Consider the following 115,343-nt stretch of genomic DNA (forward strand, 5'->3'; position numbering starts at 1 on the left):
CACCGCCGACGAAGCGGCCGGGGCGATCATCCGCGGCGTGACCCGCCAACTGGGCAACGAGATCGACGAATTCGTCACCGAGGCGCTGCGCAACAACCTGCTGGGCTTGCCGCTGGACTTGCCGGCGCTGAACCTGGCCCGTGGCCGTGACACCGGCATCCCCAGCCTCAACCAGGCGCGCCGCGAGTTCTACCATTCCACCGGCGACAGCCAGCTCAAGCCTTACATCAGCTGGGTCGACTTCGCCGAGCACCTCAAGCACCCGGCCTCGCTGGTCAACTTCATCGCCGCCTACGGCAGCCACAGCAGCATTACCTCGGCGACCACCCTGGAAGACAAACGCGCCGCCGCCCTGGCGCTGGTGTTCGGCGGCAGTGGTGCACCGGGCGACCGCCTGGACTTCCTCAACGGCACCGGGGCCTGGGCCAACGTCACCCTGGCCGGCAAGGACGGCGTGATGAACAGCGCCGACGACGTCAGTGGCGTGACCATCACCGGCGTCGACAGCATCGACTTCTGGGTCGGTGGCCTGGCCGAGCAGAAAATGCCCTTCGGCGGCATGCTCGGCTCAAGCTTCAACTTCGTCTTCGAAACCCAGCTCGAAGCGCTGCAGAACGGCGACCGCTTCTATTACCTGTCGCGCACCGCGGGCCTGAACTTCGGCACTGAGCTGGAGAACAACTCGTTCGCCAAGCTGATCATGCTCAACACCGATGTCACCCACCTGTCCAACACGGTGTTCCTCACCCCGACCTTCACCCTGGAGGTCAACCAGGCCAACCAGTACACCGGCCTTGGCGCAGACGGCCGTGCCGACCCCACCGGCGGGCTGATGATCAACGGCGTCGAGATCGTGCCGCTGGTGATCCGCGACAACCCCGACACCGTGGGCGGCGACAGCAACTTCCTGCACTACACCGGTGAGGACCATGTGGTGCTCGGCGGCACCGCGGGCGACGACATCATCATTTCCGGCGAAGGCGACGACACCCTGTATGGCGACGGCGGCAACGACCGCCTTGAGGGCGGTGCCGGCAACGATGCGGTGCTGGGTGGCGCGGGCGACGACATCATCACCGACTCGTTCGGCGACAACCGCCTGGAAGGCAACGCCGGCAACGACGTGATCATTGCCGGCAGCATGCTGGCCGCCGGCAACCTGATCCTCGGCGGCGACGGCCAGGACTTCATCGTCACCACCGAAGACATCACCACCACCTTCGGCGGCCAGGGCGACGACTTCATCCTCGGCGCCAAGACCAACCTGCCGCCCACCGGCAACGAAGGCGACGACTGGATCGAGAAGGGCACCCAGGACGGCGCGCCGGGCGACAACTTCGCGCCCCTGCTCACCGATGATGTGGTTGGCAACGACATCTTCGTCGGCGGTGGCGGCTTCGATGAAATGATCGGCGAGGGCGGCGACGACATCTTTGTCGGCAGCGATGCCCAGGACAAGATGGACGGCATGTCCGGTTTCGACTGGATCACCTACAAGAACGACCAGGTGGGCGTCACCGCCGACCTGAGCCTGGCCGCGCTGGCCCAGCCCCATGGCAACGCGCCGAACCAGAACGCCGGGGTGTTCAACCCGGTCGGCGCCTCGCCGGCCTCGATCCTCGACCGCTTCGCCGAAGTGGAGGGGTTGTCCGGTTCGAAGTTCGCCGACGTGCTCAAGGGCGATGACGTGGATGCGGTGACCATCCTCAACCACGGCGGCGCCACCGGCGGTGCATTGACCAACGTCCAGCTGATCCGTGGGCTGCAGCAGTTCCTGGCCGATGCCGGGCTGCCGACCACCGGGTTTGCCACCGGCAACATCATCCTTGGCGGTAACGGCAGTGACCTGATCGAAGGCCGTGGCGGCGATGACCTGATCGACGGCGACAAGTGGATCAACGTGCGCATCGCGGTGTATGCCCCGGGCGACGTCAACCACACCGGCCCCGAGATCGCCAGCTTCGACAGCATGGTCGACATGATCCCGTTCATGCTCGACCGCACCTACAACCCCGGCCAGCTCAAGGCGGTGCGTGAGATCCTGCCCGGCACCTCCAGCGGTGGCGCGGCCTTCGACACGGCGATCTTCTCCGGGCTGCAGAGCGAGTACCAGGTCACCCAGAACGACCGTGGCACCGCCGACACGGCGGATGACGTATGGACCGTGGCCGACAGCGTGGCCGGCCGCGACGGCACCGACACCCTGCTGCACATCGAGCGCCTGCAGTTCGCCGACGGCCAGCGCGTGCTGGTGCCGGGGGCGAATGCGCAACCGACCGGCAGCCCGACCATCACCGACGGCAACGGTGGCGCGATCACCGTGGGCGACACTCTCACCGTGAGCGTGGCCGGGGTGCGCGATGCCAACAACATCGGCGCCGGCAACCCGCTGGGTACCTTGGCCAACAGCTCGGTCTCGTACTACTGGCAGTTCGAGGCCGACCCGGGCAGTGGCGTGTTCCAGGACATCATCCTGCTGCCGGCCGGCGACCTGGCATTCCAGAGCGCCGACGGCACGGCGTTCAAGGTCTCGCCGGACCTTGCCGGGCTGTCGCTGCGGGTCAAGGCGATCTACCAGGATGGCCACGGCACCACCGAAATCCTGTTCTCCCAGCCCACCACAGTGGTAGAGCCCGGCGCGCCGGTCGTGCCCACGCCGTCAACCCCGGTGGTGGATGCCGCCGACGGCGGCGCCGGCCTGCACATGGTGCGCTCGGACCTCAACTTCATCCTCGCGCAGATCAAGATCGCCGAGGCCGACGCGGCCGGGCAGGACATCCTCTCGCTGATCCCCAACATCCGCGCGCCACTGGGCCTGCGTGCGGTCGATGGCTCGAACAACAACCTGATGAACCTCAACGGCATCAACCACACCGAATACGGTGCCGCCGACAACGTGTTCCCACGCCTGAGCGACCCCGTGTTCAATGCGGCCGAAGGCGCCCCGGCCGGCTTCTTTGGCCCAGGCTCGCCGGCCAGCCCGGCGACCTCGTACCAGCAGACCAGCGGCAACGTATTCGACTCGCAGCCGCGCACCATCAGCAACCTGATCGTCGACCAGACCTCGAACAACCCGGCCGCCTACGCCACCGCCTATGACCCCGGTGCCAACGGCCACCTCGACTTTGGCGCGCCGGGCAGTGACGACGTGCTCAAGGATGGCGTGCGCATCGTCGCCAGCCCCGGCCTGGATGGCCAGTTCGGCACCAATGACGACCACGACGTGTATCTGTTCGAGAACACCGCGCCGGATGCCGGCCTGTCCGCGCCGTTCAACGCCTGGATGACCTTCTTCGGGCAGTTCTTCGACCACGGCCTCGACCTGGTGACCAAGGGCGGTTCGGGCACCATCTTCATCCCGCTGCAGGCGGACGACCCGCTGTACGTGCCGGGCGGGCATTCCAACTTCATGGTGCTGACCCGCGCTACCAACCTGCCTGGCGCCGACGGCGTGCTGGGCACCGCCGACGATATCCACGAGCACACCAACACCACCACGCCGTTCGTTGACCAGAACCAGACCTACAGCTCGCACCCGTCGCACCAGGTGTTCCTGCGCGGCTACCAGCTGACCGACGATGGCCCGATCGCCACCGGCCGCTTGATCACCAACCGTGACCTGGGTGCCGACGGCAAGTACGGCACCGGCGACGACAGCGAGATTGGCGGCATGGCCACCTGGAAAGTGGTCAAGGCCCAGGCCAACGATGTGCTGGGCATCCACCTCACCGACGCCGACGTGGACAACGTGCCGCTGCTGGCCACCGATGCCTACGGCAATTTCATCAAAGGGCCCAACGGCTACCCGATGGTGGTGATGAAGGGGAGTGACGGCCTGGGCGGCACCGCCGACGACGTGCTGGTCGAAGGCAACCCGCTGGCGCCGATCGACCTGAGCAATGCCGTGCGCACCGGCCATCAGTTCCTTGCCGACATCGCCCACAACGCCGTGCCGGTGTTCAGCGGCGGCGTGCTGGCGCCGGATGCCGGCGATGCGATTGGCAACGCCGTGCCGTTCAACCCGCAGACCGGTGCCAACACCGCCTACGACAACGAACTGCTCGACGCCCACTACATCGCCGGTGACGGCCGGGTCAACGAGAACATCGGCCTGACCGCCGTGCATGCGATCTTCCACGCCGAGCACAACCGGCTGGTGGCGCAGACCAAGGACACCGTGCTCGATGCCCACGATGTGGCCTTCCTCAACGAGTGGCTGCTCGACCCGGTGGCGGCGTTGCCTGCCACCCAGGCCGAGGTCGACGCGCTGGTATGGAACGGCGAGCGGCTGTTCCAGGCCGCCAAGTTCGGCACCGAGATGCAGTACCAGCACCTGGTGTTCGAGGAGTTCGCCCGCACCATCCAGCCGCGGGTCGACCTGTTCTTCGCCCCGACCCAGGTGTATGACGTCGACCTCGATGCCTCGATCGTCGCCGAGTTCGCGCACACCGTGTACCGCTTCGGCCACTCGATGCTGACCGAAACGGTCGACCGCTTCGACGTCGACTTCAAGGTGATCGGCGACCCGGCCAGCGCCAACCCCGACCAGCAGATGGGCCTGATCGCGGCGTTCCTCAACCCGCTGGCCTATGCCGCCAGTGGCGTGACACCCGAAGAGGCGACCAGTGCCATCGTGCGCGGGGTGACCCGCCAGGCGGGCAACGAGATCGACGAGTTCGTCACCGAGGCGCTGCGCAACAACCTGCTGGGCCTGCCGCTGGACCTGCCGGCGATCAACATCGCCCGGGGCCGCGATGTCGGCATCCCGTCGCTCAACGCCCTGCGCCGCGACATCTATGGCCAGACCGGTGACACTCAGCTCAAGCCGTACACCAGCTGGGTCGACCTGGTGCAGCACCTCAAGCACCCGGAATCGCTGATCAACTTCATCGCCGCCTACGGCACCCACGCCAGCATCACCGCAGCCACCACCCTCGAGGGCAAGCGTGACGCCGCCATGGCCCTGGTGTTCGGTGGCAGTGGTGCGCCCAGCGACCGCCTGGACTTCCTCAACGGCAGCGGTGACTGGGCCAACGTGACCAAGGCCGGCAAGGATGGCGTGCTGGGCACCGCCGACGACCTCAAGGGGGTGACCATCACCGGGGTGGATGCCATCGACCTGTGGATCGGCGGCCTGGCCGAAGCGAAGACGCCGTTCGGCGGCATGCTCGGCAGCACCTTCAACTTCGTGTTCGAGAACCAGCTGGAGAAACTGCAGGACGGTGACCGCTTCTATTACCTGGAGCGCACCGCCGGCCTGTCGATGAACGCCGAGCTGGAAAGCAACTCGTTCGCCAAGCTGATCATGGCCAACACCTCGGCTACTCACCTGCCGGGCCTGGTGTTCTCCGACCCTGGTTTCTACCTGGAAGTGGACCGCTCCAAGCAGTACAACGACGGCCTGGGCAACGCCGACCCGCTGGACGATAACGGCCATCAGGTGGTGTTCCGCGACAACCCGCTGACCGCCGGCCCCGACGGCAACTACATCCGCTACACCGGTGACGAGCACATCGTGCTCGGCGGCACCAACGGCGATGACATCCTCATCGCCAGCGAGGGCGACGACACGGTGTGGGGCGATGCCGGCAACGACCGGATCGACGGTGGCGACGGCAACGACCAGCTGCGCGGTGGTGCCGGCGACGACATCATCAGCGACACCGGCGGCGACGATAACATCCAGGGCGGCGACGGCAACGATGTGCTGCACGGCGGCAACGGCATCAACCTGATCATCGGCGGCTTCGGCAACGACTTCATCGTCACCGGCGAAGATGCCAGCGAAGCCATCGGCGGCCAGGGCAACGACTTTATCCTGGGCAGCAAGGCCAACGAGCAGGACATGGGCAACGAAGGCGACGACTGGATCGAGAAGGGCACCTCGGACGGTGCGCCCGGCGACAACTTCGACCCGCTCGGCAACGACCCGATCATCGGCAACGACGTGTTCATCGGCGGCAACGAGAACGACAAGTTCAACGGTGAAGGCGGCGACGACATCATGGTCGGCAGCCTCGGCTTCGGCGACCGCTACATCGGCGGCTCAGGCTATGACTGGGCGACCTTCAAGGACCTGGCCCAGGGCGTCTCCATCGACTACAGCGACCGCTTCTTCGATGTGCCGCTGGTGCCAGGCTCGGGCGCTTCGGCGCTGGTGCGCTTCGACATCATGGAAGGCCTGTCGGGCTCGGCCCATGGCGACTTCCTGCGCGGCGACAACGAGGATGCCACCTCGCTGCCCACCGCCGGGGCCACCGGCAGCGTGCTGACCAACATCGGCCTGATCAACGGCCTGGTCGACCTGCTGGCGGCCGGCGCGACCTTCTATGATGGCGGCAACATCATCCTGGGCGGCAGCGGCAGCGACCTGATCGAGGGTCGCGGCGGCGACGACATCCTCGACGGTGACAAGTGGCTGAACGTACGCATCAGCGTGCGCGCCAACCACGACGGAACCGGCCCGGAAATCGCCACCTTCGACAGCATGGAGCCGATGGTGCCGCTGATGCTCAACGGCACCTACAACCCCGGGCAGCTGGTGATCGTGCGGGAGATCCTCAGTGGCGACAACAGCTACGACACCGCGGTGTTCAGCGGCATCGCCACCGACTACCGCATCAGCATCGAGGGCGACACGGTCATCGTCACCGATACCGTGGTGGGCCGTGACGGCGTGGACCGCCTGACCGGCATCGAACGCCTGCAGTTTGCCGACAGCGCCCAGGCCTCGGGTGTGGGGACCGCCGTCAACAATGGCCCTGCGGGCCACCTGGCGATCCTCGATGACGCCAGCGGCGCGCGGGCCGATGCGCCGGTGGCCGGCCAGTTGCTGCGGGTGAGCAACCGTGGCGTGCACGACGCCGACAACGTCGGCGCAGGCAACGCCAGCGGCGCGGTGACTGGGCCGGTGGCCTACTACTGGCAGGTCGAGACCATCCCCGGCACCGGTGTCTATGAAGACATCACCTTTGTCGCCGCCGGCGAAGTGTCGCGGGCGACCGGCAGCACCTACCGGGTGGCGGACGATGTGGCGGGGCTGAACATCCGCGTGCGGGCGGTGTACCAGGACGCCAAGGGCACGCTGGAAATCGTCGACTCCTCGGCCAACAGCGCCCCCAGCGCAGGGCCGACCGTGACCGGGCTGGCGGCGCAGAATCAGGTGCTCACCGCGAACCTTGCGGCCATCGTCGACGCCGATGGCCTGAGCAACCCGCAGTTCAGCGTGCAGTGGCAGTCGAACGTGGGCGTGGGCTGGGTGAACGTCGCCGGCGCCACCGGCACCAGCTTCACCCTTGGCCAGGCCCAGGTCGGCCAGCAGATACGCGTGCTGGTGCATTACGTGGATGACTTCGGCGTGGCCGAGGTGGCGACCTCCGACCCGACGCTGCCGGTGCTCAACGTCAACGACGCGCCAACCGGCGCGGTGCTGATCAGCGACACCACGCCGGACCAGGGCCAGACCCTGACCGCGCTGACCGGCAGCATCGCCGACCTCGACGGCCTGGGCGCCTTCAGCTTCCAGTGGCAGCAGGGGCTGGGCGGCAACTTCAACGACATCGCCGGCGCCACGACGGCCAGCTTCACTCCGGGCCTGGCCCAGGGCAATCAGCAACTGCGGGTGATCGTGCGCTACACCGACGGCTTCGGCAAACAGGAGGTGGTGACCTCGGCGGCCACGGCGGCGGTGGCGGTGATACCGGGTATCGTGCTGCAAGGCACCAACGCGGCCAACACCCTCAACGGCACGGTGGGCAACGATGTGCTGCTGGGCCTGGGCGGCAACGACACGCTCAATGGCCTGGCCGGGTTCGACCAGTTGTTCGGCGGTGTCGGCAACGACACCCTCAACGGCGGCGACGGTGACGACGTGCTCAATGGCGAGGACGGCAACGATGTCCTCAACGGCGGGCTGGGCGCCGACACCATGAACGGCGGTGCCGGCAACGACACCTTCGTGGTCGACAACCTCGGCGACAGCGTCACCGAAGCGGCCGGCGGCGGTGTCGACCTGGTGCAGACCAGCCTGGCCAGCTACCTGTTGGGCAACGAGATCGAGAACCTGACCTACACCGGCAGCGCCAACTTCACCGGTACCGGTAACGCGCTGGCCAACACCATCACCGGCGGCAGCGGCAACGACACGCTCAATGGCGGTGCGGGTGATGACCGGCTGGTGGGCGGCGCCGGCAACGATACCTACGTGATCGATGCCGGCAACGATGTGGTGGTCGAGGCCGCCGGCGGTGGTATCGATACCGTGCGCACCTCGCTGGCCAGCTACGCGCTGACCGCCAACGTCGAGAACCTGACCTACACCGGCGTGGGCAACTTCATAGGCTTGGGCAACGACCTCGCCAACGTCATCAGCGGCGGTGCCGGCAACGACACCCTCACTGGTGCCGGTGGCGACGATACCCTCAACGGCAACGCCGGCAACGACACGCTCAATGGCGACGCCGGCAACGACCAGCTGTTCGGCGGCCTCGGCAACGACACCCTCAACGGCGGTGGCAACAATGACACCCTCGATGGCGGTGCCGGCGACGATGCGCTAAACGGCGGCAATGGCGATGACACCTTGCTGGGTGGGGTGGGCAACGACAACCTCGATGGCGGCGTGGGTGTCGACCGGCTGGAGGGCGGTGACGGCAACGACACCGTGCTCGGTGGTGGCGGTAACGACACCTTGCTGGGCGGGGCCGGCGATGACTTCATCGATGGCGGCGCGGGCAACGACACGGTCACCGGCGGGGCCGGCAACGACTCGCTGGTGGCGCTCGACGGCAACGATGTCTTCGTGTTCGCCGCAGGCTTCGGCACCGACCAGGTGTTCGGCTTCGATGCCGCCCCGGCAGGCGGCCAGGACCGGCTGGACATCTCGGCGATGAACATCACGGCGGCGACCTTTGCCGCCAACGTGACCATCGCCGATGTGGGGGCCGATACCCTGGTCAGCTTCGCCGGTGCCACCGACACCATCCGCCTGGTGGGGGTAGGGGATGCGACCAGTGTGACGGCGGCGGACTTCCTGCTGACGTGAGAAGGCGCGGGAGAACAGGGATGTACTCCTGAACGACTTGGGCTGCTGCGCAGCCCATCGCCGGCAAGCCGGCTCCCACAGGTACAGCGCATGTCTTGAGATCGGCGCTTGTGGGAGCCGGCTTGCCGGCGATGGGCCGCACGGCGGCCCTACTGCAGGTTGTGGTATCAGGCAAACGCCCCTTCGATGAACGCCTCCAACGCCTGCGCCTCGATGATCTCGATGGAAAAATGCCCAAAGCGCTTGGGCAACCAGATGATCCGCGCCCCGGCCGGCGATTGCAGGTCACTGCGTGCCAGCGGCTGGCCGTTTTCGTTCTCTGGCTGTACGCCGTTGGCCAGCAACTGGTCGTAGGCCACTTCGATGTCCGGCGTCGAGTAGCAATGGCGGTAGATCATGCCTTCGCCGTGCTCGTCCAGCAGCACCTTGAGGTTGCCCGCCAGCGGTTGCACCAGCATGAACCGCTCCTGGCCCATGCGGGCGATGGCGTAGCGCACGTGCAGGCCGCCGCGTTCCCACACCTGGGTGGTGGAAATCTCGGCGCCGAGGATTTGCTGATAGTAGGCGCAGGCTGGTTCGAGCTGGTTGACCAGTACATCCACGTGGCTGAACGTGAGTTGCATCGTGACACTCCCCTGGCTGAGGGGGTGGAGCATAACCCAGCCTATGGATTCAATGGCGGACCAGGTACGCGCCCAATGGCACCCGGCCTTTGAGTTTCTTGCATTTCACCGGTGCGGGTTGATGGCCTGGCGGGCGGTCGGGGAACCAGATGCGGCATTTGCCGGGTGGTGGGCGCATACCTCGCGGTATCTCGTTTGGCTCGCTACCCAGAGTGGCAACAGGCTGCTGCGGTGGAGTGGATGGCCTCGCGGCGATGGCGTCTTGTACGGGAACCGTAACCGCCCTGGTTGGCACAACGCCTGTGCGCTGGGCGGTCTGTGCCGCTGCGATCAATTGCAGGTTGCGGTTGCGCAACGCCTGGTTGGCGCCTACCCGCAGGTTGGAGCGGGCCGCCAGGGTTTCGGCCTGCTGGAACTGGCCCTGTTGAAGGCGCAATACACCCAGGTAGTGCAGGGTAGCGGGATTGTTCGGCTGGATATGCAGGGCACGCTCCAGGGTTGCTGCCGCCTGGTCGGGATGACCATCGGCATACTGCTGTGAGGCGGTTTCGATCAGCTGGGTAGAGGCGTTGTTGCTTCTGGCGGTGGCTGAGCGGTCGCTGGCCAGGGTGTAGGGCGATGTTGTTGCACTGAGCAATAGCAGCAAGGTCGACAGCGTGCGGGGGCTTGGCATCAGGGATGGTCTAAACAAGGGGCAGGCTGCCGGTTGGGGTAGGGACTGGGCAGGCAGACTGGGCTGTCTGACCGGTTGGATACAGAGACCTTATCGACAGTGCGGGAAGGATGAAGTTCGGGCTTGCAAGGGTCGTTCAGGTGGGTTTGCGATTGGCTGCTTTCGACTGTGAATGGCCGATAGCACAGGCTTAATCGAGTGCATTGTTCCTGTGAGCCAATCTGCGTCTTTCGGTCCGAAATGAGTTAGGGTGCTTGAGTCAGCAGGCTTAAACGCCACCCATTAGGACGTGGATCAAATAAATGTCAGTAGACCCTTTCCGTATACCTACAGACGCCGATATCGCAGAAGCTGAACGCGTACTCAAGTTTCGCTTTCCAGATCAATATGTCCGCTTCTTGACGGAAGGTAGTAACGTCGAAAATGCCGTGCTGGATGCAGCGTTGATAGTGAGAGGCTGTAGCTACTTGGATATATTCGAAATCTCAGCGTTTGCTTGGGACCACGCAGGTGTACCACGTGATTGGCTACCTTTCATTGAAGACAATGGTGACTACTTTCTAATTTCAGAATCTGGCGCTGTTCGATACTGGTCGCATAACGGAAGCACAGATGAGCATTGGCCTTCATTCTCTGCATGGTTTCAACAAGTCTGCATAGAATGCCGGTAGCAATGAAATTTCACTGTGTCTTGTTTTTACCCTTTGCTGTCCTGGGCGAAAGGCAGCTTTGGGTCGAAGGCAGTCCGTGACGAGTGTCTACCTCCGACCCGTAGCTGACAGTCATGCCAGAGGTGATCTCTGTGGGAGCGGGTTTATCGAGGCGTCGAACCGCCGCGAACACGGGCGAAGCCTGTGCCACCCTCCGCGTCGCCTGCTTCGCGGGTAAACCCGCTCCCACAAGGTTCGCGCCAGCCTCGAAAAATGAGCATGAGCAGCACCATCGCAATGGCAGCTTTGGGTCGAATGCAGCCATTCACGACCGGCAGCCAACGACCCAAAGCTGCCGGTGAGCCCAACAGTAGTTTTCGTGGGCGCGGGCTTGCCCCGCGAACACGGGCGTAGCCCCTGCCAGGCTGCTCCTTTTCATGGGCCGGCCTCTTCGCGGGGCAAGCCCGCTCCCACAGAATCACTGCCAGCTTCACCCTCACCCTCACCCTCAGCCGTGCAGCAGCCCAGAGCAGGGCTTAGTCCCCCATCACTTCACCCAGCGCCTGCTCAAGAGTGCTGACCGTGCGCTCGATATTATTCAGTTTTTCGAGCCCGAACAGGCCGATACGGAAGGTCTGGAAGTCGGCCGGTTCGTCACATTGCAACGGCACGCCGGCAGCTATCTGCAGGCCGTGCGCAGCAAACTTCTTACCGCTCTTGATATCGGCATCATCGGTGTAGCTCACCACCACACCCGGGGCCTGAAACCCGGCCGCAGCCACGCTTTTGATGCCTTTGCCGGTCAACATGGCACGTACCCGATCGCCCAGTGCCCACTGTTCGTCGCGGAGCTTGTCGAAACCGCTGGCTTGCATCTCGTTCATCACCTCGTTGAATCGCGCCAGCGCATCGCTGGGCATGGTCGCATGGTAGGCATGCCCGCCCTGTTCGTAGGCCTGCATGATCTGCAGCCACTTTTTCAGGTCGCAGGCAAAGCTGCTGCTTTGCGTGTGCTCGATGCGCTCGAGGGCCAAAGCACTGAGCATCACCAGGGCGCAGCACGGGGAGGCGCTCCAGCCTTTCTGCGGTGCGCTGATCAGCAGGTCGACGGCGCACTTGTGCATATCGACCCAAAGCGTGCCTGAGGCGATGCAGTCCAGCACGAACAGGCCGCCCACCGCATGCACGGCGTCGCCGACGGCCCGCAGATAATCGTCGGGCAGGATGATCCCGGATGAGGTTTCAACGTGGGGGGCAAAGACAATCTGCGGCTTGTGCGTCTCGATGGCCGCCAGCACTTCGTCCAGCGGTGGGGGCGCGTAGGCAGCCTGGCGGCCCGTGTCGACCGGCCGGGCTTTGAGCACCGTGGTGGCCGCCGGGATGTTGCCCATTTCAAGGATCTGGCTCCAGCGATAACTGAACCAGCCGTTGCGGATCACCAGGCATTGCTGGCCGGTGGCGAACTGCCGCGCTACCGATTCCATGCCGAAGGTACCGCTGCCCGGCACTATCGCAACAGCCTGGGCGTTATAGACCTGCTTCAGGGTCTTGGAGATGTTCCTCATCACCCCTTGAAACGTCTGCGACATGTGATTGAGCGAGCGGTCGGTGTAGACCACCGAGTACTCGACCAGCCCCTGAGGATCAACACTGGGATAAAGCTTCGACATGCGGTGACTCCTTTACCAGAGATGTCATTGGTATGGACCCGGTACCAAGCCCTGGCAAATGACAAGATTGATTAGTGCTGGACGTTCAAGTTAGCAGTCTGGCAGCTCAGATTCCTGTGGGGGCGCGAATCACCAGGCTGTCTTTCTTGTAGCCAGGTGATTGTTCCAGAAAAGCCGTGATCAGCGACGCAACTTGCTGCTGAATAGCATCCCGCGCACGGCCGTTCTCGCCATCCCGGCAAATGACGCCATCCCCCGGTACTTCTGCCTCGAGCACTGACTGCGCGCCTGGTTTGCAGATCGACATGAAGGTGAAATGGCTGGCGTCGCTGATCTCGACGTAACGACTGGACGCCGCAGGCAGGCGTTTGGCCAGGTTGGCCGACTCCAGTTCAGCGGGAAGTTCACGCGACGGTACGCCCGCTGCGATCACCAGGGCGGGTATCGGCAGGGCGGCCAGGCTTTTATCGGTCAGCCCCCGGGAGAGGCCCAGGTCCAGAGTGACCACGGCCGTGACGCGTTGGTCGCGCCAATCGGCGCCCAACGCAGCCTTGGACTCTGTGGAGCCTGCAGGTTTCATCTTTGCGTAAACGGTGCAACTGGCTAACTCAGGATGGGTGTTGCAGTCCTGTTCGAAGCGCTCTGGGTCGAAGCGCGCCCCGGCGATCTCCAGGGCGGTCCAGCCGCCGAGCGAGTGGCCCACGGCTGCAATTCGGCCATCGGCGACCGCACCGAATTTTTCAGGTTGAGCGACGACCGCATCGATGGCCCGACCCAGATCAAGAGGGCGCTGCCATAACTGCGCCGCTGCCTGCGGGCTGCGGTCATGGGTCGTGCTGCCAGGGTGATTGACTGCGGCGACGATATAGCCTTTGCGAGCCAGGGCACTGGCCAGCCAGACCTGATTGCGCCAGTTGCCCTGGTAGCCATGGGACAACACCACCAACGGATGTTTACCGGCAGCAGGCGGCGCGTCAGGCATGGCAGACGCACCGACAAACACCGGATTGTCGCCGATCAGTTGCGTGGCGGTGGTCGCTGTGCTTGGGTACCAGACAACCATCTCCAGTGGGCGGGCATTGTGCGGATCCGCCAGCGTGGACGATCTCCAGCCGACGGAATGCTCGTCGGCCAATGCACTGGTCGTCAGCCAAGCCAACAACAATGCGCTGATAGCTGCTTTCAATGTCTTCTCTTCCTTGATTGGACGTGTGCGTGGCACTTGGGCCTGGTGTCGGGCGCTTTCACCTTCCATGGGCACCCAGGATGGGCATTAAAGCCCAGAGCCCTCTCATCGATCTAGGGTCTGTGTGAAAAGTCTTGAGACGAAGGTCAGGCAAGGCGAAAACAGCCGAGGAAGCGGAGTTTACGGGTTGTAAATGAGCATTCCGAGGCTGTTTTCAACGCAGCATCACCGAGTATCAAGGCTTTTCACACAGAGCCTAGGGTGCAGTGACTGTTTCTGCGAGTACTTCGTTCAACAAGCCTGGAATCCAGCTGACGTCCCGGCACGTTTGAAGACTCAGACGGTGTGCGGTATTCCCGGCACTGTAAAGGTGCACCGCATTATTGGTTTCAATGGCGGAGGTGTCGAAGCGGCCTTTATCGTCGATCACCGTCCATGCGCCGCTTTTCTCGAAGATCAACCGAGCCACGGGCGCAGCTTGCCCGATTTTCCAGATATTCACTGCGCCTGAACTGGAAAGCCCGGCGAACAAGTTATCGTTGAGCGCTGTGATGGTTCCGACTGCGCCGTCCGCCTTGTAATCGATGTGGGCGTGGGCTGGCAAAGCCACTTTTGCGGCGTGAGGTGTTGGTAGTGACGTCACGTGCACCGTCGCGCCATCGGCATAAATGAGCGACTGCCCATCGGCGGAAAAGGCGAAGCCATCGCCCAGTGCTCTTTCACGTGTGATTGTTTTTACCAACCTGTTTTTACGCCAGTCCCAGACTTCAATGTTCGGGTCGCGGGTGAAGGCGATCCATGGATGAGTCGGGGAAAATTCAATCATGGTCGTGACGTCGGGAATGACTGTCTTGAAGGTGCTTTTTCCGGTGCGGGCATCGAAAACCTGCAAATCAGGTGGCTGGAATCGAGCAATGGATTGTTGATCTGCGCTGATTGCCATGGCTGAAACAGCGCCGCGCAATGACAGCGTCTTCTTGGCGGCACCTGTGAAATCCACTTCGTAGAGCGTGGTGTTGGTGGAAAGCAGAACGCTGTTCAGTTCGGACGCGGTTGCATTTTCCCCGATAGTGTCGGACCACGCCTCCACGGCCGTTTTGATTCGCTCAAGGTCCTCTTCTGTGACAGACGCCATCAGCAATCCTGAGCTTTCGCCCAAGGTCGCGACTGACAAGCCTTTGCTGTTCGCGGGTAGACGCACTGGTTCATCCGTGCCGTTTTGGTTTCCGAAAGACCAGTTCCCGTCAGACCGTTCGTAAATACGCAGGGTGGTATCGGGTGCCATCCACGCCGCATGGGTCGCAACTACGTCGACGGGCTTGCTGAACGGGGTGATCTTGCGTTCTTTGATGCTGAGTGAGTAATCGAATTTCTGGCCACTCAGGAAGAGCCGGCCCGGTGGCTGGGGAACAAGCGAAGGAATCTGCAGGCGGCCCTGGACGCGCTGTGCAACGGCGCCGTCTTTACTCACCGAGGCGATCTCGAGTCCCTCATTTCCCGGCATCCGCAGCAGGCGAGGGCTACCATCTTCTCCAAGGGCAAGGATTTCTTTCGATAGTGTTTCATTGATGACTTTGCCGGCCTGAACATCAACGACAAACGAATGCAACTCACCCAATTGCGAAATGACGAGGAATCGCCCCTGCTCACTGAGCGTGAAGCGTGGGAATGCAAAGGGGGCAAGTTTTACGCGATGGGTTTCTTCACCGCTGCGTGCATTGACGATGTGAAGATAGCCCGCTTCATCCATCCATGCGCCGACACTGCCTGACCGGTCCAGTATCACGGAATCCTGCGGCGTGACACTCAATTCGGTGCGCCACAACACAGCATTGTCTTGTGCGCTCACCATGAGCAGGGCGTAGTTCGTGGTGGTTACTTCATTACCGCTCAGTACGTCCTCCACGCCTGGGGGCTGCTCTGCAATCATGGTTTTTGTGAGGACCAACGCCTGGTTGTGCAGTGTGGCCGAGGCTATCAGTGTTGTCCCGGACAGGGTTTCAAACTTACCGGAGGGTTCCAGATTTTTCGAAAACCATTCTATCGTTCCGCGCGGCACGGCAAACTGGGTCAGCGCGGCGCCGCCATTGACGGGGCAGTCGAAGCCCAGTATCGGAGAGAGCCCGGCTGCGCCAGGTTTGGTCACGACTTCGCCCGTGTCCGGATTGAGCAGCCGCAGTGTGCCTGAGTCGCTGCCCGCCACCAGAAGCCGGCTCTTATCGATGAAACACAATTGCTGCAGGCGCTCCTGCGGGAACGACCAGCGCCGAACAGCGTCACCTGTGGCCAGGTCTCTCACAGTAATATCCATGACCGCGCCATAACCGTCGTCAGCGTCGGTGGCCAGCAGGGTGCTGTCTGTTGAAATGGCAAGGTGCCCGCCCAAGGTGCCGGGCTCTTCTACCAGCAACGGGTTTTTGCATGCTGAATCTTGTGCAGAAACGTCGAGCGAGAGGCATGCGCCACAGGCGATAAATAAAGCGATGTGTAGCAATGGCCGGCGGCGGGGACACTGGGGGGGGAGCCAAAAGTCTTTCCACCACGCAAGCCTGATATTCATGACCCTCTCCAACCCTGTTGCTCGTTTCAGCGTGGCGTTGCGATCTGCGCTCAAGTGCTCGACGCAGTAAGGTCAAGGACTGAATGTGTTCCTTGTCGGGAGGTCAGTGCAGAGCGCTACCAACTTAAGAGGTTAGGTGAGCGGGTCACAGGGTCAACTGATTCAATTGAAATAACACGGCTTGAATCGAGTGCGTTCAGGTGAGCCGAGAGTAGCCCCGTACAGACGACCAGACGAGGCTACGTGTCTGTTGGTATTGGTACGGTCAGCCGGGCTGGGCCGCCAGGCTGTTGCTGACATTACGCCCCAGCACCAGCACCGTGACGAGTCCGCAGCCCACCAGCGCCGTGGCCAGGCTCAACAGCACCGAGCTGCCCAACTGGTCGACGATCCGCCCGCCAAAGAACGAGCCCAGCGCGATGATCACCTGGAACATGGCGACGAACAGCGGCATGCCGCGTTCGACATCCTTGGGCGCCACCACGAACATCCAGATGCTGGCGCAGGCCGGGAAAGCGCCGAAGGCGAAGCCCCAGAGCGCGATCAGCATTGCCGCGCCGGTCATGCCGGTGGCGAAGTAGGGGAACAGCGCGGTGCTGATGGCGATCATCAGTGCCACCAGCATCAGCGTATGGCGCACGCTGCGGTTGGCGGCGAAGCCGGCGAACAGGTTGCCCAGCACTCCGGCCACGCCATAGAGCAGCAGCAACGAGCCAATGGTCGGCCCATCGAAGCCGGCACTCTGTTTGAAGAACGGCGCGACATAGGTGTACGCGGCAAAGTGCGCCAGGCCAATCAGCAGTACCGCGATCAAGCCCACCCGTGCCTGTGGGTTGATGAACAGGGCCGGCAGGTCGCTGATGCGGATGGCCCGGTCCGGGTTGAGCCGCGGCAGCAGGAAGACCTGCGCCAGCAGCACCGGCACGCCCACCAGCGCGGTGGCCAGGAAGGTCATGCGCCAGCCCATCAGGCCGCTCAGCCAGGTACCGACGGGCACGCCCAGCACGGTGGCCAGGGTCACACCGACCATGATGATCGAGGTGGCCTGGGCCACGCCCACGCCCTTGGGCGCAAGGCGGCCGCTGAGGGCAATGGCGGTGGCCCAGAAGCCACCGATGCTGATGCCCAGCAGCACACGGCCGAACAGCAGCAGGCTGAAGTCGCTGGCGTAGGCCACGACGGCGTTGGCGATGATCATGACCAGGGTCAGGCCGATCAGCAGGTAGCGGCGGTCCAGGGCGCCGATGCCCACCGACAGCAAGGGGGCGGCGAGGGCGGCCATGATCCCCGGCAGGGTCACCATCAATCCGGCCTGGCCGGCGCTGATGCCGAGGTCGCTGGCGACATCGTTGAGTACGCCCACCGGGAGAAACTCGCTGGTCACCAGGGCGAAGGCGCCCACGGCGACCGAGAGAATCGCCAGCCACTGCTGGCTGACGCTCTGTTGATCATGTTCGGGAAGGCCCTGAGGGGCCTGGCTGGCGCTTGGCATGGTGTTGGGTTCCAAGAGGGAAGGTCGCCTGAAGGCAGGCGCGGGAAGCGGGGAGGCAATTGGGAGGCGATTATAAGAGTCGGTTTCGGCAAGCCGACAGGCGGGGCCTTCGATAGTAATCATCAGTGCAATCGATAAGACACGCCGGGACGCCGTACGCGACCGGGCAATGAGTTGCTATGCTGCCGGCCTCATCGGCAACGACAAGGACGTTTGGAGATGACCGCAACCCTGCGTCAGGCTTCGCCTGGTGATATCGAGCTGCTGTTCGATATCCGCACCAGCGTGAAACAGAATCACCTCTCCCGTGAACAACTGCATGCCATGGGCATCACGGCGGCCACACTCGCTGACGCCATCGGCAGTGGCCCCTGCGCCTGGGTTGCCGAATGGTGCCGGGAGCCTGCCGGATTTGCCATGGTCGATCACGATGAAGGGGAGGTGTTCGCCCTGTTCGTGCGCCCCCAGCACGAAGGCAAGGGCTTGGGGCGCTTGCTGTTGCAGCGGGCGGAACAAGCGCTGTTCCAGCGCCACGAGCGGATCCACCTGACTACCGACGGCAATGAAGTCATTCGGGCGAATGGCTTCTACCGGCGATTGGGGTGGACCTGCGTCGAGGCGGTCGATGACCGGGATGTGCGCTATGAGAAGCGTCGCGTGGAGGGCGGGGTGGGAATGGAGATTCGCCTGACGACGACGCAGGATTGGCAGCGCTTGAAGCAGGTGCGGCTTGCCGCGCTTCTGGATAGCCCAACAGCCTTTGGCGTGAGTTACCAGACTGTCGCCCGCTACAGCGATGAACAGTGGCAGCAACGTGCCTCATCGACGGGCACGGCGTTCTGGTTGGCCGTCCTTGGCGAGGCGCCGCTGGGGATGGTCGGGGCTGCGGTCAGTGACGCCGGGCGCTTCAACCTGATTGGCATGTGGATCGAGCCTACGGCACGGGGCAGTGGCGCTGCGGCCCGCCTGGTCGAGGCGGTCAAGGCCCGTGCCCTGGAACGTGGTCATGACCGTGTCTTTCTCGATGTCGCGCCGGAGAATGCCCGGGCGGTGGGGTTCTATTTGAGGCAGGGCTTTGTCTTCCTCGACGAATGGGAAGCGCTGGAGAGTCATCCGCAGATCAAGGTGCAGACAATGGTCTGGATTGCCGGGTGATGATGCAGGGCTCTGCCTCGGTGAGCGCAAAGCTCGACTTGGTCATACGGCGTACTGCGCGACCCCATGGCCGAACGACCAGTTCTCCTTGCGCACCTCGACCAGGTTGATGAACACATCCTCCATGCGCACCCCCGCCTGCTGGTTGAGCCCTTCGGCAATGGCCAGGTACAGCGCCTGCTTCTGCTCGACGGTGCGGCCTTCACTGAGGGTGATTTGGATGAACACCTGGCAGTCCGAGCGCTGGATGCCCAGGTATTGCGGGTCGTTCACCAGGCGGTCATGGTCATGCTCGGTCAGGACCTGGAAATTATCGTGGTCGGGGACGTTGATGGTGCGCTTCATGCTGGCATAAACGACCTCGCCGATTTTGCGCACATGGTTGCGGTCGGGGTGCCTTTTGATATCGATACGGACCAGAGGCATGGTGGGCTCCTTGCGAAGGATCATGGAAGAGCGAGGGCCGCCAGCGCGAGAGAGGGCGGCGCAAGGGCCCTCAGTCGGTGGGATAAATGTTCCAGGAAACGCTGTATTCAAGGGGGGCGGTAGCGGTCTTGTCTTTTTTCCTCGAACTGAGCGACAAGCTCGCTTCGCTGTAACCGGTCAGGTTTTCGAACGTCAAGCGGCGCTTGGGAGGATCGGGTTTTTCATCCGAGGTGATCTTGACGCCCTTGGCGTCACACAGCTTTTTAAAATCACCAGCAGTGGCCTCGTACACCTTGATCGCTTCTTGAAGGCTGTCGCCCGAGTAGAGCGTGACAGCCGCGAATGGGTTGGTTGCCTGCTGGTACAGGGTTACATCCGCAGCCCCGGGGACGGCGATCGTCGAATGGAACACGTTGTCGTTGAACCCTGGGTTTACAGGGGCCGCCGCGATGTCAGCGAAGTTTTTCTTCGCGGCCATACCGATTCGCACCAATGCCGAAGCCATCTGTTCAGGTGCACTCGAACCAAGGTTGTTCCAATTGTTATTGCAGTTTGGCATGGCTACTTTAGTGCCAAGGTAGCTGGCGGATACCAGTGCATTCTTGTCGAAAGGAATCTCCCAGGAAAAGCCTGAACGCTGGTTCGGGTCGTAGGAGGCGAACGTATAGGTCCCTGAAAGGACGCCTTTCGAACGGGGTGGAATCTCAACCGAACTGTAAGCGGCATCCGATATGACGTAGTCCTCATAACGATCGTCTGCACCTTTGGGGTAGCTGCCGGAGAGCACAATCAAGTTGATGGCCACGGTGTACGGTGCGGTATTGGTAATGGTGTAGTTGTACTTCTTGTGGATGCGAAAGTTCTCATCGGTTTCTATGGTGTCATCGCTCACGTCCATCCTGGTGTTCATCGCGATTGCGTTGACCGCCGTTTGTGTCGTACGGGTGATCGCGTTGCAAAGTGTCATACTCCAGGCCCGTTCATCGCTGATATCGTTCGGGCCCAGCAGTTTCAGCACGGCGGCCCGTGCCTGTTCGGCGCGTTCGCCCTGTTGATCGGAGGCGGTAATCCAGGTGTGCATGGCACGTATCAGGCCGAACTGCACGGCCAGTGCTCGCTCGCGCTTGTCGAGGTGCCCGGACAAGGTCTTCGAGGCAACATCCTGCTGTTCGGCATGGGCGCCAAGCTGCTTGAACAGACGCGCCGTCGCCAGTAGCTCTTTCCCACCCGCGCCCGTCTTGTCAGACAGCGAGACCCCCATGATCTGGGTTTCAAGCGTCGCCGTGGCCGACAGCATATCTGCCTGGCATTCAAAGGCCTTGCGGGACGGGTCGGCAGGGGAAACGTCGGGGATGTCGTGGCTTTGCGCAACATGAACCAGTTCGTGGAGCATCACGAAGCGCAGTGCGGACTGGACCTGGTTCTCTGGCAGGTCGCGGGTGAAGTGTGCAAGGAAGTCCTTGCCGACCAGGATGTTGCCATCGACCCCCGTGGCTATCTGGTTGCCCTCGACCTTTTGCAGTGACGTCGCCGGGATGTGCCAGCGCTGCTCGGCCAGCTGTTTCATTTCGTCGAACACAGCGTCGATGGGCTCGCTGCGCGCGCTAGTCGATACAGCCAGTGCGCAGAGCAGGCAAATGCACTGGACGAGCGCGAATGGTCTTTCAAGGCGCATGGCTCAACCTCTCCCCAGGGCGTGTTGGCGCGGCCAGGCCATAGGCAATGGAGATGACGGCGCAGGCCAGGGCGCACCAAATGACCAGGAATATGACGACCAGCGAAGCAAAGCGGGCGATCAGCGCAGTGGGGGCGTACATGCGCTCGGTGACCCCGGCATAATCGGCCAGCAGCTCGGAGCATGTGGGTGTCTGCGACGCGTCGAATGTCGCCAGGTAGCTCAACAAGTCTGCTGTCGGTGACAGGCCGATCACCAGGCGTACTTCCTGGGTGTATTGGCAGGTCCAAAGCGAGCGCAGGATCATGAACGAGAAGAAGGCCAGCAGGAACAGCCCGCCACTGACAAGGGCCAGGCGAGTCCAGAACGGCCTGGCTTTGCGCTCGCTCGCCCGGTAGGCGAACAGGGTGATGAACCCGGTGATCAGGGCGACCAATACATTGGCGCAGGCCAGCACCGTGCTGTCGAGGTCGGAGACGGATGAGAGCTTGATGGCGAAGCTGAAGTTCGCGCAGAAGGTAACGGCAATCCAGGTTGATACGGCCAGAATCGGCTTCCACAGCGCTTTTACATCCGGCGGCGAGGGGTCAGAAGTTCGAGACATCTATTCTCACCTCCTCGGTGGGTTTGGACGACAGACCGATCAGGAGGTCTCGGCTAAGCAGGAGTGTTTTCCCCTTGTACAGTTGCAGCCGATAGCGCCCGGGCGGCATGGGTAGGGTCGCCTGGTTGGTTTCCGAGGCAAAAGGGAAGCGCGCATGGCTTTTCTGCGTGGCGTCGCGAAAGGGGTTGCAGGTCACTGTGTAACCCGGCTCATCTTTGTCGCCGCGAATGGTGACGACGCTGACCGTTACCAGCATCGGCCTGTCGAAGGGGGAGAAGCCGGAGGTGCTGAACAGGAACTGGCGTTTCAGCTCGGCGTCCTGTCGGACCGCGCTCATGACTTCAATGGCGTCTTTGCGGTCGTGGGCACCAAGCGCACGGGAAAGCTGCTCTCGATAGGCCTCTATCGATGCATTGAACGCTGTGGGAAGGGGGGCCTCACGGCCATTGAACTCTTTGACGATCGCGTCAAAGGCGCTTGAGGTCTTGTCGATTTCGGCCTGAAGCGCGTCGTTGTCCGCGCTGTTCTGGTCTGACAATTGAGCCAGCAACGGATAGAGCGAAGCGAACGCTTCTGTGCCGAAACTGGAAGCGTGGCCAATAGGGATGCAGAGAAATGCATAGAGCACTGCCATGGCAAACGAACGGGCTATGCCGCTTCGTGTTGGTGTGTGTCCTGTAGGCACTTTTACTCCTCCACTGGTCAGGGAGCAGTCATGCGTCTTCTCAGCGTAGGCGAGCCGGTCTTGCCGTCAACTGGTGCCCGGGGGCTCCCCGCTGTACGCAACAGGCTGTCGGCCTGGGCCAGGGCAGGTGGCAGGCCGGCGCTTCTGGCGTATCATCCGCGCCCGCAACCGGAGCAGCCCATGGCCAAAGACATCGACAACCCCTGCGTCTCGCTGTGCCAGCTCAACAGCGAGCTGTGCGTAAGCTGTGGCCGCACCCGCGAAGAAATCCGCAAATGGCGCGGCATGAAGCGCCCGGAGAAGATGGCGACGGTGCAGCGCGCCGCCACCCGGATGAAGGCCATCGTCAAGAAAAACGCTAAACGCCAGGCAAACGAATAGCGCCGCGTTCAGAAGCTTTCCAGGCCCGCCTCGATGCCGGCCTGCTGCGCCAGTTCGATCATGCTGTCGACCTGGTCGGCCGCGACGATGCAGCCCACGTACTCGTCGCCGCCGGTGTCCAGTTGCAGGAAGCGTTTGCCCTGGCCGGCCAGCCAATGGTCAAAGCCGCTTAGTACCTGGGCCATGGTCTGAGTGCCGTTGTGTTCATAGACATAGTCCTCGGTGATACCGCTGGCCTTGACCAGGTGAGGGGCCAAGTACTCGAAACTGTCGAAACCGTTCCAGTCCACGGCCAGCAGCGCCCGCTGTTCAAGCGGCAAGGCCTTGTCCGGGGCCAGCAAGGCCAAGCTCAGCGCGCTGGCCGGCTCCTCGCCCTGGCCGTAGATGCGCAGCACCCGCCTGACCAGCCGGGCGCGATCCTGCTCGGGCAGGTGCGCCAGCAGGGCTTGGGTGAAGGCCTTGAGGCCTGGGCGGTAGGGGTGCAGCTCGCGCATGATCGCCGCGTCGCTGAGCGTCGGCTCATCCGGTGGCGGCTGGGTGAAACGGCCGCCGAACAAACGGTCGAAAAGTCCCATTCTGTGTCCTGTGCGCTCCATTGACGGGCTAAGCAGAGCATAGCCACTACCATGCACCAAGGCCGGCGCCGGTACTTTCACAGGAATAATTGGCCCGAAACAAACTGTGGGAGCGGGGAACCGCCGCTCCCACATTTGTTTCGGGCCAGTTATGCCTGGGCCATCACCGCTGTCCGCCTTGTTGGCATGGCATGAAGTCGCGGTCATCTCTCAATCAGTCGACAGCGGGTTCCCGGCCAGTGCCTGGTTGACCGCCAGCCAGCCATTGACCGCCGCTTCCCCGGCCTCGGCAAACACCCGCTCCAGCAGCTTCACCTGCTCACGGCGCAGGGCCTGCTCCAGGCGCGCGCCTTCTTCGGTCAGTTGCAGCAGGCGCATGCGCTTGTCGGCCTCGGACGGCAGGCTGTCCACCAAGCGCATCTCCATCAGCTGGCGCAGCGGCATGTTCAACGCCTGCTTGCTCACCCCGAGCACGGCCAGCAGTTCCTTGACGCTCAGGTTCGGGTAACGGGCGATGAAAAACACGATCCGCTGGTGCACCCGGCCCAGGCCCCGGCGTTCGAGCATTTCGTCAGCCTTGGCGGTGAACGCCTGGTAGCCGAAGAAGAACGCCTCCATGGCTTGTTGCTGTGAAGTTGGGTTCTTAAGGTCAATCATGTTGACTTATCCGTGAAGGTCGTCGTAGTTTCGGTCAAGCAGTTTGACTTATTTCCTCCACGCCCCGCTACCGGTGATCCCATGGCCTTTTCTGAACGTGTCACGCGCTTAAAGAGTTCCCTGATCCGTGAAATCCTAGCCGCGGCCCAGCGCCCGGAGGTGATGTCGTTCGCCGGCGGCCTGCCGGCCGAGGCCATGTTGCCCAAGGTGGTGTGGGATGAAATGCCGGTCGCCATGGGCCAGTACGGCATGAGCGAGGGCGAGCCGGCCCTGCGCGAGGCCTTGGCGGCCGAGGCGCGGGCGTTGGGTATCGATTGCCAGGCCAGCCAGGTGCTGGTGGTCAGCGGCTCGCAGCAGGCGCTGGACCTGGCGGCCAAGCTGTACCTGGACAAGGGCACCGAAGTGCTGCTGGAAGCCCCGACCTACCTGGCCGCGCTGCAGATCTTCCAGCTGTTCGGCGCCGATTGCCTGGCCGTGCCGATGCAAGCCGACGGGCCGGACCTGGCCGCCTTGCGCCAGCGTCTGCAACAGCATCGCCCGGCGTTCATCTACCTGATCCCGACTTTCCAGAACCCGTCCGGCCTGCGCTACAGCGAGGCCAAGCGCGACGCCGTGGCAGCATTGCTGGACGAGTTCGGCGTCACCTTGATCGAAGACGAGCCTTACCGCGAACTGAGTTTCGACGGTGGCAGCGCCTCACCCATCGTCAGCCGCCTGCGCAAGGCCAGCTGGATCTACACCGGCACCGTGTCGAAAACCCTGCTGCCGGGGTTGCGGGTCGGCTACTTGATTGCCAGCCCTGATCTGTTCCCGTACCTGCTACGGCTCAAACAGGCCGCCGACCTGCACACCAACCGTGTCGGCCAGTGGCAGGTGCTGCAGTGGTTGGGCAGCGAGCAGCATCGGCAGCACCTGGGGACCCTGCGTGACTACTACCGCGAGCGCCGCGATGCGTTCCAGGCCGCGCTGCAAACGCACTTTGCCGACCTTGCCGACTGGCAGCAGCCCGAGGGCGGGCTGTTCTTCTGGCTGACCCTCAAGCAGCCGCTGGATACCCGCACCTTGCTGGCGGCTGCATTGGCGGTGGATGTGGCGTTCATGCCGGGCGAGCCGTTCTTCCCAGAGCCGGACCAGCATCATGGGCATTTGCGGCTGAACTTCAGCCATGTGGCGCCGGGGCAGTTGGAGGAAGGGTTGCGACGCCTGGCGCAGGTGGTGCGCGAGGGGCGGCGGGCGAGGGCGGCTTGAATCTTCGCTGACGCTAATGGTCTCGTGGGAGCGGGCTTGCCCCGCGATAGAGTGTTGCACTTGCCATCAGGCATTTCTCGACCATCCTTCTTCCTGGCGCCTCCCACGCTGCCCAAGGAGATTCACGGATGTTCAAGCATCGCTTCGTCCCCGCCATGCTGCTGGGCGCATTGGCCCTGGCCCTCACGGCGTGCAGCAGCATCGACGCCCGCACCACCGAATACGTCGGTGCGCCGCACCCGGCGCCAACCCTGCCGGGCAACGTGGAGATCCTGCGCAGCGAGCCGACCCGGCCCCATGTGCGCTTGGGCGAGATCGTGGTCGATGCCGGTACCGATGGGGCGGCTTCGGTCAGCGAAATTGAGCAGAAGTTGCGCAGCGAGGCTGCAAGCATTGGTGGCGATGCCGTTGTGGTGGTGTATGACCGCATCCAGCCGGTAGCGGCTTATGTCAGCGGGCCGTTGTGGGACCGCGATATTCGCTCCATCGAGGGGCGCAAGTTGAAGGGCATCGTCATTCGCTATAACCGCTGAATCGGGAGCGCGGACCATGCGCAGGCTGTGGCGAAAGTACCTCGAACTGCTTGAGGCCGACCTGAGCACCAAGGTCTTCGACAACTTCAAGAACTTGCTGGTGTGCGCGCTGCTGTTTGCGGCGGGGACCGAGGCTATTCATGGCAATCAGCAGGTTTTGCTCGGGCTGTGGGTTTCCAGCTTTACCGGGTGGGGGTTGATCCTGGTGTCGGCGTTGTTGTTGCTGCTCAATGTCAGCGATACCTTGCATCGGTTGGCCAAATTGCCTTATCACACGGTGTTGCAGGTGATCTTGTGCGTGCTTTATCTGGTGCTGGCTTCGCGAGTGGTTGAGATTGTGTGGAGTTTTCGGGCGGAGTAAGTCTTGAGTCTGGCGCAGCGTCATCAGCGCGCACCTCTGAATCGAGGTGAACCAACAAGGCGGACCAGGTAATGGCACAGGAAAGACTGGCCCGAAACAAACTGTGGGAGCGGGTTTACCCGCGAAGCGCCGCGCGGGCGGCGCTCGATCTCATAGGCGCTGCAAAAACACCGGCAGGCACCTTGTGGCCCTCACCCAATATTCCGACATGCACTTGGTAGCCATAACCGAGTCCTCATTAATCAGGCCCAGTGCTGTGATGTCCGGTCGCCCGCCGTGGGATCGCATGTGGGCCACCATGTGCAAGCCGAAAGATCTGCAGCGTTCTCAAGATCGAGCGCCGCCCGCGCGGCGCTTCGCGGGTAAACCCGCTCCCACAGTTTGTTTCGGGCCAGTCTTTCCTGTGCCATTACCTGGTCCGCCTTGTTGGTACGACGCGGAATCGCGGTGCGCGCTGACGGCCCCATGTCCTACATGAATGAATCGGATTTTCCCTCTTCTGCGTAGGTCCTTTCCGAAGCATGCTTCCAAGGCTTTTGCGCCATCGAACTGAGGTCTAGTCTCGCCCAGCCGCTGCAAATTCAGCGGCCGGGTCTGCAAGCCCGTGCGGGACAACTAGATCAGCAACACCATCAGTCTTCGGCTTCTGGCACCTGACTGTGCTTTATGGTGGCTGCGTGCGGGTGACCTTCGGGTCAGCCGGGCTTTCTCTAGTTGCCCCGGTCTTGCAGGCCCGTACGTAGCCGCCCCCCCTCCACCTGCAAGTGTTCGGTGGCGGTCCGATAAGCACAACTAGAGACTGTTGTCATGCTCAAAATCGTCCCCGACCCACCCCATTCCCCCGATATCCCCCAATACCTCGAAGACACCCTGGTCGAAGCCATGGAGCACGCCCTGTGCGGCCTGGCCGTGGCCCATCAATCCCTCACCTACCTGCCCCGATCACCGGCCACCATCATGCTGATGACCGTGATGCACGAACTCGAAGCCCTGCGCACCCTGATGGATTGCGCGCTGGCCCAGTTGCAGCGCAGGGCACAGCCCAGCGAGCACAGCTTGCACTGAGCGCCTGCACTCAACCCCCAATGGAGGCATTCACATGAAAAACGACTTACCCGAAGGCATCGGCAAACTCGGCTACACCGTCGGTTCGGCCACTTGCATCGCGGGCGTGGGCGAGGGCAAGCGGCTGTTTCGCGTAGAGCCCGGCAACTGCGCCGACCACGCCCTGGAGCAAGCCAGCGAACTGCTGGACAGCGCCCGCCGGGCGTCATTCATCGGCGTGATGGACAACGACCCGGTGCTGGTCTGGGCCGGGTATTTTCTCGGCGACCTGGCCAAGGCCCTGATGGATGACGCACACATGGGCATGCGCAAAGCCCCATGAGCGGACGGCCGGGGGGCCCGTTACCGGTCGCCCGGCGGCATGCCAAGACATTCGCTGCCGAATCCCGGATAATACCCGCCATTTTCCGCCCCGCTTCCTGGTACCCCCTCGCATGGAAATCAAGGTCAATTTTCTCGACAACCTCCGTCTCGAAGCCAAGTTCGACGACTTCACGGTGATCGCCGACCAGCCGATCCGCTACAAAGGCGATGGCTCGGCCCCGGGGCCGTTCGACTATTTCCTGGCGTCCTCGGCGCTGTGCGCGGCGTACTTCGTCAAGCTGTACTGCCAGACCCGCGACATCCCCACCGAGAACATCCGCCTGTCGCAGAACAACATCGTCGACCCGGAGAACCGCTACAACCAGATCTTCAAGATCCAGGTCGAGCTGCCCGAAGACATCAGCGACAAGGACCGCCAGGGCATCCTGCGCTCCATCGACCGCTGCACCGTGAAGAAAGTGGTGCAGACCGGCCCCGAGTTCATCATCGAACAGGTCGACAACCTCGACGCCGACGCCCAGGCGCTGCTGATGCCGGTGTCGGACAGCACCACCTACATCCCCGGCAAGGACCTGCCGCTGGAGCAGACCATCGCCAACATGTCGGCGATCCTCGCCAACCTGGGGATGAAGATCGAGATCGCTTCGTGGCGCAACATCGTGCCTAACGTGTGGTCGCTGCACGTGCGCGACGCGCAGTCGCCGATGTGCTTCACCAACGGCAAGGGCGCCACCAAGGAAGCCGCGCTGGCTTCGGCGCTGGGCGAGTTCATCGAGCGCCTGAACTGCAACTTCTTCTACAACGACCAGTTCTGGGGCGAGGACATCGCCAACGCGCCGTTCGTGCACTACCCCAACGAGCAGTGGTTCAAGCCCGGGCCCAAGGACGCGCTGCCAGAAGAAATCCTCGACCAGCACTGCCTGGCGATCTTCAACCCCGACGGCGAGCTGCGCGGCTCGCACCTGTACGACACCAACTCGGGCAACAAGGAACGCGGCATCTGCTCGCTGCCGTTCGTGCGACAGTCCGACGCTGAGACGGTGTATTTCCCGTCCAACCTGATCGAGAACCTGTACCTGAGCAACGGCATGAGCGCCGGCAACACCCTGGCCGAAGCCCAGGTGCAGTGCCTGTCGGAGATCTTCGAGCGGGCGGTCAAGCGCGAGATCCTCGAAGACGAGCTGTGCCTGCCGGACGTGCCGCAGGAGGTGCTGGCCAAGTACCCGGGTATCGTCGCCGGTATCCAGGGGCTGGAAGAGCAGGGCTTCCCGGTGCTGGTCAAGGACGCCTCGCTGGGCGGTGAATTCCCGGTGATGTGCGTGACCCTGATGAACCCGCGCACCGGCGGCGTGTTCGCCTCGTTCGGCGCCCACCCAAGCTTCGAAGTGGCGCTGGAGCGCAGCCTCACCGAACTGCTGCAGGGCCGCAGCTTCGAAGGCCTTAACGACCTGCCGCAGCCGACCTTCGACAGCCTGGCAGTGACCGAGCCGAACAACTTCGTCGAGCACTTCATCGACTCCAGTGGCGTGGTGTCGTGGCGCTTCTTCGGCGCCAAGCCCGACTACGAATTCGTCGAGTGGGACTTCAGCGGCCATGGCGAGGACTCCAACGTACAAGAGTCCGACACCTTGTTCGGCATCCTCCAGGACATGGGCAAGGAAGTGTACATGGCCGTCTACGACAACCTCGGCGCCACCGCCTGCCGCATTCTGGTGCCCGGCTACTCGGAGATCTACCCGGTCGAGGACCTGATCTGGGACAACACCAACCGCGCGCTGGGTTTCCGCGCCGACATCCTCAACCTGCACAGCCTCGACAACCGCTCGCTGAAGCTGCTGCTCAAGCGCCTGGACAATGCCGAGGTGGATGACTACACCACCATCACCACGCTGATCGGCGTGGAGTTCGACGACAACACGGTGTGGGGCCAGCTGACCATCCTCGAGCTGAAGCTGCTGATCCAGCTGGCGGTGCAGCGCTTCGAAGAGGCCAAGGAACTGGTGGAAATGTTCCTGCAGTTCAACGACAACACCGTTGAGCGCGGGCTGTTCTACCAGGCGCTGAACGTGGTGCTGGAGGTGGTGCTGGACGACGAGTTGCAGATGGAAGATTACGAGCACAACTTGCGTCGCATGTTCGGCAACGAGCGCATGGACGCGGTGCTGGGCTCGGTGGATGGCAGCGTGCGTTTCCACGGCCTGACCCCGACCAGCATGAAGCTCGAAGGCCTGGACCGCCACCTGCGCCTGGTGGAGAGCTACAAGAAGCTGCATGCGGCGCGGGCGAAGGCGGCTGGGTTGCAGGGCTGATCAGCGAAAGCTGGCGCGATCGCCGGGTTTGGTCTTAGCTGTCCCGGGGCCGGCGGTTCATGCGCCGGCATCCCGAAGGACAGACCAGGACCAAGGAGGTCATGTTGAAAGGCAAATTGCTGGCGGCATTGCTGCTGCTGTGGATGTGCTCGATGACGGCGTACGCCGATTGCGCGGTGCTGGGGCCGCAACCGGACCCTTGCGCGGGGCCTGTGCTCGGCCCCACCGAGTGCGTCTGCCCCTGAGGCAAACAAGGAATGTTCGAAAAAGACCAGGAGGTCGAAAATGAAGAAGGTGCTGTTGGCTGTGCTGTTTTCCCTGGGCTTCTCGCTGACCGCCCAGGCCTCGTGCCCGGTGTTCGGGCCGGGTAAGGATCCGTGTGCAGGGCCGGTATTCGGGCCATCTACCTGCCAATGCCCGTGAGTTTTGCATTGTAGGAATGGGGCTGCTTCGCAGCCCTTTTCTGTTGCTTGAGGTCACCTGATGAGCGCGCAATTAAAGCGCCACCTCTATGTAGCCTTCTCCCGAGCGGATGGTCCAATAATCTGCTTCTAGAACAGGCCGAAGCAACGCCCCCACCGACAGTGCCGCATCGGTATTCCCTAAATTTTTATAAACTTCACGATAGCCTTTCCTGGTCGGTCCCTCCATGCATCTCGTCCTTCATGGAACTATCTTGAACTCCCATGAACCCCCACCATGCCCCTGCTATTCAGTCTTGGCAAAATTTTGGATCAGTCAACGCTTCGTGAGGTATAAGCCCAAATGTGGAAAAAGAACATTGCCGCAGTAAGGAAAACCACAAACCAAAAACCGAAATCAGTTATAGAGTTATAGGGGGGTCGGATAAGTCCCTCTCCGCTCATCATTTCAATATAAACTCCACCCATAAAGCCATTGAACAATATCGAGCCTGAAAATTGCAAAAATCTATCCAGGTTTTTGAAAGCAAATCTATTAAGCAGCAAGCTGATTGCGATATCGCATATCGCATATCGCATATCGCATATCGCATATCGCATATCGCAAAAAGCCCCAGAAGCAGCAACTTCATTCTTTGTACTCATTCACCCATTGCTTAATGGTCATGCCAGATGTGGAAAGCTCGATTCCAAGCCCTCCCTTACCTAGCTGTCTTATTTTTCGCTCTTTGTCAGCATCCATATATCGATATGGCCGCCATGCATCTCGCCTTGGAACCTTTCGCCACAACGCCCGCCCCGACAGGAAAAGATCCGCCGTGTAGTAAGCGAGATTGCCATCCCGCTCGCTATATCCCAGGCTCTTGGCCGCATCCTGATAGAACTCCCTCTCAGGCCCGACCACTCCTTGTAGAGAAAGGAGCGCAGCCTACGAAAACACTCAGGGCGTGTATGCCGGACGCTTCTGAATTATTCGGCCTTCGCGGAACGCTCTGTTTATTGAGCCTGATTGCTACGGGTGATTGGCCATGGCCGAACAAGCCTCGGGCGAGTACGAGACCATCTACGGCAAAGGGGAGCGCCATCACAGTTGCGAAATGGCTGCAGAGCAGCCCCTGTATTCTTGCTTCGACCACAAATCCGGGGGCCGCTGCGTGACCCTTTCGCGGCACAAGGCTGCTCCTACAGGGGGTGTGTCATCTGGCCAAGGGCTATGTCGCTCCCCATCACCTCGCTCGTCGGATTCATGCAAGTACGCGTCTAAATATTGATGTGGCTGCCAGGCATCTTGTCTTTTAACCTTTCGTCTCAGAGCCTGCGTCCATGGGTCAGCGCAAACGAGTGGCCCATATATGGAACAGAATCATCGCCAGGCAAACACCTTGCAGCACCATCAGTTCACGTAAAAAATCATCCCCATATTCAATTTCAACGTAAATGTCAGAGCTGCTATTTATTACGATCAAATATAATCCGCCCGCAACTGAAGCGAACATGTAGCTAGCTAATTGCCAGGCTCCTCCACTTTCCACTAGAAATACCGAGTGCCGCAGCCACAGAGTGAGAAAAATATCCAGCAGTACGATTGAGAAAAATTGCAGAAATGTCACTCTTTTGTCTCTTTATAGAATTCGTGTGCCGTGTTCGCATTGACCACTGATTCGGTAGTGAGCGCTCCCTTGCCCATTTGCCGAACGGCCATCTCCTTGTCGATGCGATGGTATTTGAACAGCTTCCAACCACCCGGTTTGACCACAGGACGTGCTAGGCCACCCATTGACAGCAAGAAGTCGCTGCCCAGATATGCCAGGTTTCCCTCGCGCTTGGTATATCCCATTTTCTCTGCCGCCCCCTGATATACCTTCCTTACAGGTCCTTGCACATCACCATTACCTTCATAGAGACCTCTTGCGTTTTCATAGAGGTTGTTACCACCGTGTGCAATCAAAGGGGCTCCCACAAGTGCACACAGTAAACCCATCGATCCATAACAAATGCTGGCGCCAGTGATAACCTGCCCGGCGCCACCAATGACGCTCAGCGACTGGGACAGGATTCGTGCGGATTGTGACTTCAGGCTGTTCTTCTCGGCACGTAGCGTCTCTAGGCCATCCTGTGGACTGATCTTCCGCTCGTAAACATCATTCACTACCCGCCGCGCGTAATAAGCCAACTCCCGATTGAACTGCATTCGCAACCGCCGATCGCTCAGGTGTTTAGCACTAATCCCACAGCCATAGCTGATCAACCGAGACGCCGCCGCATTCACCTCCCAACACGCCTCATCCAGCCGCTCGCCATATTCTTCGTCACGCTGGCTCATAGCTGCTCACCCCAGCTGGCGTACCCGGTGGTACCGGCGGCGTGGTGAATCCAGCTGATGGTCCGATAGCTGATCAGCAGCCGCTCCTCGGCGTCCTGGTCGGTCAAGAGCACCGCATGGGGCACATCCATTTCCTGGCTGACGATCACCGCACCCTCCAGCCTCACGGAGAAGTACTTCTCCCGATGGCCTGCCGGATGAATGCGGTACAGCTGGATATCGCAGTCGAGCACTTCCCGGCTGTCCACGGCCTGGGCCAGCAAGGGCGTGGACTTGTCGATGAGCTTGGTGACCTCAACGGGGTGGTGGATGCCGCGCTGGGTGTTGTCCGGGTTGGAAATGCCGTGGCTGAACGACATCACCGTGATCTCGTCCTGGTGCGCGACCTGGCACCTGTTGCCGATGGACGCCTGGGTATTGCAGCCTGACGAAATCAAACCTTGCCGCTTGCCGGTGATGCTCATGTATCCGTTGAAAGCCATGGCTGCACTCCTTGTAGAGAAAGGATCGCAGCCTACGAAAACACTCAGGGCGTGTATGCCGGGCGCGTCTGAATTATCCGGCCTTCGCAGAACGCTTTGTTTATCGGGCCTGGGTGCTAGGGGTGATTGGCCGTGGCCGAACAAGCCTCAGCAATCTTGCGCCAGCCACAAATCCTGGGGCCGCTGCGCGCCCCTATCGCGACACAAGGCCGCTCCTACCAGGGGGGGCGTTTATCTGGCCAAGGGCTATGTCGCTCCCCGCCACCGCGTACGTCGCATTCAGACAAGCACGCGTCTTTGCCAATCTGCTCCCGCCACTGGCAAAACCGAATATTTGATCCATCGGTCAACCCTGCGCCACGGGCTGGCAGTGGCCAACCGCCGTCGCCCGGCGGGCATGAACGCCCTGCAGGTGTCGTTCTGGCAGAACCTGGTGGTGGCGATCGTCGTGGCGCCGCTTGCCTTCAGCCACCTGGCCACCAGCAGCCTGAGCGCCTCGGACTGGATCAACCTGGCGCTGCTGGGGGTGTTCTGCACCGGGCTTTCGCAGTTCCTGTTCGTCAAGAGCCTGGACGGGCTCCAGGCGCGCACGGCGGGCATGATCATCGCCCTGGAGCCGGTGTACGCCATTGCCTGCGCCTGGTGGCTGTTCGGCGAACAGCCGTCGCTGCGCATGGCGGCGGGCGCGGCGCTGATCGTGCTGGCCACGGTATTCTGCGCCTGGCGCAAGGCACCGAGCCACTGAGCCGGCAACACCCTCTACCTGCCCGGGCGCGCATGGTTTATGGTGCCAGGCTGCAATCTGGAGGGTAACGACATGGACATCGACAAACTGCACGGCCGCCTGGAGTTCCTGCGCCAGGCGGAGCAGCTCAAAAGCGTGCTCAGAAGCGCGCACACTTCGTCCGGGCGGGCCGAGAGCACCGCCGAGCACACCTGGCGCCTGTGCCTGATGGCCATTACCTTCGCCGACGAACTGGCCGGCCTGGACCTGCTCAAGGTGCTCAGGATGTGTGTCATCCATGACCTGGGCGAAGCCATCCATGGTGATGTCCCGGCCATCAGCAAGCATGCGTTCCCCGACAAGAGCGAGCAGGAACGCACCGACCTGAAGACGCTGCTGTCCAGCCTGGACGCGCCGCTGCAGGCCGAGCTGCTGGCGCTGTGGGAAGACTACGAAGCCGCGGCCTCGCCGGAAGCCCAGGCGGTGAAGGCGCTGGACAAACTCGAAACCCTGCTGCAGCACAACCAGGGCCGCAACCCGCCGGATTTCGACTACGCCTTCAACCTGAGCTACGGCAAGCACTACACAGCGGCCACCCCGCTGTTCGCGGCGCTGCGCCAGCTGATCGACGCCGACACCCGCAGCAACCTGCACTCGAACCTCAACATTCGTGACGAGCAGCCCGGCGATATCGACGCCATCAGCCGGCTGACCGAGGCGGCCTTCGCCAACGCCGAACATAGCAGCCACACCGAGCAGTTCATCGTCACGGCGCTACGCAAGGCCGGGCAGCTCACGGTGTCGCTGGTTGCCGAGGAGGGTGGGGCGCTGGTCGGCCATGTCGCCATTTCCCCGGTGACGATTACATCCGGCGCCAACGGTTGGTTCGGCCTGGGGCCGATTTCCGTGGCGCCGTCGCGCCAGGGCCAGGGCATTGGCACGGCGTTGATGCAGGCCGCGTTGGCCGAGCTGCGGCGCCAGGGTGGTCAGGGCTGTGTGGTGCTGGGTGATCCGGCCTACTACGGGCGTTTCGGCTTCAAGGCCGAGCCGGCGCTGGTGCTGCCGGGTGTGCCGGCGGAGTACTTCCAGGCCCTCACCCTGGCCGGGCCGATACCCAGCGGCCAGGTGAGCTATCACCCGGCGTTCGAAGCACAGGCCTGAGCGCGCCCGCGCAGGGTGGCACGGGCTTCGCCCGTGTTCGCGGGGCAAGCCCGCTCCCACAGGGATCGCGCTAGCTTTAGCAGTTGAGTAAGACAGTTGCTCCTACAAAGAACATGCAATGCCTACGAGCGATCAGCCGCTTCCCATGGCCGTTTGCTGCAACCACTCGATCAGCACCTGCAACCGCCGTGGCATCGGCTCGTGGGGCGGGTGCACCAGGTAATAGCCGCAGCGGTCCGCCGCGACGAAGTCGCCAAACGGCAATATCAGCTCGCCGTTGGCGATACGTGCCTTGACCAACTGTTCACGGCCAATGGCGATGCCGGCATGGTTCACCGCAGCCAGGCTGCACAGGTCGGAGCGGTCGAAGGTGAGGAAGCGCGCCGGCAGCGGTACATCCAGCGCCATGCGCTGCAACCACGCGCGCCATTCGGCATCGTGCGCCGCGTTGTCCCAGGCCGCGACATCGTGCAGCAAGGTACAGCCGCCCAACCCCTGGATGCCGCCCTGCAGCCCATGGCGCCGGGCGTATTCGGGCGAGCACACCGGCGCGATCCGCTCCGCCATCAGCGGCGTGCTGACCAACCCCGGGTAATGCCCGTCCGAATAGCACAGCGCCAGGTCGACCTTGCGGGTGCGGTAGTCGATGCTCTCGTTGCCGACGCGGATGTCCAGCTGGATATCCGGGTACTGCATCGTGAACTCGGCCAGCCGCGGCACCAGCCAGCACTGCGCCACCGAGGGCCGCACATACAAGGTCAGTTGCCCTGCCACCTGGCCATGGGCACGCTCGCGTACGGCTTCAGACAGCGCATCCATGGTGCGCTGCATGATCTGGAACACGCGCTCGCCGTCCTCGGTAAGCGTGACCCTGCGCGGCAAACGGTGGAACAGCTTGAGCGCCAGCTGCTGCTCCAGCCGGCCGATCCGATGGCTCACCGCGCTGGCGGTCAGGCACAGCTCGTCGGCCGCCCGGGCAAAACTCAGGTGCCGGGCCGCAACCAGAAAGGTGTGCAGGTTGGCCAGGTGCGCGCCATTGAGTTTCGGCGCGAGCAGGTGGGCGGGGGCGGGCATGGGCGCTCCTGTTCAGCTTCGCGCTTTGGCGAGGTAAGCGGCATATTCGTCGGCAGGCACCATGCTGCCGCCGGTGCCCCATACCAGGTGCGTGGCCCTGGCCATGCGCGCAGGCGTCAAGCCGTTGCGCTGCAGGTAATCCGCCGCGCCCAGCACCTGCAGCAGGCCCGGCACGCCGGCCAGCGCCGAGGGTTCCAGGCGCGCCTGCTCAAGGTCGTGGGCCAGGGCCAGCAGGCGATACAGTTCTTCATCGGTGACGGTGAAGTAGCCATCGATCAGCCGCTGCATGGCCTTGCCGACGAACCCGGAAGGCCGGCCCACCGCCAGGCCATCGGCGGCGGTGAGGTTGTCGATGCCGAAGTCCTGCACGCTGACCGCGTCGTGCAGCCCGGTGTACACCCCCAGCAGCATGCACGGCGAATGGGTCGGTTCGGCGAACAGGCAATGCACATGGTCACCGAATACCAGCTTCAAGCCGAACGCCACGCCGCCAGGCCCGCCGCCCACGCCGCAGGGCAGGTAGACGAACAGCGGGTGTTCGGCATCCACGCAGATTTGCGCTTGTGCGAACTGCCTGGCCAGGCGCTCGGCGGCCACGGCGTAGCCAAGGAACAGGTGCGGCGAGTTCTCGTCGTCGACGAAGTAGCAGGCCGGGTCAGCTTCGGCTTGTTGGCGCCCTTGCTCCACCGCCACGCTGTAGTCCGAGGCGTATTCGATCACCGTCACGCCATGGCTGCGCAGCTTGTCCTTCTTCCACTGACGGGCATCGGCCGACATATGCACGGTCGCCTGGAAGCCCAGCCGGGCGCTCATGATGCCGATGGACAGGCCCAGGTTGCCGGTGGAGCCGACGGCCACCTTGTACTGCCCGAAGAACGCCCGCGCCTGGTCACTGGCCAGCGCCCGGTAGTCGCTGTCCAGGGTGATCAGCCCGGCAGCCAGCGCCAGGTCCTCGGCATGCTTGAGCACTTCGTGGATACCGCCGCGAGCCTTGATCGAGCCGGAGATCGGCAGCTCGCTGTCGGCCTTGAGCCACAATGCGCCGCTGGGCGGCAGGCCGGCCTCCTGCTGCAGGGCGCGCTGCAGGTTGGGCAGCGGCCGGATCGGCGACTCGATGATGCCGCCGCTGGCCGCCGTGTCCGGGAACACCGTGGCCAGGTAGGGCGCGAAGCGCGCGAGCCGGGCGCTGGCGGCGGCAACGTCGGCGGCGTCCAGGCCGACATCGTGCAGCGCCTGGGCGGCCGGGGCGATGCCGGGGTTGAACCAGCGGGTCGGCTGCAAGGCCACCAGTTCGCGGATCAGGGGGTGGCTCTGGCACCAGGCTTCAAGCGTTTTTCCGAGAATCATGAGTAGTTCCTGGGTTGTTCCGTGCGAGGTGTCGTTGTTTTCGCGCATTAGAGCGTAGCGCCACGGGGCCGGACAAACGATCGATCGTCAGGCCATGCATGACCGGGTGTCATGTGTCGCGGTGGTCAAGCCAGTGCCTTGCGCAACGGCACTTCACGCAGCAGCCAGCTCAGCGCGAACGCCAGGCAGGTGATCAGGCAGGCCACGAGGAACACCCCATGCATCGCCCCGGAGAAGGCGACGAGGTAGGCCTGTTGCAGGGGCGCGGCCAGGGCATGCACCTGCTCGGGTGACAGGCTGGTCGGCGCCGGGGTGTCGGCCGGGAACGCCTGTGCCAGGCGTTCGAGCAGCGCATGGGAGAACAGCGCGCCGAACACTGACACGCCGATGGCGCCGCCGATCGAGCGGAACAGCGTCGCCCCCGAGGTGGCCACGCCCATATGGCGCGGCTCGACGCTGTTCTGCACGGCCAGCACCAGCACTTGCATGACCATCCCCAGGCCCGCGCCGAGCAAGCCCATGTACAGGTTCATCACCGCCATCGGCGTGTGCTCGTCGAGCCGGCTGAGCAAGGCCAGGGCAATCGCCTGCAGCAAGGTGCCGAGGATCGGGAACATCCGGTAGCGCCCCCAGCGGCTGATCAGCCGCCCGGTGATGGCCGACACCACCAGCAGTCCGCCCATCAGCGGCAGCATCTGCAGCCCGGCACTGGTCGGCGTCGCGTTTTTCACCACCTGCAGGTACAGCGGCAGGAAGGTCACCGAGCCGAACAGCGACATGCCGACGATGAAGCCGATCAGCCCGGCCAGGGCGAAGGTGCGGTGACGGAACAGGTGCAGTGGCATGATCGGCTCGGCGGCACGGCGCTGTTCATGGATGAAGCCCACCAGGCCGATCAGCGCGAACAGCGCCAGGCACAGGATGTCGAGGGAGCCCCACGCCAGCAGGTTGCCGCCAAGGCTGGTGATCAGCACCACGCAGGCCAGGGTCAAGGTGAGGAAGCACGCGCCAAGGTAGTCGATCACATGCTTCACCCGCGCCGCGTGCGGGCGGAACACGCTGCCGATCACCAGCAGCGCCAGCAGGCCCAGGGGCAGGTTGATGTAGAAGATCCAGCGCCACGACAGCTGCTCGACCAGAAAGCCGCCGATCAGCGGCCCGACCACCGTGGCCAGGCCGAACACGCCACCGAACAGGCCCTGGTAGCGACCGCGCTCGGCGGGTGGGATCACATCGCCGATGGCGGCCATCGCCACTACCATCAGCCCGCCACCGCCCAACCCTTGCAAGGCGCGCAGCAGCACCAGCTCGGTCATGTTCTGGGCCACGCCGCACAGTGCCGAGCCCGCCAGAAACAGCACGATGGCCACCTGCAACACGCGCTTGCGGCCATACAGGTCGCCGAACTTGCCGTACAGCGGCACCACCACGGTGGAGGCCAGCAGGTAGGCGGTGACCACCCAGGACAACCAGCGCAGCCCGCCCAGTTCGCTGACGATGGTGGGCAGGGCGGTGGAGACGATGGTCTGGTCCAGTGCGGCGAGGAACATCACCAGCAGCAGGGCGCCGAGCAGCAAGGGAATCGGCGGGTGAGCATCGTGTTCGAGGGCAGTGGACGGGGTTGTCATGGGTTGGCCTGGGCGAGGGGAGAGTGGCATGGGCAAGGGGTCAGCGACCTTGGCCGGCGTCGCGCAGGCCGGCTAGGGCGAAGCGGTACAGCTGCTCGCAGACTTCGGCGGCGGGCATGCCGAGGATTTCCTGCACGGCCCCGGAGCCGCCACGCGGACCGATCAGCAGCATCGCCCAGGGGGCGGTGACGCAGAGGATGCAGCGGGTCAGGGCTGGGTCGTCGAGGGCGAGGCCGCTGATCTCGCTGAACAGCCCCTTGAGCAGCATGAGCTTTTGCGGCGCCGTGCCCTGCAAGGCCTGGCCATGGCTGCTGGGGGTGAGCAGTTCGGCGGCAAGCACCCGCAGGTGCCAGCTGCCCCGGCCTGAACTGGCCTTGTGCACCACCTGCTCGATCAGTGCGCGCAGTTTGTCCGTGGCCGGCTGAGGGGCCTGGAGGATGCGCTGCAGGTTGCTGATATCGAGGAAGCGCCGACGCGCTTCGTCGAGCACCGCCTGGTACAGGCCGTTGCGGCTGCCGAAGTGGTAGTTGATCGAGGCCAGGTCGACTTCGGCTTTGGCGGCCACCGCCTTGTTGCTGGACTCGGCGAAACCCTGGGCGGCAAACAGCTCGCCGGCGGCTTCGAGAATGCGCGTGCGGGTGGCTTCACCGTCCTTGCGCGGTTCGCGGGGGGCTGTGGCCATGGTCGGGCTCCGAGGGTGGGTCGTGGCCGGAGCTTGCGCGGGTCTAAATTTAAATTCAATTTAAATTTATTTCAGGGTGACGAGAGGTCGCTGCCCGGCGGCCTTGCAGGGTGCAGACGGGCCTATTCTGTCAGTCGGCACTTCAATCGAGTGGAGGTGGAACATGCGATCAGTCACATGGGGCTGCCTGCTGTTGCTGCTGGCGGCAGCGGCCCAGGCCCAGACCGTCACGCCGCTCAAGGGCCAGAGCAGCCAGCAGATGCAGCAGGACATGGCCGACTGTAATAGTGTCGTCAGCAGTTCGACGACTGGCAGTGCGCATGTCGGTGGTCGGGTCAAGGGTGCCGCCGCCGGGGCGGTGGCGGGCGCTGCGGGTGCCCAGGTGCGCGGCAACCAGCACGACGAGGTATACGACCGTATGAGCGACGACGCCAAGCAGCAGTACCGGCAGAACCGCGCCGGCGAAACGGCTGCTGCCGGTGCCGCCGTGGGTGGCATGCGCCAACGCCAGGAGCGTCGTCAGGACCGCCGCGGCCAGGGCGAGGCCCAGGCCAGTGCCTACAGTGGTTGCCTGCAGGGGCGGGGGTATCAGGTCAGCCCTTGAGCCCGGCGATCACTTCGGCGGCGGTGGTGACCTGGCCGAAGTGGTGTTGCCACAGGCTGATGCCCAACTGCCCCGAGCGGTCCAGCGAAGAGCCCATGGTGAGGTCGGTGATCAGGGTCGGGCACAGCCCCGCATCGAACAGGGCGAAGCCTGCGGCCAGCACGCAGGTTTCGGTCTGCAGGCCGCACACCAGCACGCGCTCGACACCCAGGCCCTTGAGGTACTCGAGGGTTTCGGCGGTTTGCCCGTAGCCGTGCTTGACGAACACCTTGTCGGCCTCGACCAGTGCCACGTCCTCTCTGGCCGGGTGCCAGCCGAGCTGGCGCTGGAACGGCGTGGCCTGTTCGTCGTGCAGTTCGATCGAGGCGACGGTGGGGATGTGTGCCGACAGCGCGCGGATGCCGTCCACCAGCTTTTCCGAAGGGCTGAAGGTGGATTGCACGTCGACGATGAGCAGGGCTTGCCGCATGAATGGGTCCGGTCCGGGTTGCAGGGGCGAGGAGTATAACGTCGTGCCGCGATCACCGCCGAAGGCTTCTATGCTGATCCTGTCCTGTAGCAAAACCCTGTGGCTTCACCTGGCATTTCGCGAGCAACGGCTTGTGGCAGCCGCTGTGCAGCGCCATGCCCCGGCGTTACACTCGCCGGCTTTTTTGCAGCGAGGGAATGCATATGCAGCGCATCGTGATACTGGGCAATTCCGGTAGCGGCAAATCGACTTTGGCACGGGCTATCGGCGAGCGTTTGGGGTTGCCGGTGGTGCACCTGGACCGGTTGTTCTGGTCGCCGGGCTGGGTGGAGCCGGAGGCCGAGGTGTTCCGTGATCAGGTGCGCTCGGCGCTGGCGCAGGATGCGTGGGTGTGCGAGGGCAACTATGCGCGGCGTACGTTCGACCTGCGGTTGCCGCGGGCGGACTTGATCATCTGGCTGGATACGCCGCGCTGGGTGTGCCTGAAGCGGGTGGTGCTGCGGTCGTTGAGCCGGCGGCCGCGGGCTGACTTGCCGGCTGGCTGCAGTGAGCGGTTGAACTGGGAGTTTGTGCAGTTCTTGAAGTTTGTCTGGGGGTTCGATGGGGCCTACCGGCGGGGGATCGAGGCGATGCGGGTGGCGATTGGGCCTGGGGTGCCTGTGGTTCATTTGCGGGGGCGGCGGGAGATTGCGGGGTTTCTTGGGGAGGTAGATGGGGCTGGCGGGAAGGGGGTAATTGGTGATGGGATGCAGGGGCGGCGTTCGGTTTGATGGCGGGATTTTGCCGTTAGATATTTTGCGGTTAGGTTGTTAATCAGTTAATCAGTTAATCAGTTAGTCAGTTAATCAGTTAGTCAGTTAGTCAGTTAGTCAGTTAGTCAGTTTACTGGTTGCTCTGTTGCTCTGTTGCTCTGTTGCTCTGTTGCTCTGTTGTTCTGTTGTTCTGTTGTTCTGTTGTTCTGTTGTTCTGTTGTTTGGTTGGTTGGTTGGCTGGCTGTTTTTATATTTGTATGTGCATTCATTTGCGATGTCGACGCTTAGTGAGGGTGTCAGAAATTTTGTGTTCGGGCATAACATGAGTAAGAGGTGCATGCATGCCAACCAAAAAGAAACCGCTTCGAGAGTTACCGAAGGTCCCGAAAGAGCTGCTTGAACAGTTTTCCGCAACCCCACTGATGACCGCAGAGGCTATCGAAGAGGCCTCTGCCGCCTTCAAGAAAGCGCTGATCGAGCGGGCCCTGAACGCCGAACTTGGCCATCACCTGGGCTATCCTCCGGGCGCGCAGCGCCCAGAGGATGAGACCAACCAGCGCAATGGCACGAGTGGCAAGACAGTGCTGACAGGCGATGGCCCGCTACGGCTGGATATCCCTCGGGACCGTGACGGCAGCTTCTCGCCCATTCTGATCCCCAAGCATGAGCGCCGTTACACCGGATTCGATGACAAAATCATCGCCATGTACGCCCGTGGAATGACGGTCAGAGAGATCCGGGCCTTCCTGCCCGAGCAGTATGGAACCGACGTTTCACCCGATTTCATCAGCTCTGTGACAGACGAGGTCATGGAAGAGATTGGCGCGTGGCAACAGCGGCCACTGGAGCCGATGTACCCGGTCATTTTCTTCGATGCACTGCGGGTGAAGATCCGCGAAGAAGGCCTGGTTCGCAACAAGGCCATTTACTTGGCCCTGGGCGTTCTCCCCGACGGGACGCGCGATATCCTGGGCATCTGGATCGAGAACACCGAGGGTGCGAAGTTTTGGATGAAGGTCTTTAACGATCTCAAGACGCGCGGTGTTGAAGATGTGCTGATTGCCGTGACCGATGGCCTCAAAGGTATGCCAGAGGCTCTCAGTGCCGTGTTTCCAGAGACGACGTTGCAAACGTGCATCGTGCACCTGATCCGCAACAGCCTCGACTACGCGGCCTGGGACAAGCGGCGGGCTCTGGCCAAGGAGCTGAAGCCGATTTACCAAGCCATCAATGCCGAAGCGGCTGAGCAAGCACTCGATGAGTTTGAGAACGGGCCGTGGGGCGAGAAATATCCGACGGTGGTGGCTGCTTGGCGACGGGCTTGGGATCGCGTGATTCCATTCTTTGTTTTCCCGCCCGCCATCCGAAAGGTGATCTATACCACCAACGCCATCGAGAGCATCAATGCCCAGCTACGCAAGGTCATCAAGACTCGCGGACATTTCCCGAATGATGATGCAGCGACCAAACTGATTTGGCTGGGATTGCGCAACATCACAGCCAATTGGGGAAAACCGGCCCATGACTGGAAAAGCGCGATGAATCAATTTGCGATTCTGTACGGAGATCGGTTCATCAGGCCAGCCTGGTGAAAATCAGGGCCTGCCTAACGGCAGGCCGTTACCGGCCCGCACACAAAAAATCTGACAGTCCCCGAACCCGAAACCGAACCCAAAAACCTCACCCCCCCTCCCGCACCATCTCCAAAAACGTCGCCACCACCCGCCGCGTCCGCTGCTCGCTCAAACACACCAACGTCTCCGTCAAATGCCGCTGACAATCGACAATCGGCAACGCACACACCCGCGCATCAGCCCCAAACTCCGCCGCCGAAACCACCCCAACCCCAATCCCCACCACCACCGCCTCCCGCGCCGCCTCACGCCCCTCCACCTGGATCGCCGAACGAATCCGCAACCCCGCCCGCTGCATTTCCTCCTCCAGCGTCTGCCGCGTCACCGACCCAGGCTCACGCAGCACCAACGGCGTGTCATCCAGGTCCGCCAGGCTGATCGACCCCCGGCTGGCCCATGGATGCTGGTGCGACACGAACGCCACCATCGGGTCACGTCGCATCGGCACGCAAAACAGACGTTCATCGTCGACATCGCGCCCCAACAGGGCCAGGTCAGCCTGGTAGCTGAACAGCCGGGCCAGCGACTCGTCGGTATTGCCCGTCTCGATCTTCACCTGAATCCCCGGGTAGCGCTGGCAGAACCGGGCTATCTGCGGCAGCACATGCACCGGCGCATCCACCGCCAGCGTCAAGCTGCCGGTGTGCAGGGCGCGCGAGTCCTGCAGCAACTCGACGGCCTCGGCCTCGCAGGCGAACAGCCGCTGGGTCACCCCCAGCAGGCGCTCGCCCAGGTCGGTCAACTGCACCGAACGCTTGTTGCGCTGGAACAGCAGCACACCGTAACGCTCCTCCAGCTTGCGCACCTGGTCGGACACCGCCGGCTGGGTCAGGAACAGCTTCTGCGCCGCGCGGGTGAAGCTGCCTTGTTCGGCGACCGCATGAAAGGCTTTGAGTTGAGCGTGGGAAACCGACATCGAGCACTCCGCTTACAAGCTGGGCTTATGAGTGAAATACGATAAATCGATTTTATTTATCAGTCAGCAGCTGTTTCCATGTGTTTCAACCCGACGCCATCGCCACAAGCGGTGGCGCCGGGCCATGGCCTCGCCCCGGTCACGCTAGACCGCTGCCGCCATCTGACCAAGTGACGTCCCTCCGTCACGCAGTGCGCACCACAACAACAAGACAGGCGTTTCTTCACATTCTGCCGGCACACTCACGCAAGAGGTCAGAGTCAAATGAATCAATCCCTGGGCGCCATCAAGCGTTGGCGCATGCAGATCTTCGCGATCACCTGGCTGGCTTACGCCGCCTTCTACTTCACCCGCAAAGCCTTCTCGGTGGCCAAGCTCGGCATCGGCGAAGACCCGACTTTCATGCTCGACAAGGCCGCCATGGCCAACCTCGACGCCATCTACCTGACTGCCTACGCCGTGGGCCAGTTCACCTGGGGCATGCTCGCCGACCGTTTCGGCCCGCGTGTGGTGGTGCTCGGCGGGCTGCTGATCTCGGCAGCCGCGGCGGTGGTGATGGGCAGCTACGCGACCTTCCCGATCTTCGCCACCTGCATGCTGATCCAGGGCCTGGCCCAGTCCACCGGCTGGGCCGGGCTGTGCAAGAACATCGGCAGCTTCTTCCCGGCCTCCCAGCGCGGGCGGGTGCTGGGGTTGTGGAGCTCGTGCTACGCCTTCGGCGGCCTGGTGGCTTCGCCGTTCGCCGGCTGGTGGGCCTACACCCTGGTCGGTACCTGGCACGCGGCATTCTTCTCCAGCGCCGTGGTGGTGGCCCTGGTTGCCGTGCTGTTCTTCATCTTCCAGCGCAACAAGCCCGAAGACGTCGGCCTGCCGGCGGTTGAGCCAGAGCCGCAAAGCATGGCGCCGGGGGGCAGCCTGTGCAGCGTCTGGGCGCCGCTGCGCGAGATCCTGCGCAACCGCACGGTGCTCACCCTGGGCCTGGCCTACTTCATGTTGAAGCCGGCGCGCTACGCCATCCTGCTGTGGGGCCCGGTGATCGTCTTCGAACAGATGCCCTCGGTGGGCAAGGTCGGCGCGGCGATCATCCCCACCGCCTTCGAGCTGGCCGGGTTGCTTGGCCCGATCATCATCGGCCTGGCCTCGGACAAGTTGTTCGGTGCCCGGCGCATGCCGGCCTGCGTGATCAGCCTGCTGCTGCTGACCATGGCCCTGGCCGGCTTCATGGCGGCCATGCACAGCGGCAGCGTGGTGCTGGTGGTGGCCTTGCTGTTCGTCATGGGCCTGACCCTGTATGGCCCCGACTCGATGATCAGCGGCGCGGCGGCCATCGACTTCGGTACGGCCAAGGCCGGCGCCACCGCAGCTGGCTTCGTCAACGGCTGCGGTTCGGTGGGCGCGGTGCTCGGCGGCCTGCTGCCGGGGTATTTCGACAGTGTCACGGTGTTCATCGTCTTCGCCGGCACCGCGCTGTTCTCCGCTCTGGTGCTGATCCCGCACTGGAACAGCCGCCCGGCCAGCACCACTGCGGCCAATGACGTGGCCCCCAACACCAGCATGGCGATCAAGCCACTGCGTACTTGAAGGAAAGCAAAGCGATGAGACCGTTCTGGCTGCAACAGGCGCTGGACCAGGAAAACGAGGCCCCATGCCCCCCCTTGCAGGGCGACGCACGCTGCGATGTGTGCATCGTCGGCGGCGGCTACACCGGGCTGTGGACCGCGTTGATGATCAAGGAACAAGCGCCGCAGCTGGATGTGCTGCTGATCGAGGCGGATATCTGCGGTGCCGGGGCCAGCGGGCGCAATGGTGGTTGTGCGCTGTCCTGGTCAGCCAAGTACTTCACCCTGGAGCGTCTGTTCGGGGTGCAGGAGGCGGTGCGCCTGGTCAGCGAGTCGGAACGCAGCATCGCGGCCATCGGCGCGTTCTGCGCCGACAACGGCATCCGCTGCGATTTCCGCATGGACGGCACCCTGTACACCGCCACCAACCCGGCCCAGGTTGGTGGCACCGATGCGGTGATCGCGGCGCTGGAACGGCGCGGTATCAACTCGTTCCAGCGCCTTGAGCTTGCGCAGTTGCAGCGCCTGGCGGGCTCCGAGCGCCACCTGGAGGGCTGGTACTCACCGGCCGCCGCCACCGTGCAGCCCGGGCGGCTGGTGCGCGGCTTGCGCCGGGTTGCCCTGCAGCGCGGCGTGCGCATCCACGAGGGCACGGCGATGACCGGGCTGGAGCACGGGGCCCCGGCGCAGGTGCGTACTCGCACCGGCACCATTCGCGCCGACCGCGTGGTACTGGGCCTCAACGCCTGGATGGCGCGGGCCTTCCCACAGTTCGAGCGCAGCGTGGCGATCGTTTCCAGCGACATGGTCATCACCGAGCCGTGCCCGGAACTGTTGCGCCAGATCGGCCTGGACAGCGGTGTCAGCGTGCTCGACTCGCGAATCTTCGTGCACTACTACCACAACACGTCCGATGGTCGGCTGATGCTCGGCAAGGGCGGCAATACCTTCGCCTATGGCGGGCGCATGTTGCCGGTGTTCGACCAGCCATCGCCGTATCAGCCGCTGTTGCGCGAGAGCCTGGCCGATTTCTTCCCGGCCCTGGCCGAGGTGCCGCTGGCGGCGAGCTGGAACGGGCCTTCCGACCGCTCTGTCACCGGCCTGCCGTTCTTTGGCCGGCTCGATGGGCAGGGCAACGTGTTCTATGGCTTCGGCTATTCGGGCAGCGGGGTAGGGCCGTGCCACATGGGCGGGCAAATTCTGTCGTCCCTGGCCCTGGGCCTGGACAACCCCTGGACCCGCTCGCCGTTGATCAAGGGGCCGCTGGGGCAGTTCCCGCCGGAACCGATTCGCTACCTGGGCTCGCTGATGGTGCGCAATGCCATCCGGCGCAAGGAGCACGCCGAAGACCGTGGCGCCAGGCCGCGGCGGCTGGATGTGCGGCTGGCCAAATTCGCGGCGGCGGCGGGCAAGGCCGACAAAGGCTAATGCAGATTAGGGCCTTTCGCAGGCACTGTGGGAGCGGGTTTACCCGCGAAGAAGCAGATGCGATTTCTTGTCGATCCACAGCGTTTGGGCGTATAAACTCTCCCCACTTTTGGCCGGTCGCTTCCTGAACCGGCCCTTGAAACAAGAGAGTTGAAATGGGCGCACAGTGGAAAGCCAAGCATAGAGAGACCGCGGCCAACGCCAAGGGCAAGATCATGGGCAAGCTGGCCAAGGAGATCCAGATCGCCGCCAAATCCGGCGCCGACCCGGACATGAACCCGCGCCTGCGCCTGGCCATCGTCCAGGCCAAGAAAGCCTCGATGACCCGTGAGACCCTGGAGCGCGCGATCAAGAAAGGCGCAGGCCTGGACGGCGAGGCCGTGCAGTACCATGCGGTCAGCTACGAAGGCTTCGCCCCGCACCAGGTGCCGTTGATCGTCGAGTGCCTGACAGACAACGTCAACCGTACCGTGGCCCAGATCCGCGTGCTGTTCCGCAAGGGCCAACTCGGTGCCAGCGGCTCGGTGGCCTGGGACTTCAACCACGTCGGCTTGATCGAGGCCACCCCGGAAGGCGACGCCGACCCGGAAATGGCGGCCATCGAAGCCGGTGCCCAGGACTTCGAGGACGGCGAGGAAGAGGGTTCGACCCTGTTCATCACCGACACCACCGACCTCGACGCCGTGCAAAAGGCCCTGCCTGAGCACGGTTTCACCGTCACTTCGGCGAAGATCGGCTACACCCCGAAGAACCCGGTAAGCGCCGCCAGCCTGAGCGCTGAAGCGCTGGCCGAGGTCGAAGCGTTCCTCGAAGCGATCGACGAGAACGAAGACGTGCAGAACGTCTATGTCGGCCTGACCGAGTAACTCTGGGGCCGCGTTGCGGCCCAATCGCCGGCAAGCCGGCTCCCACAGGAATGTGCAAGTCCCTGTGGGAGCCGGCTTGCCGGCGATTGGGCCAGCGCATTCAACAACAGGCCACCTGCATGCACCCCACCTTCGCCTCCCTCAGCCTCGCCCACCTGCGCACCCTCGACTGCCTCTTGCAGCTGAAAAACCTCAGCCATGCCGCCGAGCGCCTGGGCTGCAGCCAGCCCGCACTGAGCCGCCAGTTGGCGCACCTGCGCGAAGCCTTCGGCGACCCGCTGCTGGTGCGCCAGGGCCGTGGCTACGTGCTCAGCGAGCACGCCGAGGCGCTGGTGCAGCCGCTGCGTCAGGTGCTCGAAGAACTCAATGCCCTGCGCCAACCGGCGGCCTTCGACCCGGCCCGCTGCGAGCGACGCTTCTGCCTGGCGGCCTCAGACTACGTGGCCGAACACATGCTGCCGCAGTTGGTGGCGGCGCTTGAGCAGGAGGCGCCGGGGGTGTCGCTGGAGTACCGCACCTGGCAGGCCGGGCAATACGCCTTGCTCGCCAGTGGCGAGATCGACCTGGCCACCACGCTGTTCGACGAATCGCCGCCCAACCTTCACGGCCGCCTGCTTGGCGAAGACCGCGCGGTGTGCCTGATGCGCCATGATCACCCGCTCACCGCGCAGGCCGCACTGAGCCAGGACGACTACCTGGCCTGCAAGCACGTGCGGGTCTCCGGCGGCGGCGACAAGGACAGCTTCATCGACCGCCACCTGCGGGCCCAGGACTTGCAGCGGCGGATCAGCCTGGAGGTGCCGTTCTTCAGTGCCATGGTGCCGGTGATCGGCAACGGCCAGGCGCTGGCCACGGTGCCCGAGCATATCGCCCGCCAGCTGGCCCGCCTGCATGGCCTGGCCTGGCGGCCCTTGGGCTTCGTCGAGCATACCCAGCGCTACTGGGTGGTGTGGCACCAGCGCCTGCAGGCCTCGGCCGAGCACCGCTGGCTGCGCAACCGGGTGTTCGAGCTCTGGCGCCAGTCGCAGTTCGGCGTGCAGGGCGGGCATGCGCCTTTGCCATAGGAGCTATGCGCGAAGCGGGGTTATTCGTGAGGCCATGGCGGCCTAGACTGGTCGGCATTGTGTTGTCTGCGCCGGCCTCATCGCTGGCAAGCCAGCTCCCACCAGGCTCGAGCCAATACCTGTGGGAGCTGGCTTGCCAGCGATGAGGCCGGAACAGGCAGCCAAAGCCAGCAGCCAAGGAGCCCGCCTGTGACCCCCGAACAATTCCGCCAACACGGCCACCAACTGATCGACCTGATCGCCGACTACCGCCAGACCGTCGCCGAACGCCCGGTAATGGCCCAGGTCGAGCCCGGCTACCTCAAAGCCGCCTTGCCGGCCACCGCACCGCAGCAGGCCGAGCCCTTCGCCGCCATCCTCAAGGACGTTGACCAACTGCTGATGCCCGGCCTGTCCCATTGGCAGCACCCGGACTTCTACGGCTACTTCCCCTCCAACGGCACCCTGTCGTCGGTGCTGGGTGACTTCCTCAGTACCGGCCTGGGCGTGCTCGGCCTGTCCTGGCAGTCCAGCCCGGCCCTGAGCGAGCTGGAAGAGACCACCCTGGACTGGTTGCGCCAGCTGCTGGGGCTGTCCAGCCAGTGGAGCGGGGTGATCCAGGACACCGCCTCCACCAGCACCCTGGTGGCGTTGATCTGCGCCCGCGAGCGCGCCACCGACCATGCCCAGGTGCGCGGCGGCCTGCAGGCCCAGGCCAAACCGCTGATCGTCTACGTCAGCGCCCACGCCCACAGTTCGGTGGACAAGGCCGCGCTGCTGGCCGGTTTCGGCCGCGACAACATTCGCCTGATCGCCACCGACGAGCAGTTCGCCATGCGCCCGGAGGCGCTGCGCGAGGCCATCGAACAAGACATCGCCGCCGGCAACCAGCCCTGTGCCGTGGTCGCCACCACCGGCACCACCACCACCACCGCGCTCGACCCGCTGCGCCCGATCGGCGAGATCGCCCAGGCCCATGGCCTGTGGCTGCATGTCGACTCGGCCATGGCTGGCTCGGCGATGATCCTCCCCGAATGCCGTTGGATGTGGGACGGCATCGAGCTGGCCGACTCGGTGGTGGTCAACGCGCACAAGTGGCTGGGCGTGGCCTTCGACTGCTCCATTTACTATGTCCGTGACCCGCAGCACCTGATCCGAGTGATGAGCACCAACCCCAGCTACCTGCAGTCGGCGGTCGATGGCGAGGTGAAGAACCTGCGCGACTGGGGCATCCCGTTGGGCCGCCGGTTCCGCGCGCTGAAGCTGTGGTTCATGCTGCGCAGCGAAGGCGTCGAGGCCCTGCAGCAACGCCTGCGCCGCGACCTGGACAATGCCCGCTGGCTGGCGGAGCAGGTCGAAGCCTCGGCTGAATGGGAACTGCTGGCGCCGGTGCAATTGCAGACCCTGTGCATCCGCCACTGCCCGGCGGGGCTGGCGGGCGACGCACTGGATGCGCATACCCGTGGCTGGGCCGACCGGTTGAACGCATCGGGCGATGCCTATGTCACCCCGGCCACCCTGAACGGCCGCTGGATGGTGCGGGTGTCGGTGGGCGCGCTGCCGACCGAGCGCGAGCATGTGCAGCGGTTGTGGTCAGGTTTGCAGGCTGTTGTGATGCGCTGACAAGAGCAAGATTCGATAGGCCAGGGGCCTAGACCTCAGATCAATACCGAGTCGTCAGCGGTTTGAATGAGCAGGCCCCTAAGCTGCTGGTATGCACTACTTGAGATCGCATCTAGTGATATTTGCCATCCAAATCTCTAAGTTTCGTAGGACCTTTCTCAAGCTAATCGGCGGCCGAGAATAGACCACTTCATGTTGCTAGCGTGCGGGCTTTCATTCCCAAGGAAGCAGCACCATGAGTCCGCGCATGAACATCCTCGGCAAAGGCCAGGGGCTGGATGGAGACCTCACCAGCACCGGCGCCACCTGCCTTGCCACCCAAGCTCGGGGCACCACCTATGGTCGCCGTTGGCTGCTCGAAGGCGACAAAACTACCCCCTGCCCACGGTGCGGCAAGGAAGGCAAGATCATCGACGGCGAATCACGCTGGTGTCAGGATGGCATCCCCGCCGCAGTCGACGGCACCCCAGTGGAATGCGGGTGTACGCCAGGCAGTAACCATGTCCTCGCCCCCTTGGACCAAAGGTTGCTGCACATACAGTTCCGTCACCACGAACCGTTGCAGCTAGCCCGCACATGGCGTCCGCATATCAGCCTCGACACCCTATGAGTAACGTGGCGGCCCATGCTGTCTCAACGGTTCCTGATGGGCTGGAGCCCGGCTTTCATATCGTGCAGCACGGCACTTCGTTCCCTCAACTGCTCATGAAGCTGTTCGACAAGCATGGGTCAGTGCCCGTGGCCCGTCTGCAGCGGTTGAATCCGACCTTCAATCAAGGTTTCAAAGCGGGCGAGATATTCGTGATCGGCGACCCGAGTAACGGGGATGCCTGTACCCGCGAAGAGGCCCATTTGATGGCAGCGGCCGAGCGGGCACGGGAGGCATTGGCCGATGTGGGCCATGACCAAGCGAACTTCATGATGCGCAATCACGCTGAGATCGCAAGCTTGCTCAGTGATGTGAGCCTATCGATGGGCGTTGCTCAAGCGATGATGACCAAGTCGCCCGAAGAATTGCAAACCACCTTGCGCTACATAGAAAAACTGCATCAACAGCAGTTTCTCGAGCACGGCCATTTGAAAAGTCCGGAGTTTTTCAATCAGCGCAAAAAACTCTTCCAGCAACTGGATGCGCAGCTGAAGATGAGCTTCCTCAACAAACATATGGATTTGGGCAGCCATGAAAGCCTGCGGCGAGGCTTGGGCATATCCAGCAAAAGTCTGATCCATCACTGGAGCAAAGCGGGTGCGCCAGGGGCTATTCCAGGGTACGCCACACACCTGGATAAACTGGCGAGACTGTCTCGTTACCTGAAAAATGGAGGACGTGCGGGTATTGTGATTGGCGGAGCATCATCTTTTCTGAAAATCAAGGAGGCCTGTCGTGCCAATGAGACAGAGGCCTGCAAAAAGATTCGCTTTACTGAGGCGGGGAGTTTTACATTCGGCCTCGGCGGTGGGGTAATGGGCGGTACGCTCGGAAAGGGTGGCGCTCTGTTTGTCTGCCTGGGCTTAGGCCCAGTCAGTGCCACCGCGTGCAGTCTCGTCATGGTTGGCGCCGGCTCGCTGGCAGGTAGCATGGGTGGAATGAAAGGAGGGGAGATGCTTGGTGAGATTATCTACGAGTACATAGAAGAATGAGTGAGTTTTGGCGTAGCGGTTGGGGTATGGCGCTTATGGTCACACCGTTTCTGATTGGGCTCTCGGGCGTCGCCTTGCATGCTCAGTTGGCATGTTCGCGTGATTTCCAGACACTCCTTAGATCGCTGGAGAAAAGCCCCGGAGTTCCATGGCTAGTAAACTTATGGGGGCGCAACGGATTTTATTCTCGTATGTCGTTAGTGTGTGGCATAGCTGGCATGATTTTCTGCCCTGATCACTGCATCAGAAAAGGAGCGCTGGATATCACCGACTATGAAAAGTTTCCGCGGCGGCTCAAGAAGCGTCTGAATATAGCTTCAACCCTGCTTATCGTTGGTTTTTCGTGGTTCATGTTGGTGGTCGTGCTGATGGAGTGAGCGAAAGCAATCATGACAACTTAACGCGGGTATGGGACTGTCAGTTTTCTGTGTTAGGCCGGCAATGAGGCCGGCAACGCCCACGCTGAAATTGTGTCGAGCCAACAAGGCGGCTCCGGTGATGGCACAGGAGAGACTGGCCCGAAACAAACTGTGGGAGCGGGTTTACCCGCGAAGCGCCGCGCGGGCGGCGCTCGATCTTATAGGCGCTGCAAAAACACCGGCAGGCACCTGGTAGCCCTCACCCAGTCTCCCGTCATGCACTTGGTGGCCATTACCGAATCCTGATTACTCAGGGCCAGCGGTGTGGTGCCCAAGGGCCTGTCTTGAAATCGCATGAGGGCTACCAGGTGCAGGGCGACAGATCTGCAGCGCTCTCAAGATCGAGCGCCGCCCGCGCGGCGCATCGCTGGCAAGCCAGCTCCCACATTTGTTTCGGGCCAATTATGACTGTGAAAGTACCGCTGCCCGCCCTGGCGCATGGCTTGAGACGGGTATTGGCTGACCTGATCACACCGCCCCGCGCAACAACACCTTGAGCGATGCATCGAATTGGCGCAGCGCATCGGCCTGCACCGTCTGTTCCTCATCCAGCTGACGCACCAGCTCGACCCCCTCGACCGGCTTGCGTGACACCCCTTCGGCACGGCCGATATAGGTCAGCTGACCATCGAAGAAGCGTGCCGCCACGCTGGCCTGGATTGCCTCGTCCCCCGCACTGGCCAGCTTGCTCCGAGCTTCGAGCAGTACGATCACATCCGGGCGATCGGCCAGCAGGGTATCGAGGTCTTCATAAAAGGTGACCTCGGCAAATTCCTGGGCCAGGGACTGCGCCAACCATGCATAAGCCTGGTTGCCGCCCAGGGTAGCCACCGGCGTGCTCCTGGCCGTGCCGGGGGTGGCCTGGTCACGATGGCGTTGCAGGTAGTCCAGCGTTGCGGCGGCGTTGCGCCCGAGCAGCACGGCCACGTGCTGGCCGTGGCCGAGGGTGACGCTGGACAGCTCGGTGGCCGAATAGAAATGCCCGTAAGGTTGCGCGCCGGGCTGGTTGGCTGGGCTGGCACAACCGGTGAGGGTGGCGAGCAGGGCTGCGATCATGCCGGTTTTCATGGGAGAGGCCTTGTCGATGTGCGAATGGGGCCATTCTCCCGGCGGCCTGCCATCAGCGGAACTTGATGGCAAGCATGGTGGCTATCGACGAAGTTGATGGTTCAGCCTGGGCGGCCCATGAACTGCAGGATCCGCTCACGCAGCCAGCGCTCGGCCGGGTCGTTGTCGTGGGCGCTGCTCCAGGCCATCGACAGTTCGGCCTCGCTGATCTCGAACGGCGCCGGGTCGGCGCGCAGCCTGCCGTCATCGGCCAGGGCGCAGGCCGCGTAGTCAGGCACCGTGGCGATCATCTCGGTGTTGCGCAGCAGCGCGCGCAGGCTGCCGAACTGCGGTACCGCCAGCACCACCTTGCGGCAGCGGCCGATGCGCGCCAGGTCCAGGTCGATGTTGCCGCTCATGTCGCCGGAGAACGACACCATCACATGGGGGCGCGCGCAATATTCGTCCAAGGTCAGGGGGCCGGGGCGATCGTCGGCACGCAGCACCCGCACGCCGATATCGCGCAGTTTGCGGCGCTTGGCGTTGGCCGGCAGGTCGGTGGTGTAGCTGACCCCCACCGAAATCTCGCCCGAGGCCAGCAGGCCCGGCATCAGCAGGAAGTTGGCCCGGCGCACCACCACGCTGATCTGCGGCGCCTCCTCGCGCAGCGCTTCGAGCAAGGACGGGAACAGGCCGAACTCGGCGTCGTCCGACAGCCCCAGACGGAACACGTTGCAGCTGTTGGCCGGGTCGAACGCCTTGGCCCGGCTGATCGCCGCCGAGATCACGTCCATCGCCGGGCCCAGTTCATTGAAGATCTGCATGGCCCGTGGCGTGGGCTCCATGGCTCGGCCATTGCGAATCAGCAATTGATCGTCGAACAGGTCGCGCAGGCGAGCGAGGGCGGCGCTGACGGTGGGCTGGGTGATGAACAGCTTCTCGCCGACGCGGGTGAGGTTGCGTTCGATCATCAATGCCTCGAACACCACCAACAGGTTCATGTCGACGCGGCGCAGGTCGTTGCGATTCATTCGGAGGGCCTTGGGCGCGGGGAAATGGCAGATTCAAGCACAGTTCGTGCCGCTTGGCATGCGCCGATTTGCCCCGCCATCGGCCCTGACAGAGCCACGCTATCAGCCCTCAATAGCGCTTCTATTAGACCTCTGCCCAAGCTCGGCTAGTCTTTCCCGTGGCCCCGCGAAAAGCCGTCGCGGCGGGTGCCCGCGCGGCCGTCGGCAACCCCCTTGCCAGCGCCGTCACGCCACCCTGCGAGCCCATGTCGGCGCAGACCGACCACACCTGATGAGGGGTAGGCACGAGCCCTTGGCTCGGCTGATCGAACACCTGGCATTGCGTCTGGAAACGCGCCCGGAATCTGAAACGACCCGACCCAAAGGTAGAAGCAGATGTCGAACGAATCGAAATGCCCGTTCCATCAAACCGCTGGTGGCGGCACCAGCAACCGAGACTGGTGGCCTGACCAGCTCAATCTCAGGATCCTCCATCAACACTCGTCCAAGTCCAGCCCCGACCCGGACTTCGACTACGCCAAGGCGTTCAAGAGCCTCGACTTCCAGGCCCTGAAAAGGGACCTGACCGCCTTGATGACCGACTCCCAGGACTGGTGGCCCGCCGACTTCGGCCACTATGGCCCGCTGTTCATCCGCATGGCCTGGCACAGCGCCGGGACCTACCGCATCGGCGATGGCCGCGGTGGCGCCGGCTCCGGCCAGCAACGCTTCGCCCCGCTCAACAGCTGGCCGGACAACGTCAGCCTGGACAAGGCCCGGCGCCTGCTCTGGCCGATCAAGCAGAAGTACGGCAACAAGATCTCCTGGGCCGACCTGATCGTGCTCACCGGCAACGTCGCCCTGGAATCCATGGGCTTTAAAACCTTCGGTTTCTCCGGCGGGCGCGCCGATGTGTGGGAGCCGGATGAAGACGTGTACTGGGGTTCGGAAAAGGTCTGGCTGGGCGGCGATACCCGTTATGGCAAGGAGCAGGTCAAGGCCCAGCCGCCAGGGCAGGGCGACCTGGTGGCGGAGCCTGCCAAGCATGGCGAGGAGCAGAATCGCGACCTGTCGGCCGAGCGCAACCTGGAAAACCCCCTGGCCGCCGTGCAGATGGGCCTGATCTACGTCAACCCGGAAGGCCCGGAAGGCAACCCCGACCCGGTCGCCTCGGGCAAGGATATCCGCGAGACCTTCGGCCGCATGGCCATGAACGATGAAGAAACCGTGGCGCTGATCGCCGGCGGCCACGCCTTCGGCAAAACCCACGGCGCCGGCCCTGCCGACAATGTCGGGCCTGAACCGGAAGCCGCCGGGCTGGAACTGCAAGGCCTGGGCTGGAGCAACAAGTTCGGCACCGGCAAGGGCGGCGACACCATCACCAGCGGCCTGGAAGTGACCTGGACCTCCACCCCGACCCAGTGGAGCAACGAATACCTGAACAACCTGTTCAACTTCGACTGGGAACTGACCAAGAGCCCGGCCGGCGCCCACCAATGGCGACCGAAGGATGGCAAGGGCGCCAACACCGTGCCGGATGCCCACGACCCCGCCAAACGGCGCGCCCCCTCGATGCTCACCTCCGACCTGGCGCTGCGCTTCGACCCGATCTACGAACCCATCGCCCGGCGCTTCAAGGACAACCCCGACCAGCTCGCCGACGCCTTCGCCCGCGCCTGGTACAAGCTGATCCACCGCGACATGGGCCCGCTGGCGCGTTACCTCGGCCCGGAAATACCCAACGAAGAGCTACTGTGGCAAGACCCGCTGCCCAAGGCCGGCCCTCAGCCCAGCGACGCCGATATCGCTGCGCTCAAGGCCAAGGTACTGGCCTCGGGGCTGAGCGTCGGCGAACTGGTGTCCGCCGCCTGGGCCTCGGCCTCGACCTTCCGTGGTTCGGACAAGCGCGGTGGCGCCAACGGTGCGCGTCTGCGCCTGGCACCGCAGAAGGACTGGAAGGCCAACCAAGGCGTGGACAAGGTGCTGACGGCGCTGGAGAAAATCCGCAGCGAGGGCGGCAACAAGATCTCCCTGGCCGACCTGATCGTGCTGGCCGGCAACGCAGCGGTAGAGAAAGCCTCCGGCATCAGCGTGCCGTTCCGCCCTGGGCGTGTGGATGCTTCGCAGGAGCAGACCGACGTCGAGTCGTTCGCTGTGCTCGAACCGCTGGCCGATGGCTTCCGTAACTTCAGCAAGGACCGCTACAGCGTCAAGGCCGAGAAACTGCTGCTGGACAAGGCCCAGTTGCTGACTCTCACCGCGCCCGAACTGACCGTGCTGATTGGCGGCCTGCGCGTATTGGGTGCCAACCATGGCGGCAGCAAGGACGGGGTGTTCACCGACAAGCCCGGAGTGCTGAGTAACGACTTCTTCCGCAACCTGCTGGACATGGGCGTGGAGTGGAAGCCGACCTCGGCGGACAACGAGCGATTCGAAGGCCGTGATCGCAAGACCGGCCAGGTGAAGTGGACCGGTAGCCGGGTTGACCTGGTGTTCGGCTCACATGCCCAGCTGCGCGCCTTGAGCGAGGTGTATGGCAGCAGCGATGGCCAGGACAAGTTCGTCAGGGACTTCGTCGCGGCCTGGTCCAAGGTGATGGAACTGGATCGTTTTGATTTGAAGTGACACTTCAACGCTCGGGGGCGCTTGGCGCCCCCGTTGCGGATCAACTCATCCATTGTGTCTCAATGTTATTAGGTCTCCAAGGATCTGCATGGCGTCACTTTCTGAGGTCCATTGGCAGGAAAGTGCCCAGCTATGTGCTGGCTGGCGAAGCTGAATAGCGCCATCTCCACATCGGCACATGTCCAGGTACCGGCCTTGCGAAGACCTGCATCGATGAATGTCTGAGGGTGGGGGCATGCCTCAAGGATGCGGTTGGCGATATAACGAAGTATTGCCGTCCACAGTGTGAAATCCGAGGGCCAGTGTTTCTGTTGTGCTGGTATCCCCCAGCGGTTGTTCAGGTTGTCGGCGCGCAGGCTCAACCAGGCATGCTGTTTTGAAGCGCAATCGCCTTCGCCGAATACTCGTACGATGCGGGTATCAATGGCACCGAATCGGTCAGGGTAAGCGAATCGCAGTAGTTTGCTCTGGTAGGTGGGGCCTATGCCTTTCAATGGCTTCATGCAGGCAATCAGCATTTCGGCGGGACTGTCCTTGGTCAGCGCGGCGCCTCCGGTGCTGCTGATTTCGCCGCTCACATTCCTCCAGCCGGGAAGTGAGCCCCATTGCGCAACACGGCGCACTTGATTGATGGACAACTGGTTGAACGCGACTGGGGCAAAGTCGAGTTCGAGCGCGAGAATCTCGGGGAAACCGCTGGAAAAGTTATCACTGCCCCAGTTGTAAGCCACGTATAACGCTGGGAAATCATTGTTGTGGATGAAGTCGTCCAGCTCGATGCGCAAAGCGTCGGGTATGCCATGCAGTTCCTGGGGCATTGCTGTACTCCCTTGGTTCAGATGAAAGTTGCCAGCCGCTCGGGCTGAATGCCACGCAGATCGTTCAGCAAACCGCCAACGCCCATTTCTTGCGAGCTGGGGACAGTGGCGGGGCAACCTGTTGCAGATAATCGTCGGTCAACTCGAAGCGGTTCACCCTGCGGGTCTGGGAGCCGTCGTAGGACACACGTGAGAGCCAACGGTCATGCCCTCGGTTGATCCAGAGGTCCTCGAAGTGCTGGATTCGGGCATCGAAGAAGAAACAGAACTTCAGTTTGCGGGCTTTGTTGTAACTTTTACTGGGGAGATAGTTGATGAGTGTGGCGTACACATACGGCAGCAGCTTCGGGTCCAGGCCGACGTAGGCATAGACATTCAGCCGTTTGGCTTCTTCGAGTACGGTTATGAATTCGGCAAAGTCCAGAAAAGGCACCAACTCGGTGAGCTTGTTCCAGTAATGGTCCAAATGGGTCTGTGCAAACTCGCGATTGAGGCGTACCTGCTCGGGGTCGACTCGCGAGGGAGGCTTGCCCAAGTAGGGACGGGCGTTGGGTTGTTTGGTCGGGCAGTTCTGATCGGCGACATGATAGAAATGCCCATCGGCATGGTTATGCCCGGCCCGCGCATCCATCCGCCCCTTGCACACAGGGCACCTGCCACCCAGGTAATCGTTGGGGCGCTGGTAGCCCTGGTCGGCCGCGAGCTGGACATACTCATGATGGTTGATCATTTCATTGCGCAACGGATGAAGCACGTCGTACATGGTGGCACCTGGATATCGGAAAGATTGGATCCTATCTCAAGGGCCTTGATCGACACCATCTTCGAATGACGCCAGGTAGCCCTGTCCTCCAGCTCACCAGGGCTTGGTTTCAGAGCGTGGCTTGATGGTCATGCGCAGAGGGCGTTGGCGACTCTTGTGGGTCATGCAGCGAGATGCGCGACGTCTCCGGCAGCGCCGACCCACCGATCAACGCCAACATTGCAATCGCCACCAGATAGAAGGCTGGCGCCAAGCGACTGCCACTCTGCTCGATCAACCAGGTCGCCACCAGCGGCGCCGTTCCGCCGAACAGGGTATAGGCGACGTTGTAGGTGATTGCCGAAGCGGTATAGCGGCTGCGGGTGGGGAAGCACTCGGACAGCAGCGCGGCGGTGACCACGCCACTCATCAGCGCGCCCACGGCTAGCAGGATCACCCCCAGCAATGCCCCCGACAGCGAGCCGGAACTGGCCAGCCAGTAGGCCGGGAACACGGCCACCATCACCCAGATGCAGGTAAAGCCGATGGTACGCCGGCGCCCGACCCGGTCACAGAAAGCCCCGGCCAGCGGGCAGCCGACGGCGGCGAACAGCAAGGCGACGGTAGTCACCAGCAGCGCCTGGGCACGGCTGAGCTGGCCGACGGTCTGCAGGTAAGTGGCGAAGTAGGTGGTGAACATGTAGAACGACAGCGCCGTCTGCGAGATGAACGCACCCAGGTTGCGGATGGTACGGCCATGGTGGCGCAGGGTGTCGCCCAGCGGCGAGTGACTGTGTTGCTTGCCCTCGGCCATGGCCTGGCGGAATGCCGGGGTTTCCTCCATGCGCCAGCGCAGGTACAAGCCCACCAGCCCCAAGGGCGCGGCAATCAGGAAGGGCACCCGCCAGCCCCAGCTGTTCATCGCCTCGGCCGACAGGCTGGCCTCCAGGCCATAGGCGATCAGCGCCGCGCAGGCAAAGGCGGAGAAGGTCGAGACTGGCACGAAACTGCCGTAGAACGCTCGCTTGTCCTGCGGCGCGTGTTCCATCAAGTAGGCGCAGGCGCCTGCGTATTCACCCCCGGCGGAGAAACCCTGCAGGCAGCGGGCAAGCGTGAGCAGGGCCGGAGCCAACACGCCGATGCTGGCGTAGGTCGGCAACAGCCCGATCAGGGTGGTGGAGCCGGCCATCAGCAGGATGGTCAGCGACAGGATGCGCTTGCGCCCCAGCCTGTCACCGAGCGCACCGAACACGATGCCGCCCAGCGGGCGCAGGGCGAAGGCCACGGCGAATACGGCGAAGGTCTTGAGCAGGGCGACGCTGGGGTCTTGGCTTGCGAAGAACTGAGTGGCGATCAGTGTCGCCAGAAACCCGTACACGGCGAAGTCGAACCATTCGACGAAGTTGCCGATGGCCGAGGCGGCGATCACCCGGCGCAGGGTGGCGGGCGGGACCTCATGGGGGATGGACATGGATGTGCTCTCCGATGGTCTTGGCAGCCTGGGCTAATGCGGCGCAGTCGGGTGCGCCGTCGTTGTTGTCAGGCCAGTAGACAAGGGGTGTGCACGGGGTGCTGCTTTGAGGGCGACATTGGGATATCCGTTTCGACCGCGGTGCCTGGGGGAGGCGGTTCGATTGGCTGTCTTGAGCCTGGGTTGGGATTGCATGGCGGCCACCAGGGGTATGGCGACAGGTTTGCAGCGCCCTCAAGATCGAGCGCCGCCCGCGCGGCGCTCGATCTCACAGACGCTGCAAAAACACCGCTGGAGGGTGTCAGAAATTTTGTGTTCGGGCATACCATGAGTAAGAGGTGCATGCATGCCAACCAAAAAGAAACCGCTTCGAGAGTTACCGAAGGTCCCGAAAGAGCTGCTTGAACAGTTTTCCGCAACCCCACTGATGACCGCAGAGGCTATCGAAGAGGCTTCTGCCGCCTTCAAGAAAGCGTTGATCGAGCGGGCCCTGAACGCCGAACTTGGCCATCACCTGGGCTATCCTCCGGGCGCGCAGCGCCCAGAGGATGAGACCAACCAGCGCAATGGCACGAGTGGCAAGACAGTGCTGACAGGCGATGGCCCGCTACGGCTGGATATCCCTCGGGACCGTGACGGCAGCTTCTCGCCCATTCTGATCCCCAAGCATGAGCGCCGTTACACCGGATTCGATGACAAAATCATCGCCATGTACGCCCGTGGAATGACGGTCAGAGAGATCCGGGCCTTCCTGTCCGAGCAGTATGGAACCGACGTTTCACCCGATTTCATCAGCTCAGTGACAGACGAGGTCATGGAAGAGATTGGCGCGTGGCAACAGCGGCCACTGGAGCCGATGTACCCGGTCATTTTCTTCGATGCGCTGCGGGTGAAGATCCGCGAAGAAGGTCTGGTTCGCAACAAGGCCATTTACTTGGCCCTGGGCGTTCTCCCCGACGGGACGCGCGATATCCTGGGCATCTGGATCGAGAACACCGAGGGTGCGAAGTTCTGGATGAAGGTCTTTAACGACCTCAAGAAGCGTGGCGTCGAAGATGTGCTGATTGCCGTGACCGATGGCCTCAAAGGCATGCCAGAGGCCCTCAGCGCAGTGTTTCCAGAAACGACGCTGCAGACGTGCATCGTGCACCTGATCCGCAACAGCCTCGACTACGCGGCCTGGGACAAGCGGCGGGCTCTGGCCAAGGAGCTGAAGCCGATTTACCAAGCCATCAATGCCGAAGCGGCTGAGCAAGCACTCGATGAGTTTGAGAACGGGCCGTGGGGCGAGAAATATCCGACGGTGGTGGCTGCTTGGCGACGGGCTTGGGATCGCGTGATTCCATTCTTTGTTTTCCCGCCCGCCATCCGAAAGGTGATCTATACCACCAACGCCATCGAGAGCATCAATGCCCAGCTACGCAAGGTCATCAAGACTCGCGGACATTTCCCGAATGATGATGCAGCGACCAAACTGATTTGGCTGGGATTGCGCAACATCACAGCCAATTGGGGAAAACCGGCCCATGACTGGAAAAGCGCGATGAATCAATTTGCGATTCTGTACGGAGATCGGTTCATCAGGCCAGCCTGGTGAAAATCAGGGCCTGCCTAACGGCAGGCCGTTACCGGCCCGCACACAAAAAATCTGACAGTCCCCCTCAAGATCGAGCGCCGCGCGGGCGGCGCTCGATCTCACAGACGCTGCAAAAACACCGCTGGGCACCTGCTGGCCCTCACCCCGTCTCCCGGCATGCACCTAGTGGCCTATACCCAATCGCTAGGCATGCCCGAAGAGCCCCCTAGAACCGCATGTCCATCGCCACCTCAAACGTCCTCGGGTCCCCCATGTAGTACTGGGTGTTGTACGCCTGCTTGGCATACACCTCGTCAGTCAGGTTGCGCACCCGAGCAGTCAGCGTGGTATGCGCATCCACCCGGTAGCGGGCAAAAGCGCCGAACAAGGTATAGGCAGGCGCTTCCAGGCTGTTGGCATTATCGGCATACACCGAATCGACATAACGCGCATCCACCCCCGCCGACCAGTCCGGTGTGAAACTGTAGGTCAGCCACAGGTTGCCAACGTTGGCCGGCACGTTGACCGGTGCATTGCCCTCGCGGGACACCGACTTGCCCGCCACTGCCTCGTTGAACTCGTCATAACGCGCATGCACGTAGGCATAGTTGGCCTCGGCCAACAGTTTCGGCGTCACCTGCAACCGCCCGGACAACTCGATCCCCCGCGAGGTCTGCTGGCCGGCCTGCACCGACTGGTTGGGGTTGCTCGAATCGGTCACGGCAAAGTCCTTGCGCACGATCTGGTACACCGCCACCGTCGCGGCACCCCGCCCATCGAGGAAGTCGAACTTGCTGCCGGCTTCCCATTGCTCGCCCTTGGACAAATCGAACAGGCCGACATTGGAGTAGGTCGCCGCCGCCAGGGAGCCTGCCGGCAAATCGGCGGCGGTGCTGTACTGCACATAGACGCTGGCCGCCGGGGTCAGCGCATAGGTCAGGCCGACCCGCCCGGACAGCGGCTCCCAGCGGCGTTCGAAGTAGGCCGGCGCAGTGGGCGTGACGGCGCCGTAGTTGGTCACCTGCATGTCCAGGTAGTCGTACCGCAGGGCGGTCAGCAGCGCCAGGCGGTCGGTCAGTTGCAGGCGGTTCTCGGCGAACAGCGCGCGGTTGGTGGTCACATGCCGGCGTTGCTTGCTCAGCCCGGTATTCACGCCGGGGATGGCGTAGAAGCTGCCGGGGTCGAAGTGGTCCGGGTTGACCGTGTCGCTCCAGCTGCCCGATTTCGGGTACAGGCTCTGGCGCATCTGCGACCAGTCCAGCCCCGCCGACCACTGGCTGGCCAGGCCGAACAGGCTGTTGTCGTGGCGCAGCTCGAGGCGGTTGCCCAGCACGCTCTGCTGGTGGCGCTGCAGGTAGGGGCTGGAGCGCGTCACATTGCCCGCGTTGTTGTAGCGGTAGCGCTCCAGGTTGCGGTAGTCGCGCTGGGCCTCGTACTGGTACAGGGTGTTGTGCAGGCTGGTGCTGTCGCTGACCTGGTAGTCGAGCATCGAACGCAGCCAGCGCACCCGCTGCTCGTAACGGCCGTCGGCGACGTTGTAGTTCTCGAAGCGCCGGCTCTTGTCGATCTTCATGGTGCTGCGCCCCGGCAGGATCGGCGAGCCCCAGTAGGGGCTGTCTTCCTTGTCCTCCTGGTACTCCAGCGCCAGGGTGTGAGTCAGGTCGGGGGTCAGGTCGCTGAGTAGCGAAAAGGCCAGGCTGTCGGTCTGCCGCTCATTGCGATCGATATAGCCATTGCCCTGGCTGCGGCTGAAATCCAGTCGGGCGAAGTGGCGGGCGTCGGCCGGGTTGTCGGCCAGCGCCTGGTTGATGCCGAAGGCGTATTCGGCGGCGTCGTAGCTGCCGTAGCGGATACGCCCGTCGACGATTTGCTGGTCGCGGCTGGCCAGCTTGCTGATGTAGTTGATCGAGCCGCCCACGGCGCCGGCGCCATGCAGGAACGACGACGGCCCGCCGAGCAGTTCGACACGGTCGATCACCCAGGCGTCCACCGGCCGGGTGGCGCTGCTGTAGCCCAGGTTGATGCCGTTGTAGAGCTGGGTCACCTGGTTCTGGGTGAAGCCGCGGTAGGTGACGAAGCCGCCGTAGCCGGGGTTGGCCGAGGCGTTCACGCCGGTCATGGCGTTGATCACTTCCTGGGTGTCGCGGGCGTCGCGCTGCTCGATCACCCGGCGGTCCGAGACGCTCACCGAGGCTGGGGTTTCCCGCGCCGTCAGGCCCAGGCGCGAGCCCGTGGCGATCGGAGTGTCCAGTTGCACGCCGCTGGGCGCTTCACGCTCGCCATCGACAGTGGTGGCGGACAGTTCGACAGGCGCGCCTTGCGCCCAGGCACAGTGGCAGGTGGCGCTCAGCACGAGCACCAAAGAGGTGTTGCGGATCATGTTGTAAGGGTTCCACGCAAAGGTCTTGGCAGGCCCGGCCCTCAGACGCGCGCACGGGCGCGCCTGCCAGGGTCAGGCGAAGTGTTCTGCTGCGGGGAACGGGGCAGGGGAGGCGCGGGGGTTGATGGCGTGGCGCAGGTAGCGTGGCGGCGGTTGCCCCCAGCTGCGGGTGACGATCGGCGCCGGGGCCTGGCCATGGGTGGCGGAGAAGGTCCAGCCGGCGCTGCTCAGTGGCACGGCCATGGCGAACGAGGAGCACACCGGGCAGTCGAGCTGCGCCATATGCTGGTCGCCACCGCCGCCGTCCAGGTCGATGGCCGGGCCATGGCCGCTGTCCATGCTGCAGTAACCGCCTTCCAGGCCGGACAGGCGCAGGCCGGTCATCTGGCCATGGTGCAAACCACACAGCAACAGGCTGAACAGGACGCTGGCGTAGAGCGTCCATGCGGTCAGCGAGCGTGTCCGACGAGTGGTTTTCATGGCGGCGAATCTACCATTTGGAGGGTTTCACCGGGTTTCGGCTTGGTGTGGTGGATTGTCGCAGGCGGTGTCGTTTCCTGTACCGGCCCTATCGCCGGCAAGCCGGCTCCCACAGGCATGGCGCAACTCTTGGTTCAGCGCTGTACCTGTGGGAGCCGGCTTGCCGGCGATAGGGCCTTGAAACTCAGCTGCTGCCCAACGCCTTCACCACCTGCTCGACACTGGCCTTGAGCCCCGTCACGGTGTCCTGCGGGTCGCTGTCGACCACCAGCAACTTGGCGCCACCGGCCTCGATCGCCGCCACCACCTTGGCATCCGGTTGGCGATGGTGCAGCACCAGCGCCACGTCTTGTTGCCTGAGGTTGTCGCTCAGTGCCTTGAGCGCGGCCTCGTCCCACTGCTCGTCGGCGTGCAGCGGCTGTTCGACCACATCCAGGTTGAGCCCACTGGCCAGATACCCAAGCCGCTCGGACAGGCTGACCACGCTGAGGTTATCGACCTTGGCCAATTGCGCCTGGCTGTTGGCGGTGAGTTCCAGCATTTGCCGCTTGAGCCCGGCCAGGTTGCCCTGGATCTTCGCCTTGTCCGCCGGCGACAGGCGCTCCAGGTCGTTGGCCACCACATCGGCCATGCGCCCCAGATTGGTCGGGTTGAGCCACGGATACGCAGAAAACGCTTGCTCGCCATTCACCGCGATGCCCGGCAGGGCGCCGTCCACCGGGCGCGCGGCGTCGATTTCGACGATGCGGATATTGCTGCGCCGGGCCATGGGGTAGAGCGGGTCGTCACGCCAGATCGAGCGCACGCCGATCACCGCGTCGGCCTGCTGCGCGGCCTTCTGCAGGCTGGCGCCGCCACGGCCCTCGAAGTACGACGGCTGGCGGCTGGCCGGCAGGTTGGCCGGGACGGCGCTCTTGAGCTGCACCGAGGTGCCATCGAGCAGGGCGGCCGCCAGGCTGTGGGTCACCGGCAGGGTGGTCAGCACTTGCGTGGCGTTGGCCAGCAGCGGCAGGCCGCTCAAGGCCAGGGCCAGGGTGAGTTTCTTCAGGGTCATGCCGGGTTTCCTTGCAGGCGGGGGACGAGGGCGCGGGCCAGGGCACAGAGGGCGAAGCACAGGCCGGCCACCAGGATGATCGCCGCGCCCGACGGCACCGGCAGGTCGAGCGTGATCGGCAGCAGGATGCCCAGCAGGGTGCTGACGGTGGCGATCAGCACCGAGATAAAGAAGAAGCCCTTGAGCGACTGGCTGACCAGCCGCGCGGCCGCTGCCGGGATCACCAGCAGGGCGCCCACCAGGATCGCCCCGATCACCTTCACCGAGGCCACGGTCACCAGCGTCACCAGCACCACGAACAGGTAGTCCAGGGTCTTCACCGCCACCCCGCGCACTGCCGCCAGCTGCGGGTTGAAGCTGGCCAGCATGATGCGGTTGTACAGCGGCAGCGCCAACGCCAGTACCAGCAGCGCGACGATACCCAGCACCAGCAGGTCGTGGGCGCTGACGGTGAGTACCGAGCCGAACAGCACGTTTTCCAGGATATGCACGTTGATCTTGCCGGCCAGCATCAGCAGCAGGCTCGCGCCCAGCGCCAGCGACACCGAGAGGAACACCCCGATCAGCGTGTCCGGCGACAGCCCGGTACGGTTGCGCAGGAAGTTGAGCAAAATGCCGAACAGCAGGCAGTAGCCGAACAGGCTGCCATAGGGGCCGGTGTAGGGTTCGCCCAGCAAGATGCCGATGGCCACGCCCGTCAGCGCGGCGTGGCCGACCGCCTCGGAGAAGAAGGCAAAGCGCTTGACCACCACCAGGGTGCCCAGCCCGCCCAGCACCGGGCCGATCATCAGGCCCGCCAGCAGCGCGTTGACCACGAAACCGTAGGCCAGCGCCTCCGGCAGATAACCCGCGCCGGCCCATTCCTGGACCAGTTGGCGGAACGCTTCGAAACTCATGAACGGCTCTCGCTGCGAGGGTGGACGGAGAACAGGCTGAGCAGGCGCTCGGGGGTGAGCGCTTCAGCCGGCGGGGCATCGAACAGCACCTGGCGGTTCAGCCCGGTCACCCGGTCGGCCAGGCGCAGCACCGCTTGCAGGTCGTGCTCGATCCACAGCACGGTGGTGCCGGCCTGGCGCCAGCCGTGCAGCAGTTGTTCGAACACCTGGATGCCGGCTTCATCGAGCGCCGACATCGGCTCGTCGAGCACCAGAAGCTGCGGCTCGGGGATCAGCCCCTGGGCCAGCAGCACCCGCTGGCGTTCGCCACCGGACAGCGCGCCCATGCGCCGCTTGCGCTTGTCGAGCATGCCAACCCTGGCCAGCGCCGCGTCGATGGCCGGGCGCACCCGCCGCGATAAACCTAGGAACGCCGGGCGGCGCTGGCACATGGCGGCCATGAAGTCGTCGACGGTCATCGGCAGGCCGCGGTCGAATTCCAGCGCCTGGGGCACATAGCCGATCACTTCATGCTCGCCCGGCCAGTGCAGGGTCAGCTGGCCCTGGTGCGGCATCTGCCCGAGCAGGGTCTTGATCAGCGAGCTCTTGCCGCCGCCATTGGGCCCGACGATGGCGTGCACGCTGCCAGGCGCGACATTGAAGCGCACGCCTTCAAGGATGCGGGTGCGGCCCAGGGTCAGGTCGATGCCATCGAAGTCGATGCGCGGCCCGCCAACGGCGCTGAGGTGGGCGGCGGCGGTCACGCGCGGTTCTCCTGGATGGCGCGGACCACGGTGTCGAGGTTGCGCTTCATTTCCACTTCGTACTTTTCCTTGGTGTATTCGCCATAGGAGATATGCGTGAGCGGGTACAGACGCACGCCCGATTCACGCTGGATGGTCTCGACGTAAGCGGAAGGGAAGTCCATTTCCGAGAAGATCACCTTCACGTCCAGCGCCTTGAGCTGGTCGATGGTCTTCTTCAACTGCGCCGGGCTTGGCTCGATACCGTGGGCAGGTTCCACCACGGCGGTCACTTCCAGGCCGAAGTCACGTACCAGGTAGTCGTAGGCGGCGTGGATGGTCGCCACGCGGAAGGTCGCATCCGGCGCCTGGGTCACCTGGGCCAGCGCTTCGGCGCGCAGGGCCCGCAGGCGCTTGGCATAGGCACGGGCGTTCTGCGTGTAGATCTTGGCGTTGTCCGGGTCGAGCTTGCCCAGTTCGCGGGCGATGTTGTTGACCTGGGCGATGGTCGCGCTGATCGACAGGAAGGTGTGCGGGTTGACCACCTTGCCAGCGCCACGGGCGGCGATACCGGTGGCCGCCAGCAGCGGCACGTTGGCGTTGGCCTCGATGGTCTTGATAGCGGGCTTTTCGCTGGCGGCGATCATGCGGTCGGCGAAGTCGTCATGGCCCACGCCATTGAGCACCACCACATCCAGGCTGCCGATGCGCTTGATGTCTTCGGCGCGCGGCTCGTAGGCATGGGGGTTGAAGCCGGCCGGGATCAGCGGCACCACCTCGGCCTTGTCGCCGACGATATTGCTCACATAGCTGTAGTAAGGGTGCAGGGTGATGCCGATGCGCAGCGGCTTGCCAGTGTCGGCGGCGGCCAGGGCAGGCAGGGCGCAGGCCAAAAGCAGCGCCAGGGTGCGGCGGGCGGAGCGGAACATGGGCAAATCCTTAATGACGGTGTTGGCGGGTAACCCCGGCGTCGTAGTGGGTGACGATCTGCCGCCAGCCGGCGGCGATCAGCGTGGCGCTGTCCAGGGCGTCCGGGGCCATCGCGCTGCTGTCGCGGCGCAGCCACACATCGGGCTGGGCGTCGGCCGTCTGCGGCAGGATCAGCAGCAGGCTGCCAGCCACTTCAGGGGTCTGGCTGCGGCCCAGGTAGGCGCCGTTGTCCAGCAGCGCCCACTGCAGGCTGCCGCGGCTCTGGCTGCTGGCATCGGCCACGAAGGGCGGCAGGCCCGCTTCGGCAAGCTCGGTAACCTGCGGCGCGCTGCCAGTTTCCTCGCGCAGCGCACGGATCTCCTCGACCGCCACCCACAAGTCGGTGTGCAGGCCCTGTTCGGCGGCGTTCAGGTCACGCCGGGCGTCGAGCTGGTGGGCGGCCACGGCCTGCTCGTCCTCGCGCTCGCCGCGCAGGGCCACCACGCTGGCGGCCAGCAGCAGGATCAGCGCGGCGGCCAGCAACACATAGAGGGTTTCGTGCCCGGCACCCGCCGGGCGTACCACCTGGGCGCGGCTCATGGCGCACCGATATCGGCGTGGTCCACTTCCACCACATGGCCGGGGCCGGCATCGAACAGCACGTAGAACTCGCCGTCGGGGCGCTTGAAGGTGAGGGTGGAGTCATCCCCCAGCTTGCTGGCCACCAGCACCTGTTCGTCGTAGCCGATCACGTCCAGGGTTACCCCCGGCGCGCCGCTGCCGTCGCTGAAACCGCCCTTGCAGGTGATCTGCCCGGCGTTTTCGGTGCAATCGCACATCGGGTTGTGCGCCAGCGCCGGGGTGGCGGCCAGCAGCAAAAAGGGCAGGGCGAGCCTGCGCAGCAACGGTGGTGTCATTTCTTGCCTCCTTGTTTCTCGAGCCAGGCCACGGTGGCCGGCGATGCCTTGGCCAGCGGCACCGAGGCCTGGTACATCTTGCCGTCCCAGCCTTCGATGGTGACCCACAGGTCGGCATCGGCGCGGGTGCGGGGCGGGATCGGCAGGTTGGTGCTCATGCGGTGCTGCGAGCCGAAGAAGATGGTGCCGGCGGCGCGCAGGCTGCGCGGCTTGCCGACGCGCAGGTAGATGGCCTTGACGCCCTCGGTGCAGGTCTTGCACAGGGCGGCGTTGAACGCCTTGAAGTCGCCGGCGGGGCCGTCGGCGCGCGGTGCTTCGTCACGCAGCTCGGCCAGGTCGAGGCTCCAGCGGTCGATCTGGATGTCGCGGATCACGTTGGCGCCCAGGCCACTGTCGCCGCGCAGCAGGCTGGCGTCGGCGAAGTACTTGGGCATGAAACCCAGCGGGATGAGGATCAGCAGGATGTTCAGGTGGAAGCGCCATTTTAGCCACCACTGCTTGAAGCCGCCCTGCGGCACACTGTTCGCCTGGCTCATGGCTGGGCCTCCACAGGGGTTTCACGGGGTTGCCTGGCCCGTGCCGGGCGCTCGCTGCGCTTGAGCGCGGCGGCGGTGGCCTGGGCGGTGCGCTTGGTCCAGATCAACAGGCCGCTGAGCACCATCAGGGTCAGCACCAGGCCGAAGAAGAACCAGATCAGCTTGATCGCCAGGCCGCCGAAGTCGCCGGTGTGCAGCGGGCGCATCGACTCGGTGACGAACTCCAGGGTCGAGCGGTCGCCGAGCAGGAACTGGGCGTCGACGTTGCGCGTGTAGGGGTTCACTTCGGCGGTCTGGAACATCAGCGGGTACCAGCCGCGGCCGCCCATGCTGTAGTGGCTGTAGGCGGTCAGCGGCAGGGAGATGAAGCTCACGTCCAGGCCCGGGATGCGTTCGGTGGCGATGCGCGCGGCCTCGTCCAGGTCGATGCGCGGCGCCGGCGTGCCGTCGGGCGTCTGCGGCACCTGCTCGCGGGCGATCACTGGCACCACCGGTTCGGTGGAAATGGTCACGTGGTTGTCGCCGAGGATCGCCTGGATCAGGAACCAGGTGCCGGTGATGGAAATCACCGCGATGAACCAGATCGACCACACCCCGGCCAGGCGGTGCACATCGCCCCAGAAGATCCGCGAGCCGTGGCCGGTACGCACCGGCTTGAAGAAGCCGCGCCAGAACTTCTTGTACACCACAAGCCCCGTGACCAGCGAAGCCAGCATCGGCAGGCCCAGCAGCGACACCAGGTACCAGCCCCAGCTGTAGCCGTTGGTGAACGGCACCAGCCACCAGCCGTGCAGGGCGCGGGTGAAGGCCTCGAAGTCGAAGTTCGGCCGCTGGCCCTGGATCGCCCCGGAGTACGGGTTGACGTAGAGCAGCGCGGTGGTGCCGTCAGGGCGGGTCACCGAGGCGTTCAGGGCGAAGTGCGAGCCGTCCGGCTGGCTGAGGAAGCGCACCGCCAGCTCCGGCTCGGCGGTGTGCATGGCGGTGAGCACCTGCTGGAAGCTCAGGCGCTCGGCGTCGGGCGCATCGAGCGGCTTGCTGGCGCGCACATCCGGGTTGGCCAGCCAGACGATCTCCTGGCTGACCACGGCGAGCATGCCGGTGAAACACACGATCAGGACAAAGAACCAGATCGGCAGGGCGAGCCAGCTGTGCACCAGGAACCACAGCTTGGAGGCGGATTTCTTCTTCGGTTGTCGGGCCATCGGTCGGTCTTCTACATAAAAAGTGCGGTCGAGGCTCGGCTCAACCGTGAAGGCTGCACTTAATAGGACGAATGAGAATGAGAAACCTGCCAAGGTAAATGAAAGTAAATGTTTCAAGGCGACCGGCGGCGGCCCGCGCCGTCCGTTAATTTTCCCCTCCGTTCATCCGTTTTCCATGCACGACCGAGCTGCCCCGCTCGTTGCCCCTCTTTACGGATGAACGCCAATGAATGCTCAAGATGCCCGCAACCTTGCCCGCCGATTCCTCGAGTTGCCGGCGCAAAAACGCAGGATCTTCTTGCAGGCGCTGGCCCGGGAGCAGGTCGACTTCGCCCAGTTCGCCATCCCTGCCGGGGTGCAGGCCGCCGAGCGCGGCATGCCCTCATATGCCCAGCAGCGCATGTGGTTCCTCTGGCAGCTCGATCCCCAGGGCGCGGCCTACAACCTCCCGGGCGCCGTTGGCCTGGACGGGCCGCTGGACCGTGATGCGCTGGCCCAGGCCCTGGAGGCGCTGGCCGAGCGTCATGAAACCCTGCGCAGCGCCTTGCGCCAGGAGGGTGAACACGGGCTGCGCCAGGTCGCCGCGGCCCAGGCGGTGACCGTCGATTTCGAAGACCTCAGCGCACTGGATGCCGCCGCCCGCGAACAGGCGGTGCAGGAGCGCGCGCAAGCCCAGGCCCAGCGCCCGTTCGACCTGGAGCAGGGCCCACTGTGGCGGGTGCGCCTGCTCAAGCTGGGCGCCGAGCGCCATGTGCTGCTGCTGACCTTGCACCACATCGTCTCCGATGGCTGGTCGATGAACGTGCTGATCGACGAGTTCATCCGCTGCTACGACGCCTTCAGCCAGGGCCAGCCCATGCCGCTGGCGGCGCTGCCGATCCAGTACGCCGACTACGCCCTGTGGCAGCGCGCCTGGCTGGAAGCCGGCGAGCAGGAGCGCCAGCTGGCCTACTGGCAACAGGTGCTGGGTGACGAGCACCCGGTGCTGGAACTGCCCACCGACCACCCGCGCCCAGCCACCCCCAGCCATCGCGGCACCCGCTTCAACTTCGCGGTCGATGCCGAGCTGGCCCTGCAGTTGCGCGCCCTGGCCCAGCAGCAACAGGCCAGCCTGTTCATGGTGCTGCTGGCGGCCTTCGATGCCTTGCTCTACCGCTACAGCGGCCAGGCCGAGTTGCGCGTGGGGGTGCCCATCGCCAACCGCAACCGCGCCGAAGTCGAAGGGCTGATCGGCTTTTTCGTCAACACCCAGGTGCTCAACTGCCGCATCGACGAGCACCTCACGGTGGCCGGGCTGATTGCCCAGGTGCGCGACACCGCCCTCGGCGCCCAGGCGCACCAGGAGCTGCCGTTCGAGCGCCTGGTCGAAGCGCTCAAGCTCGAACGCAGCCTGGCGCTCAACCCGCTGTTCCAGGTGATGTACAACCACCAGCCGCTGGTCACCGACCTCAGCGCGCTGCAGACCGCCTCGGGCATTCGTTTCGACCTGATCGAGTGGAAGGGCCGCACCACCCAGTTTGATCTGAGCCTGGACACCTGGGAGAAGGGCGGGCAACTGTACGCCGCACTGACCTACGCCGACGAGCTGTTCGACGCGCCGACCATCGCGCGCATGGCCGGCCACTGGCTCAACCTGCTGCGCGCCATGGTCGCCGACACCAATCAAGCGGTGGCGCGCCTGCCGATGCTGGGCGCCGATGAACAGCAACAGCTGTTGCACGCCTGGAACCCGCCGGGTGACGGCTTTGACCAGGTGTCGCGCATCGACCAGAGCATCGCCCGCCAGGCCGCCGAACAGCCCGAGGCGCTGGCCCTTACCTTCGGCCTTGAGCAGTACAGCTATGGCCAGCTCGACCGCTGGGCCAACCGCCTGGCCCAGCGCCTGGTGGCGGCCGGTGTCGGCCCCGAGACCCGGGTCGGCGTGGCCCTGCCGCGTACCCCGCAACTGCTGGTGTCGCTGCTGGCGGTGTTCAAGGCCGGCGGCGCCTACGTGCCGCTGGACCCGGACTACCCGGCGGAGCGCGTGGCCTACATGCTCGAAGACAGCGCCGCGCATCTCGTGATCAGTGACCCTGAAGTGGCCCAGCGCCTGGCCCTGGCCGACTGCGCCGAGGTGCTGCTGGTGGACGCCGACGAGCAGAGCCTGGCCGCCTGGCCGGGCCTGCCGCCGGCCAATCACGCCGTGGCGCAGAACCTCGCCTACGTGATCTACACCTCAGGCTCCACCGGCCGCCCGAAAGGCGTGGCCATTACCCACCGCAACGTCATGGCGCTGCTGCACTGGTCGCATCAGGTGTATGGCCGTGAAGACATCCAGGGTGTGCTGGCCTCGACCTCGATCTGCTTCGACCTGTCGGTGTGGGAGCTGTTCGTGACCCTGGCCGCGGGCGGCTCCATCGTGCTGGCGCGCAATGCCCTGGAGTTGCCGCAGCTGCCGGCGCGCGACCAGGTACGCCTGGTCAACACCGTGCCCTCGGCCATCACCGCGCTGCTGCGCGATGGCCAGTTGCCCGCCGGCGTGCGCATCGTCAACCTCGCCGGCGAGCCGCTCAAGCAGCGGGTGGTGGACGAGCTCTACCGCCAGCCGGGGCTGGCGCACGTGTACGACCTGTACGGCCCCTCGGAAGACACCACCTACTCGACCTGGACCCGCCGCCAGGCTGGTGGCCGTGCCAGCATCGGCCGGCCGCTGCCGCACACCGCCGCCTACCTGCTCGACGCCGCCCTGCAGCCGGTGCCGCAAGGTTGCGCCGCCGAGCTGTACCTGGCCGGTGCCGGCATTACCCGTGGCTACCTCGGGCGCCCGGGGCTGACCGCCGAACGCTTCGTGCCAGACCCATTCGCCGCCGACGGCGGGCGCCTGTACCGCACCGGCGACCTGCTGCGCTACCGCGACCAGGGCGAGCTTGAGTACATCGGCCGCATCGACCATCAGGTCAAGGTGCGCGGTTTCCGTATCGAGCTGGGCGAGATCGAGGCGCGGCTGCAAGCGCAGGCGCAGGTCAGCGAAGTGGCGGTGCTGGCCCCGGAAGGCCCGAGCGGCCGCCAGCTGGTGGCCTATGTGGTGCCGGCCGATACCGCGTTGCTCGAAGACCCGGCGGCCCAGGGCAAACTGCGCGAGCAACTGCGCGCCGCGCTGGGCGAGCACCTGCCCGACTACATGGTGCCCGCCGCCATGCCGATGCTGGCCGCGCTGCCGCTGACCCCCAACGGCAAGCTCGACCGCAAGGCGCTGCCGGCGCCCGACGCGTTGCAGGCGCAGCGCGAGCATGTGGCGCCCGGCGATGCCCGCGAACAGGCACTGGCGCAGATCTGGCAAGCCTTGCTGGGCCTCGAGCAGGTCGGCGTGCTGGACAATTTCTTCGAGCTCGGCGGTGACTCGATCGTCTCCATGCAGGTGGTCAGCCGTGCCCGCGAGGCCGGGCTGGCGCTGACCCCCAAGGACATCTTCCAGCACCAGACCATTCGCGGCCTGGCCCAGGTGGCCGGGCAGGCGAGCCAGGCTGTGGTGCGTGGGCCGGCCAGCGGCGAAGTACCGCTGACGCCTATCCAGCATTGGTTCTTCGACCAGGCCATCCCCAACCGCCAGCACTGGAACCAGGCCCTGCTGCTCGATGCCCGCGCACCGCTGCAGGGCGAGGCGCTGGCCCAGGCCGTGCAGCAACTGGTCGAACACCACGACAGCCTGCGCCTGCGCTTCGAGCAGCACGGCGGCACCTGGCAGCAGCACTATGGCGAAACCGCCGGCGAAGTGTTTCAGCGCTGCACGGCGGCCGATGCCGAAGCTGCTCTGGCACTGTGCGAGGCAGCGCAGCGCAGCCTGGATCTGGCTCACGGGCCGTTGCTGCGGGTGCTGCTGATCGAGCTGCCCGAGGGCCGCCAGCAGCTGCTGCTGGTGCTGCACCACCTGGTGGTGGACGGGGTGTCCTGGCGGGTGCTGCTCGAAGACCTCGAGCAGGCTTACCGCCAGGTGCTGGCCGGCCAGCCGCCACGCCTGCCGGCGCGCACCAGCGCATATCAGGATTGGGCACTGCGCCTGCAGCAGGCCTTGCCCGGCTACCAGGTGCAGTTGCCCTGGTGGCGCGAACACCTGGGGCGCGCGGCAGTCGCCGAACTGCCGTGCGACAACCGCGAAGGTGCGCTGCACAACCGTCATGAGCACAAGATCGAATGCCGCTTCGACGCCGAACTCACCCGCCAGTTGCTGCAGGTCGCACCAGCGGCCTACCGCACCCAGGTCAACGACCTGCTGCTCACCGCCCTGGCACGAGTGCTGTGCCGCTGGACGGCGGCGCCGGGCGCGCTGATCGAGCTGGAAGGGCATGGCCGCGAAGACCTGTTCAGCGACCTCGACCTGTCGCGCAGCGTCGGCTGGTTCACCAGCCTGCAGCCGGTGCTGCTGGTGCCCGAAGCCGAGCTGGGCGCTTCGCTGGTGGCGGTCAAGGAGCAATTGCGCTGCGTGCCCGACAAGGGCATCGGCCACGGCCTGCTGCGTCACCTCGGTGATGCAGCCACCCGTGCGGAACTGGCGGCCATGCCGCGCCCGCGGGTGACCTTCAACTACCTTGGCCAGTTCGACCGCCAGTTCGATGAGCAGGCGTTGCTGGTGCCCGCCAGCCATGGCGCCGGCCAGGGCCAGGACCCGGACGCGCCGCTGGCCAACTGGCTCACCGTCGAAGGCCAGGTGTACGGAGGCGAGCTGGCCTTGCAGTGGGGCTTCAGCCAGCAGATGTTCGCGGCCGAACGCATCCAGGCCCTGGTCGATGCTTTCGCCGAGGAACTGCGCGCATTGGTCGCCCACTGCGTCCAGGCCCCCGGGCAGGTGACCGCCTCGGACTTCCCGCTGGCCGGGCTCGATGGCGCGGCGCTGGCGCAACTGCCGGTGGCCGCACGGCAGCTCGAAGACCTCTACCCGCTGTCGCCGATGCAGCAGGGCATGCTGTTCCACAGCCTCTATGAACAAGCCGGCAGCGACTACATCAACCAGATGCGCGTGGATGTCGAGGGCCTGCACCCCGCACGCCTGCGCGACGCCTGGCAGCAGGCGCTGGACGCCCATGCCATCCTGCGCACCGGCTTTGCCTGGCAAGGCGAGCAGGGCAAGCCGCTGCAAATGGTCATGCGTCAGGTCGAACTGCCCTGGCGCGAACTGGACTGGCGCGACCGCGCCGACCTGCCGCAGGCGCTCGCCGCCCTGGCCCAGGAGGACCGCGAGCACGGCTTCGACCTGGCCCAGGCCCCGTTGCTGCGCCTGACCCTGGTGCGCACCGGCGAGGCCCGCCACCACCTGATCCAGACCTGCCACCACCTGCTGCTGGACGGCTGGAGCAACTCGCGCCTGCTCGGCGAAGTCCTGCAACGCTATGCCGGGCAGCAAGTGGCGCCCCCGGTCGGGCTGTACCGCGATTACATCCAATGGCTCGGTCAGCAGGACATGGCGGCCAGCGAGGCGTTCTGGCGCGACCAGCTCGCCTCGCTGGAAACCCCGACGCGCCTGGCCCACGCGCTGCCCACGCCGCCGCAAGCGGTGGCACAGGCCAGCCACGGCGACTTCTACCAAACCATCGATGCGGCCTTGGGCGAGCGCCTGGGCGCCTTTGCCCGGCAGCAGAAAGTCACCGTCAATACCCTGGTCCAGGCGGCCTGGCTGTTGCTGCTGCAACGCTGCACCGGCCAGGACTGCGTGGCTTTCGGCGCCACCGTGGCCGGGCGCCCGGCGCAACTGCCGGGCATCGAGGCGCAGATCGGCCTGTTCATCAACACCTTGCCGGTGATCGCCCGGCCGGCCCTGCAGCAAACCCTGGGCGACTGGCTGCAACAGGTGCAGGCGCTCAACCTGGCACTGCGCGAACACGAACACACGCCACTGTTCGAGATCCAGCGCTGGTCGGGGCAGGGCAGCGATGCACTGTTCGACACCTTGCTGGTGTTCGAGAACTACCCGCTGTCGGCGGCGCTGGCCCAGTCCGGCCAGGCCGGCGTGCGCTTTGGCGAAGTCGCCAACCTGGAACGCACCAACTACCCGCTGACCCTGGCCGTGACCCTTGGCGAGCGCCTGCAGGTGCACTACAGCTACCTGTGCGCGGCGCTCGACGCCGGTACGGTGCAGGCCCTCGCGGCGCAGCTGGAATGCCTGTTGGGGCAGTTCGTCGACGGCGCAGGCCAAGTGCTGGCGACCCTCGACAGCGTGCCCCCGGCTGCCCGCCAGGCGCTGCTGGCGATGCCCGCCGCCTTGCCGGCGCAGGCCGCGACGGTGTGGCTGCACCAGTTGATCGAGGCCCAGGCCCGGCGCACGCCGGAGGCCATTGCCCTGGTCGCCGAGGGCCGGGCGCTGAGCTACGCCAGCCTCGACAGCCAGGCCAGCGACCTGGCCCAGCGGCTGGTCGCCGAGGGCGTCGGCCCGGAGGTGCTGGTGGGCATCTCGCTGCCCCGTGGCGAGCGCCTGATCATTGGCCTGCTGGCCATCCTCAAGGCCGGCGGCGCCTATGTGCCGCTGGACCCGGAATACCCCGCCGAGCGCCTGGGCTACATGCTGGCAGACAGCGGTGTGCAGCTGGTGCTGGGGGATGCCCGCAGTGCGGCGTTGCTGGCCGGCAGCGCCGCGCGCCTGCTGCGGGTCGATGAGCTGGTGCTGGCCACCCAGGGCGTCGAGTCCCCGTCGCCAACCCTCGCCGGCAACAACCTGCTGTGCCTGCTGTACACCTCCGGTTCCACCGGCCGGCCCAAGGGCGTGGCCCTGGAGCAGGGCGCCTTGCTGCGCCACCTGCTGACCATGCAGCGCTTCTACCGCATCGACAGCAGCGACCGCTTCCTGCATTTCGCTTCGCTGAACTTCGACTGGGGCACCGAGCAGTGGCTGCTGCCGTTGATCAGCGGCGCCCGCTGCGTGCTGCGCGGCGAAGGCCTGTGGAGCGCTGAAGAAGCGCTGGAGGTGATCGAGCGCGAGCAGGCCAGCCTGGTCTATTTCCCCACCCAGTACGCCTGCCAGCTGGCGGCCTGGGCCGCGGCCCACGGCCGTACGGCGTCGGTGCGCTCGTTCAACGTGGCGGGCGAGGCCTTCCCGCGCGAGGGCTTCGAGCAGATCCAGGGGCAACTGCGCCCGCAGCATATCGTCAACGGCTACGGGCCGACCGAAACGGTCATCACCCCCTTCCTCTGGGAGGCCGATGCCGCCACCCGTTTCACCAGCGCCTATGCGCCCATCGGCCGACCGGTGGCCGGGCGCAGCGCCTACCTGCTGGCCGAAGGCCTGGCCTTGCAGGCCGATGGTGTGGTCGGTGAGCTGTATATCGGTGGCGAGGCCCTGGCACGCGGCTACCATGCGCAGCCATCGCTGACCGCCGAACGTTTCGTCCCCGACCCGTTCGCCAGCACCCCCGGCGCGCGGCTGTACCGCAGCGGCGACCTGGTCCGGCGCCTGCCGGACGGGCAGATGGAATACATCGGCCGGGTCGACCATCAGGTGAAGATCCGCGGCTTCCGCGTCGAGACCGGTGAAATCGAGGCCTGCCTGCTGGCCCAGGCGGCTGTCGCCGAGGCGGCCGTGGTGGCCGTGCCGGGCCCGGTCGGCCAGCAACTGGTGGCCTACGTGGTGCCGCGACAGGCGCTGGCCGAGGCTGACCGCGAGGCCCAGGCCGCACTCTGCGAAGGGTTGCGCGCAGCGCTCGGCGTAGCGCTGCCCGACTACATGCAGCCGGCCCACTGGCAGGTCATGGCGCAATTGCCACTGACCCCCAACGGCAAGCTCGACCGCAAGGCCTTGCCAGCGCCGGACGCCAGCCTGCTGGCACAGGCCTTCGAAGCGCCACGCAGCGCCCTGCAAGGCGAGCTCGCGACGCTGTGGGGCGAACTGCTGGGCGTCGAGCGGGTAGGCCTGCGCGACAACTTCTTCGACCTCGGCGGCCATTCACTGCTGGCCACCCAGGTGATCAGCCGGGTGCGCCATGCCCGGGGCGTCGAGCTGCCCTTGCGCAGCCTGTTCGAAGCCCGTGACCTGGAGGCGTTCGCCGCCACGGTCGATGCCTGCGTGGCGGCCCCGGCTGTGCTGGCGGTGCCGCAGTTGCAAGCGCTGGACCCCGCGCAGCGCCAGCCGCTGTCGTTCGCCCAGCAACGCCTGTGGTTCCTCTGGCAACTGGAGCCACACAGCTCGATGTACAACATCCCGCGCGCCCTGCAGCTCGACGGCGAGCTGGACATCGACGCCGTGCGCACGGCCTTCGAGGGCTTGCTGCAACGCCATTCGGTGTTGCGTACCACCTACGCCCAGGAAGGCGGCGACAGCTGGCAGCAGGTGCATGCGCACATGGCCTTGCCGTTGGCCGTCGTCGATCTGTGCCAGGCCCCGGCCGCCACCCGCGAGGTGGCGATCGCGCAAGCCCTGGCCGAGCAGGCGCAGGCGCCGTTCGACCTGGTCAACGGCCCGGTGCTGCGGGTGGCGGTGCTGCGCCTAGCCGAACAGCAGCACCTGCTGCTGGTGACCTTGCACCACATCGTCGCCGACCACTGGTCGTTCGGCATCCTGCTGCGCGAATTCGTCGCCCTCTACGACGCCGCCGTGCGGCGCGCCCCGGCATCGCTGCCGGCGCCGGGCCTGGCCTACCTGGACTTCGCCGTGTGGCAGCGCCAATGGCTGGCGGCCGGGCAGATGCAGCGCCAGCTCGATTACTGGCAGCGCACCCTGGGCGACGACCATCGCCTCAGCCGCCTGCCGGGCAGCCCGCAGGCCGGCGTGAGCGCCGGCACCTGCCAGGTACACGCCTTCGATTTCCCGCCAGCGCTGGCCGAGGCCCTGCGCGCCACCGCCAAGGCCCGTGGCCTGACCCTGTACATGCTGTTGCTGGCCGGCTTCTCGCTGGTGGTGGCGCAGCGTTGCGACAGCCGTCGGGTGCGCCTGGGTACCGACGTTGCCAACCGCAACCATGCGGGGGTTGAAGAAATGGTCGGCTTCTTCGTTAACCAGTTGGTACTGCAGCTGACGCTGGACGACAGCCTCAGTGGCGAACAGTGGCTGGAGCGCTGCCGCGACGTGGTGGTCGGTGCTTCCGATCACCAGGACCTGCCGTTCGACCGCTTGGTCGAGGCCCTGCGCCTGCCGCGTCAGGCCGGCCGTTCACCGCTGTTCGCGATCAAGTTCATCTACCAGGAAGGCAGCCTGCCGATGCGGGCGCCACAAGGCCTGCAGGTGACCCCGCAGGAGGCGGGGCAGGGCGCCACCGAGCTGGACCTGATCGCCGAGTTCGTCAACGCCGAGCGCCTGACCGCCGCCTTCAAATGCGACGCCAGCCTGTACACGGCGGCCGACATGCAAGGGCTGTTCGTGCAGTTGCAAGGGGTGTTCGAGCGCTTGCTCGAAGCGCCCGAAGCGCCCCTGGCGCAGTTGCTGGCCCATGCCGCGCAGCTGCAGGCCAGTGCCGAACAGGCGGCGGCCGAGGCGCGCCAGGCGCAGCTCAAGGCGCAGCACCCGATCCGTCGGCGCGCCCGTGGGGTCGAGCTGCAGTAGTGATTGTCATGCCGGTGGCCGCTGGGCCGCCGGCTTTACCGAACGGGAGATGGAAATGTCCAACAGCGAGGCGCAAGCCATTCCGGTATTGGCCAAGGGGCGGCGCAAGAGTTTGAGCATGGACCACGACAGCCTCGTGGCCTTTTCGCCAATGTTCGAAGGCCACAGCCTGCCGTTGCTGTGCACGCCCAAGGTGGCGGGCATCAACCTGGCCGAATGGGCCGGGCAGAATCGTGCGCTGATCGAAAGCAAGCTGGACCAGCACGCCACCATCCTGTTCCGCGGCTTCGCCGTGCAGGACATCGGCGAGTTCAACCAGTGCGTCGATGCGATTTCCGGCGGCGCCCTGGAGTACCTGTTCCGCGCCTCGCCGCGCACCCAGATCACCCGCAAGCACAATGTCTACAGCTCGACCGACTACCCGGCGGTGGAGAAGATTTTCCCGCACAACGAGCACTCCTATTCTCCGGTGTTCCCGCTGCACCTGTATTTCTACTGCGACCTGCCGTCGCCCACCGGCGGCGAAACCCCGTTCGGCGATACCCGGCTGATCCTGCCGCGCATCGACGCCGAGGTGCGCGATGCCTTCGTGCGCAAGGGCGGCGTGCTGTACGTGCGCAACTACGGCGACGGCATGGGCCTGCCCTGGCAGACCGTGTTCCAGACCGAAAACCGCGCCGAGGTCGAGGCCTACTGCGCGAAGATCGGCGTGGAACCCGAGTGGAAATCCGGCAACCGCCTGCGTACCCGCCAGAAAGGCCCGGCCATGGTCCGCCACCCGCGCACCGGCGAAACCGTGTGGTTCAACCACGCCACCTTCTTCAATGCCCTGACCCTGCCTGAGAGCATCCGCGACAGCCTGCGCGCCGAGTTCGCCGACGACGAACTGCCGCAGAACACCTTCTACGGCGACGGCAGCCCTATCCCCGAGGATCACATCCGCCACCTGCAGCAGATCTACCGCGACGTCATGGTCGAGTTCCCTTGGCAGAAGGGCGACGTGGTGATCCTCGACAACATCCTCACCATCCACGCGCGCAACGGTTACACCGGCCCGCGAAAGATCCTCACGGCCATGGCCATTCCCCTGAAAAGCAGCGAAGTGGCACTGGGCCAAGGAGTTCAAGCATGACCACAAGCAACGCAGAAATTTTCCAGACCTCGGCGCAACAGGCGCATCTGCTCCAGGCCAGCGGCGGCCAGGCGCTGGCTGCGCGGCTGTGGCTGCAACTGCACGCCGAGCCCTCCCTCGAGACGCTGCGGCAGGCCCTGGCCGAGCTGTGCGAGCGTCACGAAATCCTGCGCACCCGCTACGTGCAGGTGCCGGGCCTGAAACACCCGGCGCAGGAAATCCACGCTCAGGTGAACCTGCGCGTGCGTCACGCCGCCTCGGCCGAGCAGGCCCGCCTGCAGGTGGCCGAAGACCTCGGCCAGGCCCCGCTGGCCGCAAGCCTCGAGGGGCGCAACCTGCTGCTGGGCGTGGCACTGGCCAGTGCCGACCCGGCCGCATTGCGCCTGCTGGGTGATGAGCTGCAAGCCTTGCTGCGCGGTGAAGCGCTGGCCGAGTTCGATGCCCTGCAATACGCCGACTACGCCGCCTGGCAGGGCGACCTGGCCCAGGAAAGCATCGGCCAGCAAGGGCGTGCGTTCTGGCGCGGCCTGCTGGCCGAGCAGGCGCGCCCCGTTGCCTTGCCGTTCGAGCGCCGCGTGGCGCTGGCCGAGGCGCCGTGCGTCGAGCAATTGGCCGCCCCCGTGGCTGACGCCTTGGCCAAGCTGGCCGAGGTGGGGCAGATCAGCACCGACGAAGCCCTGGCGGTACTGTGGGCCGCGTTCCTGGTCGAGCTGGGGCAGCCCGCCAGCGTGGTGCTGGGGCTGGAGGTCAGCGGGCGCAACGAACAGCTCGAACAGACCGTCGGCCACTTCGCCCGCCAGCTGCCGCTGGTGCTGGCGCTCGACAGCAGCCGAGGCCTGGGCGAGCAACTGCCGGGTTTGCTCGGTCAGTTGCGCCAGGGCCTGTCCTGGCTCGACTGCCTGGACGAAACCGACCTGGGCGAAGCCCTGCTGCCGGCCTTCGCCTGTGGCTATCGCGCCGAGGCCGCGCAGCTGGAGCAGGACTGGCCGCTGGGGCAGAAGCTGCTGTTGCGCGCCGAACAGCGCGGGCAGGGCCTGGCCCTGCGCCTGGTCAGCCCGGCACGGGTATTCGATGCCGCCCAGTTGCAGGCGTGGCTGGCGCAGTTCGTCCAGTTTGCCGTGCAGGTGGCCGCCAACCTCGACCAGCCGCTGAGCCAGTTGAACGGTGTCGATAGCGCCCAGGCCGAGCAGTTGCTGCAACGCTTCGAGCGCAGCGCCGAGCGGGTAGAGCTGCCTGGTGAAACCCTGCACGGGCTGTTCGAGCAGGCCGCCAAGGCCACCCCAGGGCATACCGCCCTGCAAGTCGGCGCACAGGCGCTGGACTACGCCAGCCTCGACCAGCGCGCCAACGGCCTGGCCCAGGCGCTGCGCGAGCGCGGTGTCGGCCCCGACAGCGTGGTGGCGGTGTACGGCGAGCGTTCGGTGGAAATCGTCGTGACCCTGCTGGCCATTCTCAAGGCGGGTGGCGCCTACCTGCCGCTGGACCCCAGCTACCCGGCCGAGCGCCTGGCGTTCATGCTGCACGACGCCCGCGCCCAGTGCCTGATCACCCTGCGCCCCCTGGCCGACGGCATCGAGGTGCCGGAAGGCGTTGCCCGCCTGGCCCTCGAACAGGGCCTGCCGGCCGCCCAGGCACAGGCCCCGGCCGTGGCGCTCGCCCCCGGCAACCTGGCTTACGTGATCTACACCTCCGGCTCCACCGGCAAGCCCAAGGGCGTGATGATCAGCCATGCCAACGCCTGTGCCTCGACCCGCGCCCGTGGCGAGTTCTACCGGGCCCCGCTGCGGCGCTTCCTGATGCTGTCGTCGTTCTCGTTCGACAGCTCGGTGGCAGGGATCTTCTGGACCCTCGGCCAGGGCGGCACCCTGTACCTGCCCGAAGAGCAGGCGCACAAAGACCCGGCGCGCCTGGCGCAGTTGATATCTGAGCAGGGCATCAGCCATTTCCTGGCCCTGCCGTCGTTCTACGCACAGATCCTCGAACACCTGCAGCAGCCCGCGCTGGCCTGCGTCATCGTCGCCGGCGAAGCCTGCCCGCTGGAGCTGCCGGCGCGGCATGCCGAACGCCTGCCGCAGACCCTGCTGGTCAACGAGTACGGCCCGTCGGAGAGCTCGGTGTGGTGCTCGGCGCATGCCGTGCAAGCCCTGCCGGCGTATGAGCGGGTGTCGATCGGTGGCGCCATTGCCGGCACCCGCCTGCGGGTGCTTGATGAACAAGGCGAACTGGTCGGCTTCGGCCGTGAGGGCGAGCTCTACGTGGGTGGCCCGGGCCTGGCCCGTGGTTATCTGCAGCGCCCTGGCCTGACCGCCAGCCGCTTCGTGCCCGACCCGTTTGCCACAGCCCCCGGCCAGCGCCTGTACCGCACCGGCGACCGGGTCAGCCCCGGCGTCGAAGGTACCCTGGACTACCTCGGGCGCCTGGACTTCCAGCTCAAGCTGCGCGGCTTCCGCGTGGAACTGGGCGAAATCGAAGCGCGCCTCGCCCAGCAGCCCGAGGTGCGCGAAGCCGCCGTGGTGGTGCGCGAGACGGGCGCCGGCGCGCAGCTGGCGGCCTTCGCCACCCTGCGTGACCCGGCCAGCGCCAGCGGACTGGAAAACCGCCTGCTGGAGCGCCTGCGCGAGCAGATGCCCGAGTACATGGTGCCGGCCTTCCTGCGCGTACTCGACCGCTTGCCGCTGACCCCCAATGGCAAGCTCGACCGCACCGCGCTCGCCGCCCTGCAAGCCCAGGGCAGCGCCTACCAGGCGCCGCGCAACGAACTGGAGCAGACCCTGGCGCAGATCTGGCAGGAGGCCTTGCAGCTGGAACAGGTGGGCGTGCATGACAACTTCTTCGCCCTGGGCGGCCACTCGCTGCTGGCCACGCGCATCCGCTCCCAGGTGCAGGAACGCCTGAACCTGGACCTGCCGCTGCGGGTGTTCTTCGAAGGTGAAACCGTGGCCTTGCTGGCCGAGCAGGTCGAGCGACATCGCGGCTCGGGCGTCAGCGAGGACAAGGCCGACGCCCTCGAAGTCCTGTTCGATGCGGTGGAGGACGTATGACCGCGCTGTCCGACCGCATGCAGGGGCTGGCCAAGCGCTTCGCCGCATTGCCAGCACAGGAGCGCCAGGTGTTGCAAGGGCGCATGCGCGAGCAGGGCCTGGCCTTCGATCTGCTGCCCATCCCACCCCGAGACAATCTCGACGAATTGGTGCAGGCCTCGTTCTCCCAGCAGCGCCTGTGGTTGCTGTGGCAGCTCGACCCGCAGTCCGCGGCCTACAACCAGCCGGCGCTGCTCAGCGTGCGCGGGGCGTTCGACGCCCAGCGCCTGGAGCACAGCCTGCAGGCCCTGGTGCAGCGCCATGAGGCGCTGCGCACCAACTTCCGCCAGGACGAGCAACAGGTCCTGCAAGTGCTGCACAGCCACCGCGCCTTCAGCCTGCAGCACCAGGACCTGCGCGGCAGCAGCCCGGCGCAGCTGGAGCAGGTGGCTGAGGCGCTGACCGCGCAGCCGTTCGACCTCGAACACGACCTGCTACTGCGCGCCACCTTGCTGCACACCGGCGAGCAGCAGTGGGTGCTGGTGTTCTGCACCCACCACATCGTCACCGACGCCTGGTCGATGCCGATCCTGATCGAAGAGGTGCTGCGCCATTACCAGCAGCAGGCGCCGGCGCCTGCCTTGCCGATCCAGTACGCCGACCACGCCCGCTGGCAGCGCCTGTGGCTGGAGGCCGGCGAGGCCGAGCGCCAGCTCGGCTACTGGCGCGAGCGCCTGGGCGTGGCCGAAGACAGCCTCGAACTGCCCGCCGACCATCCGCGCCCGGCGCGGCGCAGCGGCCGTGGCGCGCGGCTGGCCATCGAGCTGCCGGCGGGGCAGGGCGGGGCGGTCCGGCAACTGGCCGCGGCCAACGGCTGCACGCCGTTCATGGTGCTGCTGGCGACCTTGCAGGTGCTGCTGATGCGTTACAGCGCCAGCGAGGTGATCCGCGTCGGCACGCCGATCGCCAACCGGACCCGCGCCGAGGTCGAGGGGCTGATCGGCTTCTTCGTCAACACCCAGGTGCTGCAGGTGGAGCTCGATGGCCGCCACAGCTTCGTCGAGGTGCTGGCCCAGGTGCGCCAGCGCGTGCTCGAAGCCCAGGCCAACCAGGACCTGCCGTTCGAGCACCTGGTCGATGCCCTGCAACCCCAGCGCAGCCTGGACCGCACCCCGCTGTTCCAGGTGCTGTTCAATCACCAGGTCGCGTCCCGCCAGGGCAACCGCTGGCAATTGCCGGGCGTCGAGCTGGCGCCGCTGGACATCACCCGCGAATCCGCGCGCTTCGACCTGGCGCTGAACACCGAAGAGCAGGGCGAGCGCCTCAGCGCCTCGCTGCTGTATGCCACCGACCTGTTCGAGGCCCGCACCATCGAGCGCCTCGGCCAGCACTGGGCGCAGCTGCTGGGTGCCGCGCTGGCCGAGCCTGGGCGGGCCATCGAAACCCTGCCGCTGGGGCCGCTTGCCCAAGCCAGCGAGGCAGATGCGACAGTACGCGGCCCGTGGCTGCACCAGCGCTTCGCGGCCCAGGCCGCCGCGCATCCGCAGCGCATTGCCCTGGTTGAAGGTGCGCGCTCGCTGACTTACGCCGCCCTCGAGGCCAAAGCCAACCAGTTGGCCCGCCGCCTGATCGACAGCGGCGTGGCCCCGCGCACGCAGGTAGCGCTGTGCGCCGAGCGCCGCCTGGAAACCCTGGTGGGCCTGCTGGCCGTGCTCAAGGCCGGTGCCTGCTACGTCGCCCTCGATCCGCAGTACCCGCGCCAACGGCTGGAGCAGATGCTCGCCGACAGTGGCGCCGCTCACCTCCTGGCGCCCAGCGACCAGGCCGAACGCTTCAGCGGCTTCACCGACGTGACGCTGCACCTGCTGGACGATGCCAGCGGCCCGCTCGACGCCCCGTGCGCCGCGCCGACCTTGAACATGTTGGGCGGCGACCTGGCCTATGTGATCTTCACCTCCGGCTCCACCGGCAAGCCCAAGGCCGTCGGCGTCAGCCAGGCGGCACTGGCCAACTACCTGGACGGCATCGAACAGCGCCTGCCCCTGGGCCAGGTGCAGAGCATGGCGCTGGTCTCCACCCTGGCTGCCGACCTTGGCCATACCGTGCTGTTCGGCGCCTTGGCCGGCGGTCGCACCCTGCACCTGATCGATCCCGACACCGCGGTCGATGGCCAGGCTTTCGCCGCCTACATGCAGCAGCATGGCGTCGATGCGCTGAAGATCGTGCCGTCGCACCTGGGCGCGCTGCTGGGCAGCGACAACCATGGCGTGCTGCCGCGCCGTTGCCTGGTGCTGGGCGGCGAAGCCAGCCCGCCGGCCTTGCTGCAACGCATCCGCGCCCTGGCGCCGGGCTGCGCCCTGGTCAACCACTATGGGCCGACCGAAACCACGGTGGGCGTGTTCACCTGCCTGCTCGATGACCTGGGCAGCGCCGCACCGCTCGGCGCGCCGCTGCCCAACCTGCGCGCGCAGGTGCTCGATGGTGCCTTGCAGCAGGCGCCGCTGGGCAGCCAGGGCGAGTTGTACCTGGGCGGCGCGGGCCTGGCCCGTGGCTATCTGGGCCAGCCCGGGCTGACCGCCGAGCGCTTTGTCCCCGACCCGTTCGGCGACGGCCAGCGCCTGTACCGCAGCGGCGACCGCGTGCGCCAGCGCGCCGATGACCAGTTGCAGTACCTGGGCCGTGGCGACCAGCAGTTGAAGATTCGCGGTTACCGGGTCGAGCCCGGCGAAATCGAACAGCAACTGCTGGCCCATGGCGACGTGAACGAGTGCGTGGTCAGCGGCCAACCCGGTGCCAATGGCACCCAGCTGGTGGCCTACGTGGTGCTGGCGGCCGACGCAACGCTGCAGGCCGACAGCCTCAAGGCTTATCTGCGCGAACGGCTCTCGGCCCACCAGGTGCCGGCCCATGTGCTGGCGCTGGCGGCATTGCCGTTGACCGCCAACGGCAAGCTCGACCGCCGGGCCCTGCCGCAACCGCAGGCGCAGGCGGGCAGCACGCCCGCAACCCAGGGCGACGAGCGCCAGCAACGCATCGCCGCGCTGTGGCGCGAGGTGCTGCGCAGCCCGCAGATCGGCCTGGACGACAACTTCTTCGAGCTGGGCGGCGACTCCATCGTCGCCATCCAGCTGGTCAGCCGCGCGCGTGCTGCCGGCATTGCCTTCAGCGCCAGGGATGTGTTCGAACACCAGACCGTGCGCAGCCTGGCGGCCCGTGCCGGGTTCGACCAGCCGCAAGCGCTGGTCGAGCAGCCCGCCGCCGAGGGGCCGTGCCTGCTGTTGCCGATCCAGCAGGCGTTCTTTGCCGCCGACCCGGTCGAGCGCCATCACTGGAACCAGTCGTTGCTGTTGCAACCGCGCCAGCCACTGGACGCTGCCGTGCTGGAGCAGGCGCTGCTGCAGCTGTGGCGCCACCATGACGTGCTGCGCAGCTGCTTCACCCAGGGCGCGCAGGGCTGGCAGGCGCATATCCCGGCCGCCGATGAACCGCCGGCCGCGCTGCTGTGGCAGCGCCACTGCGCCACGCTCGAGGCGCTGGAACCGCTGCTGAACCAGGCCCAGCGCAGCTTCGACCTGGCCCGTGGCGATGTGCTGCGCGCTGTGCTGGCAACCCTGCCCGATGGTAGCCAGCGGCTGCTGCTGAGCGCCCACCACCTGGTGGTGGACGGGGTGTCCTGGCGCATCCTGCTGGAAGACCTGCAGGCCTGCCATGACGCCTTGCAGGCCGGTGCGCAGCCACGCCTGCCGGCCCGCAGCAGCTCGGTGCAGCGCTGGGGCCAGGCACTGGCCGACTGGGCGCAAGCCGAGCCGCAGCGCGCCACCTTGGATTACTGGGCGGCGCAGTTGCCGCAGCACGACCAGGAGCTGCCGCAGATGCTCAGCCGCGAACCTGCGCGCAGCGCCGACCGCCAGGTCGCCGTCACGCGCCTGGATGCGCGCCTGACCAGTGGGCTGTTGCAGGGCGCTTCGGCGGCCTACCGCACCCAGGTCAATGACCTGCTGCTGGCCGCCCTGGCCCGGGTGCTGTGCCGCTGGACCGGCGAAGCGTCGGTCAGCGTGCAGCTCGAAGGCCATGGCCGCGAGGACCTTGGCGCTGACCTGGACCTGTCGCGCACCCTGGGCTGGTTCACCAGCCTGTTCCCGGTGCGCCTGCAACCCGCCGCCGACCCGGCGGCGACCATCAAGCAGGTCAAGGAGCAACTGCGTGCGGTGCCCGACCGTGGCCTGGGCTTCGCCGCGCTCAAGTACCTGGGGGCTGCCGAAGACCGCGCGCGCCTGCAGGGCCTGCCGCTGCCGCGCATCACCTTCAACTACCTGGGGCAGGTGGACGCCACCTTCAACGATCAGGCGCTGTTGCGCCCGGCCCCCGAGGGCAAGGGCGACGAGCGCAGCCCCGAGGCGCTGCTGGGCAACTGGCTGACCCTCAGTGGCCAGGTGTATCAGGGCGTGCTGGCCCTGGAGTGGAGTTTCAGCGGGCAAATGTTCCAGCCCGAGACCATCCAGCGCCTGGCCGATGCCTACGCCGTCGAGTTGGGCGAGCTGGTGGAGCATTGCCTGGCGCCTTCGGCCGGTGCGCTGACGCCGTCGGATGTGCCGTTGGCCGGGCTCGACCAGGCCGCCCTCGACGGCCTGGCGTTGACTGCACGGGAGGTGGCGGACCTGTATCCGTTGTCGCCGATGCAGCAAGGCATGCTGTTCCATTCGCTGTACCAGGCCGAGGCCGGCGCCTATATCAACCAGCTGCACGTCGAGATCGGCGGGCTGGATGTCGCGCGCCTGCGCATGGCCTGGGAGCAGACCGTGCAGGCCCACGACATCCTGCGCAGTGCTTTCCTCTGGGGCGATGAGCAGGCCGAGCCGTTACAGGTGGTGCAGCGTCAGGTGCCGTCGCCGCTGCAGGAACTCGACTGGCGGGCGAAGGCCGACCTGCCGACCGCCCTCCAGGCGCTGTACGCCGAGCAGCGCAGCACGCCGTTCGACCTCGGGCGCGCGCCGTTGCTGCGGGTATGCCTGGTGCAGGTGGCGCCGGACCGCCATGTGATGGTGTACACCCACCACCACATCCTCATGGACGGCTGGAGCAGCGCCCAGGTCATGGGCGAGGTGATGCAGCGCTACCACGGTGCGCTGCCGGCCCAGGCGCCACAGCCGCTGCGTGACTACATTCGCTGGTTGCAAGCCCAGGATCCGGCCAGTGCCGAAGCCTTCTGGCGCGAGCAGTTGGCCGGGCTGCCGGCGCCGACCCGCCTGCTGGACTGCCTGCCGGGCGCGCAAGCCGGGCAAGGCGGCATGGCCAACGTCGACCGCACCCTGGACGTTGCCCAGACGCAACGCCTGGAAGCCTTTGCCCGCGCCCAGCGGGTGACGCTCAACACCCTGGTGCAGGGCGCCTGGGCATTGTTGCTGCAACGCCTGGCCGGGCAGCAGGCGGTGTGCTTCGGCGTCACCGTGTCTGGGCGGCCGGCGCAGTTGCCGGGCATCGAGCAGCAGATCGGGCTGTTCATCAATACCCTGCCGATGCTCGCAAACCCGGCGCCCGGGCAGGCCCTGGGCGAATGGCTGCGGACCTTGCAGGCCGGCAACTTGGCCATGCGCGAGTACGAGCACACCCCGCTGTATGACATCCAGCGCTGGGTGGGGCAGGGCGGCGAGGCGTTGTTCGACCACATCCTGGTGTTCGAGAACTTCCCCATGGCCGAGGCCCTGCAAGAGGCCGGTGGCGCCTTGAGTTTCGGTGAGGTTCACCAGCACGAGCGCACCAGCTACCCGCTGACCATCGCCGCCGGCGTTGGCCAGACCCTGCAACTGCAAATGAGCCACGACCTGGCGGTGCTGCCTGCGGCGGTGGTCGAGGGCCTGGCCGAACAGCTGTGCAACCTGCTGTTGGCCATGCCGGCGGCAGCCGACTGCGCGGTCGCCGAACTGCCCGTGCTGGGCCTGGTGCAGAACGAAGCACGGCTGCGCCATGAGCGCGCCCGGGTGGACGACTGCGCCGCCTTGGTGCCGGTGCACCTGCGCCTGCAGGCCCAGGCGTTGGCGCAACCCCAGGCCTGCGCGGTGGTGTGCGACGGGCAACAGCTCAGTTATGCCGAGCTGAACCGGCGCGCCAACCGCCTGGCCCATGCCTTGCGCGGGCGCGGCGTCGGCCCCGAGCACCTGGTGGGGATCTGCATGGGCCGCAGCGTCGAGCTGCCGGTGGCGGTGCTGGCCGTGCTCAAGGCCGGCGCCGGCTACGTGCCGCTGGACCCGGACTACCCCCAGGAGCGCCTGCAGGCCATGGTCGAGGACAGTGGTATCAGCCTGTTGCTCGGTGAAGCCGCGCTGCTGCGCGCTCACGCCGACGCCGGGGTGGCCACCCTGGCGCTGGACCAGCCGTTGGCCCAGCTTGCCGGGCAGGATGACGACCCGGCCTGGTCGGGCCTGGTGGACAGCCTGGCTTATGTGATCTTCACCTCCGGCTCCACCGGCCGGCCCAAGGGCGTGGCCTTGACCCACCGGGCGCTGGCCCGGCACACCGAGGCGGCGATCCAGGCCCTGGGGCTGATGGCGAGCGACAAGGTGCTGCAGTTCGCCACCTTCAACTTCGATCCCTTCGTCGAGCAGCTGTTCGCCACCCTGGCGGTGGGGGCCACGCTGGTCATGCGCGGCCAGCCGGTGTGGAGCAGCAGCCAGTTCCGCGAGGCGGTCGATACCCAGGGCATCACGGTGGCCGACCTGAGCACCGCGTACTGGGCGACCATCGCCCGCGACCTCGCCGACAGCGGGCCCCATGCCCTGGCGAGCCTGCGCCTGGTGCTGTGCGGCGGCGAGGCGATGCCGGGTAGCGCCGTGCAGGACTGGGCGCGTGCGCTGGGCCGCACGGTGACCTTGCTCAATGCCTATGGCCCGACCGAGGCCACCGTGACCGCCACGCTGCAGGACTGCACGCCGTGGCTGGCCAACCCGCAGGCAGTGCCGGCGGTGCTGCCGATCGGCCAGGCGCTGGCGGGCCGTGCGCTGTACCTGGACGACGGCCAGGGTGGCGCCGCCGCCCAGCATGGCGCCGGTGAGGTGTGCATCGGTGGCGAGCTGCTCGCCCGTGGCTACCACGGGCGGCCGGGGCTTACCGCCGAACGCTTCGTGCCCGACCCGGACGGTACGCCGGGCAGTCGCCGCTACCGCACCGGCGACCTGGCCTGGCGCGATGCCGAGCAGGTGCTGTGGTACCTGGGCCGTGGCGACGAGCAGGTGAAGATCCGCGGCTTCCGGGTGGAGCCGGCGGAGATCGAGGCCCGCCTGCGCGAGCACGGGCTGGTGCGTGAAGCGCTGGTGCAGGTGCACCAGGGCACCGCTGGCGCGCAGCTGGTCGCCTACCTGGTGCTGGCGGCAGCGGTCGACGATGTCGCGCTCAAGGCCTGGGTCGCCGCCACGCTGCCGGGGTACATGGTGCCGGCCCGCGTGGTGCGCCTGGAGCACATGCCGCTGAGCCCCGCCGGCAAGATCGACCGCCGCGCGCTGCCGGCGCCGGAAGCGGCCGTGAGCGGCCCGCACCGCGCACCGGGCGACGAGCTTGCGCAGCAGGTCGCGGCGATCTGGCAGCAGGTGCTGGAGGTGGAGCGGGTAGGGCTGGACGACAACTTCTTCGAACTGGGCGGGCACTCGCTGCTGGCCACCCAGGTCATCGTCCGCCTGCGCGGGCAGCTGGGGGTGGAAGTCAGCCTGGAAAACCTGTTCATGGCGAGCAACCTGGAGGCGTTCTGCGCCCACGTGCGCGGCCTGCGCGACGTGGCGCAGCCCGTCGAAGACGAATTGGCTAAATCTTTGGAGGCACTCAAACGTTTATCAAGCGCAGAGCTTGAAAAGCTGATTTCTTAAAGGAGTGCGGGACGTGCAAGAGTTGATCGGTGCGGTTGGAGCGTTGTCGGCCAAGGAACGGAAGGCCCTGGCCAGGATGCTCAAGGAAAAGGGGATCGACCTCTTTGCTGTCGCACCGGTGTTCAAGCGCGACCCGCAGGCGCCTTTACGTTTGTCTTACGCCCAGCAGCGCCAGTGGTTCCTCTGGCAACTGGACCCACATAGCGCTGCCTACAACATTCCCACCGCCCTGCGCTTGCAGGGCGAACTCGATCATGGCGCCTTGCAAGCGGCGTTCGATGCCTTGCTGGCGCGCCATGGCGCCTTGCGCACCGGCTTCGTCGAGGAACAGGACCAGGTGCTGCAGTTCATCCGCGAGCCGCAGCCGTTCGCCTTGCCGCTGCAAACCCTGCAACCCTTTGAGGCGCCCCAGGCGCGTATCGAGCAGCTGCTCGGCCAGTGCCTGAACCAGCCGTTCGACCTGCGCCGCGAGCCGCTGCTGCGCGCCGCGTTGCTGCGCACCGGCGAGCGCGAGCACGTGCTGGCCCTGGCCATGCACCACATCGTCTCCGACGGCTGGTCGATGCAGCTGATCGTGCGCGAGCTGATGCAGTGCTACGCAGCCTTCAGCCGCGGCGAGCAGCCGGTATTGGCGCCGTTGGCCATCGACTACGCCGACTATGCCGCGTGGCAGCGCGAGTGGATGGAGGCCGGCGAGCGCGAGCGCCAGCTGGCCTACTGGGTCGAGCAACTGGGCCGCGAGGCGCTGGTGCTGGAATTACCCACCGACCGCCCACGGCCGCTGCGCCAGTCGTTCCGCGGCGCGCGCCTGGACATCCAGATTGATGCCGGGCTGGCCGAAGGCCTCAAGCAACTGGCCCAGCGCAGCAACGTGACCCTGTTCATGCTGCTGCTGGCCAGCTTCCAGACCCTGCTGCACCGCTACAGCGGGCAAACCGATATCCGTGTCGGCGTGCCGGTGGCCAACCGTACCCGGGTGGAAGTGGAAGGGCTGGTGGGTTTCTTCGCCAACACCCAGGTGCTGGCCGCCAGGTTCGATGCCTGCGACGGCTTTGCCGACCTGCTGGGCCAGGTCAAGGCCCGGGTGCTGGGCGCGCAATCGCACCAGGACCTGCCGTTCGAGCAGTTGGTCGAAGCCTTGGCGCCTGAGCGCACCCTGAGCCACAACCCGCTGTTCCAGGCCATGTTCAACCACCAGGGCAGCAGTGCCGCGCAGGCCCCCGCCGGCGGCGGCCTGGGCCTCACGGCCGAGGTGATCGAGCGCGAGGGCTGCACCGCCCAGGTCGACCTCACCCTGGCCACCGAAGAGCATGCCCAGGGCCTGGCCGCCAGCCTTACCTACGCCACCGACCTGTTCGATGCCGCCAGCGCCGAGCGCATGGCCCGGCACTGGGTCAACCTGCTGCGCGCCGTGGTTGCGGCGCCGCAGGGCAAGCTGGGTGAGTTGGCGATGCTCGGCGCCGACGAGCGTGAGCGTATCGTCGGGCAGTGGAACGCCACCGCCGATGCCAGCTTCCCGCTCGATCAGCCCGTGCAGCGCCTGATCGAAGCCCAAGTGTCGCGTACCCCGGATGCCCCGGCCCTGCAACTGGGTGAAGAGGTGCTCAGCTACGCCCAGCTCAACGCCCGGGCCAACCAGCTGGCGCGCCACCTGGTGCACCTGGGCGTCGGTCCGGACTGCCTGGTGGGCATCGCCCTGGAGCGCAGCGTGGAGATGGTCGTCGGCCTGCTGGCAGTGCTCAAGGCCGGTGGCGCCTACGTGCCGCTGGACCCGGAGTACCCCACCGACCGCCTGGCCTACATGATCGAGGACAGCGGCGTGCAACTGCTGCTGACCAGTGCCGCGCTGCTGGAGCGCCTGCCGGTGCCGGCGGGGGTGAGTTGCCTGAGCCTGGATACCCTGGCCCTCGGCCACCTGGCCGAGGACGACCTGGGCGTGGCGGTGCAAGGCGAAAACCTCGCCTACATGATCTACACCTCCGGCTCCACCGGCCGCCCCAAGGGCGCGGCCAACCGCCACCGGGCCCTGACCAACCGCCTGTGCTGGATGCAGCAGGCCTATGGCCTGGATGCCAGCGACGCGGTGTTGCAGAAGACCCCGTTCAGCTTCGACGTTTCGGTGTGGGAGTTCTTCTGGCCGCTGATGACGGGCGCGCGGCTGGTGCTGGCCCGCCCGGGCGAGCACCGCGACCCGGCGCGCCTGGTGCGCCTGATCAACGACCATGGCATCACCACGCTGCACTTCGTGCCGTCGATGCTCCAGGCGTTCATGCTCGACCCCCAGGCCGGCAGCTGCCAGGGGCTCAAGCGCATCATCTGCAGCGGCGAGGCGCTGGCGCTGGACACCCAGCAGCAGGTGCTGGCGCAGCTTGGCCAGGCCGGCCTGTACAACCTGTACGGCCCGACCGAGGCCGCCATCGACGTTACCCACTGGACCTGCCGCGAGCAGCACCAGCACAGCGTGCCGATCGGTGAGCCGATCGCCAACCTGTCCACCCACATCCTTGACGCCGGCCTCAACCCGGTGGCGGCCGGTGTGGTCGGCGAGCTGTATCTGGGCGGGGAAGGCTTGGCGCGGGGTTACCACCAGCGCCCAGGCCTGACCGCCGAGCGTTTCGTCGCCAGCCCGTTCGGTGCCGGCCAGCGCCTGTATCGCACCGGTGACCTGGCGCGTTATCGCGCCGACGGGGTGATCGAGTACGCCGGGCGCATCGACCATCAGGTCAAGATCCGCGGCCTGCGCATCGAACTGGGTGAAATCGAGGCGCGTCTGCAAGAGCAGGCGCAGGTGTCCGAATGCGTGGCGATTGCCGGGCAGGGCGCTGCCGGCGTGCAGTTGCTGGCCTACGTGGTGCCCAGCGACCCGGCCATGGCCGGCGCCGAGGCGGCGGTGCAGCGCGCACTGGTCGACCAGCTCAAGGCGGCGCTGGGGCAGAGCATGCCCGACTACATGGTGCCGGCGCACATGATCCTGCTGCCAAGCATGCCGCTGTCGCCCAACGGCAAGCTCGACCGCAAGGCGCTGCCGGCTTTCGACCAGCGTCAGGTGCAAGCGCTGTACCGCGCGCCGCAAACCGAGCGCGAGCGCAGCGTGGCGGCCATCTGGCAGCAGCTGCTGGGCTGCGAGCAGGTGGGCCTGGATGACGACTTCTTTACCCTGGGCGGGCATTCGCTGCTGGCGACCCAGTTGGTCTCCCGCGTGCGTCAGGCGCTGGCTATCGATGTACCGCTGCGGGTGCTGTTCGAACACAGCCAGTTGCAGGCCTTTGTCGGCGCATTGGCGCAAGGCGAGCGCCGCGAGGTGGATGCCATCCCGGCATTGCCACGGGATACCGGGCTGGCGCTGTCCTATGCCCAGGAGCGCCAGTGGTTCCTCTGGCAGTTGGAGCCGCACAGCACCGCTTATGTGATCCCGATGGTCCTGCAACTGCAGGGCGAACTGGACGTGGCCGCACTGGGCCAGGCGTTCCAGGCGCTGTTCGAGCGCCATGAAAGCTTGCGCACCTGCTTCCAGGAGCAGGACGGCCAGTGCGTCCAGGTGTTCCATGACGGCGTGCGGTTCCCGCTGCCTGTGCAGCACTTGCCTGCCGGTGCCGAGGAGCAGGCGGCCATCGCGGCCTTCGTCGGCGAACAGGTCGGCCGGCCGTTCGACCTGCGCGGCGACCTGCTGATGCGCGCCGCACTGCTGCAACTGGCGCCGCAGCGCCATGTGCTGGTGGTCACCCAGCACCACATCGTCTCCGATGGCTGGTCGATGCAGGTGATGATCGACGAGTTGCTGCACTGCTACGGTGCCGCCCGCGCCGGGCAGCCGGTGCAGTTGCCGGCGCTGGCGATCCAGTACGCCGACTACGCCGCCTGGCAGCGCCAGTGGATGGACGCTGGCGAGCGTGAGCGCCAGCTGGACTACTGGAAAACCCACCTGGGCACAGCGCCCGTGGTGCTCGAGCTGCCTACCGACCATGTGCGCCCGGTGCAGCAGAGCCTGCGCGGTGCGCGCCTGGAAGTGCCGGTGGATGCGGCGCTGCACCAGCGCCTCAAGGCGCTGGCCGAGCAGCAGGGCAGCACCCTGTTCATGCTGCTGCTGGCGGCCTACCAGACCCTGCTGTTCCGCAGCAGCGGCCAGCCGCGCATCCGCGTCGGCGTGCCGATCGCCAACCGCAACCGCCTGGAAACCGAGCGCCTGATCGGCTTCTTCGTCAACACCCAGGTGCTGCAGGCCGACCTGCGCGGCGAGGACAGTTTCCTCGACCTGCTGGCGCAGGTGCGCCAGGCCACGCTGGCGGCCCAGGACCACCAGGACCTGCCGTTCGAGCAACTGGTCGATGCCTTGCAGCCCGAGCGCAGCCTGAGCTACAGCCCGCTGTTCCAGGTGATGTTCAACCACCAGGCCGAACATGCCGGCGCCGCCCAGGCGCCACGTGCCCTGGCCGGCCTTGAGGTGCGCAGCCTGGGCTGGTCGGGTGACGACGCCCAGTTCGACCTGACCTTGAGCACCCACGAAAGCCCCGGGCAACTGGCGGCCTCGTTCACCTACGCCACCGACCTGTTCGAGGCGGCGAGCGTGCAGCGCCTGGCCGGCCACTGGCTGGGCCTGCTGGCGCAGATCGTCGAGCGGCCCGAGGCCGCCCTGGGCGAGCTGCGCCTGCTGGACGCCGCCGAACAGGCGCGCCTGGCCAGCTTCAACCCGGCCCGTGAGGCCTATGCAAGCGAACTGTGCATCCATCAACTGATCGACCGCCAGGCGGCCGAGGCGCCCCAGGCGCTGGCCCTGATCGATGGCGAGCGGCGCCTGGACCACGCCTGGCTGCAGGCCCGCGCCAACCGCCTGGCCCACCACCTGGTGGCGCTGGGGGTCGGCCCGGAAGTGCGGGTGGGCGTGGCCATGCCGCGCAACGCCGAATTGCTGGTGGCCCTGCTGGCGGTGCTCAAGGCCGGCGGCACCTATGTACCGCTGGACCCGGACTATCCCCGTGACCGCCTGGCCTACATGCTCGAAGACAGCCAGGCCCGCGTGCTGCTGACCCAGGCCGGGGCGCTGGATGGCGTGCCGCTGGAAGGGCTGGCCACGGTGCTGGTCGGTGAAGATGACGCGGTCCTGGCCGCCTACCCGGACACCGCGCCCGTGGTGGCGGTGCGGCCCGACAACCTGGCCTATGTGATCTACACCTCCGGTTCCACCGGCAAGCCCAAGGGCGTGGCGATTGCCCACCGCAACGTGGCCGCGCTGGTGCACTGGTCGGCCGGGGTCTACCCGCGCGAGGCGATCCGTGGCGTGTTGGCCTCGACGTCGGTGTGCTTCGACCTGTCGGTGTGGGAGCTGTTCGTCACCCTGGCCAACGGTGGCCACCTGATCCTGGCGCGCAACGCCCTGGAGCTGGGCAGCCTGCCGGCACGGGCCGAGGTGCGCCTGATCAACACCGTGCCCTCGGCCATTGCCGCGCTGCTGCGTGCCGGTGACATTCCGGCGGGGGTCAAGATCGTCAACCTGGCGGGCGAGCCGCTCAAGCAGGAGCTGGTCGACAGCCTGTACGCGCTGGGCAGCCTGGACCATGTGTACGACCTGTACGGGCCATCGGAAGACACCACCTATTCGACTTACTGCCGCCGCGAGGCCGGTGGGCAGGCCAGCATCGGCCGGCCGCTGTGCAACAGCCAGGGCTACCTGCTGGATGATCAACTGCATCCGGTACCGGTCGGTGTCGCTGCCGAGCTGTACCTGGCCGGTGACGGGGTGACTCGTGGCTACCTGCTGCGCCCGGGGCTGACTGCTGAGAAATTCGTGCCCAACCCGACAGGTGAGCCTGGCGAGCGCATGTACCGCACCGGCGACCTGACCCGCTACCGCGAGGACGGCCAGCTGGAATACATCGGCCGGGTTGACCACCAGGTGAAAGTGCGTGGTTTCCGTATCGAGCTGGGCGAGATCGAGACCCGCCTGCAACAGCAGGCCGGCGTGCGCGAGGCAGTGGTGCTGGCGGTGGAAGGTGCCAGTGGCCATCAGCTGGTCGGCTATCTGGTGGCCAATGCCACGCTGGACAGCGAGCAGGTGAAAGCCGCGCTGCGCGGACAGCTGCCTGAATACATGGTGCCAGCGCATCTGCTGCAACTGCCGGCGCTGCCGCTGACCCCCAACGGCAAGCTGGACCGCAAGGCCCTGCCGCTGCCGGACCTGGAGGCGGCGCAGGCCGACTACCAGGCCCCGGCCACTGACCTTGAACAACGCATCGCGGCGATCTGGCAGGACGTGCTCAAGCTGGAGCGCATCGGTGCGCGGGACAACTTCTTCGAGCTGGGCGGCGACTCGATCATCTCGTTGCAGGTGGTGAGCCGGGCGCGTCAGGCGGGGATTCACTTCACGCCCAAGCAGCTGTTCCAGCACCAGACCGTGCAGGGCCTGGCCGCAGTGGCCAGCCTCGACGGCAGCGGCCTGCAAGTAGCGCAGGGCCGGGTCGAAGGGCCGACGGCGCTGCTGCCGATCCATCGGGTGTTCTTCGACGAGGTGCAGGTCGAGCGCCATCACTGGAACCAGTCGGTGCTGCTTAAACCGCAGCAGCCGCTGGATGCTGAGCACCTGGAACAGGCGCTGGCGGTAGTACTGGAACACCACGATGCGCTGCGTTTGGGCTTTGTCGAGGCGCAAGGCCAGTGGCAGGCGACCTACCACGGCCTGCCTGAAGGCAGCGTGCTGTGGCGCCGCGAGGTGGCCGATGCCGCCGCGCTGGAGGCATTGGGCCGTGAGGCCCAGGCCAGCCTGGACCTGGCCAGCGGCCCGCTGCTGCGGGCGGTACTGGCCGAGTACCAAGGCGAACAGCGGCTGCTGCTGGTGATCCATCACCTGGCGGTGGACGGTGTGTCCTGGCGGATCCTCTTCGAGGACCTGCAACAGGCCTACGAGCAAGGCGCGCAAACCCAACTACCAACACGTACCAACAGCGTGCGCGACTGGGCGGGGCAACTGCAGGACTACGCCCGAGGCGACGCAGCACCGCAACTGGATTACTGGCAAGAGCAACTGCAAGGTGCCGACACCGACCTGCCGTGCGAACGCCCTGACGGCAGCCTGGCCAACCAGCACGGCCGTTCGGTGGCCACTCAGCTGTCGCGGGAAACCACCCGCAAGCTGCTGCAAGAGGCCCCGGCGGCCTACCGCACCCAGGTCAACGATCTGCTGCTGTGCGCCCTGGCCCGGGTCATCGGGCGTTGGAGCGGGCGTGACGACACGCTGATCCAATTGGAAGGGCACGGCCGCGAGGCGTTGTTCGACGCCCTCGACCTGACCCGCACCGTGGGTTGGTTCACCAGCCTGTTCCCGGTGCGTTTGGGCCGCTGCGAGGCGCTGGGCAGCAATCTGCGCCTGGTCAAGGAGCAACTGCGAGCGATCCCGGACAAGGGCCTGGGCTGGGGCGCGCTGCGCTACCTGGGCGAGGAGGCCGTGCAGGCCGAGCTGGCAGCGTTGCCGGTGCCGCGCATCACCTTCAACTACCTGGGCCAGTTCGACGGCAGTTTTGCGGCCGAGGACGGCGCGCTGTTCGTGCCGGCCGGCGAGGCCGTGGGCCCGGACCAGAGCCCGCTGGCGGCACTGGGCAACTGGCTGACGCTCAATGGCCAGGTGTACGGCGGCGAGTTCAGCATGGGCTGGCGCTTCAGCACGCAGATGTTCGATGAAGCCACGGTGCAGCGCCTGGCGGATGACTACGGTCGCGAGCTGGAAGCCCTGGTCGAGCACTGCTGCACCTTGCAGGAGCGCTCGGCGACGCCATCGGACTTCCCGCTGGCCGGTCTGGACATGGCCGGGCTGGACAGCCTGCCGGTGCCCCTGGAGCAGATCGAAGACATCTACCCGCTGTCGCCGATGCAGCAGGGCATGCTGTTCCACACCGTCTACGAGCACAGCGGCGACTACATCAACCAGATGCGCCTGGAGGTCGAAGGTCTTGAGCCTGCGCGCTTCGCGGCAGCCTGGCAGGCCTGCGTCGATGACCATGACGTACTGCGCAGCAGCTTCCTCTGGCAGGGGCTGGAGCGCCCGCTGCAGGTCATCCGCAAGTCTGTGCGCCTGAACCTGCGCGAGCTCGACTGGCGCGACCGCGCCGCCGACACGGCCGCGCTCGACCAACTGGCCGCCGAGGAGCGTGCCCAGGGCTTCGACCCGGCCGAACCGCCATTGCTGCGCCTGTTGCTGGTGCGCCTGGGCGAGCAGCGCCACCACCTGATCTACACCAGCCACCACATCCTCATGGACGGCTGGAGCAACTCGCGCCTGATGGGCGAGGTGCTGCAACGCTACCGTGGCCAGGCCGTGCCGGCCCAGGCGGGGCGTTACCGCGACTACATCGCCTGGCTGGGTGCCCAGGCCCCGGCGGCCACCGAGCACTTCTGGCGCGGGCAAGTGGCGGGGTTGCAGGTGCCGACCCGGCTGGCGCGGGTATTTGGCGACCTGCCGCAAGGCGAGGGTGGCCAGGTCGAGCTGTACACCGGCCTGGATGCCCAGCAAACCCAAGCCCTGAGCGAATTTGCCCGCCAGCACAAGCTGACCATGAACACCCTGGTGCAGGGTGCCTGGGCCTTGCTGCTGTCGCGTTACACCGGCCAGCAGCACGTGGCCTTCGGTGCCACCGTGGCTGGCCGACCGGCCGAGCTGGTCGGCATCGAGCAGCAACTGGGCCTGTTCATCAACACCCTGCCGGTGGTGGTCGACGTCGAGTCGCAGCAGCCGCTGGGCGAGTGGCTGGCGCAGTTGCAACTGCGCAACCTGGCCTTGCGTGAGCACGAACACACCGCGTTGTTCGATGTACAGCGCTGGGCGCAGTTGGGCGACAACCTGTTCGATACCTTGCTGGTGTTCGAGAACTTCCCGATCTCCGAAGCCCTGCAGCAGGCCGCGCCGGACAGCCTGCGCTTTGGCGAGGTGCACAACCACGAGCAGACCAACTTCCCGTTGACCCTGATGGTGGTGCATGCCGAAGAGCTGGTGCTGCACCTGAGCTTCGACAGCCGCAGCTTCCCCGAGCAAGGCATGCGCCGGCTCGGCGAGCAGCTCAGCGGCCTGCTGGCCCGGTTGCCGGCACAGTTCCACCTGCCCTTGGCCGAACTGCCGATCCTGGAGGCGGCTGAGCAGGCGCGCCTGGCCGGCTTCAACCCGGCCCGTGAAACCTATGCAAGCGAGCAGTGCATCCATCAGCTGATCGAGCGCCAGGCGGCCCAGACGCCCCAGGCGCTGGCCCTGATCGATGGCGAGCGGCGCCTGGACCACGCCTGGCTGCAGGCCCGCGCCAACCGCCTGGCCCACCACCTGGTGGCGCTGGGGGTCGGCCCCGAGGTGCGGGTGGGCGTGGCCATGCCGCGCAACGCCGAACTGCTGGTGGCGCTGCTGGCGGTGCTCAAGGCCGGTGGCACCTATGTGCCGCTGGACCCGGACTACCCGCTCGACCGCCTGGCCTACATGCTCGAAGACAGCCAGGCGCGGGTGCTGCTGACCCAGCCGGGTGTGCTCGAAGGCATTTCCCTGGATGGCCTGACCACGGTGCTGGTGGCCGAGGACGACGCGCCGTTGGCGCACTATCCGGCGAGCGCGCCGGTCACCCGGGTGACTGCGCAGAACCTTGCCTACGTGATCTATACCTCCGGTTCCACCGGCAGGCCCAAGGGCGTGGCCATCACCCACCGCAACATCGTGGCCCTGGCGCACTGGTCCGCCGGCATGTACAGCCATGATGAGATCCAGGGCGTGCTGGCCTCGACTTCGGTGTGCTTCGACCTGTCGGTATGGGAGCTGTTCGTCACCCTGGCCAACGGCGGTTACCTGATCCTGGCGCGCAATGCCCTGGAGCTGGGCAACCTGCCGGCGCGGGCCGAGGTGCGCCTGATCAACACCGTGCCCTCGGCCATCGCCGCGCTGCTGCGTGCCGGCGACGTGCCGGCCGAGGTGGACATCGTCAACCTGTGTGGCGAGCCGCTCAAGCAAGGGCTGGTCGACAGCCTGTACGCGCTGGGCACCCTGGACCACGTGTACGACCTGTACGGCCCGTCGGAAGACACCGTCTACTCCACCTTCAGCCGCCGCCTGCAGGGCGGGGTGCCGAGCATCGGCCAGCCGATGTGCAACAGCAGCGCGCTGCTGCTGGACGACCAACTGCAGGCCGCCCCCGTGGGCGTTGCCGCCGAGCTGTACCTGGCCGGTGACGGCCTGGCCCGTGGCTACCTGCTGCGCCCGGGGCTGACCGCCGAGAAGTTCGTGCCCAACCCATCGGGCGCTGCTGGTGAGCGGATGTACCGCACCGGCGACCTGACCCGCTACCGCGAGGACGGCCAGCTGGAGTACATCGGTCGGGTTGACCACCAGGTGAAGGTGCGTGGTTTCCGTATCGAGCTGGGCGAGATCGAAACCCGCCTGCAACAGCAGGCCGGCGTGCGCGAGGCGGTGGTGCTGGCGGTGGAAGGTGCCAGCGGTCATCAGCTGGTCGGCTATCTGGTGGCCAATGCCACGCTGGACAGCGAGCAGGTGAAAGCCGCGCTGCGCGAACAGCTGCCTGAATACATGGTGCCTGCGCACCTGCTGCAACTGCCGGCGCTGCCGCTGACCCCCAACGGCAAGCTGGACCGCAAGGCCCTGCCGCTGCCGGACCTGGAGGCGGCGCAGGCCGACTACCAGGCCCCGGCCACTGACCTTGAACAACGCATCGCGGCGATCTGGCAGGACGTGCTCAAGCTGGAGCGCATCGGTGCGCGGGACAACTTCTTCGAGCTGGGCGGCGACTCGATCATCTCGTTGCAGGTGGTGAGCCGGGCGCGTCAGGCGGGGATTCACTTCACGCCCAAGCAGCTGTTCCAGCACCAGACCGTGCAGGGCCTGGCCGCAGTGGCCAGCCTCGACGGCAGCGGCCTGCAAGTAGCGCAGGGCCGGGTCGAAGGGCCGACGGCGCTGCTGCCGATCCATCGGGTGTTCTTCGACGAGGTGCAGGTCGAGCGCCATCACTGGAACCAGTCGGTGCTGCTTAAACCGCAGCAGCCGCTGGATGCTGAGCACCTGGAACAGGCGCTGGCGGTAGTACTGGAACACCACGATGCGCTGCGTTTGGGCTTTGTCGAGGCGCAAGGCCAGTGGCAGGCGACCTACCACGGCCTGCCTGAAGGCAGCGTGCTGTGGCGCCGCGAGGTGGCCGATGCCGCCGCGCTGGAGGCATTGGGCCGTGAGGCCCAGGCCAGCCTGGACCTGGCCAGCGGCCCGCTGCTGCGGGCGGTACTGGCCGAGTACCAAGGCGAACAGCGGCTGCTGCTGGTGATCCATCACCTGGCGGTGGACGGTGTGTCCTGGCGGATCCTCTTCGAGGACCTGCAACAGGCCTACGAGCAAGGCGCGCAAACCCCACTGCCAGCGCGTACCAACAGCGTGCGCGACTGGGCGGGGCAACTGCAGGACTACGCCCGAGGCGACGCGGCGCAACAGCAACTGGATTACTGGCAAGCGCAACTGCAGGGTGCCGAGACTGACCTGCCATGCGAACGCCCCGAAGGCAGCCTGGCCAACCAGCACGGCCGTTCGGTGGCCACCCAGCTGTCGCGGGAAACCACCCGCAAGCTGCTGCAAGAGGCCCCGGCGGCCTACCGCACCCAGGTCAACGACCTGCTGCTGTGCGCCCTGGCCCGAGTCATCGGGCGTTGGAGCGGGCGTGACGACACGCTGATTCAACTGGAAGGGCACGGCCGCGAGGCGTTGTTCGATGCGCTCGACCTGACCCGTACCGTGGGCTGGTTCACCAGCCTGTTCCCGGTTCGTCTGGGCCGTTGCGAGGCACTGGGCAGCAACCTGCGCCTGGTCAAGGAGCAACTGCGAGCGATCCCGGACAAAGGCCTGGGCTGGGGCGCGTTGCGCTACCTGGGCGAGGATGCCGTGCAGGCCGAGCTGGCAGCGTTGCCGGTGCCGCGCATCACCTTCAACTACCTGGGCCAGTTCGACGGCAGTTTTGCGGCCGAGGACGGCGCGCTGTTCGTGCCGGCCGGCGAGGCCGTGGGCCCGGACCAGAGCCCGTTGGCGGCACTGGGTAACTGGCTGACGCTCAATGGCCAGGTGTACGGCGGCGAGTTCAGCATGGGCTGGCGCTTCAGCACGCAGATGTTCGACGAAGCCACCGTGCAACGCCTGGCGGATGACTACGGTCGCGAACTGGAAGCGCTGGTGGAGCATTGCTGCACCTTGCAGGAACGCTCGGCGACGCCGTCGGACTTCCCGCTGGCCGGCCTGGACATGACCGGGCTGGACAGCCTGCCGGTGCCCCTGGCGCAGATCGAAGACATCTACCCGCTGTCGCCGATGCAGCAGGGCATGCTGTTCCACACCCAGGAAAGCAGTGGCGCCGACCTGTACATCAACCAGATCAGCGTGCCGGTGCAAGGGCTCGACCTGCCGCGCTTCGAGGCGGCCTGGAACCAGGTGATCGCCCGTCACGAGATCCTGCGCACCGGTTTCTGCGCCGCCGCGACCCTCGCCCAGCCGTTGCAGCTGGTGCGCCGCGAGGCCAGGCTGGCGTTGCAGGTGATCGACTGGCGCGACCGCGAGGCCGACCCGGAGGCGCTGCAAGCGGTGGCAGCGGCTGAATGTGCCAAGGGCTTCGACCTGCTGCAGGCGCCGCTGACCCGGATCACCCTGGTGCGCACTGCCGAGGACGCCTACCAGCTGATCTGGACCAGCCACCATATCCTGATGGACGGCTGGAGCACCTCGCGCCTGCTGGGCGAAGTGTTCCAGGCCTACGCCGGGCAGGCACTGCCGGAGCGCCAGGGGCGCTACCGCGATTACATCGACTGGCTGCAGCGCCAGTCCGCCGAGGCCGACGAGCAGTTCTGGCGTGCACGCCTGGCCGACCTGGACGGGCCGACCCTGCTGGCCGGCACCCTGGCGCCACAGCCGGCACCGGGCGAAAGCGGCCATGGCGCGCTGTACCTGAACTGGGACGCGGCCGCCACGGCGCGCCTCAAGGCCCAGGCCCAACGCCTGCGGGTGACCAGCAACACGCTGATCCAGGCCACCTGGCTGCTGCTGTTGCAGCGCTACAGCGGGCAGTCGAGCGTGTGCTTCGGCGCCGTGGTGGCGGGCCGTCCGGCCAGCCTGGCGGGGGCCGACGAAATGCTTGGCCTGTTCATCAACACCTTGCCGATCGCCCAGACCCTCGACCCGCAATTGTCGGTGGGCGAGTGGCTGACGCAATTGCAGGCCTACAACCTGGAGGCCCGCGATCACGAGCACGCGTCGCTGGCGGATGTCCAGCGCTGGTCAGGGCAGGGCGGACAGGCGCTGTTCGACAGCATCGTGGTGTTCGAGAACTACCCGATCGACGAGCGCCTGGCCGATGCCGGTGACGATCAGTTGCGCTTCGGCGAGGTCAAGGGCCGCGACGTGACCAACTACGCCATGGACCTGGCGGTCAGCCTGGGCAGCACGCTGTCCATCGAGTTCCTCTACCTGCGCGAGCGCTTCACCGAAGCGGCCTGCGCCCAGGTGATGAGCAGCTTCGAAGTGCTGCTGCTGGCCATGCTCGACGATGCCCAGGCGACCCTGGGCAGCCTGGGCGTGCTCGATGCCCAGGCCTGTGATGGGTTGCAGCGCGGTAACGTGCTGGCCGCCGGCGAACCTGAGCCGCTGCTGGTGCATGCCATTGCCCGCCAGGCCGCCCTGCGCCCTGATGCCGAAGCCGTGACCTGCGCAGGCCATAGCCTCACCTATGGGCAGCTCGAGCAACGCGCTGCGGCACTGGCCACACGCCTGCTGGCCGCCGGCGTCGGGCCGGAGACCCGCGTGGGTGTGGCGCTGGAGCGCTCGGTGCAGATGATCGTGGCCTTCTATGCGGTGATGAAGACCGGTGCGGCCTATGTGCCGCTGGACATCGACTACCCTCGTGAGCGCCTGGACTGGATCATCGAGGACTCGGCGATGAGTGTGCTCATTACCGAGAGCCGCGTCAGTGCCCGCCTGGGCGACACGGCGGTGGCGCTGTGCATCGAGCTGGACACCGTGTCGCTGCCGAGCGCCGCGCAGGCGGTGGTGTCGAGCGCACGCCCGGGCAACCTGGCCTACCTCATCTACACCTCGGGTTCCACTGGCAAGCCCAAGGGCGTGGCGGTGTCCCAGGGTGGTATCGCCATGCATTGCGCGGCGATCGCCGAGCGTTACGAGATGGGCCCGCACACCCGTGAGCTGCTGTTCATGTCGTTCGCCTTCGACGGTGCCCAGGAGCGTTGGCTGTCGACCCTGCTGCGCGGTGGCTGCCTGGTGCTGCGCGACAACCAGCTGTGGACCGCCGAGCACACCTGGCAGGTGCTGCACGAGCAGGCCATCACTATCGCCTGCTTCCCGCCGGCCTACCTGCAGCAGCTGGCCGAGTTCGCCGAAGGCCGTCAGCCGCCGGCGGTGGACATCTACTGCTTTGGCGGTGACGCGGTGGCCCAGGCCAACTTCGACCTGGTGCGGCGCAACCTGCGCCCGCGCTGCCTGACCAACGGCTACGGCCCGACCGAAACAGTGGTCACGCCGCTGCTGTGGAAGGTCGCTGCCGACGCCCGTTGCGAGGCTGCCTATGCGCCGATCGGCACCCGGGTCGGCGAGCGCACGCTGTATGTGCTGGACACCCACCTGAACCCGCTGCCGACCGGCGTGGCCGGTGAGCTGTACATCGGTGGCGAGGGCGTGGCGCGGGGTTATCACGCCCGCCCGGGGCTGACCGCCGAGCGTTTCGTGGCCGACCCGTTCAGCGCCGGTGGGCGCCTGTACCGCACCGGTGACCTGGTGCGCCAGCGGGCCGACGGGGTGTTCGACTACCTCGGCCGCCTGGACAACCAGGTCAAGGTGCGCGGCTTCCGCATCGAGCTGGGCGAGATCGAAGCGCGCCTGCGCCAGCAAGCGGGGGTGCGTGACGCGGTGGTGATCGCCCGTCGCGAGGACAGCGGCGATCAGTTGCTGGGCTACGTCGTGACCGCAGCAGATGGCCCGGCGGAGCAGGCCCTGCGTGAGGCGTTGCAGGCGCAGCTGCCGGACTACATGGTGCCGAGCCGGATCATCGTGCTCGACGCCTTGCCGCTGAACCCCAATGGCAAGGTCGACCGCAAGGCCCTGCCACAGCCGGGCGCCAGCGAACGCCATTACCTGGCGCCGCGCAACCTCGCCGAACAGGCGTTGGTGGAGGTCTGGCAAGAGGTGCTGGGGGTCGAACGGGTTGGCGTGACCGACAACTTCTTCGAGCTGGGCGGCGACTCGCTGCGCATCCTCAAGGTGCTCGGCAAGCTGCGTGGGCGCAGCGACCTGGGCCTGGAGTTGAAGCTGCGCGACCTGATGACCCGGCCGACCATTGCCCAGCTCAGTGGCTATGACGAGCAGCAGGAGGCCGTGCTGGACCCGCTGCTGTTGCTCAACAGCCCAAGCCCGGCGCGCCCGGCGCTGTTCTGCCTGCACGCCGGCTTCGGCACGGTGTTCGACTACGAGCCGCTGGCTCGCCAGCTGGAGGGGCGCCACAGCGTCTACGGGTTGCAGTGCCGCATGCTGCTGGACCGTGACTGGCAGGATGATTCGCTGCAGGGCATGGCCATCGACTATGCCCAGTACATCCGCCAGAAACAGGCCGATGGCCCGTACCTGCTGCTGGGCTGGTCGCTGGGTGGCACGCTCGCGGTGCTGGTGGCCGAAGAGCTGCGGCGCCAGGGCCAGGAGGTCGGCTTCGTCGGCCTGGTCGATAGCTTCATCCCGGGGCAGGGCGCCAGCCTGGTCAGTGATGACGAGGAACTGCGCAGTTTCCTGGCCGTGACCCTGCAGTGCGACGCCGAACAGTTACCGGCCGTGGTTTGCCCGCAGCCGTTGCAGGTGACGCCACTGGCCGAGACGATCGGCCAGGTGCAGGCACAGCTGGCCAGCGCCACGGGCTTCGATGCCCAGGACCTGGCTCAGGGCTTCGTCGTGGCCATGCGCTTGAAAGCACTCAGCGAACAGCAGGGTGACCTGCCTGCGCTGGACGTGCCAATCCACTGCTGGTGGGCCGGTGACGCGGCCAGCCAGGCGGCGGTGGCGGCGTTCGAGGCCGGGCTTGGCCAGGTGGCGCAACGTCACTGGCTGAACACCACGCACTTCGCCATCCCACGCCATGCGGCCCTGCTGCGGGCCGTGCATGAGTACCTTGGCAGCCTCGAGACCATCGCCGGCTGATACCCCCGGGCCCTGTTTACAGGGCCCGGTTCTTTTCATCGTTGAAGGATTGAATGATGCCTGTGCATCCTGACCTGGCCGTGTTCCTCGAACTGGCCGAACTGGGCCGCCTGAGCGGCGCCACCCGTGCCTTGCACGAACTGCCTGTAGACCAGGCGCGCGAGGTGTTCGAGCAGGCCTCGGACATTCTCGACCCGACCCCGCCGGGCGACCTGCAGGTGACCGCCCACGAAGTGCTGCTGGACGATGGCCAGGTGCTCGCTGCGCGGCTGTACCGGCCACAGGGCGCTCAAGGGGCGCTGCCGGTGATCTTCTACCTGCACGGTGGCGGTTACGTGGTCGGCAGCCTCGATTCCCATGACTCGATCTGCCGTCGCTTGGCTGCCGGTGGGCGCTTTGCGGTGTTCGCGCCGGCCTATCGGCGTGCCCCGGAGCACCCGTTCCCGGGGCCGCTGGACGACGTGCGCGGTGCGGCCAACTGGCTGGCCGGGCAGGCCCAGGCCCTGCAACTGGACGCTGGGCGGGTGATCTTTGCCGGCGACAGTGTCGGCGCCAGCCTGGCCACGGTGCTGGCGATCATCGCGGCACGCGAGCCCGAGCGCCTGCAACTGCAGCCCAAGGGGCAGCTGCTGCTGTACCCGGTGACCGATATCAGCCGTGAACGTGCTTCGCATCAGCAGTATGCCGAGGGCTATCTGCTGGAGACCGAAACCCTGCGCTGGTTCTACCAGCAGTACCTGGGGACTGCGGGGCGTGCCGATGACTGGCGGGTGTCGCCGTTGTTGCAGGCCGACCTGAGCGGCCTGGCGCCGGCCTACCTGGCGGTGGCCGAGTACGATCCGCTGTTTGATGAGGGTTTGGCGTACGCCCAGGCGCTGCGTGAGCAGGGCAATGCATTGACGCTGCAGGTGGCCGAAGGGCTGACCCACGACTTTTTGCGGATGTCGGGCATGGTGGAAGAGGTTGGGGCGATTTATGCCGGGCTGCTGGAGTGGGCGTCGGCCAGGGTGGCCTGAGGGATAGCGCAGCTTTTCAGATCGTGGGGCTGCTTTGCAGCCCATCGCGGCACAAGGCCGCTCCTACAGGGGGATCGCAATCTTCTGTAGGAGCGGCCTTGTGTCGCTATGGGGCGCGTAGCGGCCCCGGCTATGCGGGATGAATCAGTGAAATCGGCACCCTCACAATCAGCGTGAGCGGGCCTGAAGAGCAAGCCCCCTGCCTCAGGCAGGGGGCCGGTGACGCGGGGGATTTACCACTTGTAAGTCAGCTCGGCGACCACGCTGCGGCCTTCACCCAGGTTGCACGCCTGGTAGAAGAAGCAGGAGGCCACGTAGTACTTGTTGGTCAGGTTGTTGACGTTGACGGCGGCCTGGGCCCCGCGCAGGCTCGGGTCGAGCTTGCCCAGGTCGTAACGCACGGCGGCGTCATACAGGGTGTAGGACGGGACCTTGAAGGTGTTCATGCTGTCGCCGAAGGTCCAGCCGGTGTAGCGCACGCCGGCACCGACGCTCAGGCCCTGCAGCGGGTCGAACGGGATGGCGTAGTCAGCCCACAGCGAGGCCAGCTTGGCCGGCGCCTTGAACGGGCGCTTGTCTTCGTTGCCGTCGTTGCTCTTGGTGACTTTCACGTCGCTGTAGGACAGCGAACCGGTCAACTTCAGGTCGTCCATCACGGTGGTGATGGCTTCCAGTTCCACACCCTTGGAGCGGATTTCGCCGGTCTGGATGCTGTTGAACAGGTCTTGCGGGTCGGTGGTGACCGCGTTCTGCTTGGTCAGGTCGTAGACCGACAAGGTGATCTGGGTGTCGGTGCCTGGTGGCTGGTAGCGCACACCCACTTCGTACTGCTTGGCGGTTTCCGGCTCGAATGGCTTGCTGCCGCGGGCAGGGCCGGTGGTGCCTACGACCGGGTTGAACGACTCGCTGTAGCTGACGTACGGCGCAAAGCCGTTATCGAACAGGTAGACCAGGCCGGCGCGGCCGGTGAAGTCTCGCCAGTGCTGGTCGGTAGTCTCGATGTCGGTGAAGCGGTCTTCGGTCTGGGTGCGTGCGCGGTCCTCGCGGCCGCCCACGGTCAGCACCCATCGGTCCCACTTGAGTTGGTCCTGGAAGTAGTAGCCCACCTGGGTGCTGCGCTGCAGGTTGTTGACCCAGCTGGTGTTGACCGAGGTGTCCACCGGGCTGCCGTAGGTCGGGTCGAACACGTTGATCGGGGTGGCATTGCCCCAGCGCTCGTTACGCACCGACTTGCTCCAGCTGTAGTCGATGCCGAACAGTGCGGTGTGAGAGATCGGGCCGGTGTCGAAGCTGGCCTGCAACTGGTTGTCCAGTGCCAGGTGGCTGCCGTAGGCGTGGCGGATCTGCCACTGGCGGTTGATCGATGCACCGGGCACGCCATCGGGGCCGGTGATCAGGCCGGTCGAGCTCAGGCCGAAGGCGCGCGCCAGGTAGTTTTCCTGGTTGTCGAAGTCGCTCCAGCGCACGTTCTGGCGCACGGTCCAGGTGTCGTTGAACTCATGGCTGAACTCGTAGCCCAGCGAGGTGCTTTCGACTTCCTCGAAGTCGAAGCTCGGCTCGCCGACGAAGCGGTCCATGGGCACCTTGCCGTACGGGCTGGAACCGTTGACGGCGGCCCAGGGGATGGTGGTCGGGGCCAGGGCCTTGTTCTTCTGGTACGACGCCAGCACGGTCAGGCTGGTCTGGTCGTTGGGGCGCCAGGTGAAGCTGGGGGCGATGTAGCCGCGATCGTCGTCGGTGTGGTCGTACAGGCCATCGGCCTCGCGGCCCAGGCCGACCAGGCGGTACATCATGGTCTTTTCGTCGTTCAGGGCGCCGCTGACATCGAACTTGGCCTGGCGGCGGTGGCCGGTGCCGGCGGAAAGGCCGAACTCGCCACGGTCATAGTCGGTGGGGCGCTTGGAGATCGAGTTGACCATGCCGCCGGGATCGGCCTGGCCGTACAGGATCGAGGTCGGGCCTTTGAGCACTTCGACGCGCTCCATCCCGTACGGCTCTTCGCTGAACATGCCGAAGAAGCCCAGCGGGCGCAGGCGCAGGCCATCGCGGTAGGTGAAGGAAATGGCGTAGCCGCGCAGGTAGATGTTGTCGGCGGCGTTGTTGGCGCCGCCGGAGTCGGAACGCACGCCGGAGGTGTAGCGCAGTGCCTCGTCCAGGCGCTGCACGCCCATGTCGTCCATGCGCTCGCGGGTCACCACCGAGATGGCCTGGGGGTTTTCCAGCATCGAGGTGTCGGTCTTGGTGCCGGTGGCGGTGCGGCGGGCGACGTAGCCCTTGGTTTCACCCCACGGCGAGTCGTCGACGCGGGTGGAGGACACCACGCTGGCGTCCAGGGTCATGGCGCCGGCGTTGTCCTGGCCGAGCACCGTCAGGGTGCTGCCGTCGAGGGTGTAATGCAGTTGGGTGCCGCCCAGTAGTTGGCGAACGGCCTGGTCCACGCTGAGCCGGCCACGTACGCCCGGGGTGCTGAGGTTGCCGAGGGTGTCGGGGCTGTACAGCACCTGCAGGCCGGTTTGGTCGGCCAGTTGCATCAGCGCGCTGGCCAGGGACTGTGCGCCGATGCTGAATTCGTAGGTCTGGCTCTGTGCCTGGGCTGCCAGCGAGGTCCCGAGTGCCGAGACCATCACAGCGGCAGGCAGACCCAGGGACAGGGAGCGTCGGAGGTACAAGGCGCGGGCAAGCGGTGAAAGGGTAGGGCGGGACTGCACGTGTGGATGCTCCGGTATGTTAAGTGGGAATAGTTTTTATTAGCTTTCAATGAAACGAACGAGCGATGAAAAACCGGATGGATTTGTGAAAAAAAAATGAAAAGAGCCGAAATGAGGGTGGCGTGACGGCGCCGTTGTTCGCCGGCAAGCGGTCTAGCGCAGTGGTTGCAAGGGGGAGGTGGGGCTGCCAGGCAGCCCCGGGAGAAGGCCTGCGGGGGTCAGGCGGTTTGTGCGTCGGCGAGCACTTTGCCGCGCTCCAGGCGCAGCAACTGGTCGGCCACCGGGAAGTAACGGTCGTCGTGGGAGATGACGATGATGGTCTTGCCCAGGCGTTTGAGGTCGGGCAGCAGCTCGGTGTAGAACACCTGCCGGAAGGTCGGATCCTGGTCGGCGGCCCACTCGTCGAACACCAGCACCGGGCGCCCTTCCAGCCAGGCGTTGAGCAGGGCCAGGCGCTTGCGCTGGCCGGTGGACAGGTCGGTGGTGCTGAAGGCGCCGTCGAGCAGTTGCACCTTGTGCGCCAGTTGCAGGCGCGCCAGGTACTTCTGCGCATCGTCCGGGGTGGCCTGTGCACCGCCGATGACTTCGTCGAACAGGTAGTAGTCGGCGAACACCGTGGTGAACAGCTGGCGATAATCGTCACGGTTGCTGGCCACCACGGGCTGGCCATTGACCGCGACATGCCCTTGGTGGGGTTCGTAGAGCCCCAGCAGCAGCTTGATAAGGGTGGTCTTGCCACAGCCGTTGCCGCCGACGATGAACAGGATCTCGCCGGGTTTGACCTTGAAGCTCACCGGCCCGACCGTGAACGGCTCGATGCCGGGGTTGGTCGGGTAGGTGTAGGTGACGTCGACCAGCTCCAGGCTGTGCAGTGCCTGGTCGTTGGCCTGGGGGGCGTTTTCCAGCAGCAGGTGCGGCTCGGGCGAACTGAACCGCTGCGACAGCTCGGCGATGCGGCGCAGGGCGATCTGTGCCTTGCTGATGATCGGCAAGGTGGTGATCAGGTGCTCCAGCGGGCCTTTCATGTACAGCAGCACCAGGACGAAGCCGCTGATCACCGACTTGTCGTTGGCCGGCCACATCGATTGCAGGGTCAAGGCCAGGCCGATGACCAGGAAGAACAGCATCGAGCCCAGGCTCTTGGCGATCACGAAGGTGTTGATCGAGCGCACCTGGGTATCGCGGATGCCGTCGGCGGTCTCGCGGATGCCGTGGTTGAGCATGCGCTGGCGACGGGTGCGGTGGATGCGCAGCTCCTTGGCGCCCTCGGCGATGGCCTGGTAGTGCTTCTGCAACTGGTCCTCGGCGTCGCGGGCGGCGACGAAGCCGCGGATGCCGCGGGCCCGTGCGGCGTACTGGATGACGCTGCCGACACCCACGGCCAGCAGCACCAGCAGGAACATCGGCAGCGACAGGTAGGCCAGGTAGCCCAGGCAGCCCAGGGTCACGGTCAGGGAGATGGCCAGCGGGGCGAACACGTAGGCGAAGTCGCTGACCGTGTCGACGTCATGGGTGAGCACCGGGATCAGCCGATGGCTGCGGTACTGCTCGATCTGCTCGATCGGCGCGGCCAGCACTTTCTCGCCCAGCTGCTTGCGCAGCGCGGCGATCACATGCTGGCCCACATAGTTGGTGCCGATGTCCGAGCAGATGCTGCTGACCAGCGCCACCACGCACAGGCCGATGAAGGCCAGCACCACGCCTTGCTGCAGGCCGCCGTCGCTGTGCAGGCCATTGTTGATGGTGGCAAGCAGCGCGGTGATGCTCAGGCCGCCGAGCATGCCCAGCAGGGTGGCGATGGTCACCGTCGGCCAGAACGGGCGCAGCAGCCCCAGCAGTTGGCGCAGCGCCCCGGGAGGTTGAGGACTCATGGAGGCTTCCTGTCAGGCGCGGGTGAGGGCAATGGCGGCTGCGTGCAGGGGCACGGCCTCGGCGTGCTGCGCCAGCGCCTTGTACAGCGATTCGCCGATTTCCGCCGCGCGGCTTGGCAGCACCGACAGCAGGGTGTCGCTCAGGCCGTGGCTGGTTTCGCAGAAGCCTTGCAGGTACACCGGCGCCTGCAGCTCGGCGTTGCTTAGGGCGCGGTAGTCGCGCTCGACGCTGAAGTCCTGCAGGTAGCCTTGCAGCGGGGCCAGCAGGTCACGGTGCGAGCGACGCTCGTAGCCGGTGGCGAGGATCACCGCGTCGTAGCGGTGGGTCTGCGACTGCTGGGTGGCTAGGTCCTGCAGGGTCAGCTCGATGCCTTCGGCGGTGGCGGTGGCGGCCTGCACCTGGCGGCGGCAGAGCACGGCGTGGCGGTACTGGTGGGCGACCTTCTGGCGGTAGAGGATGCCGTAGATGCGTTCGAGCAGGTCGATGTCGACCACCGAGTAGTTGGTGTTGTGGTACTCGGCGATCAGCTTCTGGCGGTCGGCCTGTTCCTGGTTGAACACCAGGTCGGTGTAGTCCGGGGCGAAGATCTCGTTGACGAACGGGCTGTCGTCGGCGGGCTTGAGGGCGCTGGAGCGCACGATCATGTCGACCTTGACCGAGGGGAAGCTGTCGTTGAGGTCGATGAAGGCCTCGGCGGCGCTCTGCCCGGAGCCGACGATGGCGATGCGCATCGGCTTGCCCTGGTTGCAGGGCAGGGTGGCCAGGCTGCTCAGGTAGGTGGAGTGGTGGAACACCCGTGGGTCATCCTTGAAGGCGCGGAAACTGTCCGGGACCTTGGGCGTGCCACCGCTGCCGACTACAACCGCGCGGCTCAGGCGGGCGTGTTCGCGGCCCTGGGCGTCACGCGAGATAACCCGCAGCTGGCGCACTTTGCCGGCGTCCAGCACTGGCTCTATGCGGGTCACTTCTTCACCGTA

The 115,343-nt window shown here is 65.6% G+C and carries 73 protein-coding genes and 4 pseudogenes (2 of these 77 only partly in view); 35 read left to right on the top strand and 42 right to left on the bottom strand.

Features of this window, described 5'->3' with window-relative positions:
* Nucleotides 1–9,043: the 3' portion of a peroxidase family protein gene (locus EJA05_RS11025; protein WP_125858264.1), read on the top strand. 1,784 nt of this gene lie to the left of the window's left edge; only the last 9,043 of its 10,827 coding nucleotides appear in the window; its start codon lies beyond the left edge, outside the window; the stop codon is at nucleotides 9,041–9,043.
* Nucleotides 9,044–9,210: 167 nt separating this feature from the next.
* Here the strand turns inward: EJA05_RS11025 and EJA05_RS11030 are convergent, their stop codons facing one another.
* Together EJA05_RS11030 and EJA05_RS11035 are read right to left on the bottom strand one after the other, a co-directional pair.
* Complete coding sequence (locus tag EJA05_RS11030; protein WP_125858265.1) at nucleotides 9,211–9,666, bottom strand: VOC family protein; 456 nt, start codon at nucleotides 9,664–9,666, stop codon at nucleotides 9,211–9,213.
* Nucleotides 9,667–9,715: 49 nt separating this feature from the next.
* On the bottom strand, nucleotides 9,716–10,339 hold the full coding sequence (locus EJA05_RS11035; protein WP_125858266.1) for a tetratricopeptide repeat protein: 624 nt from the start codon (nucleotides 10,337–10,339) through the stop codon (nucleotides 9,716–9,718).
* A gap of 302 nt (nucleotides 10,340–10,641) precedes the next feature.
* On the opposite strand from EJA05_RS11035, the gene EJA05_RS11040 reads away from it, so the two are divergent.
* On the top strand, nucleotides 10,642–11,010 hold the full coding sequence (locus EJA05_RS11040; protein WP_125858267.1) for an SMI1/KNR4 family protein: 369 nt from the start codon (nucleotides 10,642–10,644) through the stop codon (nucleotides 11,008–11,010).
* Nucleotides 11,011–11,525: 515 nt separating this feature from the next.
* Here the strand turns inward: EJA05_RS11040 and EJA05_RS11055 are convergent.
* The 4 genes from EJA05_RS11055 to EJA05_RS11070 form a co-directional block, all read right to left on the bottom strand.
* Complete coding sequence (locus EJA05_RS11055) at nucleotides 11,526–12,659, bottom strand: aminotransferase class V-fold PLP-dependent enzyme (RefSeq protein ID WP_125858269.1); 1,134 nt, start codon at nucleotides 12,657–12,659, stop codon at nucleotides 11,526–11,528.
* A 106-nt stretch (nucleotides 12,660–12,765) separates the two neighbouring features.
* Nucleotides 12,766–13,845, bottom strand: coding sequence for an alpha/beta hydrolase family protein (locus EJA05_RS11060; protein ID WP_125861294.1), 1,080 nt, complete (start codon nucleotides 13,843–13,845; stop codon nucleotides 12,766–12,768).
* A 256-nt stretch (nucleotides 13,846–14,101) separates the two neighbouring features.
* The gene (locus EJA05_RS11065) at nucleotides 14,102–16,405 is read right to left on the bottom strand and encodes a WD40 repeat domain-containing protein (protein WP_125858270.1); all 2,304 of its coding nucleotides are present in this window, start codon (nucleotides 16,403–16,405) and stop codon (nucleotides 14,102–14,104) included.
* 265 nt (nucleotides 16,406–16,670) lie between these two features.
* Entirely contained in the window at nucleotides 16,671–17,897 is a 1,227-nt protein-coding gene (locus tag EJA05_RS11070) for an MFS transporter (protein ID WP_125463643.1), read from the bottom strand.
* Between the two features lie 219 nt (nucleotides 17,898–18,116).
* On the opposite strand from EJA05_RS11070, the pseudogene EJA05_RS11075 reads away from it, so the two are divergent.
* Nucleotides 18,117–18,554: pseudogene (locus tag EJA05_RS11075) on the top strand (GNAT family N-acetyltransferase); the annotation flags it as partial.
* 18 nt (nucleotides 18,555–18,572) lie between these two features.
* Nucleotides 18,573–19,052, top strand: a complete 480-nt coding sequence (locus EJA05_RS11080; RefSeq protein WP_189654565.1) for a GNAT family N-acetyltransferase — start codon at nucleotides 18,573–18,575, stop codon at nucleotides 19,050–19,052.
* Nucleotides 19,053–19,094: 42 nt separating this feature from the next.
* Here the strand turns inward: EJA05_RS11080 and EJA05_RS11085 are convergent, their stop codons facing one another.
* From EJA05_RS11085 to EJA05_RS11100, 4 genes are all read right to left on the bottom strand, one after another.
* Nucleotides 19,095–19,478 carry a tautomerase family protein gene (locus tag EJA05_RS11085; RefSeq protein WP_125858271.1) on the bottom strand — a complete coding sequence of 128 codons (384 nt, stop codon included), beginning with the start codon at nucleotides 19,476–19,478 and terminating at the stop codon, nucleotides 19,095–19,097.
* Nucleotides 19,479–19,548: 70 nt separating this feature from the next.
* Nucleotides 19,549–21,153, bottom strand: a complete 1,605-nt coding sequence (locus tag EJA05_RS11090; protein ID WP_125858272.1) for a hypothetical protein — start codon at nucleotides 21,151–21,153, stop codon at nucleotides 19,549–19,551.
* Nucleotides 21,143–21,757: a hypothetical protein gene (locus EJA05_RS11095; RefSeq protein ID WP_125463646.1), complete on the bottom strand. Its 615-nt coding sequence runs from the start codon at nucleotides 21,755–21,757 to the stop codon at nucleotides 21,143–21,145. Before EJA05_RS11095 ends, EJA05_RS11090 begins: the two co-directional genes overlap by 11 nt.
* Nucleotides 21,741–22,391 carry a hypothetical protein gene (locus EJA05_RS11100; RefSeq protein WP_125463647.1) on the bottom strand — a complete coding sequence of 217 codons (651 nt, stop codon included), beginning with the start codon at nucleotides 22,389–22,391 and terminating at the stop codon, nucleotides 21,741–21,743. The genes EJA05_RS11095 and EJA05_RS11100 overlap by 17 nt, the downstream gene beginning before the upstream one ends.
* A 231-nt stretch (nucleotides 22,392–22,622) precedes the next feature.
* Here EJA05_RS11100 and EJA05_RS11105 point away from each other — a divergent pair, with 231 nt between their 5' ends.
* Entirely contained in the window at nucleotides 22,623–22,823 is a 201-nt protein-coding gene (locus EJA05_RS11105) for a DUF1289 domain-containing protein (protein ID WP_110995230.1), read from the top strand.
* A gap of 8 nt (nucleotides 22,824–22,831) precedes the next feature.
* Here EJA05_RS11105 and EJA05_RS11110 read toward each other — a convergent pair whose 3' ends face one another.
* Together EJA05_RS11110 and EJA05_RS11115 are read right to left on the bottom strand one after the other, a co-directional pair.
* Nucleotides 22,832–23,398, bottom strand: a complete 567-nt coding sequence (locus tag EJA05_RS11110; protein ID WP_125463648.1) for a DUF6630 family protein — start codon at nucleotides 23,396–23,398, stop codon at nucleotides 22,832–22,834.
* 210 nt (nucleotides 23,399–23,608) lie between these two features.
* On the bottom strand, nucleotides 23,609–24,055 hold the full coding sequence (locus EJA05_RS11115) for a MarR family transcriptional regulator (RefSeq protein WP_125858273.1): 447 nt from the start codon (nucleotides 24,053–24,055) through the stop codon (nucleotides 23,609–23,611).
* Nucleotides 24,056–24,136: 81 nt separating this feature from the next.
* On the opposite strand from EJA05_RS11115, the gene EJA05_RS11120 reads away from it, so the two are divergent.
* The 8 genes from EJA05_RS11120 (at nucleotide 24,137) to EJA05_RS28195 (ending at nucleotide 30,318) form a co-directional block, all read left to right on the top strand.
* On the top strand, nucleotides 24,137–25,303 hold the full coding sequence (locus EJA05_RS11120) for an aminotransferase-like domain-containing protein (protein ID WP_125858274.1): 1,167 nt from the start codon (nucleotides 24,137–24,139) through the stop codon (nucleotides 25,301–25,303).
* 128 nt (nucleotides 25,304–25,431) lie between these two features.
* A complete protein-coding gene (locus tag EJA05_RS11125) occupies nucleotides 25,432–25,836 on the top strand; it encodes a hypothetical protein (protein ID WP_125858275.1) in 405 nt (134 codons plus the stop codon).
* 16 nt (nucleotides 25,837–25,852) lie between these two features.
* Nucleotides 25,853–26,197 carry a hypothetical protein gene (locus EJA05_RS11130; RefSeq protein WP_110995236.1) on the top strand — a complete coding sequence of 115 codons (345 nt, stop codon included), beginning with the start codon at nucleotides 25,853–25,855 and terminating at the stop codon, nucleotides 26,195–26,197.
* Between the two features lie 807 nt (nucleotides 26,198–27,004).
* On the top strand, nucleotides 27,005–27,262 hold the full coding sequence (locus tag EJA05_RS11135; protein WP_125858276.1) for a hypothetical protein: 258 nt from the start codon (nucleotides 27,005–27,007) through the stop codon (nucleotides 27,260–27,262).
* 34 nt (nucleotides 27,263–27,296) lie between these two features.
* Nucleotides 27,297–27,584 carry a DUF3077 domain-containing protein gene (locus EJA05_RS11140; protein WP_125858277.1) on the top strand — a complete coding sequence of 96 codons (288 nt, stop codon included), beginning with the start codon at nucleotides 27,297–27,299 and terminating at the stop codon, nucleotides 27,582–27,584.
* Nucleotides 27,585–27,696: 112 nt separating this feature from the next.
* Nucleotides 27,697–29,895 (top strand): OsmC domain/YcaO domain-containing protein, encoded by a 2,199-nt coding sequence (locus tag EJA05_RS11145; protein WP_125858278.1) that lies wholly within the window; start codon nucleotides 27,697–27,699, stop codon nucleotides 29,893–29,895.
* A gap of 104 nt (nucleotides 29,896–29,999) precedes the next feature.
* Complete coding sequence (locus tag EJA05_RS11150; RefSeq protein ID WP_125861296.1) at nucleotides 30,000–30,140, top strand: PA0050 family protein; 141 nt, start codon at nucleotides 30,000–30,002, stop codon at nucleotides 30,138–30,140.
* A 40-nt stretch (nucleotides 30,141–30,180) separates the two neighbouring features.
* Complete coding sequence (locus EJA05_RS28195) at nucleotides 30,181–30,318, top strand: PA0050 family protein (RefSeq protein WP_167409849.1); 138 nt, start codon at nucleotides 30,181–30,183, stop codon at nucleotides 30,316–30,318.
* Between the two features lie 72 nt (nucleotides 30,319–30,390).
* Here the strand turns inward: EJA05_RS28195 and EJA05_RS28200 are convergent, their stop codons facing one another.
* The 6 genes and pseudogenes from EJA05_RS28200 to EJA05_RS11175 form a co-directional block, all read right to left on the bottom strand.
* Nucleotides 30,391–30,546 carry a hypothetical protein gene (locus tag EJA05_RS28200; protein ID WP_190306054.1) on the bottom strand — a complete coding sequence of 52 codons (156 nt, stop codon included), beginning with the start codon at nucleotides 30,544–30,546 and terminating at the stop codon, nucleotides 30,391–30,393.
* 83 nt (nucleotides 30,547–30,629) lie between these two features.
* Nucleotides 30,630–30,962, bottom strand: a complete 333-nt coding sequence (locus tag EJA05_RS11155; RefSeq protein WP_125858279.1) for a hypothetical protein — start codon at nucleotides 30,960–30,962, stop codon at nucleotides 30,630–30,632.
* Nucleotides 30,946–31,227: pseudogene (locus EJA05_RS11160) on the bottom strand (DUF4225 domain-containing protein); the annotation flags it as partial. The pseudogene EJA05_RS11160 and the gene EJA05_RS11155, both read right to left, overlap by 17 nt.
* Before the next feature lie 418 nt (nucleotides 31,228–31,645).
* A complete protein-coding gene (locus tag EJA05_RS11165; RefSeq protein ID WP_125858280.1) occupies nucleotides 31,646–31,927 on the bottom strand; it encodes a hypothetical protein in 282 nt (93 codons plus the stop codon).
* Nucleotides 31,924–32,640: a DUF4225 domain-containing protein gene (locus EJA05_RS11170; protein WP_125858281.1), complete on the bottom strand. Its 717-nt coding sequence runs from the start codon at nucleotides 32,638–32,640 to the stop codon at nucleotides 31,924–31,926. Before EJA05_RS11170 ends, EJA05_RS11165 begins: the two co-directional genes overlap by 4 nt.
* Complete coding sequence (locus EJA05_RS11175) at nucleotides 32,637–33,122, bottom strand: Hcp family type VI secretion system effector (protein ID WP_125858282.1); 486 nt, start codon at nucleotides 33,120–33,122, stop codon at nucleotides 32,637–32,639. Before EJA05_RS11175 ends, EJA05_RS11170 begins: the two co-directional genes overlap by 4 nt.
* 364 nt (nucleotides 33,123–33,486) lie before the next feature.
* Between EJA05_RS11175 and EJA05_RS11180 the strand changes: the two are divergent.
* From EJA05_RS11180 to EJA05_RS28540, 3 genes and pseudogenes are all read left to right on the top strand, one after another.
* Nucleotides 33,487–33,867, top strand: a pseudogene (locus EJA05_RS11180) (DMT family transporter); the annotation flags it as partial.
* A 72-nt stretch (nucleotides 33,868–33,939) separates the two neighbouring features.
* Nucleotides 33,940–34,497: pseudogene (locus tag EJA05_RS28535) on the top strand (HD domain-containing protein); the annotation flags it as partial.
* Entirely contained in the window at nucleotides 34,495–35,007 is a 513-nt protein-coding gene (locus EJA05_RS28540; RefSeq protein WP_228711102.1) for a GNAT family N-acetyltransferase, read from the top strand. The pseudogene EJA05_RS28535 and the gene EJA05_RS28540, both read left to right, overlap by 3 nt.
* Nucleotides 35,008–35,139: 132 nt before the next feature.
* On the opposite strand, the gene dsdC is transcribed toward EJA05_RS28540, so the two are convergent.
* The 4 genes from dsdC to EJA05_RS11205 form a co-directional block, all read right to left on the bottom strand.
* Nucleotides 35,140–36,081 carry a DNA-binding transcriptional regulator DsdC gene (dsdC, locus tag EJA05_RS11190; RefSeq protein WP_125858284.1) on the bottom strand — a complete coding sequence of 314 codons (942 nt, stop codon included), beginning with the start codon at nucleotides 36,079–36,081 and terminating at the stop codon, nucleotides 35,140–35,142.
* A gap of 12 nt (nucleotides 36,082–36,093) precedes the next feature.
* The gene (locus tag EJA05_RS11195; protein ID WP_125858285.1) at nucleotides 36,094–37,428 is read right to left on the bottom strand and encodes a D-serine ammonia-lyase; all 1,335 of its coding nucleotides are present in this window, start codon (nucleotides 37,426–37,428) and stop codon (nucleotides 36,094–36,096) included.
* Between the two features lie 125 nt (nucleotides 37,429–37,553).
* Nucleotides 37,554–39,056 carry an MDR family MFS transporter gene (locus EJA05_RS11200; protein WP_223811908.1) on the bottom strand — a complete coding sequence of 501 codons (1,503 nt, stop codon included), beginning with the start codon at nucleotides 39,054–39,056 and terminating at the stop codon, nucleotides 37,554–37,556.
* Nucleotides 39,057–39,096: 40 nt separating this feature from the next.
* Complete coding sequence (locus EJA05_RS11205; RefSeq protein ID WP_125858287.1) at nucleotides 39,097–39,738, bottom strand: TetR/AcrR family transcriptional regulator; 642 nt, start codon at nucleotides 39,736–39,738, stop codon at nucleotides 39,097–39,099.
* 163 nt (nucleotides 39,739–39,901) lie between these two features.
* Between EJA05_RS11205 and EJA05_RS11210 the strand changes: the two genes are divergently transcribed.
* A complete protein-coding gene (locus EJA05_RS11210; RefSeq protein WP_125858288.1) occupies nucleotides 39,902–40,342 on the top strand; it encodes a YMGG-like glycine zipper-containing protein in 441 nt (146 codons plus the stop codon).
* Here EJA05_RS11210 and EJA05_RS11215 read toward each other — a convergent pair.
* A complete protein-coding gene (locus EJA05_RS11215; protein ID WP_125858289.1) occupies nucleotides 40,332–40,811 on the bottom strand; it encodes an isochorismatase family protein in 480 nt (159 codons plus the stop codon). The two genes, EJA05_RS11210 and EJA05_RS11215, sit on opposite strands and share 11 nt — an antisense overlap.
* A 203-nt stretch (nucleotides 40,812–41,014) precedes the next feature.
* Here EJA05_RS11215 and EJA05_RS11220 point away from each other — a divergent pair, with 203 nt between their 5' ends.
* Both EJA05_RS11220 and EJA05_RS11225 read left to right on the top strand, forming a co-directional pair.
* Nucleotides 41,015–41,581: a P-loop NTPase family protein gene (locus tag EJA05_RS11220; protein WP_125858290.1), complete on the top strand. Its 567-nt coding sequence runs from the start codon at nucleotides 41,015–41,017 to the stop codon at nucleotides 41,579–41,581.
* A 323-nt stretch (nucleotides 41,582–41,904) separates the two neighbouring features.
* Nucleotides 41,905–43,155 (top strand): IS256 family transposase, encoded by a 1,251-nt coding sequence (locus EJA05_RS11225; RefSeq protein WP_125858291.1) that lies wholly within the window; start codon nucleotides 41,905–41,907, stop codon nucleotides 43,153–43,155.
* Between the two features lie 88 nt (nucleotides 43,156–43,243).
* Here EJA05_RS11225 and EJA05_RS11230 read toward each other — a convergent pair whose 3' ends face one another.
* Nucleotides 43,244–44,113 (bottom strand): LysR substrate-binding domain-containing protein, encoded by an 870-nt coding sequence (locus EJA05_RS11230; protein ID WP_110995178.1) that lies wholly within the window; start codon nucleotides 44,111–44,113, stop codon nucleotides 43,244–43,246.
* A 264-nt stretch (nucleotides 44,114–44,377) separates the two neighbouring features.
* Between EJA05_RS11230 and EJA05_RS11235 the strand changes: the two genes are divergently transcribed.
* From EJA05_RS11235 to EJA05_RS11265, 8 genes are all read left to right on the top strand, one after another.
* Nucleotides 44,378–45,694, top strand: coding sequence for an MFS transporter (locus EJA05_RS11235; protein ID WP_125858292.1), 1,317 nt, complete (start codon nucleotides 44,378–44,380; stop codon nucleotides 45,692–45,694).
* 14 nt (nucleotides 45,695–45,708) lie between these two features.
* Complete coding sequence (locus tag EJA05_RS11240; RefSeq protein ID WP_125858293.1) at nucleotides 45,709–47,100, top strand: FAD-dependent oxidoreductase; 1,392 nt, start codon at nucleotides 45,709–45,711, stop codon at nucleotides 47,098–47,100.
* A gap of 155 nt (nucleotides 47,101–47,255) precedes the next feature.
* Nucleotides 47,256–47,966: a YebC/PmpR family DNA-binding transcriptional regulator gene (locus EJA05_RS11245; protein ID WP_125858294.1), complete on the top strand. Its 711-nt coding sequence runs from the start codon at nucleotides 47,256–47,258 to the stop codon at nucleotides 47,964–47,966.
* 119 nt (nucleotides 47,967–48,085) lie between these two features.
* Complete coding sequence (locus EJA05_RS11250; RefSeq protein ID WP_125858295.1) at nucleotides 48,086–49,030, top strand: LysR family transcriptional regulator; 945 nt, start codon at nucleotides 48,086–48,088, stop codon at nucleotides 49,028–49,030.
* A 189-nt stretch (nucleotides 49,031–49,219) separates the two neighbouring features.
* Nucleotides 49,220–50,632, top strand: coding sequence for a DOPA decarboxylase (locus EJA05_RS11255; RefSeq protein WP_125858296.1), 1,413 nt, complete (start codon nucleotides 49,220–49,222; stop codon nucleotides 50,630–50,632).
* 235 nt (nucleotides 50,633–50,867) lie between these two features.
* On the top strand, nucleotides 50,868–51,242 hold the full coding sequence (locus EJA05_RS28370; RefSeq protein ID WP_223811909.1) for a PAAR domain-containing protein: 375 nt from the start codon (nucleotides 50,868–50,870) through the stop codon (nucleotides 51,240–51,242).
* Nucleotides 51,239–52,273: a hypothetical protein gene (locus tag EJA05_RS11260; RefSeq protein ID WP_223811910.1), complete on the top strand. Its 1,035-nt coding sequence runs from the start codon at nucleotides 51,239–51,241 to the stop codon at nucleotides 52,271–52,273. The genes EJA05_RS28370 and EJA05_RS11260 overlap by 4 nt, the downstream gene beginning before the upstream one ends.
* A complete protein-coding gene (locus EJA05_RS11265; protein ID WP_125858297.1) occupies nucleotides 52,270–52,650 on the top strand; it encodes a hypothetical protein in 381 nt (126 codons plus the stop codon). Before EJA05_RS11260 ends, EJA05_RS11265 begins: the two co-directional genes overlap by 4 nt.
* A 510-nt stretch (nucleotides 52,651–53,160) precedes the next feature.
* Here the strand turns inward: EJA05_RS11265 and EJA05_RS11275 are convergent.
* Together EJA05_RS11275 and EJA05_RS11280 are read right to left on the bottom strand one after the other, a co-directional pair.
* Nucleotides 53,161–53,748: a hypothetical protein gene (locus EJA05_RS11275; RefSeq protein WP_190306055.1), complete on the bottom strand. Its 588-nt coding sequence runs from the start codon at nucleotides 53,746–53,748 to the stop codon at nucleotides 53,161–53,163.
* 113 nt (nucleotides 53,749–53,861) lie between these two features.
* Nucleotides 53,862–54,770 (bottom strand): LysR family transcriptional regulator, encoded by a 909-nt coding sequence (locus EJA05_RS11280; RefSeq protein WP_125858299.1) that lies wholly within the window; start codon nucleotides 54,768–54,770, stop codon nucleotides 53,862–53,864.
* 375 nt (nucleotides 54,771–55,145) lie between these two features.
* Between EJA05_RS11280 and katG the strand changes: the two genes are divergently transcribed.
* Nucleotides 55,146–57,374, top strand: coding sequence for a catalase/peroxidase HPI (gene katG, locus EJA05_RS11285; RefSeq protein WP_125858300.1), 2,229 nt, complete (start codon nucleotides 55,146–55,148; stop codon nucleotides 57,372–57,374).
* 68 nt (nucleotides 57,375–57,442) lie between these two features.
* Here the strand turns inward: katG and EJA05_RS11290 are convergent, their stop codons facing one another.
* The 3 genes from EJA05_RS11290 to EJA05_RS11300 all read right to left on the bottom strand — a co-directional run bounded on the left by EJA05_RS11290 (nucleotide 57,443) and on the right by EJA05_RS11300 (nucleotide 60,405).
* Entirely contained in the window at nucleotides 57,443–58,192 is a 750-nt protein-coding gene (locus EJA05_RS11290) for a hypothetical protein (protein WP_125463674.1), read from the bottom strand.
* Nucleotides 58,193–58,256: 64 nt separating this feature from the next.
* Entirely contained in the window at nucleotides 58,257–58,955 is a 699-nt protein-coding gene (locus EJA05_RS11295; protein ID WP_125463675.1) for a hypothetical protein, read from the bottom strand.
* A gap of 109 nt (nucleotides 58,956–59,064) precedes the next feature.
* On the bottom strand, nucleotides 59,065–60,405 hold the full coding sequence (locus EJA05_RS11300) for an MFS transporter (protein ID WP_125858301.1): 1,341 nt from the start codon (nucleotides 60,403–60,405) through the stop codon (nucleotides 59,065–59,067).
* Nucleotides 60,406–60,751: 346 nt separating this feature from the next.
* On the opposite strand from EJA05_RS11300, the gene EJA05_RS11305 reads away from it, so the two are divergent.
* Nucleotides 60,752–62,002: an IS256 family transposase gene (locus EJA05_RS11305; protein ID WP_125858302.1), complete on the top strand. Its 1,251-nt coding sequence runs from the start codon at nucleotides 60,752–60,754 to the stop codon at nucleotides 62,000–62,002.
* A gap of 205 nt (nucleotides 62,003–62,207) precedes the next feature.
* On the opposite strand, the gene EJA05_RS11310 is transcribed toward EJA05_RS11305, so the two are convergent.
* The 10 genes from EJA05_RS11310 to EJA05_RS11355 form a co-directional block, all read right to left on the bottom strand.
* Nucleotides 62,208–64,361: a TonB-dependent receptor gene (locus EJA05_RS11310; protein WP_125858303.1), complete on the bottom strand. Its 2,154-nt coding sequence runs from the start codon at nucleotides 64,359–64,361 to the stop codon at nucleotides 62,208–62,210.
* Nucleotides 64,362–64,433: 72 nt separating this feature from the next.
* Nucleotides 64,434–64,841, bottom strand: coding sequence for a DUF2946 domain-containing protein (locus EJA05_RS11315; protein ID WP_125858304.1), 408 nt, complete (start codon nucleotides 64,839–64,841; stop codon nucleotides 64,434–64,436).
* Nucleotides 64,842–65,025: 184 nt separating this feature from the next.
* Complete coding sequence (locus EJA05_RS11320; RefSeq protein ID WP_125858305.1) at nucleotides 65,026–65,895, bottom strand: metal ABC transporter substrate-binding protein; 870 nt, start codon at nucleotides 65,893–65,895, stop codon at nucleotides 65,026–65,028.
* Complete coding sequence (locus EJA05_RS11325; RefSeq protein WP_110995159.1) at nucleotides 65,892–66,791, bottom strand: metal ABC transporter permease; 900 nt, start codon at nucleotides 66,789–66,791, stop codon at nucleotides 65,892–65,894. Before EJA05_RS11325 ends, EJA05_RS11320 begins: the two co-directional genes overlap by 4 nt.
* Nucleotides 66,788–67,534, bottom strand: coding sequence for a metal ABC transporter ATP-binding protein (locus EJA05_RS11330; protein ID WP_125858306.1), 747 nt, complete (start codon nucleotides 67,532–67,534; stop codon nucleotides 66,788–66,790). Before EJA05_RS11330 ends, EJA05_RS11325 begins: the two co-directional genes overlap by 4 nt.
* Nucleotides 67,531–68,442: a metal ABC transporter substrate-binding protein gene (locus tag EJA05_RS11335; protein WP_190306056.1), complete on the bottom strand. Its 912-nt coding sequence runs from the start codon at nucleotides 68,440–68,442 to the stop codon at nucleotides 67,531–67,533. Before EJA05_RS11335 ends, EJA05_RS11330 begins: the two co-directional genes overlap by 4 nt.
* Nucleotides 68,443–68,452: 10 nt before the next feature.
* Entirely contained in the window at nucleotides 68,453–69,022 is a 570-nt protein-coding gene (locus EJA05_RS11340) for a DUF6162 family protein (protein WP_125858308.1), read from the bottom strand.
* Nucleotides 69,019–69,339 (bottom strand): hypothetical protein, encoded by a 321-nt coding sequence (locus EJA05_RS11345; RefSeq protein ID WP_125858309.1) that lies wholly within the window; start codon nucleotides 69,337–69,339, stop codon nucleotides 69,019–69,021. Before EJA05_RS11345 ends, EJA05_RS11340 begins: the two co-directional genes overlap by 4 nt.
* The gene (locus tag EJA05_RS11350; protein WP_110995154.1) at nucleotides 69,336–69,875 is read right to left on the bottom strand and encodes a thiamine pyrophosphate-binding protein; all 540 of its coding nucleotides are present in this window, start codon (nucleotides 69,873–69,875) and stop codon (nucleotides 69,336–69,338) included. The genes EJA05_RS11345 and EJA05_RS11350 overlap by 4 nt, the downstream gene beginning before the upstream one ends.
* Nucleotides 69,872–71,077: a PepSY-associated TM helix domain-containing protein gene (locus EJA05_RS11355; RefSeq protein ID WP_125858310.1), complete on the bottom strand. Its 1,206-nt coding sequence runs from the start codon at nucleotides 71,075–71,077 to the stop codon at nucleotides 69,872–69,874. Before EJA05_RS11355 ends, EJA05_RS11350 begins: the two co-directional genes overlap by 4 nt.
* A gap of 226 nt (nucleotides 71,078–71,303) precedes the next feature.
* Here EJA05_RS11355 and EJA05_RS11360 point away from each other — a divergent pair, with 226 nt between their 5' ends.
* The 6 genes from EJA05_RS11360 to EJA05_RS11400 are packed head-to-tail and all read left to right on the top strand — an operon-like array spanning nucleotide 71,304 to nucleotide 109,786.
* Nucleotides 71,304–80,576 carry a non-ribosomal peptide synthetase gene (locus EJA05_RS11360; protein WP_125858311.1) on the top strand — a complete coding sequence of 3,091 codons (9,273 nt, stop codon included), beginning with the start codon at nucleotides 71,304–71,306 and terminating at the stop codon, nucleotides 80,574–80,576.
* Between the two features lie 55 nt (nucleotides 80,577–80,631).
* Nucleotides 80,632–81,708, top strand: a complete 1,077-nt coding sequence (locus EJA05_RS11365; protein ID WP_125858312.1) for a TauD/TfdA family dioxygenase — start codon at nucleotides 80,632–80,634, stop codon at nucleotides 81,706–81,708.
* Nucleotides 81,705–84,749, top strand: a complete 3,045-nt coding sequence (locus EJA05_RS11370; protein ID WP_125858313.1) for a non-ribosomal peptide synthetase — start codon at nucleotides 81,705–81,707, stop codon at nucleotides 84,747–84,749. Before EJA05_RS11365 ends, EJA05_RS11370 begins: the two co-directional genes overlap by 4 nt.
* On the top strand, nucleotides 84,746–92,581 hold the full coding sequence (locus EJA05_RS11375) for a non-ribosomal peptide synthetase (protein ID WP_125858314.1): 7,836 nt from the start codon (nucleotides 84,746–84,748) through the stop codon (nucleotides 92,579–92,581). The genes EJA05_RS11370 and EJA05_RS11375 overlap by 4 nt, the downstream gene beginning before the upstream one ends.
* A gap of 13 nt (nucleotides 92,582–92,594) precedes the next feature.
* Nucleotides 92,595–108,770 (top strand): non-ribosomal peptide synthase/polyketide synthase, encoded by a 16,176-nt coding sequence (locus EJA05_RS28375; protein WP_150132778.1) that lies wholly within the window; start codon nucleotides 92,595–92,597, stop codon nucleotides 108,768–108,770.
* A 56-nt stretch (nucleotides 108,771–108,826) separates the two neighbouring features.
* On the top strand, nucleotides 108,827–109,786 hold the full coding sequence (locus tag EJA05_RS11400) for an alpha/beta hydrolase (protein ID WP_125858315.1): 960 nt from the start codon (nucleotides 108,827–108,829) through the stop codon (nucleotides 109,784–109,786).
* Between the two features lie 233 nt (nucleotides 109,787–110,019).
* Here EJA05_RS11400 and EJA05_RS11405 read toward each other — a convergent pair whose 3' ends face one another.
* The 3 genes from EJA05_RS11405 to EJA05_RS11415 form a co-directional block, all read right to left on the bottom strand.
* Complete coding sequence (locus tag EJA05_RS11405) at nucleotides 110,020–112,494, bottom strand: TonB-dependent siderophore receptor (RefSeq protein WP_125858316.1); 2,475 nt, start codon at nucleotides 112,492–112,494, stop codon at nucleotides 110,020–110,022.
* A gap of 218 nt (nucleotides 112,495–112,712) precedes the next feature.
* A complete protein-coding gene (locus tag EJA05_RS11410) occupies nucleotides 112,713–114,365 on the bottom strand; it encodes a cyclic peptide export ABC transporter (protein WP_125858317.1) in 1,653 nt (550 codons plus the stop codon).
* A gap of 12 nt (nucleotides 114,366–114,377) precedes the next feature.
* A protein-coding gene (locus tag EJA05_RS11415; RefSeq protein WP_125463693.1) for a lysine N(6)-hydroxylase/L-ornithine N(5)-oxygenase family protein crosses the window boundary here: on the bottom strand, nucleotides 114,378–115,343 show its 3' portion. It continues 378 nt past the right edge of the window; 966 of the gene's 1,344 nt are visible here — the last part of the coding sequence; the start codon falls outside the window, past its right edge; its stop codon occupies nucleotides 114,378–114,380.

It is taken from the genome of Pseudomonas oryziphila (genome assembly GCF_003940825.1).
GTDB lineage: Bacteria > Pseudomonadota > Gammaproteobacteria > Pseudomonadales > Pseudomonadaceae > Aquipseudomonas > Aquipseudomonas sichuanensis.

Coding starts and splice junctions, on each gene's coding strand:
- EJA05_RS11290 (WP_125463674.1), bottom strand. CDS start 58,192: ATGCCCCAGGAACTGCATGGCATACCCGACGCTTTGCGCATCGAGCTG.
- EJA05_RS11080 (WP_189654565.1), top strand. CDS start 18,573: ATGGAGATTCGCCTGACGACGACGCAGGATTGGCAGCGCTTGAAGCAG.
- EJA05_RS11370 (WP_125858313.1), top strand. CDS start 81,705: ATGACCACAAGCAACGCAGAAATTTTCCAGACCTCGGCGCAACAGGCG.
- EJA05_RS11215 (WP_125858289.1), bottom strand. CDS start 40,811: ATGCGGCAAGCCCTGCTCATCGTCGACGTGCAATCCACCTTCAGCCCT.
- EJA05_RS11065 (WP_125858270.1), bottom strand. CDS start 16,405: ATGAATATCAGGCTTGCGTGGTGGAAAGACTTTTGGCTCCCCCCCCAG.
- EJA05_RS11100 (WP_125463647.1), bottom strand. CDS start 22,391: ATGGCAGTGCTCTATGCATTTCTCTGCATCCCTATTGGCCACGCTTCC.
- EJA05_RS11310 (WP_125858303.1), bottom strand. CDS start 64,361: ATGATCCGCAACACCTCTTTGGTGCTCGTGCTGAGCGCCACCTGCCAC.
- EJA05_RS11200 (WP_223811908.1), bottom strand. CDS start 39,056: ATGACAACCCCGTCCACTGCCCTCGAACACGATGCTCACCCGCCGATT.
- EJA05_RS11040 (WP_125858267.1), top strand. CDS start 10,642: ATGTCAGTAGACCCTTTCCGTATACCTACAGACGCCGATATCGCAGAA.
- EJA05_RS11090 (WP_125858272.1), bottom strand. CDS start 21,153: ATGCGCCTTGAAAGACCATTCGCGCTCGTCCAGTGCATTTGCCTGCTC.
- EJA05_RS11315 (WP_125858304.1), bottom strand. CDS start 64,841: ATGAAAACCACTCGTCGGACACGCTCGCTGACCGCATGGACGCTCTAC.
- EJA05_RS11210 (WP_125858288.1), top strand. CDS start 39,902: ATGCGATCAGTCACATGGGGCTGCCTGCTGTTGCTGCTGGCGGCAGCG.
- EJA05_RS11140 (WP_125858277.1), top strand. CDS start 27,297: ATGAAAAACGACTTACCCGAAGGCATCGGCAAACTCGGCTACACCGTC.
- EJA05_RS11240 (WP_125858293.1), top strand. CDS start 45,709: ATGAGACCGTTCTGGCTGCAACAGGCGCTGGACCAGGAAAACGAGGCC.
- EJA05_RS11305 (WP_125858302.1), top strand. CDS start 60,752: ATGCCAACCAAAAAGAAACCGCTTCGAGAGTTACCGAAGGTCCCGAAA.
- EJA05_RS11115 (WP_125858273.1), bottom strand. CDS start 24,055: ATGATTGACCTTAAGAACCCAACTTCACAGCAACAAGCCATGGAGGCG.
- EJA05_RS11135 (WP_125858276.1), top strand. CDS start 27,005: ATGCTCAAAATCGTCCCCGACCCACCCCATTCCCCCGATATCCCCCAA.
- EJA05_RS11055 (WP_125858269.1), bottom strand. CDS start 12,659: ATGTCGAAGCTTTATCCCAGTGTTGATCCTCAGGGGCTGGTCGAGTAC.
- EJA05_RS11030 (WP_125858265.1), bottom strand. CDS start 9,666: ATGCAACTCACGTTCAGCCACGTGGATGTACTGGTCAACCAGCTCGAA.
- EJA05_RS11220 (WP_125858290.1), top strand. CDS start 41,015: ATGCAGCGCATCGTGATACTGGGCAATTCCGGTAGCGGCAAATCGACT.
- EJA05_RS11155 (WP_125858279.1), bottom strand. CDS start 30,962: ATGAGTACAAAGAATGAAGTTGCTGCTTCTGGGGCTTTTTGCGATATG.
- EJA05_RS11365 (WP_125858312.1), top strand. CDS start 80,632: ATGTCCAACAGCGAGGCGCAAGCCATTCCGGTATTGGCCAAGGGGCGG.
- EJA05_RS11400 (WP_125858315.1), top strand. CDS start 108,827: ATGCCTGTGCATCCTGACCTGGCCGTGTTCCTCGAACTGGCCGAACTG.
- EJA05_RS11125 (WP_125858275.1), top strand. CDS start 25,432: ATGTTCAAGCATCGCTTCGTCCCCGCCATGCTGCTGGGCGCATTGGCC.
- EJA05_RS11085 (WP_125858271.1), bottom strand. CDS start 19,478: ATGCCTCTGGTCCGTATCGATATCAAAAGGCACCCCGACCGCAACCAT.
- EJA05_RS11195 (WP_125858285.1), bottom strand. CDS start 37,428: ATGATTCTCGGAAAAACGCTTGAAGCCTGGTGCCAGAGCCACCCCCTG.
- EJA05_RS11120 (WP_125858274.1), top strand. CDS start 24,137: ATGGCCTTTTCTGAACGTGTCACGCGCTTAAAGAGTTCCCTGATCCGT.
- EJA05_RS11320 (WP_125858305.1), bottom strand. CDS start 65,895: ATGACCCTGAAGAAACTCACCCTGGCCCTGGCCTTGAGCGGCCTGCCG.
- EJA05_RS11265 (WP_125858297.1), top strand. CDS start 52,270: ATGAGTGAGTTTTGGCGTAGCGGTTGGGGTATGGCGCTTATGGTCACA.
- EJA05_RS11350 (WP_110995154.1), bottom strand. CDS start 69,875: ATGAGCCAGGCGAACAGTGTGCCGCAGGGCGGCTTCAAGCAGTGGTGG.
- EJA05_RS28195 (WP_167409849.1), top strand. CDS start 30,181: ATGAAGAAGGTGCTGTTGGCTGTGCTGTTTTCCCTGGGCTTCTCGCTG.
- EJA05_RS11095 (WP_125463646.1), bottom strand. CDS start 21,757: ATGTCTCGAACTTCTGACCCCTCGCCGCCGGATGTAAAAGCGCTGTGG.
- EJA05_RS11345 (WP_125858309.1), bottom strand. CDS start 69,339: ATGACACCACCGTTGCTGCGCAGGCTCGCCCTGCCCTTTTTGCTGCTG.
- EJA05_RS11295 (WP_125463675.1), bottom strand. CDS start 58,955: ATGTACGACGTGCTTCATCCGTTGCGCAATGAAATGATCAACCATCAT.
- EJA05_RS11410 (WP_125858317.1), bottom strand. CDS start 114,365: ATGAGTCCTCAACCTCCCGGGGCGCTGCGCCAACTGCTGGGGCTGCTG.
- EJA05_RS11205 (WP_125858287.1), bottom strand. CDS start 39,738: ATGGCCACAGCCCCCCGCGAACCGCGCAAGGACGGTGAAGCCACCCGC.
- EJA05_RS11250 (WP_125858295.1), top strand. CDS start 48,086: ATGCACCCCACCTTCGCCTCCCTCAGCCTCGCCCACCTGCGCACCCTC.
- EJA05_RS11235 (WP_125858292.1), top strand. CDS start 44,378: ATGAATCAATCCCTGGGCGCCATCAAGCGTTGGCGCATGCAGATCTTC.
- EJA05_RS28370 (WP_223811909.1), top strand. CDS start 50,868: ATGAGTCCGCGCATGAACATCCTCGGCAAAGGCCAGGGGCTGGATGGA.
- EJA05_RS11225 (WP_125858291.1), top strand. CDS start 41,905: ATGCCAACCAAAAAGAAACCGCTTCGAGAGTTACCGAAGGTCCCGAAA.
- EJA05_RS28200 (WP_190306054.1), bottom strand. CDS start 30,546: ATGGAGGGACCGACCAGGAAAGGCTATCGTGAAGTTTATAAAAATTTA.
- EJA05_RS11325 (WP_110995159.1), bottom strand. CDS start 66,791: ATGAGTTTCGAAGCGTTCCGCCAACTGGTCCAGGAATGGGCCGGCGCG.
- EJA05_RS11035 (WP_125858266.1), bottom strand. CDS start 10,339: ATGCCAAGCCCCCGCACGCTGTCGACCTTGCTGCTATTGCTCAGTGCA.
- EJA05_RS11275 (WP_190306055.1), bottom strand. CDS start 53,748: ATGATCGCAGCCCTGCTCGCCACCCTCACCGGTTGTGCCAGCCCAGCC.
- EJA05_RS11360 (WP_125858311.1), top strand. CDS start 71,304: ATGAATGCTCAAGATGCCCGCAACCTTGCCCGCCGATTCCTCGAGTTG.
- katG (WP_125858300.1), top strand. CDS start 55,146: ATGTCGAACGAATCGAAATGCCCGTTCCATCAAACCGCTGGTGGCGGC.
- EJA05_RS11175 (WP_125858282.1), bottom strand. CDS start 33,122: ATGGCTTTCAACGGATACATGAGCATCACCGGCAAGCGGCAAGGTTTG.
- EJA05_RS11105 (WP_110995230.1), top strand. CDS start 22,623: ATGGCCAAAGACATCGACAACCCCTGCGTCTCGCTGTGCCAGCTCAAC.
- EJA05_RS11110 (WP_125463648.1), bottom strand. CDS start 23,398: ATGGGACTTTTCGACCGTTTGTTCGGCGGCCGTTTCACCCAGCCGCCA.
- EJA05_RS11300 (WP_125858301.1), bottom strand. CDS start 60,405: ATGTCCATCCCCCATGAGGTCCCGCCCGCCACCCTGCGCCGGGTGATC.
- EJA05_RS11170 (WP_125858281.1), bottom strand. CDS start 32,640: ATGAGCCAGCGTGACGAAGAATATGGCGAGCGGCTGGATGAGGCGTGT.
- EJA05_RS11335 (WP_190306056.1), bottom strand. CDS start 68,442: ATGTTCCGCTCCGCCCGCCGCACCCTGGCGCTGCTTTTGGCCTGCGCC.
- EJA05_RS11070 (WP_125463643.1), bottom strand. CDS start 17,897: ATGCCAAGCGCCAGCCAGGCCCCTCAGGGCCTTCCCGAACATGATCAA.
- EJA05_RS11130 (WP_110995236.1), top strand. CDS start 25,853: ATGCGCAGGCTGTGGCGAAAGTACCTCGAACTGCTTGAGGCCGACCTG.
- dsdC (WP_125858284.1), bottom strand. CDS start 36,081: ATGCCCGCCCCCGCCCACCTGCTCGCGCCGAAACTCAATGGCGCGCAC.
- EJA05_RS11230 (WP_110995178.1), bottom strand. CDS start 44,113: ATGTCGGTTTCCCACGCTCAACTCAAAGCCTTTCATGCGGTCGCCGAA.
- EJA05_RS11340 (WP_125858308.1), bottom strand. CDS start 69,022: ATGAGCCGCGCCCAGGTGGTACGCCCGGCGGGTGCCGGGCACGAAACC.
- EJA05_RS11280 (WP_125858299.1), bottom strand. CDS start 54,770: ATGAATCGCAACGACCTGCGCCGCGTCGACATGAACCTGTTGGTGGTG.
- EJA05_RS11245 (WP_125858294.1), top strand. CDS start 47,256: ATGGGCGCACAGTGGAAAGCCAAGCATAGAGAGACCGCGGCCAACGCC.
- EJA05_RS11355 (WP_125858310.1), bottom strand. CDS start 71,077: ATGGCCCGACAACCGAAGAAGAAATCCGCCTCCAAGCTGTGGTTCCTG.
- EJA05_RS11145 (WP_125858278.1), top strand. CDS start 27,697: ATGGAAATCAAGGTCAATTTTCTCGACAACCTCCGTCTCGAAGCCAAG.
- EJA05_RS11260 (WP_223811910.1), top strand. CDS start 51,239: ATGAGTAACGTGGCGGCCCATGCTGTCTCAACGGTTCCTGATGGGCTG.
- EJA05_RS11375 (WP_125858314.1), top strand. CDS start 84,746: ATGACCGCGCTGTCCGACCGCATGCAGGGGCTGGCCAAGCGCTTCGCC.